The organism is Psychrobacter maritimus (assembly GCF_904846345.1).
GTDB classification, from domain to species: domain Bacteria; phylum Pseudomonadota; class Gammaproteobacteria; order Pseudomonadales; family Moraxellaceae; genus Psychrobacter; species Psychrobacter maritimus.
The window spans coordinates 519,042-634,384 of the sequence record NZ_CAJHAJ010000001.1; the positions used below are offsets into that span (position 1 = coordinate 519,042).

At 43.3% G+C, this 115,343-nt stretch carries 100 protein-coding genes, 1 tRNA gene and 1 pseudogene (1 of these 102 only partly in view); 51 read left to right on the forward strand and 51 right to left on the reverse strand.

Annotated features, from left to right (window positions below; translation table 11 throughout):
• Window positions 1–97: 97 nt before the first annotated feature.
• Window positions 98–2,311: a lytic transglycosylase domain-containing protein gene (locus tag JMX50_RS02090; RefSeq protein WP_201628240.1), complete on the reverse strand. Its 2,214-nt coding sequence runs from the start codon at window positions 2,309–2,311 to the stop codon at window positions 98–100.
• Window positions 2,312–2,740: 429 nt separating this feature from the next.
• On the opposite strand from JMX50_RS02090, the gene miaB reads away from it, so the two are divergent.
• Entirely contained in the window at window positions 2,741–4,243 is a 1,503-nt protein-coding gene (gene miaB, locus JMX50_RS02095) for a tRNA (N6-isopentenyl adenosine(37)-C2)-methylthiotransferase MiaB (RefSeq protein ID WP_201628241.1), read from the forward strand.
• 179 nt (window positions 4,244–4,422) lie between these two features.
• On the opposite strand, the gene JMX50_RS02100 is transcribed toward miaB, so the two are convergent.
• From JMX50_RS02100 to JMX50_RS02120, 5 genes are all read right to left on the reverse strand, one after another.
• Window positions 4,423–5,733, reverse strand: a complete 1,311-nt coding sequence (locus JMX50_RS02100; protein WP_201628242.1) for a DUF711 family protein — start codon at window positions 5,731–5,733, stop codon at window positions 4,423–4,425.
• Window positions 5,734–6,096: 363 nt separating this feature from the next.
• Window positions 6,097–6,834 carry a LysE family translocator gene (locus JMX50_RS02105; protein ID WP_201564831.1) on the reverse strand — a complete coding sequence of 246 codons (738 nt, stop codon included), beginning with the start codon at window positions 6,832–6,834 and terminating at the stop codon, window positions 6,097–6,099.
• Between the two features lie 148 nt (window positions 6,835–6,982).
• A complete protein-coding gene (gene argE, locus JMX50_RS02110; RefSeq protein ID WP_227670863.1) occupies window positions 6,983–8,233 on the reverse strand; it encodes an acetylornithine deacetylase in 1,251 nt (416 codons plus the stop codon).
• 42 nt (window positions 8,234–8,275) lie between these two features.
• Window positions 8,276–8,776 (reverse strand): nucleoside deaminase, encoded by a 501-nt coding sequence (locus tag JMX50_RS02115; RefSeq protein ID WP_201628243.1) that lies wholly within the window; start codon window positions 8,774–8,776, stop codon window positions 8,276–8,278.
• A 122-nt stretch (window positions 8,777–8,898) separates the two neighbouring features.
• Window positions 8,899–9,552, reverse strand: a complete 654-nt coding sequence (locus JMX50_RS02120) for a UPF0149 family protein (protein ID WP_201564833.1) — start codon at window positions 9,550–9,552, stop codon at window positions 8,899–8,901.
• Window positions 9,553–9,759: 207 nt separating this feature from the next.
• On the opposite strand from JMX50_RS02120, the gene JMX50_RS02125 reads away from it, so the two are divergent.
• Together JMX50_RS02125 and JMX50_RS02130 are read left to right on the forward strand one after the other, a co-directional pair.
• A complete protein-coding gene (locus JMX50_RS02125) occupies window positions 9,760–10,200 on the forward strand; it encodes a hypothetical protein (protein WP_201628244.1) in 441 nt (146 codons plus the stop codon).
• Between the two features lie 167 nt (window positions 10,201–10,367).
• Window positions 10,368–10,862 carry a cell division protein ZapA gene (locus JMX50_RS02130; protein WP_201628245.1) on the forward strand — a complete coding sequence of 165 codons (495 nt, stop codon included), beginning with the start codon at window positions 10,368–10,370 and terminating at the stop codon, window positions 10,860–10,862.
• 122 nt (window positions 10,863–10,984) lie between these two features.
• On the opposite strand, the gene JMX50_RS02135 is transcribed toward JMX50_RS02130, so the two are convergent.
• The 4 genes from JMX50_RS02135 to JMX50_RS02150 all read right to left on the reverse strand — a co-directional run bounded on the left by JMX50_RS02135 (window position 10,985) and on the right by JMX50_RS02150 (window position 15,309).
• Window positions 10,985–11,314 carry a hypothetical protein gene (locus tag JMX50_RS02135; RefSeq protein ID WP_413786802.1) on the reverse strand — a complete coding sequence of 110 codons (330 nt, stop codon included), beginning with the start codon at window positions 11,312–11,314 and terminating at the stop codon, window positions 10,985–10,987.
• A gap of 194 nt (window positions 11,315–11,508) precedes the next feature.
• Window positions 11,509–13,602 carry a glycine--tRNA ligase subunit beta gene (gene glyS, locus JMX50_RS02140; protein WP_201628246.1) on the reverse strand — a complete coding sequence of 698 codons (2,094 nt, stop codon included), beginning with the start codon at window positions 13,600–13,602 and terminating at the stop codon, window positions 11,509–11,511.
• 9 nt (window positions 13,603–13,611) lie between these two features.
• Window positions 13,612–14,586, reverse strand: a complete 975-nt coding sequence (gene glyQ / locus JMX50_RS02145; protein WP_201564889.1) for a glycine--tRNA ligase subunit alpha — start codon at window positions 14,584–14,586, stop codon at window positions 13,612–13,614.
• Between the two features lie 510 nt (window positions 14,587–15,096).
• Window positions 15,097–15,309, reverse strand: coding sequence for a PspC domain-containing protein (locus tag JMX50_RS02150; RefSeq protein WP_201564837.1), 213 nt, complete (start codon window positions 15,307–15,309; stop codon window positions 15,097–15,099).
• Between the two features lie 543 nt (window positions 15,310–15,852).
• On the opposite strand from JMX50_RS02150, the gene nadR reads away from it, so the two are divergent.
• The 3 genes from nadR (at window position 15,853) to JMX50_RS02165 (ending at window position 18,442) form a co-directional block, all read left to right on the forward strand.
• Window positions 15,853–16,893 carry a multifunctional transcriptional regulator/nicotinamide-nucleotide adenylyltransferase/ribosylnicotinamide kinase NadR gene (gene nadR / locus JMX50_RS02155; protein ID WP_201628247.1) on the forward strand — a complete coding sequence of 347 codons (1,041 nt, stop codon included), beginning with the start codon at window positions 15,853–15,855 and terminating at the stop codon, window positions 16,891–16,893.
• A gap of 134 nt (window positions 16,894–17,027) precedes the next feature.
• Window positions 17,028–17,786: a nicotinamide riboside transporter PnuC gene (gene pnuC, locus JMX50_RS02160; protein ID WP_201628248.1), complete on the forward strand. Its 759-nt coding sequence runs from the start codon at window positions 17,028–17,030 to the stop codon at window positions 17,784–17,786.
• A 203-nt stretch (window positions 17,787–17,989) separates the two neighbouring features.
• Window positions 17,990–18,442, forward strand: a complete 453-nt coding sequence (locus JMX50_RS02165; RefSeq protein ID WP_201625510.1) for a DUF962 domain-containing protein — start codon at window positions 17,990–17,992, stop codon at window positions 18,440–18,442.
• Between the two features lie 185 nt (window positions 18,443–18,627).
• On the opposite strand, the gene JMX50_RS02170 is transcribed toward JMX50_RS02165, so the two are convergent.
• The 3 genes from JMX50_RS02170 to JMX50_RS02180 form a co-directional block, all read right to left on the reverse strand.
• Complete coding sequence (locus JMX50_RS02170) at window positions 18,628–19,239, reverse strand: nitroreductase family protein (protein WP_201564841.1); 612 nt, start codon at window positions 19,237–19,239, stop codon at window positions 18,628–18,630.
• 226 nt (window positions 19,240–19,465) lie between these two features.
• Entirely contained in the window at window positions 19,466–20,404 is a 939-nt protein-coding gene (locus tag JMX50_RS02175; RefSeq protein WP_201619181.1) for a pirin family protein, read from the reverse strand.
• A gap of 218 nt (window positions 20,405–20,622) precedes the next feature.
• On the reverse strand, window positions 20,623–21,336 hold the full coding sequence (locus JMX50_RS02180) for a pirin family protein (protein ID WP_201564843.1): 714 nt from the start codon (window positions 21,334–21,336) through the stop codon (window positions 20,623–20,625).
• 322 nt (window positions 21,337–21,658) lie between these two features.
• On the opposite strand from JMX50_RS02180, the gene JMX50_RS02185 reads away from it, so the two are divergent.
• Entirely contained in the window at window positions 21,659–22,009 is a 351-nt protein-coding gene (locus JMX50_RS02185) for a GNAT family N-acetyltransferase (RefSeq protein WP_201628249.1), read from the forward strand.
• Between the two features lie 148 nt (window positions 22,010–22,157).
• Here the strand turns inward: JMX50_RS02185 and JMX50_RS02190 are convergent, their stop codons facing one another.
• The 3 genes from JMX50_RS02190 to JMX50_RS02200 all read right to left on the reverse strand — a co-directional run bounded on the left by JMX50_RS02190 (window position 22,158) and on the right by JMX50_RS02200 (window position 23,942).
• Window positions 22,158–22,811 carry a YoaK family protein gene (locus tag JMX50_RS02190; RefSeq protein ID WP_201628353.1) on the reverse strand — a complete coding sequence of 218 codons (654 nt, stop codon included), beginning with the start codon at window positions 22,809–22,811 and terminating at the stop codon, window positions 22,158–22,160.
• A gap of 133 nt (window positions 22,812–22,944) precedes the next feature.
• A complete protein-coding gene (locus JMX50_RS02195; protein WP_201628250.1) occupies window positions 22,945–23,499 on the reverse strand; it encodes an NADPH-dependent FMN reductase in 555 nt (184 codons plus the stop codon).
• A gap of 50 nt (window positions 23,500–23,549) precedes the next feature.
• Window positions 23,550–23,942: a DoxX family protein gene (locus JMX50_RS02200; RefSeq protein WP_201564846.1), complete on the reverse strand. Its 393-nt coding sequence runs from the start codon at window positions 23,940–23,942 to the stop codon at window positions 23,550–23,552.
• Between the two features lie 456 nt (window positions 23,943–24,398).
• Here JMX50_RS02200 and JMX50_RS02205 point away from each other — a divergent pair, with 456 nt between their 5' ends.
• From JMX50_RS02205 to JMX50_RS02220, 4 genes are all read left to right on the forward strand, one after another.
• Window positions 24,399–25,025 (forward strand): YceI family protein, encoded by a 627-nt coding sequence (locus tag JMX50_RS02205; protein WP_201628251.1) that lies wholly within the window; start codon window positions 24,399–24,401, stop codon window positions 25,023–25,025.
• 288 nt (window positions 25,026–25,313) lie between these two features.
• Complete coding sequence (locus JMX50_RS02210) at window positions 25,314–26,219, forward strand: LysR family transcriptional regulator (protein WP_201628252.1); 906 nt, start codon at window positions 25,314–25,316, stop codon at window positions 26,217–26,219.
• Between the two features lie 106 nt (window positions 26,220–26,325).
• The gene (locus JMX50_RS02215) at window positions 26,326–27,465 is read left to right on the forward strand and encodes a hypothetical protein (protein WP_201628253.1); all 1,140 of its coding nucleotides are present in this window, start codon (window positions 26,326–26,328) and stop codon (window positions 27,463–27,465) included.
• Window positions 27,465–28,268 (forward strand): SDR family NAD(P)-dependent oxidoreductase, encoded by an 804-nt coding sequence (locus JMX50_RS02220; RefSeq protein WP_201628254.1) that lies wholly within the window; start codon window positions 27,465–27,467, stop codon window positions 28,266–28,268. Before JMX50_RS02215 ends, JMX50_RS02220 begins: the two co-directional genes overlap by 1 nt.
• A 161-nt stretch (window positions 28,269–28,429) precedes the next feature.
• Here JMX50_RS02220 and JMX50_RS02225 read toward each other — a convergent pair whose 3' ends face one another.
• Window positions 28,430–29,245, reverse strand: coding sequence for an SDR family oxidoreductase (locus JMX50_RS02225; protein WP_201628255.1), 816 nt, complete (start codon window positions 29,243–29,245; stop codon window positions 28,430–28,432).
• 270 nt (window positions 29,246–29,515) lie between these two features.
• Window positions 29,516–29,590 (reverse strand) — tRNA-Gly (locus tag JMX50_RS02230).
• Window positions 29,591–30,282: 692 nt separating this feature from the next.
• Between JMX50_RS02230 and JMX50_RS02235 the strand changes: the two genes are divergently transcribed.
• The 4 genes from JMX50_RS02235 (at window position 30,283) to JMX50_RS02250 (ending at window position 32,762) form a co-directional block, all read left to right on the forward strand.
• Window positions 30,283–31,095 (forward strand): M48 family metallopeptidase, encoded by an 813-nt coding sequence (locus JMX50_RS02235; RefSeq protein ID WP_201619189.1) that lies wholly within the window; start codon window positions 30,283–30,285, stop codon window positions 31,093–31,095.
• Window positions 31,096–31,344: 249 nt separating this feature from the next.
• Window positions 31,345–31,683, forward strand: coding sequence for a BolA family protein (locus JMX50_RS02240; RefSeq protein ID WP_201628256.1), 339 nt, complete (start codon window positions 31,345–31,347; stop codon window positions 31,681–31,683).
• A 118-nt stretch (window positions 31,684–31,801) separates the two neighbouring features.
• Window positions 31,802–32,161, forward strand: a complete 360-nt coding sequence (locus JMX50_RS02245) for a SirB2 family protein (protein ID WP_201619191.1) — start codon at window positions 31,802–31,804, stop codon at window positions 32,159–32,161.
• Between the two features lie 199 nt (window positions 32,162–32,360).
• Window positions 32,361–32,762, forward strand: a complete 402-nt coding sequence (locus JMX50_RS02250) for a hypothetical protein (RefSeq protein WP_201564855.1) — start codon at window positions 32,361–32,363, stop codon at window positions 32,760–32,762.
• 177 nt (window positions 32,763–32,939) lie between these two features.
• Here JMX50_RS02250 and trxC read toward each other — a convergent pair whose 3' ends face one another.
• Complete coding sequence (gene trxC, locus JMX50_RS02255; RefSeq protein WP_201628257.1) at window positions 32,940–33,377, reverse strand: thioredoxin TrxC; 438 nt, start codon at window positions 33,375–33,377, stop codon at window positions 32,940–32,942.
• 261 nt (window positions 33,378–33,638) lie between these two features.
• Entirely contained in the window at window positions 33,639–34,505 is an 867-nt protein-coding gene (locus JMX50_RS02260) for an MBL fold metallo-hydrolase (protein WP_201564859.1), read from the reverse strand.
• A gap of 283 nt (window positions 34,506–34,788) precedes the next feature.
• Here JMX50_RS02260 and JMX50_RS02265 point away from each other — a divergent pair, with 283 nt between their 5' ends.
• The 6 genes from JMX50_RS02265 (at window position 34,789) to JMX50_RS02290 (ending at window position 39,810) form a co-directional block, all read left to right on the forward strand.
• A complete protein-coding gene (locus JMX50_RS02265) occupies window positions 34,789–35,160 on the forward strand; it encodes an ArsR/SmtB family transcription factor (RefSeq protein WP_374220408.1) in 372 nt (123 codons plus the stop codon).
• A 56-nt stretch (window positions 35,161–35,216) separates the two neighbouring features.
• Window positions 35,217–36,926 (forward strand): SulP family inorganic anion transporter, encoded by a 1,710-nt coding sequence (locus JMX50_RS02270; protein ID WP_201628258.1) that lies wholly within the window; start codon window positions 35,217–35,219, stop codon window positions 36,924–36,926.
• A 216-nt stretch (window positions 36,927–37,142) separates the two neighbouring features.
• Window positions 37,143–37,469, forward strand: coding sequence for a beta-lactamase hydrolase domain-containing protein (locus tag JMX50_RS02275; RefSeq protein ID WP_201564861.1), 327 nt, complete (start codon window positions 37,143–37,145; stop codon window positions 37,467–37,469).
• An 81-nt stretch (window positions 37,470–37,550) separates the two neighbouring features.
• Window positions 37,551–37,883, forward strand: a complete 333-nt coding sequence (locus tag JMX50_RS02280; RefSeq protein WP_201628259.1) for a TIGR01244 family sulfur transferase — start codon at window positions 37,551–37,553, stop codon at window positions 37,881–37,883.
• A gap of 153 nt (window positions 37,884–38,036) precedes the next feature.
• On the forward strand, window positions 38,037–38,789 hold the full coding sequence (locus JMX50_RS02285) for a glutathione S-transferase (protein ID WP_201628260.1): 753 nt from the start codon (window positions 38,037–38,039) through the stop codon (window positions 38,787–38,789).
• Window positions 38,790–38,952: 163 nt separating this feature from the next.
• Window positions 38,953–39,810, forward strand: coding sequence for a bile acid:sodium symporter family protein (locus tag JMX50_RS02290; RefSeq protein ID WP_201619196.1), 858 nt, complete (start codon window positions 38,953–38,955; stop codon window positions 39,808–39,810).
• 69 nt (window positions 39,811–39,879) lie between these two features.
• Here the strand turns inward: JMX50_RS02290 and ahpF are convergent, their stop codons facing one another.
• Complete coding sequence (gene ahpF, locus JMX50_RS02295) at window positions 39,880–41,457, reverse strand: alkyl hydroperoxide reductase subunit F (RefSeq protein ID WP_201628261.1); 1,578 nt, start codon at window positions 41,455–41,457, stop codon at window positions 39,880–39,882.
• Between the two features lie 514 nt (window positions 41,458–41,971).
• Between ahpF and JMX50_RS02300 the strand changes: the two genes are divergently transcribed.
• Window positions 41,972–42,220, forward strand: coding sequence for a YdcH family protein (locus tag JMX50_RS02300; RefSeq protein WP_201564865.1), 249 nt, complete (start codon window positions 41,972–41,974; stop codon window positions 42,218–42,220).
• A gap of 185 nt (window positions 42,221–42,405) precedes the next feature.
• Here the strand turns inward: JMX50_RS02300 and ahpC are convergent, their stop codons facing one another.
• The gene (ahpC, locus tag JMX50_RS02305) at window positions 42,406–42,972 is read right to left on the reverse strand and encodes an alkyl hydroperoxide reductase subunit C (protein WP_201564866.1); all 567 of its coding nucleotides are present in this window, start codon (window positions 42,970–42,972) and stop codon (window positions 42,406–42,408) included.
• 276 nt (window positions 42,973–43,248) lie between these two features.
• On the opposite strand from ahpC, the gene JMX50_RS02310 reads away from it, so the two are divergent.
• Together JMX50_RS02310 and JMX50_RS02315 are read left to right on the forward strand one after the other, a co-directional pair.
• On the forward strand, window positions 43,249–44,157 hold the full coding sequence (locus JMX50_RS02310) for a hydrogen peroxide-inducible genes activator (protein ID WP_201564867.1): 909 nt from the start codon (window positions 43,249–43,251) through the stop codon (window positions 44,155–44,157).
• 41 nt (window positions 44,158–44,198) lie between these two features.
• Complete coding sequence (locus JMX50_RS02315) at window positions 44,199–44,876, forward strand: hypothetical protein (protein WP_201628262.1); 678 nt, start codon at window positions 44,199–44,201, stop codon at window positions 44,874–44,876.
• Here JMX50_RS02315 and JMX50_RS02320 read toward each other — a convergent pair.
• The 7 genes from JMX50_RS02320 to JMX50_RS02350 all read right to left on the reverse strand — a co-directional run bounded on the left by JMX50_RS02320 (window position 44,857) and on the right by JMX50_RS02350 (window position 53,603).
• The gene (locus JMX50_RS02320; RefSeq protein WP_201628263.1) at window positions 44,857–45,459 is read right to left on the reverse strand and encodes a methyltransferase domain-containing protein; all 603 of its coding nucleotides are present in this window, start codon (window positions 45,457–45,459) and stop codon (window positions 44,857–44,859) included. The genes JMX50_RS02315 and JMX50_RS02320 overlap by 20 nt on opposite strands.
• Window positions 45,460–45,679: 220 nt before the next feature.
• The gene (locus tag JMX50_RS02325) at window positions 45,680–46,360 is read right to left on the reverse strand and encodes a M48 family metallopeptidase (protein WP_201628264.1); all 681 of its coding nucleotides are present in this window, start codon (window positions 46,358–46,360) and stop codon (window positions 45,680–45,682) included.
• Between the two features lie 2 nt (window positions 46,361–46,362).
• Window positions 46,363–47,982: a DUF1513 domain-containing protein gene (locus JMX50_RS02330; RefSeq protein ID WP_227670864.1), complete on the reverse strand. Its 1,620-nt coding sequence runs from the start codon at window positions 47,980–47,982 to the stop codon at window positions 46,363–46,365.
• On the reverse strand, window positions 47,951–49,096 hold the full coding sequence (locus JMX50_RS02335) for an imelysin family protein (protein WP_201628265.1): 1,146 nt from the start codon (window positions 49,094–49,096) through the stop codon (window positions 47,951–47,953). The genes JMX50_RS02330 and JMX50_RS02335 overlap by 32 nt, the downstream gene beginning before the upstream one ends.
• Window positions 49,097–49,211: 115 nt before the next feature.
• Window positions 49,212–50,873, reverse strand: coding sequence for a di-heme oxidoredictase family protein (locus tag JMX50_RS02340; protein WP_201628266.1), 1,662 nt, complete (start codon window positions 50,871–50,873; stop codon window positions 49,212–49,214).
• Window positions 50,874–51,172: 299 nt separating this feature from the next.
• Window positions 51,173–52,627 (reverse strand): imelysin family protein, encoded by a 1,455-nt coding sequence (locus JMX50_RS02345; RefSeq protein ID WP_201628267.1) that lies wholly within the window; start codon window positions 52,625–52,627, stop codon window positions 51,173–51,175.
• A gap of 322 nt (window positions 52,628–52,949) precedes the next feature.
• Entirely contained in the window at window positions 52,950–53,603 is a 654-nt protein-coding gene (locus JMX50_RS02350; protein WP_201564874.1) for an OmpA family protein, read from the reverse strand.
• 583 nt (window positions 53,604–54,186) lie between these two features.
• Here JMX50_RS02350 and JMX50_RS02355 point away from each other — a divergent pair.
• The 5 genes from JMX50_RS02355 (at window position 54,187) to minE (ending at window position 59,065) form a co-directional block, all read left to right on the forward strand.
• Window positions 54,187–55,149, forward strand: a complete 963-nt coding sequence (locus JMX50_RS02355) for an acyltransferase (RefSeq protein WP_201628268.1) — start codon at window positions 54,187–54,189, stop codon at window positions 55,147–55,149.
• A gap of 230 nt (window positions 55,150–55,379) precedes the next feature.
• On the forward strand, window positions 55,380–56,474 hold the full coding sequence (locus tag JMX50_RS02360; protein WP_201628269.1) for a hypothetical protein: 1,095 nt from the start codon (window positions 55,380–55,382) through the stop codon (window positions 56,472–56,474).
• 174 nt (window positions 56,475–56,648) lie between these two features.
• Window positions 56,649–57,515, forward strand: coding sequence for a septum site-determining protein MinC (gene minC / locus JMX50_RS02365; RefSeq protein WP_201628270.1), 867 nt, complete (start codon window positions 56,649–56,651; stop codon window positions 57,513–57,515).
• A gap of 444 nt (window positions 57,516–57,959) precedes the next feature.
• Window positions 57,960–58,772 (forward strand): septum site-determining protein MinD, encoded by an 813-nt coding sequence (minD, locus tag JMX50_RS02370; protein WP_183620258.1) that lies wholly within the window; start codon window positions 57,960–57,962, stop codon window positions 58,770–58,772.
• 2 nt (window positions 58,773–58,774) lie between these two features.
• Entirely contained in the window at window positions 58,775–59,065 is a 291-nt protein-coding gene (gene minE / locus JMX50_RS02375) for a cell division topological specificity factor MinE (protein WP_183620257.1), read from the forward strand.
• An 84-nt stretch (window positions 59,066–59,149) separates the two neighbouring features.
• On the opposite strand, the gene JMX50_RS02380 is transcribed toward minE, so the two are convergent.
• From JMX50_RS02380 to pilG, 9 genes and pseudogenes are all read right to left on the reverse strand, one after another.
• On the reverse strand, window positions 59,150–59,677 hold the full coding sequence (locus JMX50_RS02380) for a cytochrome b (RefSeq protein ID WP_201619207.1): 528 nt from the start codon (window positions 59,675–59,677) through the stop codon (window positions 59,150–59,152).
• A gap of 173 nt (window positions 59,678–59,850) precedes the next feature.
• A complete protein-coding gene (locus JMX50_RS02385) occupies window positions 59,851–60,354 on the reverse strand; it encodes a hypothetical protein (RefSeq protein WP_201564879.1) in 504 nt (167 codons plus the stop codon).
• Window positions 60,351–61,385, reverse strand: a complete 1,035-nt coding sequence (locus JMX50_RS02390) for a chemotaxis protein CheB (RefSeq protein ID WP_201628271.1) — start codon at window positions 61,383–61,385, stop codon at window positions 60,351–60,353. The genes JMX50_RS02385 and JMX50_RS02390 overlap by 4 nt, the downstream gene beginning before the upstream one ends.
• Window positions 61,375–68,496 carry an Hpt domain-containing protein gene (locus JMX50_RS02395; RefSeq protein ID WP_201628272.1) on the reverse strand — a complete coding sequence of 2,374 codons (7,122 nt, stop codon included), beginning with the start codon at window positions 68,494–68,496 and terminating at the stop codon, window positions 61,375–61,377. The genes JMX50_RS02390 and JMX50_RS02395 overlap by 11 nt, the downstream gene beginning before the upstream one ends.
• 30 nt (window positions 68,497–68,526) lie before the next feature.
• Complete coding sequence (locus JMX50_RS02400; RefSeq protein WP_201628273.1) at window positions 68,527–69,546, reverse strand: CheR family methyltransferase; 1,020 nt, start codon at window positions 69,544–69,546, stop codon at window positions 68,527–68,529.
• A gap of 207 nt (window positions 69,547–69,753) precedes the next feature.
• Window positions 69,754–70,758 (reverse strand): annotated as a pseudogene (locus JMX50_RS02405) (methyl-accepting chemotaxis protein); the annotation flags it as partial.
• Window positions 70,759–71,289: 531 nt separating this feature from the next.
• Window positions 71,290–71,820, reverse strand: coding sequence for a chemotaxis protein CheW (locus JMX50_RS02410; RefSeq protein WP_201565077.1), 531 nt, complete (start codon window positions 71,818–71,820; stop codon window positions 71,290–71,292).
• A gap of 3 nt (window positions 71,821–71,823) precedes the next feature.
• Entirely contained in the window at window positions 71,824–72,186 is a 363-nt protein-coding gene (locus JMX50_RS02415; RefSeq protein ID WP_183620243.1) for a response regulator, read from the reverse strand.
• Between the two features lie 289 nt (window positions 72,187–72,475).
• Window positions 72,476–72,856, reverse strand: a complete 381-nt coding sequence (pilG, locus tag JMX50_RS02420; protein ID WP_149488687.1) for a twitching motility response regulator PilG — start codon at window positions 72,854–72,856, stop codon at window positions 72,476–72,478.
• Window positions 72,857–73,674: 818 nt separating this feature from the next.
• Between pilG and JMX50_RS02425 the strand changes: the two genes are divergently transcribed.
• From JMX50_RS02425 to JMX50_RS02450, 6 genes are all read left to right on the forward strand, one after another.
• A complete protein-coding gene (locus JMX50_RS02425; RefSeq protein ID WP_227670866.1) occupies window positions 73,675–74,997 on the forward strand; it encodes an efflux RND transporter periplasmic adaptor subunit in 1,323 nt (440 codons plus the stop codon).
• Between the two features lie 214 nt (window positions 74,998–75,211).
• Window positions 75,212–75,934: a response regulator transcription factor gene (locus JMX50_RS02430; protein WP_057761578.1), complete on the forward strand. Its 723-nt coding sequence runs from the start codon at window positions 75,212–75,214 to the stop codon at window positions 75,932–75,934.
• Between the two features lie 92 nt (window positions 75,935–76,026).
• Window positions 76,027–78,192, forward strand: a complete 2,166-nt coding sequence (locus JMX50_RS02435; protein WP_201628274.1) for a sensor histidine kinase — start codon at window positions 76,027–76,029, stop codon at window positions 78,190–78,192.
• Window positions 78,193–78,568: 376 nt separating this feature from the next.
• On the forward strand, window positions 78,569–79,339 hold the full coding sequence (locus JMX50_RS02440) for a methionine ABC transporter ATP-binding protein (RefSeq protein ID WP_201565075.1): 771 nt from the start codon (window positions 78,569–78,571) through the stop codon (window positions 79,337–79,339).
• A gap of 17 nt (window positions 79,340–79,356) precedes the next feature.
• Complete coding sequence (locus tag JMX50_RS02445) at window positions 79,357–80,043, forward strand: methionine ABC transporter permease (RefSeq protein WP_149488683.1); 687 nt, start codon at window positions 79,357–79,359, stop codon at window positions 80,041–80,043.
• Window positions 80,044–80,309: 266 nt separating this feature from the next.
• Window positions 80,310–81,293, forward strand: coding sequence for a MetQ/NlpA family ABC transporter substrate-binding protein (locus tag JMX50_RS02450; RefSeq protein WP_201628275.1), 984 nt, complete (start codon window positions 80,310–80,312; stop codon window positions 81,291–81,293).
• Window positions 81,294–81,438: 145 nt separating this feature from the next.
• Here JMX50_RS02450 and JMX50_RS02455 read toward each other — a convergent pair whose 3' ends face one another.
• On the reverse strand, window positions 81,439–82,695 hold the full coding sequence (locus JMX50_RS02455; RefSeq protein ID WP_201628276.1) for an amidohydrolase family protein: 1,257 nt from the start codon (window positions 82,693–82,695) through the stop codon (window positions 81,439–81,441).
• Between the two features lie 92 nt (window positions 82,696–82,787).
• On the reverse strand, window positions 82,788–84,020 hold the full coding sequence (locus tag JMX50_RS02460; RefSeq protein WP_265088570.1) for an MFS transporter: 1,233 nt from the start codon (window positions 84,018–84,020) through the stop codon (window positions 82,788–82,790).
• Between the two features lie 500 nt (window positions 84,021–84,520).
• On the opposite strand from JMX50_RS02460, the gene JMX50_RS02465 reads away from it, so the two are divergent.
• On the forward strand, window positions 84,521–85,369 hold the full coding sequence (locus JMX50_RS02465; RefSeq protein WP_201628277.1) for an aldo/keto reductase: 849 nt from the start codon (window positions 84,521–84,523) through the stop codon (window positions 85,367–85,369).
• A 113-nt stretch (window positions 85,370–85,482) separates the two neighbouring features.
• Here JMX50_RS02465 and ccmE read toward each other — a convergent pair whose 3' ends face one another.
• The 5 genes from ccmE to ccmA form a co-directional block, all read right to left on the reverse strand.
• Window positions 85,483–85,983, reverse strand: coding sequence for a cytochrome c maturation protein CcmE (gene ccmE, locus JMX50_RS02470; RefSeq protein WP_201619215.1), 501 nt, complete (start codon window positions 85,981–85,983; stop codon window positions 85,483–85,485).
• Between the two features lie 254 nt (window positions 85,984–86,237).
• Window positions 86,238–86,462, reverse strand: a complete 225-nt coding sequence (gene ccmD / locus JMX50_RS02475) for a heme exporter protein CcmD (protein ID WP_372830399.1) — start codon at window positions 86,460–86,462, stop codon at window positions 86,238–86,240.
• A 54-nt stretch (window positions 86,463–86,516) separates the two neighbouring features.
• Window positions 86,517–87,305: a heme ABC transporter permease CcmC gene (ccmC, locus tag JMX50_RS02480; protein ID WP_201565070.1), complete on the reverse strand. Its 789-nt coding sequence runs from the start codon at window positions 87,303–87,305 to the stop codon at window positions 86,517–86,519.
• Between the two features lie 208 nt (window positions 87,306–87,513).
• A complete protein-coding gene (locus JMX50_RS02485) occupies window positions 87,514–88,170 on the reverse strand; it encodes a heme exporter protein CcmB (RefSeq protein WP_201619297.1) in 657 nt (218 codons plus the stop codon).
• 184 nt (window positions 88,171–88,354) lie between these two features.
• Window positions 88,355–88,984 (reverse strand): heme ABC exporter ATP-binding protein CcmA, encoded by a 630-nt coding sequence (gene ccmA, locus JMX50_RS02490; RefSeq protein ID WP_201628278.1) that lies wholly within the window; start codon window positions 88,982–88,984, stop codon window positions 88,355–88,357.
• 133 nt (window positions 88,985–89,117) lie between these two features.
• Here ccmA and JMX50_RS02495 point away from each other — a divergent pair, with 133 nt between their 5' ends.
• From JMX50_RS02495 to JMX50_RS02510, 4 genes are all read left to right on the forward strand, one after another.
• Window positions 89,118–90,167, forward strand: coding sequence for a hypothetical protein (locus JMX50_RS02495; RefSeq protein WP_227670867.1), 1,050 nt, complete (start codon window positions 89,118–89,120; stop codon window positions 90,165–90,167).
• Between the two features lie 71 nt (window positions 90,168–90,238).
• Window positions 90,239–91,231, forward strand: a complete 993-nt coding sequence (locus JMX50_RS02500) for a YbjN domain-containing protein (protein ID WP_201628279.1) — start codon at window positions 90,239–90,241, stop codon at window positions 91,229–91,231.
• 137 nt (window positions 91,232–91,368) lie between these two features.
• Entirely contained in the window at window positions 91,369–92,286 is a 918-nt protein-coding gene (locus tag JMX50_RS02505; protein ID WP_201628280.1) for a histone deacetylase, read from the forward strand.
• A 57-nt stretch (window positions 92,287–92,343) separates the two neighbouring features.
• Window positions 92,344–92,550 (forward strand): DUF2905 domain-containing protein, encoded by a 207-nt coding sequence (locus tag JMX50_RS02510; protein WP_201624653.1) that lies wholly within the window; start codon window positions 92,344–92,346, stop codon window positions 92,548–92,550.
• 19 nt (window positions 92,551–92,569) lie between these two features.
• On the opposite strand, the gene JMX50_RS02515 is transcribed toward JMX50_RS02510, so the two are convergent.
• Together JMX50_RS02515 and coaBC are read right to left on the reverse strand one after the other, a co-directional pair.
• Complete coding sequence (locus tag JMX50_RS02515) at window positions 92,570–93,352, reverse strand: sulfite exporter TauE/SafE family protein (protein ID WP_201619219.1); 783 nt, start codon at window positions 93,350–93,352, stop codon at window positions 92,570–92,572.
• An 84-nt stretch (window positions 93,353–93,436) separates the two neighbouring features.
• The gene (coaBC, locus tag JMX50_RS02520; protein ID WP_201628281.1) at window positions 93,437–94,822 is read right to left on the reverse strand and encodes a bifunctional phosphopantothenoylcysteine decarboxylase/phosphopantothenate--cysteine ligase CoaBC; all 1,386 of its coding nucleotides are present in this window, start codon (window positions 94,820–94,822) and stop codon (window positions 93,437–93,439) included.
• A 130-nt stretch (window positions 94,823–94,952) separates the two neighbouring features.
• On the opposite strand from coaBC, the gene radC reads away from it, so the two are divergent.
• The 3 genes from radC to JMX50_RS02535 all read left to right on the forward strand — a co-directional run bounded on the left by radC (window position 94,953) and on the right by JMX50_RS02535 (window position 100,732).
• Complete coding sequence (radC, locus tag JMX50_RS02525) at window positions 94,953–95,636, forward strand: RadC family protein (RefSeq protein WP_201628282.1); 684 nt, start codon at window positions 94,953–94,955, stop codon at window positions 95,634–95,636.
• Window positions 95,637–95,991: 355 nt separating this feature from the next.
• Complete coding sequence (locus JMX50_RS02530; RefSeq protein WP_201628283.1) at window positions 95,992–98,970, forward strand: acyl-CoA dehydrogenase; 2,979 nt, start codon at window positions 95,992–95,994, stop codon at window positions 98,968–98,970.
• Window positions 98,971–99,358: 388 nt separating this feature from the next.
• Window positions 99,359–100,732, forward strand: coding sequence for a dicarboxylate/amino acid:cation symporter (locus JMX50_RS02535; protein WP_201628284.1), 1,374 nt, complete (start codon window positions 99,359–99,361; stop codon window positions 100,730–100,732).
• 294 nt (window positions 100,733–101,026) lie between these two features.
• On the opposite strand, the gene JMX50_RS02540 is transcribed toward JMX50_RS02535, so the two are convergent.
• The gene (locus tag JMX50_RS02540; protein ID WP_201628285.1) at window positions 101,027–101,782 is read right to left on the reverse strand and encodes a TSUP family transporter; all 756 of its coding nucleotides are present in this window, start codon (window positions 101,780–101,782) and stop codon (window positions 101,027–101,029) included.
• A gap of 498 nt (window positions 101,783–102,280) precedes the next feature.
• Between JMX50_RS02540 and nhaA the strand changes: the two genes are divergently transcribed.
• A complete protein-coding gene (gene nhaA / locus JMX50_RS02545) occupies window positions 102,281–103,483 on the forward strand; it encodes a Na+/H+ antiporter NhaA (RefSeq protein ID WP_201624657.1) in 1,203 nt (400 codons plus the stop codon).
• 121 nt (window positions 103,484–103,604) lie between these two features.
• Window positions 103,605–104,993, forward strand: a complete 1,389-nt coding sequence (locus JMX50_RS02550; protein ID WP_201628286.1) for an oxygenase MpaB family protein — start codon at window positions 103,605–103,607, stop codon at window positions 104,991–104,993.
• Window positions 104,994–105,251: 258 nt separating this feature from the next.
• Here JMX50_RS02550 and JMX50_RS02555 read toward each other — a convergent pair whose 3' ends face one another.
• Window positions 105,252–105,989 carry an NUDIX hydrolase gene (locus JMX50_RS02555; protein WP_201565058.1) on the reverse strand — a complete coding sequence of 246 codons (738 nt, stop codon included), beginning with the start codon at window positions 105,987–105,989 and terminating at the stop codon, window positions 105,252–105,254.
• Window positions 105,990–106,107: 118 nt separating this feature from the next.
• Between JMX50_RS02555 and JMX50_RS02560 the strand changes: the two genes are divergently transcribed.
• The 3 genes from JMX50_RS02560 (at window position 106,108) to JMX50_RS02570 (ending at window position 109,069) form a co-directional block, all read left to right on the forward strand.
• The gene (locus tag JMX50_RS02560; RefSeq protein ID WP_201565057.1) at window positions 106,108–106,629 is read left to right on the forward strand and encodes an HPP family protein; all 522 of its coding nucleotides are present in this window, start codon (window positions 106,108–106,110) and stop codon (window positions 106,627–106,629) included.
• Between the two features lie 359 nt (window positions 106,630–106,988).
• A complete protein-coding gene (locus JMX50_RS02565) occupies window positions 106,989–107,552 on the forward strand; it encodes an NUDIX hydrolase (RefSeq protein WP_201565056.1) in 564 nt (187 codons plus the stop codon).
• A gap of 194 nt (window positions 107,553–107,746) precedes the next feature.
• Complete coding sequence (locus JMX50_RS02570; RefSeq protein ID WP_201628287.1) at window positions 107,747–109,069, forward strand: serine hydrolase domain-containing protein; 1,323 nt, start codon at window positions 107,747–107,749, stop codon at window positions 109,067–109,069.
• Window positions 109,070–109,196: 127 nt separating this feature from the next.
• Here JMX50_RS02570 and JMX50_RS02575 read toward each other — a convergent pair whose 3' ends face one another.
• Window positions 109,197–112,274: an insulinase family protein gene (locus JMX50_RS02575; protein ID WP_201628288.1), complete on the reverse strand. Its 3,078-nt coding sequence runs from the start codon at window positions 112,272–112,274 to the stop codon at window positions 109,197–109,199.
• 262 nt (window positions 112,275–112,536) lie between these two features.
• Here JMX50_RS02575 and JMX50_RS02580 point away from each other — a divergent pair, with 262 nt between their 5' ends.
• Window positions 112,537–112,998, forward strand: a complete 462-nt coding sequence (locus JMX50_RS02580) for a universal stress protein (protein WP_201628289.1) — start codon at window positions 112,537–112,539, stop codon at window positions 112,996–112,998.
• A gap of 145 nt (window positions 112,999–113,143) precedes the next feature.
• A complete protein-coding gene (locus JMX50_RS02585; protein WP_087813544.1) occupies window positions 113,144–113,605 on the forward strand; it encodes a universal stress protein in 462 nt (153 codons plus the stop codon).
• Window positions 113,606–113,754: 149 nt separating this feature from the next.
• On the opposite strand, the gene JMX50_RS02590 is transcribed toward JMX50_RS02585, so the two are convergent.
• Entirely contained in the window at window positions 113,755–114,687 is a 933-nt protein-coding gene (locus JMX50_RS02590) for a LysR substrate-binding domain-containing protein (RefSeq protein WP_201628290.1), read from the reverse strand.
• Between the two features lie 219 nt (window positions 114,688–114,906).
• Between JMX50_RS02590 and JMX50_RS02595 the strand changes: the two genes are divergently transcribed.
• Window positions 114,907–115,343, forward strand: the beginning of a protein-coding gene (locus tag JMX50_RS02595; protein ID WP_201628291.1) for a YeiH family protein. Its footprint extends 646 nt past the window's final position; 437 of the gene's 1,083 nt are visible here — the first part of the coding sequence; its start codon is at window positions 114,907–114,909; its stop codon lies beyond the right edge, outside the window.

Genomic DNA, 115,343 nt, shown 5'->3' on the forward strand with positions numbered 1-115,343 from the left:
AAGCCGTACCTATAAAAACCGTACCTATAAAAGAAGTGCCTATAAAAAAACCACTAGCAGCAAGCTGATAGTGGTTTTTTAGGGTAAGACAAAAGCATTAGAATGCCGCAGGAACCGTTCCCATACGCTGGCTGATAGGCTGATCACGACCTAATAGACTGCTATAAATAGTAGCGTTTTCCATCACGTGTTTGACGTAATTGCGGGTTTCAGGAAAGGCAATAGACTCGACATACTGGTCCGCGGCGAGTGAGCCATAAGTCGGCTGCCAGCGTTTGGCATTATTTGGACCGGCGTTATAGCCCGCTGTTGCCAAAACAGGCTGGCTGTTCAATTTGCCAAAGATATCACCCATATACCACGTACCATAACGAATATTGGTATCGCCACTATTGGCACGGCTGGCGCTATAAGTCTCGCCTAAGTTACGCGCAATATATTTTGCCGTATCAGGCATGACCTGCATCAGACCGCTGGCACCAACGTTTGAGCGTGCTGATGCCACAAAACGGCTTTCTTGACGCATGATGCCATACGCCCACGCCGGATCGATACCCGCCGACTGACTGTGACGGACGACCGCCGATTGGTGCGGCATCGGATGCGATAAAGCCAAGCTATCTACCCTATCGGTATTATCAACAGCATAAATCGCCCGATCGAGCCAGCCCATATCATACGCTTGGCGCGCCGCAGCAATAATCAAATTATCATCACGATTATCACGCGCTTTTTTCACCGCCCAGTTCCACTCACGGTTGGCATAGGCGCGACTGGCATCGGCATTGTATAAAGCAAATGCCCGTGCAAAGTGTGGGTTTTGCATGACGCGCGCGCGGTCAGCGGTACTGACATTGGGTAAATTACTACCACCTAAGCGACTGGCATCAAAACGTTGACCAACTTTATCCTTTGCCATTAAGCCATAATACTCATTACTTTTTGCCAAGTTTTGATACATCTTTTTGGCGGTATTGCGTTTGTTGGCATCACTTGATTGCTCATAAGCACGAGCCAGCCAATATTGCCATTGATTGGTTTTTTGCGTTTCGGCGTCCATTTTTGAGATGGCTTCGACCACATCATCCCAACGACTAAAGCGAATCGCTGCCATGGCATAATATTCGGCTTCTTCAAAGCTAAAGTCATCATCTAAGCTATTACGGAACCAGTCAACCGCTTCGACATTAAAGCCGTCATCGGTATTGTGATTCATGCGCTGTACGCCAAGAATACGATAAGCATAACGACGGGTGTCATCATTTAACAACTTCGCTGAGCGCTGATTGTCTTGCTTAATATCAAAGTCTAGTTGTAGCGCCGCCTCACGATAGGATTTTTCTGCCAAGCGTCCCATCGCATATAAATACAAGTATTGATTGGTTTGGGTGTTTGCTTCGCGGGCAAAGCGGCTAAAAAACGATGATGGATTTAGCTGAATTTCACTTAACGACGAGTAAGGAATAGGCGTACCTAAACGTGAAGACAGCGCCATAATATCGCCTGTTTTACCTTTACGCAGCATGCGTTTGAGGCGTGATACTCTATCTTGATTGCTAATCAGAGCGTTATTATTCATCTCTAGCGCCAACTGGTCACACAAAGCTGGCTGCTTTTTGGTGGCCAGCCAAACGTCAGGCTTTGCTGCCATAGCGCGCATGCTATCGCCGCCATTATTAAACCCAAGCGCAACCGCACAGCGCTCGCTATCGTCAGCATTGGTAATCAAATTTGCCACTTGGCGTACGGCGGCATAATCATTGGAGCCCGCTTTAGTTTCCGCAAAGTCAGCCGCCAGTTTTTCTGCCATTACCGTATCTGGATATTGACGCACAAACTGCGATACCGCCGCTGGGCTTTGCGAATTCAAATCGACATTCATGCGCCAATAAGTCGGATACATGGCAAACAAGCCGCCACTCATCGCTTGCTCGTAATTATAAAGGGCGTTGATATCACCGCGCTCGGCTGCAATCGCCGCCGCCGTAAATGAGCCCACGCCATTATCTGCTTGATAGCTGCTGTTTGACGGCGCACTTTGTGGTTGATAATTATCCGGCTGATAGCTTTGTGGTTGATAGCTGTCTGGTTTATAGCTTTCTGGCTGATACTTGCCTTCTTGCGGATAACTACTATCACTACCCCAAGTGAGTTCAGCACAAGCGACTTGCGACAAGCCCATGACACCCATCGCCGTCGCCAAACCCAAAACGCTGGTTTTTAGCGCCGTTTTTTTCAGGCGTTCAGGCGTAATATTTTGGCGCTTGGCATTTTTATCCTTAATACCTTGAGCAACTTGCGGCTTTGTCATACGAATTCTCTTTATAATAAGTCTAAATAATTTGGCTAAATAAATTGTTTCAATATAGGTTTAAACGATAGGTTTAAATGATGTTTTCATCCTACTTAAAACGCTCATTTAAACAATAGTGCAGCTACGCTTACTTTCATCATACTATACTCGTTGCACATTCAACCATAAGCTTTACTTTTCGTTAATAAATCGGATAGCCCTGCGTAACACGGAGGTGCTACGACGCTTAAAACAGTGACAATCGTAATTAATAGCATTTATTACTGAATAATACTAGGTAAGCATTTGATACTATTATAAATAATCTAGCATAATTATCCCGATAAGCGTACGCTAACTTTTCACATTGGGGCGGGGTTGTGATAAAATACGCCACCAGTTAATCGCCTACCCCGCTATATTTTTAGTCAATCATGGACTTCGCTTATGAGTGTTACTGTATTTAATCCCCGCATCGATGACGCTGCTGTTGACACAACGGTTACTGCGCCTGCCGTTACGGCACTCAAAGCGCCAAACTCTATCCAAAAACCAATAGCCCAAGCACCAGTTAATGGCGCACCAAAAAAAGTCTTTGTCACCACCCAAGGCTGTCAGATGAATGTCTATGACTCTGGCAAAATGCTCGACGTACTTGGTGATTCACATGGTATGGAAGTCACCCACGATATCGACGAAGCCGATGTTCTATTAATGAATACCTGCTCAATTCGCGAAAAAGCGCAAGAAAAAGTCTTTTCAGAATTGGGTCGCTGGCGCAAATTGAAAGAAAAACGTCCTGACTTAGTCATCGGTGTTGGTGGTTGCGTCGCCTCACAAGAAGGCGATAATATCCAAAAACGCGCGCCTTATGTTGATATGGTGTTTGGTCCACAAACTTTGCACCGTTTGCCAGAGCTGTATGACCAATCGCACGAGCAGCGTGAAATCTCACCTAAAAATCGTATTGGTACAGTGGATGTGTCATTTCCAAGTATTGAAAAGTTTGATTTTCTGCCAGAACCAAGAGTAGAAGGTTATAAGGCTTTTGTGTCTATTATGGAAGGCTGCTCAAAATATTGCTCATTTTGCGTCGTGCCTTATACCCGCGGTGAAGAATTATCACGTCCGCTTGATGATGTATTGGCTGAAATTGACAGCTTAGCCGCCCAAGGCGTGCGCGAGATTAACCTACTTGGTCAAAACGTCAATGGCTATCGCGGCGAAAAAGACGATGGCAGTATTTGCCGTTTCGCAGAATTGCTGCATTATGTGTCGCACGTCGATGGCGTCGAGCGTATTCGTTATACCACCAGTCATCCGCTTGAGTTTACCGATGATATCATTGACGCTTATGCGCAATTGCCAGAGCTGGTATCACACCTGCATCTACCGGTTCAGAGTGGTTCAAACGCTATTTTGGCGGCGATGAAGCGTAACCATACCATTGATGTTTATATCAATCAGATTAATAAGCTTAAAGCCATTCGCCCTGATATTCACTTGTCGAGCGACTTTATCATTGGCTTCCCCGGTGAGACGGAGCAAGACTTCCAAGATACTTTAAACCTAGCAAAAGAGTTAAACTTCGATCACTCTTATAGCTTTATTTATTCGAAGCGTCCGGGCACGCCAGCGGCAGAGTTGCCGGATGATGTGAGCTTCAAAACTAAAAAAGCGCGCTTGGCAGAATTTCAACAGGTTATTATCGATTCAACCCTTGCCAAAACCCATGAAATGGTCGGCACTACGACTCGCGTCTTGGTCGAGCAAGTGGCCAATCGTCATCCTGATTGCTTAATTGGCACAGCGGACAATACCCGTACCGTGATGTTCCCTTTTGACGTTGATAAAGTAGATGAACTACTGGGTAAAATCGTTAGTGTACGTATTACCGATTTTGTCAGCCCGCATATGGTAAAAGGCGAGCTGGTTGAGGTATTGGCTTAACCCTTTATAAAAAACTGTATAAATAAAAAAGCCGCTCTCTATTTAAGTAGGGAGCGGCTTTTTTATTTGGCTTTGTAGGTGAGTTTATTTTTTCAGTCTCATGTAAAGAGTACCAATAAAACGTAACCCCCTGATTCAACGAGATAGATGTTACAAATCATAAATACTAGTGCTTAAATTCAAGGCACAGCTAATACAGCGCAATTACATAAGTCGCTACTCTGAAATTGAGTCATATCACCAGCCTTAAGCTCTAGTATCGGAAACACTCTGACCGTCAAAGGTTTGTTTAATCGATAAGCCATAGTGCCCGTATCTCGCATCAAGGCACATAGTTTATCGATAGGTGTATCCCCCGGAATAGGAACTGTATCAAGACCAATGCCGCAGACAGCGCTATTGGTTAATAACATAGGTATGTCAAACTCATTATCGATAGTGGCTTGCGCTAATCCTTTATCCTCAGTGACTGCCAACATCAATCCTGAAAACCCAATAATATCGATACCTGTAATAGATTTAAAAACTTTCGTTAATAAAGCCGATATTTCAACCGTACCCGAAGCGCCAAAATAGGGAACGCCAAGCAGTTTGTAAACCTTAACCATTGAATGACAATCTTTAGAAGGTGCGGGTGAAGTGTTCATACCTAGATAATTCCACCCTGAGGCTGCGTTAAGTCGTTTCACGCAGCTATCGACATTATCGATATGATACTGTAATGCTACGCTCAAAGCATCAAAGGCAATGCGCTGACGTTGCTGATAACTAGCAGAATCAAAGCTGGATTGCTTACGTACCTGCTGCAAAGTTTTTACCAATAAATCAGGCGTTTCAAGACCAATAACGAAGCCTTTATTCACCTCACCGCTATGATAGCTCGCTGGAAAGTAAGGAATAAATTCATCACAGTTAAAATTTACCGTAAAGTTGAAATTACCTTCCCCTCTAGGTGTGAGTTTAGCAATATTTTGTACCGCTCTCGCACATTGCTCAATCAATGCATTATCTAAGATACCGATATCATTAGCGGTGACATTCACACAAGCATTGCACAAATCACCATATTGAGCGATAAGCTCGGGCAAAATGCTAATTTCTTGTGCTGTCTTAGCCTCTCCTATTGCAAAGCGAACCCGCAGACCATTTTTACCTTTATTGAGCGTCGCTAAAATATCAGTGATGGTAGCCAATCCAGTGGCAGCAGTTAACACCTTTGAAGTATCTAGATACTCACCAAACGGGTTGGTTACTATACGTATTGATTGTACGGTATAGCCTTCATTATCTAAACCTGCGACTATTTTTTCACAGTGCTTAATAGCCTCTTCCAACACAGCATGCCATGTTGTCATGTCCAAATCTAAATTGATAAATGTAGTTACTGTGCGTACTTTGCAAAGATTTTTATCTTTTAATTCTTCTTGCATATCAAAGTCTAGCAGCGTTTCTAAGCTGAATGGTTGGTTAGCATCAGGACTATCATTCATGGTTTTCTCCGTTTATTAATCTAAGTCAAAAAAATAACTTATAATAACTGGACATTTATCGATATACTACTCGATGCTAATTTTATTTTACGATTATACATAGAGTGTTAGCCTTAGAATGAGTTATTTTTTCAAGCTCATGTGGACAGTACCGATAAAATGTAACCCATCGACTTGAGATAGATACTTTGTTGGTATAAATCCCTATAAGTTGGTTATCTAAACCTTGCGAATCGTAAAAAACTGCATTACAATTTTGTTTTTTACGAAATATCCTTTATATAAAACCTCTATAATTATCAGTTTTTAATAAGGAGCTGTAGTATATAAGTACAATGCTTGCTAAATTGCTGACAAAGACGTTTAAACCATAAAACCATTTAATACTTCAGCCAATAACGCCGCGGCAATTAAAAGAAAGATTACCCCGCACGCACGATTTAACCACGCTAAGCGATTGCCAACATCGAGCCAACTTGCCAGCTTTGTACCGCCCAATGTATAAACGATTTGCCAAATCGTCTCACTTAAGAACAACCCTGCCGTTAATAAAATATATTGTGGCCATAGCGGCGCACTAAAATTGATGAATTTAGGGAAAAACGCGGCAAAAAACAAGATCGCTTTTGGATTAGACAGCGACACCCAAATACCGGTACGAAATAAGGTCATATTGCTCGGCGATACTTTGACTGCCGCACTAGATAGTGAGCGCGGCTGCGGCGTTGTTTTATCAGTCACAGCTGACATCGTATCAGGATAGTCAGCCGCGACCTCCTCGCCCATTTCGCGGGCATCGCTCATCAAACTACTATCACCAGCATCGCGCCACGAGCTGATGCCCAAATAGATTAAATAGGCGGCACCCACAGCTTTGATAACAGTTAGCACCCAAGGCGATTGGCGACTGATTACATCTAAGCCAAGTAAGGTCGAGAGAAGCAGTAAAAACAAACCCAAACTCAGACCTGCCAGTGTCCATAAGGTGCGCTTCACGCCATAATTCATACCATACTGGAATGCCAGCAGCATATTCGGCCCAGGGGTCGCTGAAATAAAAAACGTACTTGCAAAAAATACCGCAAACAGATGCCAAGACATCAACGAACCCCTACTTTTTATTAATAGAAAATTTAAATGCTTAATGCTCAGTGGTTAATACTTAATGGTGAAAAAATAAACACCGCCATAAAGACGGTGTATTTTATGCTCATGTATATCGCAAAAGAATGGCTTGCTGCTTATTGTATCAATTGCTGGCACAGCTGTTTAGCAGCTTTTGTAAAAACTCATCACAGCGTGTCATCTCACTCAGCGCCACATACTCATCGGCTTTATGTGCCTGCTCAATACTACCGGGGCCGCAGATAATCGTTGGGATGCCCGCATTGGTAAACTGCCCGCCTTCCGTCGCATAAGCAACTTTATGACGGGTATCATCGCCCGTCAGTGCGGCTATTAACGCTTGTAGCTCGGCGCTGTCGCTATCGGTCATCGCTGGGACACTTTCTTCTTGCAGCAGCTCAATACCCGTCTCTGGTGCGCGTGCTTGCATTTGTGCGTTTAGCTCCGCCACTTTGGCTTGAATTGGTACAAGGATATCGTCTTGCGTCATATGCGGTAGATTACGATAGTCAAAGGTAAATTCACACAGATTGGGGACAATATTGGTCGCGGTGCCACCTCTTATCGTACCCACCGAAAGTGTCGAATAAGGCACATCAAACATGGCATCGTTATCACTGCGATAGCTCATCTCTTCTGCTAATTCATCGACATAACCAATCAGACGACTGGCATAACTAATGGCGTTGACACCCTGTTTCGTCAATGACGAATGCGCTGACTTACCATGGACACGGCAACGATAAACCGCGATGCCTTTATGTGCCACCACCATCGCCATATTGGTCGGCTCACCAACGATACAGTAATCAGGTGTAATACCGCGCGCCTTTAAATCGGCTAATATCAATGGCGCACCCAAGCAGCCAACTTCTTCATCAAATGACAATGCCAAATGCAATGGTCGACGTAGCTTGCCTGCATTAGATAGTTTTACCGCTTGTGGTAATAGCGTCAACGCACAGGCAATAAAGCCTTTCATATCGCAAGCACCGCGACCGTATAGCTTGTCGCCACGAATTGTCGCTGTGAACGGCTCTGATGTCCAGTCTTGACCATCGACAGGCACCACATCGGTATGACCCGATAGCACCAGACCATGATTCACATCGTCAGCGTTTGCCCCTGCTGGCACCGTAACAAATAAATTGGCTTTATTTTTGGCTGCATTAAAGGTCAAATCTACTGTTAAGCCCAATTGCTCACAGTAAGCTTGTACATCTTCAATTAATGCTAGATTAGAATGCCGACTGACCGTATCAAAGGCAATCAGCCGTGTTAGCCAGTCAATGCTGTCAGTGGGATAATTGGCAGTGGGATAATTAGCAGTAGCCGTTGCTTGCTCTTTACCTTTATTGTGATTTATTACCGTCATAAGACATCCTTATCGTACTACAAGATAAAAAGACCCAGCTTTTTAATGAGCCTTTTTTAATGAGCTTTTTTGAAATGAACGCTGTTGCAGGGCTTTAATTTCTTCATCTAAGCCAGCAATCGGACCATCTACTGGTACATTCGGCGCAACTTCTTGAATACTTAATGAATGGATGGGCGATGTCGATGTTACGCCCATCTCATCCATCCATTCGCTTAGCTGCCTTGATGAGCTGATATAAACAATACGACCAAGTCCTGCCCAAGCATGCGCGGCTGAGCACATGGCGCAATGCTCACCTGAGGTATAGACCACTGCTTTTGCCCGTGCTTCAGGGGTCATATTTTGAGCGGCCCATTTTGCCACGGCAATTTCAGGATGGTAGGTTGCATCGACCGTATTGGCGCGATTACGATCTTCACATAATATAGTGCCATCACCATCGACCAATACGCTGCCAAACGGCGCATCGCCTGCCTCTAATGCTTCCGTAGCAAGCTCAATGCAGCGGCGCAAATAAATCATATCATTATCAGTAATCATCATAGTTTCCCTTCTGTTATTAATAAGCATCATACCTTTTTAGCAAATCCTAGCATTGATGATAAGTTAATTTTTATGACAGTTGGTTTTTATGATAGTTACTTCTTACGATGGCGTCTTTATTATGACGGACGGTTTTGATTCATCACATCAAGCACTGGCGGCATCGGTTTTGGCAACTTACCTTCTGCTTGTAGCTCTTTGGTGGTTTTGGCATCGATAGCCAGTCCAGCAATCAAGGCAATATCTTTCACAGCTTTACGCTTACGAGTAGCAAAGCTCACTGGCACCATGCGCGCAAACTCATAAATATGCAGATAAGACTCTTCGCCACCTTCAAAGTCTTCGTCATCTTCTAAACGAATCCCGCCGATTTTAGCCAAATCCGACAGCATCTCGTTTTCATCGCTACTCAGACCACAGTCAGTAATACCAAAACCAGTCATAAAGCCATTTGCCCACTGTTTCAGCGCAATCACGCGCTCGTACAAGTCATGTTCATCATCTGGTACCAGCGGCGTATACGAATAAGCGTCGTCTTTGTCTTTTAACTGAAAGACGGTGTCTTCCGCTTCTTCAGTCAACAAGGTTAGTGCTTCATCAGGTAATGGCGCAAAACTCAGCTCCTCAAACACCTTTGCCCATACTGGCTCATCAGGCGCATCACAGGCGGTCATCAGCCCTGTCATCAAGCCATGTACCTCGCTGATAGACACGTCAGTCCAGTCATCAAACGCAGTCAGCCATGTATTCCAGCCAGAGATATTATCATTCATAATAGAGGTCCTAGTTATTGATTAATAGTATTAAATATAAACAAACGCCGCACGATGTTATGAATAAGGCGGCGATTGATAGCAGTCACGAAACAAAGCGGCATACAATTACTTTGTTGATATAGATATTATGCGGTCACCTATGGCATTATTAAACGCAGAGAACAAAATTCATTCACGCTTACTTGTTAAGGATAAAAACTGACTATGTATGACCAACTTAGAATATTAGAAAAAATGGTACTCGACATCAAAAAACAGTATCAGCTTGTCAGTGCTGAACTTAGCAGCCTCAAGCAACAACCAATGACTGACCCAAAGGAGCTTGCCGCGCTAAAAACCAAACTCGACAGCAGCTATACAGAGCGTGACGGTGCCAAAAAACAATTGAGTGATTTAGATAAGCGTTATCAAAACCTTGCTGAAGCGCATCACATGATAGGCGAAGAGCAAGATAATTTGCAAAAACAGATTAGCCAATTACAACAAAAAAATAATGAGCTGCAGCAGCAAAATAATGAATTAAAGCAGCAGTACAGCGATATTAAACAGCAAAATAACGATTTGAGAAAGAAAAACGAGCTGGCAGCTGAGCGAACGCAAGTGGTATTAAAGCGCTTAACCCGTATTGATCAAGCAGAAAGCTAAGCAGAAAGTTAGGAAAAAAGTTAGGCACCGATTGCAATGAATCACGCGTAACTTGCCTATTTTTGCTAATTAATTTTTATTCATTAAATCGCCAAGTTTATCATTACCATATTTATAGCTGTGATAGTTAATTACTCACTTTACTGACATATATTGTAGGATTTATCATGACCGATGACCGCGCAAACCCTGTAGACAGTCAAAAACCAATGCCAAATAATTCGAATACTGATAGTAGTAATACAAATAGTAATAATGCGAATAGCGCCAGTGCAAATAGTGCGAGTGCAAATAGTACTACTACAAATAGCAGTACGGTAAACAGCAGCGCTGCAAGACCTGCTGCTAAACCGACAAGCACTCCTGAACCACAAATTAAAAAGGTCGATGTGGCGATTGCTGGCGTGACCTATCCAATTTATTGCCCAGTGCATGAGCAAGAAGAGCTGCACTCAGCGGTTTCTTATATCAATAACTATGCGTTAGATCTCAAACGCGATGCGCCAAGCCTCAGTCAAGAAAGCCTCTTAGTACTGTGCTGCTTGAACTTATATGAAAAAATCCACGCCAACCAAAGAAGTGAAGAAGATCGTTTGCAGCAAAGCAAGCAGTCTGAAGCCTTATTAAATAAAATTATGAAAGACGCCCATTCTATTTTATAAGCTTGTACCGATATTAAATTGCTATTCTAAAAAGATAAGCGCTTAACTCATTGAAGCTAAGCGCTTTTTTAAATGTAAATAGCATCTTATTTACTTATGCTTTACGATTTATGGCTTACAAGTTAGGCATCTGCTTGATAAGTCTTACCGGCGTGAAAATCCGCTTGATGCTCATAATTGCAAAAGAATAATTCTTTATTACTGTCCATATCATTACCACTGTCACTATTTACCGCTAAACCTGCTACTGAATTCTCTTCCATAGAAACGGGCTTGGTCTCTAACACACCGCGATATTCAGCCAAACTGTTGCCGCAAAAATTACACTGACGCGGCGTGGTCACATCGCCTTTTTTTGGCATCATACTTTTGGGTGCGCGTGGGTACATAAACTTATAAAAGCCCCACATCACAGCCCAGATAATAAGAATTACAATAATAACGGCCAACACGGCAGTGCTCCTTCGAATAGGGTCTAAGACATTATAAACTTAACGCTGCAGAATAAGCGCATAAAAAACTGGCCACATGCAGCCAGTTTTTTAAGTCGTTAATAAATCAAAAGTATAGATGCTCAGCGTGTCATTGAGCTATAACTGTAAAACGATAACTGTAAAACGATAACTGTCGAACTATAATGAACCAACTATAGCTGCAGCTCACTGATATCAGCAACGGTTAAGAATAAGGCACGAACTTGCTTAAGTAGCGCTAAGCGATTGTTCTTTAGCGCGGCATCTTCACTATTGACCATGACATCAGCGAAAAACTGGGTCAATGGCGCATCTAAACTGACCAGCGTTTGCAATACTTGCGTATAGTCAGCCGTTTCAAGCAGCGGTTTAACCGCCTTTTGTGCTTGCTGAACAGCCTGATATAACTCTTGCTCAGCAGGTTCAGATAATAGCGCTTCATCGACATTGTCAGCAACGCTCACTTCTGACTTGGCTAAAATATTGGCAACACGTTTGTTTGAGTCGGCCAACATTGAAGCTTGTGACACTTTACTAAAGCTCTGTACCGCGCGAATACGCTGATCAAAATCAAGCGGCATATGCGGATTAATCGCTTGCACGGCTTGAATGGTATCGACGCTAACGCCTTGCTCGGTATACATGGCACGATAGCGTGAATTTAAGAACGCCATCACTTGGGTAAAGGTATCGCCCATTTTGGCAATCTTGCTGCCATCGCTCGTGCTATAGCCTTTAATTGCTTGCTCAACCAGAGCCACTAGATTAATTGGCAGCTGCTTTTCAATGAGAATACGCAAAATACCAATCGCTGAACGACGTAAGCTGAACGGGTCTTTAGAACCTGTCGGGGCTTGGTCAATGGCAAAAATACCAACCAGCGTATCTAAGCGGTCGGCCAATGCTAAGCAAATACCAATCGGCGTTTTTGGTAACACATCACCACTAAACTTAGGCAGATACTGCTCTTCCAAACTTGCTGCAACTGCTTCTGGCTCGCCATTTAAGCGCGCATAATACGTACCTGCGATACCTTGCAACTCAGGATATTCACCGACGAGCGAGCTTGCCAAATCTGCTTTGGACAAAATCGCGGCACGTACCGTTTCATCAACATTAATATCGCGACCTTGCTGCTGCATTAAAGTAGCGATAAAAGCGGCAAGTTTCGCAATACGCTCAGATTTTTCCCAAATCGTACCTAGCTTATCTTGGAAGACGCGCGTTTTAAGGCTTTCTGTCAGCGCAAATAATGGCTGCTTTTGGTCTTGTAAGAAGAAAAACTCGGCATCGGCCAAACGTGGACGTACGACTTTCTCATTACCTTCAATAATTTGATTGGGGTCTTTTGACTCGATATTGGTAATAAAAATAAAGTACGGCTGCAATTTGCCCGCTTTATCGGTCAAGCAAAAATACTTTTGATCGGCTTGCATGGTTGAGATAAGCGCTTCTTGCGGTACTTGTAAAAAGCGCGCCTCAAAGTTTGCTCGCAGCGCAATCGGGAAATCAACCAACGCGGTTACTTCATCTAATAAATCTTGCGGTACGATAGCATCAGCATTGACTTCATCGGCCAGCGCTTTAACTTGATTTTTAATCAGCATTTGACGCTTATCAAAATCCGCTACTACTTTTAAGCCATCGAGCAGTTGCTCATAATCATTGGCGTGCGCAATAGTATGATAATCAGGGCTATGGAAGCGATGACCACGGGTTTGCGTACCCGTCTGATGTCCTTGGATAATGGCATCAATAACCGTGCTATCTTGCATCAATACCGCCCACTGTACCGGACGTACAAACTCATTGCGGCTTGCGCCTGAACGCATGCGTTTAGCAATTGGCAAATTATCAAGCGCCGTTTGGAATATCGCAGGTAGCAGCTCAGTGGTCGCTTGACCATGAATGACTTGCTCATAGCCCACATAATCACCTTTATCGGTGTTAATAGTTATCAGCTCGCTGGCTTCAATCCCTAAACCCTTGGCAAAACCCATTGCCGCGCGGGTTGGATTGCCATCGCTATCAAACGCCGCTTTAATCGCCGGGCCGCGCTTTTGCTCGCTACGGTCAGGTTGCTTATCGCTGATACCCTGAATCTGAATCGCCAAACGACGCGGAGCAGCAAAGGCTTTGATGCTATCAAACGTGATATCAGCTTCATTTAATTGCTCAGTGACACTGGCTTGTAGCGCGTCACGTAAAGGCTTTAGACTTTTTGGAGGTAATTCTTCACACCCCAGTTCAAATAGAATAGTACTCATGGGATGCTCCTATTTATTGTTATTAGTAGTTTGATTGTCATCTGTGTTTTCAGTTATTTCATCTTCTTTTGGCAAATACTTATCGAGCGCCGCTTGACGATGCGCCTCATCAGCCAATGGGAAACCTAACTTAGCGCGTGCTTCGACATAACCAATGGCGACTTTACGCGCCAGTGTACGTACTCGCAAAATAAAACGCTGACGTTCGGTCACTGAAATCGCGCCACGCGCATCGAGTAAGTTAAAGGCATGCGAGGCTTTTAGCACCATCTCATAGGCTGGTAATGGCAACCCTTCAGCAACTAGCTTATCCGCTTGCTGCTCATAAAAGTCGAACATCTGACCCATCATTGGCACATCGGCGTGCTCAAAGTTATAGGTCGATTGCTCAACTTCGTTTTGATGGAAAACATCGCCATAAGTGACGCGACCAAACTCACCATCTGCCCAGACCAAATCATAAACGCTATCGACGCCTTGTACATACATCGCCAAGCGCTCAAGACCGTAAGTAATCTCACCCGTCACTGGGAAACACTCGATACCGCCCACTTGCTGGAAATAAGTAAACTGGGTGACTTCCATACCATTGAGCCAAATCTCCCAACCAAGCCCCCACGCACCTAGTGTTGGCGACTCCCAGTTGTCTTCAACAAAACGCACATCGTGCACCAATGGATCGATACCAATGGCTCTTAATGAGTCTAAATACAGCTCTTGGATATTGGGTGGATTGGGCTTAAGCACCACTTGAAACTGATAGTAATGCTGCAAGCGGTTCGGGTTATCACCGTAGCGTCCATCGGTTGGACGGCGTGATGGCTGCACATAAGCGGCATTCCAGCGCTCAGGACCTAACGAGCGTAAAAATGTCGCAGTATGAAAAGTACCCGCGCCGACTTCCATATCGTAAGGCTGCAAGATAACACAGCCCTTGTCAGCCCAATAATTTTGTAGGGTTAGGATGAGATCTTGAAACGTCATCGGTTGAGAGTCTTTTTCTTGTGTCATCGAGGTTGTCGCTTGTGATGTCATAGTTTGGATTGTCATAGTTTGGGGCATCGTAATAAAGCCACGGTGGAATTAGTATTATGAAATAAAATATTGATAGCGCTCGTATAGCCTATTCGGCAACGACTCTATTTGCCTGCTCACCTTACTAAAAATTGACTATTTTATCTATATTTACCGCAATTAAATTTATCTCACGGGCTTAAATCGTCAGTTATACGCCTTGTTTATCGTTAAACTGTCCGGATAGGCGTTATTAAGCCTATAGATATAAAAGTAAGATAAAAAAATACCCAAATGCAGAGCATCTGGGCAGGAGGAAAAGTATGTCTTTGCTATCCTGATGAGTCAGGCTTTTTGTTTTTTCGGGGGCTATTGTTTTTTTATTGGCCTTATTTTTTAAATCTTGTTTTCTATGATTACTTTACTTTCATTGTACGTTAGAAACTTTGTACTTTAGTAAATTTTAACTTTAGAAGCATCTTACTGATACGACTGATTGCTTGCCTTTGGCATGATTATCCATAGGATAATATAAATCAAAATACCTGGTACTGCTGCGCTCATCGTTGAGATAACAACGAATAGCAATCTCACCCATGTTGGCGACCAGCCGACATATTCTGCAATACCGCCCATCACACCTGCTATCATGCGATTATTCTGTGAGCGATGTAATTTTGCTAACTTAGCCAAATCAAATACCTCTCTTAATATTGGTTATATTTATTTTATAGCTATTATTTATCGTTATTTTTGAATATTATTTTTCAAAACTATTCTTAAATTCATATGAGTCTTTTCAACTTACGAATCAGTATAGCAACTATTCCTATTCTATCTGTTGAGGATGTAGACGTGCTTTGTGAATTTATGCTACTTAAGCTTGCCCTAACCTCTCATAACTGCTCGTAAACCCCTGATTTTAAATAATTATTTCAAAATGTTTCATAATTGACTTTGTTGCTGCTACCTTACAATTCTTGTTACAAATTCAGTAATCGTCGATTGATAACAGCTCAGTGAATCTTATAGATTTACTAGCAAAAATTGCGAATTATCTTCAATAATGACAAGAAAATGAATAGCTTGATGCTATTGCTTATCAATAAAAAACTCATAAACCACTGCCAATTTACAATAACCTACCTGTAAATCTGTTTAAACCTTTATACCATGCTGATAAATAACTAAAACAACGACTGTCTATTAATTATTTTTAGAATAGTAAGGATAGCTATGTACGACTCAGGCTTAATGATTGGACATTTTGAACCGCTACATCTAGGACAGATGCGCAGTATATTGGCAGCAGCGGGACAAGCAAATACCTTAAATATCGTGATTATGGCGCATCCAGCACCGCATCCAGACTTTAATATTACCTTGCAAGATAAAGCGCGTTGGCTCCAGATGGCGTGTGCTGATTTGCCCTTTGTCCATATTCATACCACTGCTGAGATTGAGCTGCCACTCCATGAAAGCTTTGCTGATGTCATCATAGATATTGCTGCCAGCAATGCCAAGCTGCAACGCTTGAGTGATGCATTAGCGTTGCCAGCAGAGACGGTATTGTTTGTCGCAGAAAATCACCCATTGGCGCAAAGCGATGTTTGTGAGCAGCTAATCATGCCAGTGCTCACCACTTCCTTACACCCTGAATTCGACTCCTATGCGATTGCACGTAATCCGGTCGCGCATTGGTCGGCGCTGCATCCACAAGTGCGCGGCGACTATACCAAAACCGTTGCCATCGTTGGCGGTGAAAGCTCAGGCAAGACCACCTTGGTGCATAAGCTTGCCAATTATTATGGAGCTAGCTTCGCGCTAGAGATGGGGCGGCTATACGTCGGTACAGATTTGGGTGGTAGCGAGATTGGCTTGCAGTACAGCGATTACGGACCCATTGCGCTCAATCATGCCCAAGCAATCCGTGATGCCGCCGCTAGAGCAACAGCGCCCGTAACTATTGTTGATACTGACTTTGTCACCACTCAGGCTTTTTGTGAAGAGTACGAGGGTCGTAGCCATCCTTTTGTGGCTGCTTGTATCGATGAGTTTCGCTTAGACCATACGATCATGCTTGATAACAATACGCCATGGGTTGACGATGGCATGCGCTCATTGGGCACGCCTGAAGCACGCGGACGCTTTGAGCAGCGCTTGCTAGATATTTTCGCCCGTCATGATATTCAGCCGCATATGATTAATAAACCCGATTATGATGCCCGCTATAAGCAAGCTTTGTTAATTATTGATGAGTTTATTTATGGCAAATAACAGTATCAGAAAACGAAAACAAAAATGATTGCTAGAAATAAATGATTGTGACAAATATTAGCAATGGCAAAAACAACATACTAAAAAATAAGAAAAATCTATTATAGCTTTTATACTTTAAGGAAAAAGGCGTTATGCGTATTCAGCTCCTAGACAACATCACCGGAAAATGGGCGATACAATGGATTGTCATCTGGTTTATTTGCGGCGTGATTGCCTTGTCGGCAGGCTTTTGGCTGACCACCGAACACACGACCCTTGACTGGTTTTACTTAGCCGTATCATTTATTGGTTTGATTTGCGTGGTGTCATTATCATTTCGCAAAAACATCATGGGTAATGGTTTTGGTATGGCAGCGACCGCAGGGGAATTTGTGGTCCAAGCAACCTCTGGCGCAGTTGGTTTGATGCTCGCGCCGCTCTTTAACTTTTTCAGTCATCTTTATGGGATTTTTTATTGGTCAAAGCATACTGATGCCGATGGCGATATGGTACCCAAATCCGCCAGTCGCTGGATTTGGCTATTAACCATTGCCTTTATGGTTATTGGTTTGGCGCTATTTCCTACCGTCAATGATTTACTTGCCAGCTATGGCTATGCGGTCGTTGAAGATGATAATAGTAAATTTTTAGGGATTATCTCTTTCTTTTGGATTAACGTCGTTGCCTTTGTACTGTCTATCACCGCGCAGGCAGCGATGATTCTGCGTTATTCATTCAATTGGTGGTTATGGATTTTATCCAACTTCGTTTGGCTGACCGTCAACTTAATGTCGGGCAATTATATCTTTGCTATTCAAACCATGGTTTATCAGGTGAACTCGTTTGTCGGACTGTATGAGTGGTATCGTAGCGAGCAAGATTCTGTAGAATTGGCAAAACCCGTACGTTAAGGGATAATTTTAGTAAGTGACGAAAAATTGAAAAACAGGCAAATGAGGTTAAACAGATAACAGGCTTTGACTGTGCGGTTTACCAGATAAAATGGCAGATTGGGCTAATTAGTGCTACAACTGGTATGAATTAGTAGAGTTTTCCATTTATCTGCTGACTGTTATTGCTTAACCGTCATTTATTTACTAACAGGGAGGTTAGTATGTCTCGTACGTCGCAAAATCGCATGTCTAAACGCACACTTGAGCAATGGCTCAGTGAGTATTCTGTCAGTCATCAAAATCTAGTCAATAAAAAAATCCATTGGTTATGTGTTCCGGCCATTTTTGTCAGTATATTAGGCATGGGCATGTCGCTCTCTGTCTGGTTTACCTTGGTGATGAGCGCTTTGGTATTAATATTCTATATGCGCTTATCAACGCCGCTGTTTTTGGCAATGGGTATTTTTATTCTCATTTGCCTATCGGTAATGACGTTATTACCATGGGGTTTTAAGGTTTGGGCAGCTATCTTTGTTGTTGCTTGGATTGGACAGTTTATTGGTCATAAAATTGAGGGTAAAAAACCATCATTTTTTGAAGATTTACAGTTCTTATTAATTGGTCCAGCATGGGTAGCTAATAGCTTGATGGGTCGTAAAAAAAGCCAATCCTAACGATTCACTCTTGCCATTATCTTTAAGCTCAATATTTAAAAAATCCTGCTCTAACCATTTTAACCAAAAAAAGCGCCACCCAACGGATAGTCGGATGGCGCTTTTTTGGTTTTGCTGCTTTTTCGCCTTAGGTATCAAACACGTCCGTTATTTAGCACACGTTTGATACGCTAATATAAAACATACTATTTGCCAAATACTTGCATACGATCTGCAACGGGCTTAAATTCTTTGTCGCCTGCTGGCTGCTCAATCGCACCGAATACCATTTGAGCATTTAGTTCCCAATGCTCATCGATGTTCCATTCGTTGGCCACTTTTTTATCGATGATTGGATTGTAATGCTGTAAGTTGGCACCGACATTGATACTTGCCAAGGCAGTCCAAATCACATACTGGTGCATGGCACTGGTTTGATGCGACCAAATTGGGAACTTATCTGCATATAAAGGAGCGGCTGCCTGCATGTCTCTGATGACGCTATGATCTTCAAAGAACATAACCGTACCAGCGCCCGCTTTAAAGCCATTCATTTTTTGCTTGGTGGCAGCAAATTGCTCTTCATTATCAACGATATCACGTAAGGTATCTTCGGTCATTTGCCAAAGCTTGTTATGATCATCGCCAAATAAAACCACGATACGCGTTGATTGTGAGTTAAAAGCTGATGGCGTATGCAAAACCGCATGCTCAACCAACTTGACGATTTCATCGTTTGATACTGGCAATTGATTGCTCAATGCATAGATAGAACGACGCTTTTCAGCCAATTGCTGTAATGTTTTTAGGTCTGACATATATATTTCTCCATATGATTAATAGAATTTCAATCCAATGAAAATAACCGTTAAACCAGTAGGGGCAATGAATAACCTCAAAGCTCCTACTCTTTAATCTCAATTATTATATGGACGTTTGAGATAAATCCGTACTTTACTTTTGTAAAAAAAACTTAATGATACATATCTATTCGAAAGGCAGTTTAACGAATAAAGCTTACCGTTAAATTAACCTTTAAAGACATTAACCTTTAAAGCCTTCAGGTAACTCTGGCGCTGGTAAGCGCTTCATATCAGAGTCGACATTACCAAAACGCTCATGACCGTTATTCCAGTCGATGATAGATTGCTCAATCTCTTCTTTATTGTCCGCGACAAAGTTCCACCACAGTAATACTTGGTTATTTAATGGCTCACCACCGATAAACATCACACGCGTGCCTTTTTTGGCGACCAGCTTAATACTTTTATTATTGGCAACATCGCTATCATGGAAGCGGAACAGTTGATCTTGCTCACAAATCTTGCCTTCAGACTCGATTTGTCCTTCTGTCACCAAGATTCCGTATTCAAAGCCCGGCTCTAAGTTAAGCGTGACCTCACCGTCTTCAACGAAATAGACATCGATACCAACCATTTTTGAATATTGAATGGTTGGCGCTTCATAACGCTCACCTGATATGCTGGTATAGCTACCAGTGGTCAGAATCATCTCGACACTATCTTCACGCCAGGTTGGTAGCTCTGGATAATGATGGAAACTACGCTCGATTTGCTGATCCGTTGGCAGTGCAATCCACAGCTGTACCATGCTCAAACCGCGCGCCGCATCTGCTGAGCCACCGGTATCTGGAAAAACACTTTGTTCAGTATGACTGATACCTTGGGTTAGACCGGTGCCCGCTGTCATGACGTTGACTTGGTTTTTGGTAATCACTTGCTCATTACCCAAGCTGTCTTTGTGCAGCACTTCACCATTTAACATCCAGCTAAAGGTTTGCAAGTTGGTATGCGGATGGCGACCGACTTGCATGCCTGACTCATCTTCGCCAAATTCAGCAGGGCCAGCATGATCTAAAAAGCACCAAGCTCCGATGGGTTTTTTGCCTGTATTGGGCAATAGACGCGCGATAGGAATACCGCCTACATCGGCCAAACGTGGTTCTAGGGTTTCGATACTCATGATTCACCTCTTATTATGTGATACGGGATGTGATGTAAAGATAATGGGCAACACGCTATAAAAAAATCAAAGTAGCGTGGCAAAATGATGTTTTTATTTCTACCACGCTACTTTTAACTCAACATGCTATTTTTAACTTAAGTGCACCTTAATGTCAGCACCTTTTAAATTTAGCAGCTTTTAAACTTAGCACCTTTTACATTTAGCATCAGGGATGCTTAAAAGCTCATCGGAACTTCCATTAGCAATACTTTAGCATCTTCTTCTACGTCCATCGTAAAGTTCTTAGTATCCCAAACACCAAGGCCATCGCGGGTATCCAAAGTGTTACCGTTTACCACGACTTTACCGCTAATGACAAAGATATAAACGCCGTTATTAGGGTTTTTTAGCTCATAAGTTTGGGTGATACCTTTATCAAAATCGCCCATGCTAAACCAAGCATCTTGATGAATCCATACCCCTGCGTCGTCCGCATTGGGTGACAATACTTGATTGAACTCGTTTGGCTTTAGGATATCGTCCATACGGATTTGCTGATAACGAGGCTCAACGTTCATTTTATTTGGGATAACCCAAATCTGTAGGAACTTCACCGCTTCGGTATCGTCGCCGTTCATTTCACTGTGCGTGATACCAGTACCCGCTGACATCACTTGGATCTCACCGGTTTCAATGATGCCATTATTACCGATGTTATCGCCGTGACCGAGCTTGCCGGATAGAGGAATACTGATAATTTCCATATCGCGGTGTGAGTGCTTACCAAAGCCTTGACCGCCAATGACGAAGTCATCATTGATGACACGTAGCGCGCCAAAGCCCATACGTTCTGGATTGTGATAATTGGCAAAGCTAAAGGTGTGCTTGCTTTTGAGCCAGCCATGGTTGGCATCGCCACGAGAGTCTGCTGCATGATAGATGGTTTTCATAATTTATCCTTAGATATTAATAGGTTAAATGTCTATAAATTTATTATTAATTAACTTGCTTAAACAATGGGTCTATTATAATTGTTGTCAGCTAATAGATAAACAACGATAATCGCAATTAACTATTCTTATTTTTAGAACAATAACGTCATAAAGATAGCGTAATATATGGATAACAGAACCATTTATATTCATAACAGAACCATTTATATTCATAACAGAACTAGTAGCATAAACTGATACTATCGCTCATGTAATGATAACGAATGTAAATTGGGTCTATAAGATGTTAATCATACTTACGATATAAGGAAATTTAACTATGTCAGAGAATGCAAAGTCAGCTACAACAAACAAAACACCATTAAACTACGAAGTCATCGACAATACAGAGCAAAAGCGTTTTGAGATTCATATCGATGGCCATATCGCCTTTGAAGATTATGAGTTTTTTACCACCAGTCAAGGTGAAAAAGGCATTGCTTATACCCATACCGAAGTGCCAGAAGAGTTAGGTGGCCGTGGTATTGCAGGTTATCTTGCCAAATCTATCCTAGATGATGCGGCAGCGAAAAACTTGCGAGTGAAACCCATTTGCCCATACATCAAAGCCTATATCGATAAGCATCCAGAATACCAAGACAACTCGGTCTTTCATAACGCTACGCCTTAAAACGCTACGCCTTAAACAGTAACTAGCTAAATATAAGCATTTAATTAACACGCAAAAAAACGCCATATCTGTCAGGTATGGCGTTTTTTATGGACGATGTTTTCTAATATCTATAATGTAAGCGCTAGAATAATTCAGTTAAAAACGCTTAGGCAATATGCTCTAAAAACCCTGTATTGCGCGCCCTCATTGATAAATACAGTACGGGTAGTACAAACAAGCCCACCGCCCAAAAACTCAGCTGCATATATAACAGCGCACCCACTAACGCCCCCACTAAAAAGCTAAACACCAATACTGAGCTGTGTGCCAGTTTTTTGCCATTATCCGCTGTGCGATTGACCAAATAATCGGTCAGGTTGATACCAAGTTGGGTGGTATTACCGGTCATCAATACCGTCGGACTCATATGCTTAATCACTGTCTTGCTGGCAGTATTACGAATCGCCAGCGCAATCAAACCTAATCCACCCGTTATCGCCACGGTTATATCACCGGCATCGACAAAGGGTTGATAGTACAGACCGGCAATCATAAAAGCGGTTAAGAAAAACGCTTCCGCTAGGAACAAATGGCTCAGCGTTAATTGTTTATTTTTACTATGGTCAATAAATATCTTGGTCACCATGACCGTCAAAATAAATAACGGTAAGGCGGCAAGCTTAATCCATAGACCCGCCTCACCCTTGACCAAGCCACTGCCCGCCATCACCAAGTTACCTGTGACATGAGCGGTGAAGAAACCAAACAAGGTGATAAAACCAATGGTATCAATTGCCCCGCCAACCACGGTTAATAGCACGGGCGTTTGATGGCGCTGCCAAAAACTTGGCGGCTTTGAATGTAACGGCTGCGAGTCAGATGAAGCTGATTGATGGCTATCACCTTTACTAGCAGCTTCATTATTAGTATTCCCAGCATTATTAGAGATTGAGTTAGCCACCCGACTTGCCTGCAAACTGCACAAAATCAGTTACAAAGCCTTGTAAGAATTTTTGCGTGCGGGCGCTAACACTGCCATCTTCATTTAAGCTATCGGTTGCACGGCTGAGATGGATTTCTGGATCGACCATCAGTTGCGCCGAGAGCATTTGCATGCTTTTGCGCACATCAAGCCCACTATTGATACCACCAAAACTCCCCGGCGATGCCGTAACTACGGCAACTTTTTTATGCGTCCAGACACTTTTTTTATAGGGACGCGAGCCGATATCCACGACGTTTTTTAACGCCGCAGGCATGGTGCGATTATGCTCTGGGGTGACAATCAATACCGCATCAGCGTCTTTTAGCTGCTGACGGACACGCTCATAGCTATCAATGGTTTTATCATCATAATCTTGATTATAAAGCGGCAAGTCTGCGATATGGACTTCCTTTATAGTGACGCTGTCAGGCATCTGCGACACGATATATTCGGCAAATTTACGATTGATGGATTCTTTTCGCAAACTACCAATAACTAGGGCGATGTTGATTGATGCGCTCATAGCAACTCCTGAATGATGATAAAACCGTATGGATTAAGCATTTTACTATACTAAATTCTGCGCGTGTTGCTGTGATCAATTGAATAAGCACCTGCTCCATGGGCAAAAATCATCAAGAAACCACCCGCCATTGCGATGTTTTTCATAAAGGGGTTCATTTGTGATTCATCAATCCAGAATTGGTGGAATAGCAATGCTGAGACAACGCTAAAGCCTGCCATCAATATAGCCACCAAGCGCGCTTTAAAGCCCAATAGGATGGCGATACCACCAAGTAACTCAACAGCGATGACCAAAGGCAATAACATACCTGGCACGCCCATCGATTCCATATAACCTTGAGTGGCAGCGTAGCCGGTAATTTTAGTAAAACCTGAAAAGATAAAAATCATTGATAAAAATAGGCGACCAATTGGGGCGCTAAGCTCTTGTAATTTGTCCATGATTATTCTCCAATAGTATGAAATTTCTAAAGATAACGTGTTTATTTAAAAGACTTTTGTTTGATTAGGCAACGACATTATTGTAGTTGTTGCTTATCAATAGATAAACCGTGATAATTACAAATATGAGTTCTTATTTAGAGAACAATCAAGGAATGGTTCTATTGATACAATGATAAAAACAGTTAGTATTTGATAGAAGGTATCAGCCGCCACAGAAAGAAGTATTTTTCGATACTGCCTAACGTCCAATACCATACCTCCAATATCATGATTTTTTGCTACACTTATTGTGTTGGTATATAAGATATACTTAACGCTAGCTTTTAAATGAAGCGCTTTTAAACCGAAGAATTTTAAACCAATATCAGTCTTTGAGCTGATAATTAAAAAAGCAGTATATTTACTCGACGATATACTGGCTTTTACCTACTCACTTAACAAAAGGATTGATTTATGATCACTGTAAATTCTATTAAAAAAACCAATCGTGCGCTTGCTTTTGCTGCTATCGGTACGCTCGGTCTGCTTAGCACCCTAGGTCACGCTGCGACTTATGAGCTTGACCCACATCATACCGCCGTGCGCTTTTCTGTAGACCATTTTGGTACCACTACTAATGCTGGTGGCTTCTATAATCTATCGGGTATTCTTGAATACGCCCCTAAAGAGAAAAAAGGCTTTGTCGGTATTACGATTCCTATGGGCAGCTTGAGCACAGGCATTAAAGCTTTTGACGGCCATCTAAAATCTGCGGATTTCTTTAACGTAAAAGAATATCCAACCGCTTATTTTAAATCGACTAAATGGGAATTTGATGGCGATAAAGTTAAAGCGGTCAAAGGTGATTTAACCCTGCTTGGTAAGACCCATCCAGTGACTTTAAAAGCCACTAAATTTAACTGCTATGACAGTCCTTTATTAAAAGCTGAAGCTTGTGGTGGTGATTTTGAAACCACTATCGATAGAACCAAATGGGGCATCAATACCTTTACCGATGGCGGTATGATGAAAGACATCAAACTGGTCGTTCAGGTAGAAGGTAGTAAAAAAGCAGACCTTAAAAAAGCAGACCCTAAATAAGGGTAATTTACCCATTTAAGATAGTGCTTTTAGATTGACCACAGTCTCGACTATTTGGTTTTTTGATAAAAGGCTGGGTTTTTAACTCAGCCTTTTATCTTTTGTATCGTTAATATTAAATAAAATAGATATATTAAATATATACTTAGATAAAGAAAACACTTGGGAAATAACCGTTTTATATCATGGTCATCATACGATATAGCAAAATAACAATAGCTAAATAACAATAGCTAAATAACAATAGCTAAATAACAATAGCTAAATAACAATAATGGGGTAGCTAGGATGGGACAATTAGAAGACATGGCGATGTTTGTTCGCATTGTCGAAGCAGGCAGCATTACCAAAGCTGCTGAACAATTAAATATTGCTAAATCAGCCGTTAGCCGCCGTCTTAAGGATTTAGAGACACGATTGGGCAGTCAGCTTATTAGCCGCACCACGCGCCAATCAAGCTTAACCCAGGCTGGTGAGCAATATTACCAAAAGGTGAACAATATACTCAGCGAAGTTGACGCCCTAAATGAAGAAACCAGTGGCGCGCCAACGCGTATCGAGGGCACCTTAAAAATGACTGCGCCATTGTCATTTGGCTTGATGCACCTCAATGATGTCATCGATGAATATGCCAACCAGCATCCCAATTTGAACTTTGAGCTCGATTTTTCTGATCGCCATGTTGACTTGATTGAAGAAGGCTATGAGCTTGCCATTCGCATCAGAGAGCTACAAGATTCCAGTTATCAGGCCAAACGTTTGGCACTTATCCGTTACGCACTTTGTGCCAGTCCAGAATATTTAGAAAAGATGGGAACGCCTGCGATCCTAGAAGACTTACAACAACATGAGTTTTTGCAGTATGGTCTTGGTAAAACAAGCACGCTTACCCTGACGGACGCCCAAGGGAAAAAACACAACCACACCATTGATGCCAAAATCAAAGCCACTAATGGCGAGTTCTTGGTAGACTTAGCGGTAAAAGGTCAAGGTATTGTCTTTATTCCAACCTTTATCGCTTATAAACGGTTGGCTAAAGGGGAGCTTGTGCCTATTCTTGAACAATATCAATTACCCACACTCAATGCCTATGCGGTATATCCAAAAAACCGCTTTTTATCGCAGCGCTGCCGCTATCTCATTGATTTTATCGCCGAGCGTTTTGGTGATGACCCTTATTGGGATAAATTTTAATAGACCTAACTTAGTAAACTGAGCAGTTTTTTAAAGTCGCTATAAATCTTAAAACAATACTGTTAGTATTATTTTAAGATATCCATCAGTCATAAGGAAATGCATTATGGATTTGCAAGCACTCGGCATGAAAGCCATTCACGACTTTGATGACGTTCGCCAAAGCCCGTTACCACAAGAGCGTCTAAAAGCAGCGCGTAAGCAAGCAAGCGCCTTTAGAGAGCGCTTTATGGACGAGCCGCCGGTACAGTTTTATCAAAGCGCCGACATGGTGCGTGTTCCCTACCCCACGTGGTACGCCTACAGTGGCGTCTATACCCAAAGCACCTATAAATTCCCCTACATTCATATCCTCAACCGCATTTTTATCATTCAGTATCATGACTTTTTGGGTGAATTAAAAACATTGCTATTCTCTCCTTCTGATATCGAAGCAGACCGTGAGACGCCATTTTTTAAACGCTTAACAGACAAAATGCCTAACTGGTCACCACTTGAAAGCGTGGTTGCACCTATCATTCGTGACGTCACTGGCGCCTTAGCTGAAGTTGGATTGTCTCCAGAAGATGTTGATTATATAAGCTACGACCATCTGCATACCCAAGATGTACGCCGCTGGTTAGGGACTAAAAGCATTGATACTAAAAATGTAGGTGAAAAAGATAAGCCTGCCTACTTTCCTAACGCCAAGCTATTGATTCACGAGCAAGAATGGCTAAGTACTACCTCTTTATTACCCGTGCAAGCAGATTGGTATTGCCCAAACGGCATCGAAGGCGTCGATGCTGATAAAGTAATTAAATTTACGGGTAGCATCCAATTGGGCGAAGGCGTCGCGCTCGTGCATACCCCCGGACATACCGAAGGCAATCATTCATTGGTGGCGCGCGTCCCAGATGGTATAAGAGTGACTTCAGAAAATGGCGTGGGCGCCGATGCTTATGCACCGATGAACTCAAAAGTGAATGCCATCCGCCGCTACGCTAAAGACACAGGCGTGGAGGTTATCCTAAACGGCAATACGCTAGAAGGTAGTAATGAGCAATATATCTCGATGGTCATTGAAAAAACCATCGCTGGTCCCTCAAAAAACCCTGACTTCCCCAATTGTGCGTCAAGTAGTGAAGCGACCCCTTATTGGTTGATTCCCGGGCATAAAGTCAGTCATTTAATAGGCGAAGCAAAGTTTGGCAGCTTGCAGAACAAATCGGCAAAAAGTCGCTCATTGCAGAAGGAAAGCGCTTGATGGGTTATTTTACTAATAAAACTGTCTATATCACTGGCGCGGCTTCTGGTATCGGGCTTGAGACGGCTAAGCAGCTCATTCAGCAAGGCGCTAAGTTAGTACTGTTTGACGTACAACCGTTTGATGAGGTGCTATCAACCTTGCAAGCTATTAATAAAAATAACGCTTCGATTATCAGCTATGAATTGGACGTCACCGACGCCGATACAACCACTCAAAAAATCGCCGAGGCGGCAAGCAAGCAGCCACCTGATATTGTCATGCACTTCGTTGGAATTACAGGTCCTTGGACGTTTGATGAGATGAGCCAAGCACAGTTTGAGCGTGTTATAAATATCAATTTATTTGGTACGCGCAACGTCCTAGCTGCCGTGCGTCCGTTTTTATCACGTGGCGATCAAGTCATGGTCACCGCTTCGATGTCATCTTTTACCGGCAGTTATGGCTACAGCTCTTATAGCGCCTCAAAGTTTGCCATTTGGGGCATGATGCAATCGATAAGCTTTGAGTGGAAACCTCACGGTATTGATATCACTGTTTTTGCACCGCCACCGATAGATACGCCGCTCACCCAAGCGGAAGTCGGCGTCATGGCACAAGCGGGTGTCGGTATGAAAAAGCTGGCAGGCGAGCTAAAAATTGAAGATGCCGTTAAATCTATGCTAAAAGGGGTAGAAAAGCGGCAGTTCCTAGTCGTACCGGGCGTGATGGCAAACTTAATTAGATTACAGCTGCGTTTCTTTCCGGTCAGCTGGGTGAATTGGATAGGCAATAAAACGGTGGCTTTTTCGCTTAGGAAATAGCGTTTTTTAAAACTGGCTTGTATACATTGAACTTTCACAAGTATTGAATTTCAGTTAGTCACTTAAAAATTCACAAAAAAAAGCGTCACCCGATTAAATATCTGGTGACGCTTTTTTATATGACGAGTTTTCTACACTAGCTATTATCGTTAATCTTAATTTTAGTCTAAGGTTTGCACACCGCCACCATTAACAAATAACGTCTGCCCACTGACCCACTCAGAGATAGGCGCCGCAAAATATAGCATAGCACCAGCAATATCATCCGCTTCGCCTAAACGCTTGATAGGCGTATGCGACAACATTCTCTCTTCAATCTCAGGCGTCAATACGCTCTCTAACGCCGCAGTGCGCGTGGCACCCGGACCCACAGCATTGATACGCACCTCGGGACCGAAATCATGAGTAAGGTTCGCCACCATATGATTAACCGCCGCTTTTGATGCTGCATAGCCGCTCATATCTGGGCTCCTATTGACACTCGACATCGAGGTAGTGATAACGATTGAGCCATAGCCCGATTTTTTCATATGTGGCACGCATAATTGGCATAGACGCCACGCGCTAAAAACGTTCAATTCAAAGTCGCGACGGAAATCATCAACAGAGATTTTAAACGGATTTTCTTGACCACCGCCACCGCCGCCTGCATTACTAATCAGGATATTGATACTACCGAATACCTCTACCGTTTTATCGACCATCGCTACCAAGTCTTCGTCTTTTAAGATATTACACTCAACCGCCAAGGCTTTAACGCCGTAGCTTTCGATGTCTTTGGCCGCTTTATTGGCATCTTCCAATTTCAGGTCTGCAATGACGATATTTGCGCCCGCTTGTGCCAAACGCAGTGCCGTTGCCTTACCAATACCATTAGCACCGCCCTTACCAATACCATTAGCACCGCCCGTCACAATCGCCGTTTTTCCTGTTAAGTCAAATAGCTCATTAAATGATTTGTGCTCAAAAGCTTGCATGGTTAATCCTTATAATAATTATTAATGGAGGCGATATATTGTTTGAAAAGTTTTAATATTTAATACCTCAAATAAGTATGCCAATTTAAAATCAAATGAATGTGTCCAATCATCCATGTTTTGTAACGCTGCTACTTATACTTATCACATACGCTTTCTCACATGCACTTTGTCATAGCGTTATACATTAGCTTGCCAAATTTCAGGCATAAAAAAAGCCTCACTTCTTAGTATAAGAAGTGAGGCTTTAGTGCTTTTGCAAGCCATATTTGGAGCGGGAAAAGAGATTCGAACTCTCGACCCCAACCTTGGCAAGGTTATGCTCTACCACTGAGCTATTCCCGCTAATTATCAAATCGCAATGTTGTTAACAACGACTACGTCTCGATAGGCTGGCTATTTTAGCAAATATTCTGAGAGTGTCAATACCTTTTTTCAAATTTTTAATCAAAGGTATGGTTTTTAAATCTATCTTAAGAGAAAAACAAGCATAGAGTATTGATTCTAAGTGCTATTTTAATTTACCTCATTAAGATAATAATTTTAAATAAATAGAGAAAATAATAGCAGTCTCAGCATCCTGCCCACCTAACCTTTGCTTACAACATGCTGACAACGTTAAAACGCTAACAAAATATAATTTTTCTATAGAAGTTATAGAAATAAAAATGCTTGCGCGCAAACGATAAAGCGGCTTTAACTGCTGTATCCACTTGCATTATTTCTTGTGCGAACTACGTACCTTTTAATATCACTTACTAATACCACTTACTAATACCACTTACTAATACCACTTACTAATACCACTTACTAATACCACTTACAATCCTACCGCCTATTGTTACTTTTTCTGTCTAGGTTTTAGGTTGTTAACATTATTATACTTATGGCTAATGACAGTTGGAGTAAAATTCCATTGTTTTAGTAGATGGGCAAACGGTAGCAATACTTCAATAATAAGCTACCCTTTCATCTACTATTTTAATATTGGCATTGTTCCACTTTATTTTTTTCCATTTACAGCGAGGACGTTTATTATGAAAAAACTGCTTACCACAACAGTTATGGCGGCATCATTGTCGGCATTGGCCATGACCGGTTGCTCTAGCACGACTAGCACTGGTGCCGTCGGCGTTGACCGTCAGCAGCTATTATTGGTATCAAATGAGCAAGTATTGCAGCTATCGGCGCAAAGTTATGCTAAAACGCTGCAAGAAGCAAAAGCGCGCGGCTTATTGGATACCAATAGCGCGCAGCTCAATCGCCTAAAAAATATCTCGAACCGTTTGGTCGGTCAAGTCGGCGTCTATCGTCCTGATGCGGCAAAATGGCAATGGGAAGTGCATACCATTAAATCTAATGACTTAAACGCCTTTGTGATGCCGGGCGGTAAAATTATGTTTTACTCGGGTATTATCGACCGCTTGAATTTAACGGACGATGAAATTGCCGCTATTATGGGACATGAGATATCGCATGCCCTACGTGAGCATTCACGTGAGCGCTTGTCACGTCAATACGCCACCCAAACGGGTATTGGTATGGCAGCGAGCATCTTTGGTCTCTCACAAGGGCAGGCAGAGCTTGCTAACGTCGCTGGTGACTTAGGTCTTAGCCGTCCGCACAGCCGTACGCAAGAAGCAGAAGCTGACCAAATCGGTCTTGAGCTGATGGCACGTGCAGGCTACAACCCACAAGCAGCGATTACTTTATGGCAGAAAATGCAACGCGCCAGCCAAGGTGAGCCACCACAATTTTTAAGCACTCACCCAACCAGCAGCAACCGTATTGCGCAATTGCAGTCATTGATGCCTAAAGTAATGCCGCTTTATCAAAAGTCACGTCGTTAATGGATTATGCTTAAATATTAAGTATCAATCTAATGACAAGTACGGACTAATGATAAATAAGAAAAGCAGAGCGTCATATATTGCGCTCTGCTTTTTTATGCGTGCTGCTAAAATATTTTATAGTAAACTGACTATCGCACGGCGATAAACGGTCACTTGATGCAGCATAGCGGCACAGTGAACTGTGTCTGCTATAATGGGCACAATCAGCCATTTAAATGGCTAAGCCCTATAAGATAAAGGATGATTATGACTATCAATACGCCTACTAACACTCCGACCGCCGACGCCCTTAATAATGAGCTACAGGCTTTGCAAGCGCAGCATATTGAGCTAGTAAATGAATCGATGAATCATGCGGGTTACTTTGACGGTAAAGAAAGCCATTTTAAACTGACCATTGTCAGTGACGCCTTTGAAGACAAACGTTTGGTTGCGCGTCATCAGCTGGTATATGCTCTGGCAAACTCGCTACTGACCTCACAAGGTGGTCAAATCCATGCGTTGGCTATCCATGCTTATACGCCAACAGAGTGGCAAGGTCAAAGCCGTGAGAGTCCGTTATGCGCTGGTCAAAACAAAGGTTAGATGGCGGTTTTATTGTTTACTATTTTTAAACAGCTACCATTAAACATTATAATCAAATACTAACTTCTAATAATATAAATAAGCTGGCAAACGGCACCTTTAAAGGAAATCCTATCCAATGAAACATTTACATATGCTCATGGCAGTATTGTTGATTGCGGCGTTTTTATATCAAAGCTATCTGGTATTAAGCGCAAACAAGCAAATGCCATTGGCGCTCAAAATCTCTACCCATATCCTCTATGCCGTTATTATTCTTTCAGGGGCTGGTATGCTCATGCAATTAATGAGTGCCAATGCGCCCGTGCAATGGGTTTTTGCAAAAATTATCTTGCTCGTTGCCGCCCTTAGCGCAAGTATCAAAGCCTTTAATAACAATGCAACACTGAGCCAAAGAAAAACCGGTATTCTGATTGCAGGTGTGGCTTATATTGGCATCGTGGTGCTTGCCTTTAGCAAACCGGGCAATTTGTTTTAAGCGTTGCTAAACGATATATTTTTCAATATCTTAATCGCCACTTTTTTGCTATCTTAAATAAATACGCTTTCTAAAATGCCCTGTTTAAAACGTAACATTGTTAATTAATACCAAAGTTAATTAATACCAAAACAGATATTAATTAACAGCAGGCATTAACAAGCACGGTAAACATCCTCATTTAGCTTATGGAGACATTATGAAAACTCTTACTGCAGCAACACTACTGGCAACAGCTGGCGTTTTTGGTCTCTCAGGCTGCGCCTCAACGGGTAATATCACCCCGCAATATGTGCCACCAAGCACCTATCAAAGTTATGATTGCCAAGCGCTTAGTCAAGAGTATAATCGCGTCAATCGCTATGTCGATGCGGCGCGCAATGAGCAATCAACCCTATCCGCCTCAGGCGTCGGCGTTGGGGTTTCCGCTGGACGCTGGGGTATCTCACCTAATATCAGCTTTGGTGTTGGTCAAAGCAACAATACTAAAGCGCGCGATGCCAAGCTATCAAGACTGTATGGCGAGCGTGATGCCATCATTCAGTCTGCCCGTATCCAGCGTTGTAGCTTTGCCAATGGTATTAAGATTTATGGTGAGTAATGCTTGATAGCTCGTGTTTAAATGGCTCGTGTTTAAATAGCTCCTGTTTAATAAGTCACGTTTGATAGTTTATTATTCCGATGACATTAAACGCTGTTCAAAAGAAAAAAGCCAATACGCGATAAGCATATTGGCTTTTTTGTGTCTAATCATCGAGAGTAAAAACTCAAGCAACGCTTATGCGTTTAAGCTTTTTACCCACTGCACAATTTGATCGCTAGGTAGGGCACCAGACTGGCGCGCGACTTCTTTACCATTTTTGAAAGCAACCATCGTCGGCAAGCTACGAATATTATAAGGTGCCGCCGCTTGCTCGTATTTATCGGTTTGTATTTTGGCAAAAACCACTTGCGGCAACTGACTGGCCGCCGCTTTAAACTGCGGTGCCATCATCAGACACGGCTGACACCAGCTTGCCCAAAAATCAACGATGGTCAACACCTCGTTTTTTTGAATGACTTTACTAACCGTCTGGGCGTTTAGCTCATGAGGACTGGCCGTTAATAATGGCTTACCACATTTGCCGCAGTTCGGTGCCGCATTTAGCCGTGTGGCGGGTATACGATTGGTTGCCTGACAATGCGGGCAGACCAGATGAGAGTTTTGCTCAGTCATTATACAACTCCTTTATACATAGCTTGGGCGCGTATCTTAATAGAGCGCCCATACTCAATGCTTGTGAATGGATTATTCGTAAGAATCTTAATCACACTTTTTTTTGGCTTTATTCCATTATGCAAACTTACAATGCAAGCTTATAAGACAGATTAGCATTAGGATAGCCACTACTCGTATTGTGCGTGCGTAACTTTCTGCTCTATTTGTATTTAGCTATTTATCAGCTCTTTTTTTATTTCACTGAAATTTAATTAGTTACTAAAGCGCATTAATCGGTACTTTTAGATAACGGGTGCCATTGTCTTCTGGTTTTGGAAAATGACCGGCATCAATATTAAGTTGTACAGATGGGATAATGAGCCGCGGCATCTCTAAGTTGGCATCGCGGCGCTCACGCATCTCGACAAACTCGGCTTCATTAATGCCGTCTTTAACATGAATATTACCGAGCTTTTGCGCTGCTACCGTCGTGGTTGGGCAATGCTTGCGACCTTGACTTGGATAGTCATGACACAGATACATCAGGGTCTCATCAGGAAGTGCCAGCAGTTTTTGGATAGACTGATATAGGGTTTTGGCGTCTCCTCCCGGAAAGTCACAGCGCGCCGTACCCACATCGGGAGCAAATAGCGTATCACCGACAAAGACCACGGTTTTTTCATCGTCAGCGGCAAGATACGCCATATCCGCACGCGTATGGCCGGGCACATACATAGCAGTAATCGTAATGCCGCCAAGTGCCAAGGTTTCGCCATCATCGGTCAAGATATCAAACTGGCTGGCATCGGTACGAAAGCTGCTATCAAAGTTAAAAATTTGCTTAAATATTTTTTGCACTTCAGTGATATGTTGACCGATGACCAGCTTGCCGCCAAGTGTCTCTTTTACATGTATAGCGGCCGATATATGATCGGCATGGGCATGGGTTTCTATAATATAAACCAGCGCCCAACCCTGCTCACGTACGAACGCTATTACCTTATCGACACTAGCGGTATCCGTACGTCCTGACTTGGCATCGAAATCCAAAACAGGGTCGATAATGGCACACACTTGCTGCTGAACGTCAGCAAGTACGTGGGTGTAGGTCTCTGTGTCGCTATGTAAGAAGGAATGAACTTGCATGGCTACCTCTTTATTTTTATATGAATGTTTTATTATTTAATGAAGTCTTACGTATAATAAATACTTGTTTATAATATTTGAATGTACATAATACCTATCTTGCATACCACTATAGCAACCAACTAACAATTTATCAATTTATATAATGTAAATAATGATAACTTGCTATAAATCGGGATATCATTGATAATTAACTATATATAACCATATCTTATCTATAAACTTTGCCTTTTTTATCTATAGCTTAAATAAGGAGTTCGCTCTGACTACTTCAACTTCAGCATTGAGCACGTCTACTAATCACACTGGTAAACCTGTATCTGCCAGCGTAACAGACTTTGCACCCAAAGACCTTGCTGAGCAAATGCAACATGCATCTATGCAAGCCAGTCAATTATTAAAATCGCTCTCGCATCCTGATCGCTTATTACTGCTATGTCAGCTAACCCAAGGTGAATACTGCGTCAGTGAGCTTGAAGACTTAGTCGGTGTCGGTCAGCCAAGCTTGTCGCAGCAGCTTGGTATCTTACGTAAAGACGAGCTGGTGACGACCCGCCGCGAGGGCAAGCAAATCTATTATAGTATCGCAAGCGACGATGCGTTATCGGTATTGCAGTTATTGTATGAGCGCTTTTGTGCCAAAACAGACGCATAACTGGTCATTTAGCTCTTAGCTGTTCTTAAATTTATTTATTGTGATGACCTATTGCTATGCCTTCTATCGCCGCTCGTCTGATTCCTGCTTGGTTACGTCAGTACCAGCTGTCTGCCCTGCCGACTGATGTCATCGCGGGATTGGTCGTTGGGGTGCTCGTCATTCCACAAAGCTTAGGCTATGCGGTGCTAGCAGGATTGCCGCCTGTCTATGGACTCTATGCGGCTATCGTACCCGTGCTGGTGTATGCATGGATAGGCTCAAGTAATGTGCAAGCTGTGGGACCCGTCGCTATCACCGCGATTATGACGGCAAGTAGTCTGCATCCTTACGCCAATGAGGGCACGCAGCAATATATATTAATGGCCAGTTTACTGTCATTGATGGTTGGGACGATGTTATGGCTGGCAGGTCGGCTTAAGCTTGGCTGGATTATGCAGTTTATCAGTCGCGGCGTATCGGCGGGTTTCATCAGTGGCGCGGCGGTACTGATTTTTGTCAGTCAGCTTAAGTATCTGACGGCGATTCCTATTGCAGGTAATGGCCTTATCGGTTATTTATCGAGTATGCAGATGTATGCTCGCCAGCTGCATCCGCTAACCTTGGTTATTGGCGTCATTGCTTTTACGCTGTTGTTTGCCAACCGTTATGCGAGCAAATGGGTTTGGCGCTCTTGGTTGTCAGCCTCTTATGCTAAGTGGGCTGAGCGTCTATTTCCGCTCATTTTGCTTGCTCTTGCCATCGTGTTAAGCATGAGCTTACATTGGACAACGCACGGCGTGGCAACGATTGGTACTATTCCGCAGGGGCTGCCTACTTTTACCCTACCATACGTGCCAGATTTTCATGAAGCGCTCAACCTATTACCAAGCGCCGGTTTAATGGCATTGATTATCTTTGTTTCAAGCAGCTCAGTTGCAAGCAATTATGCACGCCTGCGCGGCGAAACCTTTGATGCCAATCATGAGCTTACTGGTTTGGGTCTGGCCAATATGGCGGGCGGATTCTTTCAAAGCTTTACGGTCGCTGGCGGCTTTTCACGTACCGCAATGAATGCTGATTCAGGTGCCAAAACGCCGTTCGCAAGTTTAGTAACGATACTGATCATGATTGCAGCGTTAATCGCTTTTGGCAATTTATTAGCACCTCTGCCCTATGCTTTATTGGGCGCGACCATCATGGCATCGATTGTCGGTCTCATTGATATGGCGACTTTAAAGTCCGCATGGCAACGCGACCGCTTAGATGCAGCAAGCTTTCTGGCGGCATTTATCGGTGTGCTGATATTTGGGCTAAATACTGGCTTGGTCATCGGTTTGATGGTGTCGTTTGCTAGCCTAATTTGGCAATCGAGCAAACCGCATGTCGCCGTCGTTGGTCAGCTAGCGGGTACGGGACATTTTCGCAATATCAATCGTCATGATGTGGTGACGTTTAGCAATTTATTAATGCTGCGTATTGATGAGAGCTTGTTTTTTGGCAATAGTGAATCCGTGCATCGCAGGGTCATACAAGCGACGCGGCAATATCCCGAAGCGCATGAGATTATTCTTATTATGTCAGCGGTCAATCATATTGACTTGACCGGACAAGAGATGCTTATCAGCCTCAATCAAGAACTGTTGAATCAAAAAAAGCACTTAAGCTTTAGCTTTATCAAGGGACCGGTCATGGACATTATTGAAAACACACCGGTCATAACCCATCTATCAGGGCAGGTTTATTTAAGTACCATGGATGCGGTCAATGCGCTTAAGGATGTTTAATAACACTGCATTTATGCAGCTCAAGTTAAATTATTCATGACCGTTATTGTCCGTGACAAAACACCCGTGACAAAACCTTAATTATAAAACATCAATGACAAAACAGAGATATGATAAGAGCTGTGTTATGCTAAATTACTATCAGATTTAAAACTTACTGTCTCTAGAAACACCAGAAATTCTAACGCCATTTAATATATGCGACTTAAGCTACTTATGACCGATGATTTAACCATTTATAAGCAAATTTACCCAAGCCAATGCGTCAAGATTGCCGAGCTTGGCTACCGCTCTGTGCTCAATATTCGACCTGACGCTGAGACAGAGACGCAGCCGAATAGCTGTGACTTTACCAGTGCGACGGCAAAAGCCAACCTCACTTATCAGCATTTACCGTTTGATGATGAGCGTTTAAGCATGGCGACTGTCGAGCAGTTTGCAGCCTTTTATCGCACCATGCCCAAACCCATCCTGATGTTTTGCGGCACGGGTGCACGCGCCAAATTGCTGTATCAAAGTGCGCTGATGCAAGGCTTGTTGTAAAGAGCCGTTGTATTTTACTTAAGTGTTTTAAGCTAATCACAAAATTTTCATTTTTACGCTAAAAAATAACAAGGAGCTCTTATGAGCCATCAAGTTAGTATTACCGGACAAATCACCCCTGACCAAGTACCTATGATTGCTGAAAATGGTTTTAAAACCATTATCAACAACCGTCCAGACGGTGAAGAACCAAACCAACCGACCAGTGCTGAGATTGAAACGGCCGCTAAAAAAGCAGGACTTGCTTATAAAGAAGTGTCTTTTGCCGGTAGCGAGCTCAATCAAAACCATGTCGAAGAGTTTGCTGACTTTTTTAACCAAGCTGAGCAGCCAATACTTATTTTTTGCCGTACCGGTAACCGCTCAACGGGTATCTATGAGGCGGCAAAGCGTATGGATTTATTAGACGATTAATAGTGATTTAAATATAATCGTTACTGCTTGAAAAACGCCCGTCCAAAATTTGGATGGGCGTTTTTTTTGCATACCACTAAACTATTGACTGGTTATTATTTAATATTGAAGACATAATAAAATTCTACTGTTACCCCTTAATAGGACTTTATGATGCAAAAACCGCTACTCATCATCGGCAATAAAAATTATTCGTCGTGGTCATTGCGAGCTTGGCTACTACTCAAGGCATTTAACATTGATTTTGATGAGCAACTGATTGAGCTGTTCCATCCATCAGCGACAGCGATTCTTAATGATAATGCGCCAACCGGCAAAGTACCGGTTTTGGTTTATGGTCAAGACAACGATAATAACAGCGATAAAGTCACGGTCTGGGATACCTTAGCGATTACCATTCACGCCAATGACTATCTGACAGACTTAGATGTTTGGACAGGACTGAGTAAATTTCATACTAACAGCAATACCAGCAACAGAATAAACAGCGCTTATTGCCAAAGCATTATTGCGGAGATGCACTCAGGTCTAATGGGCATTCGTAGTGAGATGCCGATGAACATTCGAGCTACCGCGAAAATACAACCAAGCGCTGCCTGTCTAAGTGATATCGCCCGTATAGAAAATATCTTTGCAGATTGTTTAAAAAATCGCTCAAAAGACAGCTACTTGTTTGGTGCATTCACAGCTGCCGATGCTTTTTTTGCACCTGTGGTTTTACGCTTGCAGACTTATGCGGAGGCCTCAGGCATACCATTGCAACCAATAACCAAACAGTATTGTGCAACGATGTTAAGCAATCTTCATCTACAAGCTTGGCAAGAAGCGGCACTCAATGAAACGCGCATTATTAAAGAAGATGAAGCAGGTGAATTACTCTCGGTAGCTGGTGTATTAGCAGATTAAAACTACATCAAACGCAAAATCAAACGTTTGCTAAATTTTTAATAACGCTTAAGATGATAGAAACACAAGGACTGTGATTTCTTTAGCAAGTTACTTTTAATACGCTTTCAATATGGTTTCAATAGGTCTTTGATACGCCTCTATATTTAACAAGGAATGTTTCATGAGTAATAATGCGTTGGCGCTATTGCCGCTAGCACTTGCCTATATTATGTTTACCTTAGGAACGGGGCTTAAGCCAAGTGATTTTAAGGTTATCGTTAATCACCCAAAAGCGTTTATTGTCGGCTTAATAAACCAAGTCATCTTTGTGCCTTTGGTTGCGTTAGCGGTCGTCTTAGTCATGTCGCCGCCACCTGCTATTGCCTTTGGTATCATGCTGATTAGCTTTTGCCCAGGCGGTGTGACCAGCAACATGCTCACCTACTATGCTAAAGGTAATGTGGCGCTGTCAGTGGCACTCACGGGCGTAGTGAGCCTGTTATCAGTGGTGACACTGCCTATCTTAATTACGCTAGCTTTTAATCACTTTATGCAAGATCAAGCAGGCTCTATCAGCGCACTAAAAATCGGCGTGGTGATGTTTTTACTGACTACCTTACCTGTGACACTAGGTATGCTCGCGCGTTATAAATTTACTGACTTTATGGTACGTAGAAGCGGCATTCTAAATGGCTTAGCCAGTCTGTTTTTTGTCTTAATCGTCTTTGCTGCTATTGCAACCAACTGGCAATTACTACAAGAGCAACTGGCGTCTATTGGGTTTGAGTTGGTCTTTATCATTGTCATCTTGTTTGCGTTAAGTATTTTGACCTCTAAAGCCATGAAACTCAGCTGGTTTGATACCAAAACCATCTCGATAGAAACCAGTATTCAAAACAGCACAACTGCGATTACCTTGGCACCTATCATTATGGGTGTCAGCACATTACCGGTCATCGCCCTACCTGCTGCGGTATATGGTGTGTTGATGTATGTGGTTGCGCTGCCCGTGATTGCGTTGATTCGGAATAAAAACTGATTGTATAAGCACAAAAAAAAGCCATCTCATTTGAGATGGCTTTTAACACTAACGGTAGAGCTAAATAACTTACTGCATAACCAAGTATTCAAACGCTGATAATGCGGCTTTTGAACCTTCGCCCATCGCAATATTAATCTGCTTAAATGGCACAGTGGTCACGTCACCACAGGCAAAGATGCCTTTGCGGTCGGTGCGGCAGCGTTCGTCAATCTCAATCTCACCAAAGCGGTTTAGATCAACAAAGCCTTTGACAAATTCAGTATTCGGCACCAAACCAATCTGCACAAACACTGCTGAAACATCAAGCTCTTTGGTTTCACTGCTGCTACGGTCTTGATAAACGATAGATGTCACTTTACCATCTTGCGCTTTAATCTCTTGAGTCGCCGCTCCAGTGATAAATTCAATATTGGCTTTTTCTTTGGCTTTATTAATCAATACCTGATCCGCTTTTAGCTCATCGGCGAATTCAAGGACGGTTACATGGTTAACGATACCTGCCAAGTCTAGCGCCGCCTCGATACCTGAGTTACCGCCACCGATGACAGAGATGTCTTTACCTTTAAAGAACGGACCATCACAGTGCGCGCAGTAAGCAACGCCTTTACCGATATTTTCATCTTCACCCGGGACACCAAGCTTACGCCACTGAGCACCCGTTGCCAAGATAATACTGCGTGTCTCAAACGTCTCGCCAGTATTTAGATGAATACGGTAGTTTTCAGCTTCAGTTTCGCTAATTTCTTTGACGCTGACATGCTCTTTAAGCGTAATATCATATTCGTGCAAATGCTTTTCAAAGTTCGCCGACAGCTCACTACCGGTCGTTAAAGGGACAGAGATTAAGTTCTCGATATCTTGCGTGTCTTTTACCTGCCCACCAATACGATCAGCGACCATAGTGACTTTTAAGCCTTTACGCGCGGTATAAATCGCCGCCGCCACGCCAGCAGGACCGGCTCCGATAATCGTCACATCTTGCTGCCCTAGCTGTTCAGCATCGTCATCAGCTTCGCTCAGTAAATCAGGAAATTGCTCTTGTAATTTTTCAATCAATTTAGCCGTATCAATCAGACCATTAGCAAACGGCTTACCATTTAAAAACACTGCTGGTACGCCTTGGATGTTATTAGCTTCTACTTGCTCTTGGAATAATGCGCCATCGATCATCTCATTACTAATGTCATCATTGAGCAAGGCAAATTGGTTCAGCGCTTGCACCACTTCTGGGCAACTGTGGCACGAGAGCGACACGTAAGTCTGAAACTGTAGCGGCTTATTAAAACGCTTAATCAGCTTTTGAATACTTTCATCAAGTTTTAGCGTATGACCGCCAGCTTGCAAAATCGCCAAAATCAACGAGGTAAATTCATGACCTCCAGGGATACCGCTAAAGACAATACCGGTATCGGTCAATGCACCATCGATATGGCTGACTACTTTAAAGCTAATCGGGCTTGGCAAGCTGTCATCGGTAGCTGTACTGTCAAAATTAATCTTATCCGTGGTGCCAGCGATTTTAGTCAAAAAATCAATCAGCTCAGCGCGCTTGCTATGTTCGCCGCTACCCAATACAAAGGTAATTGGGCGGGTCATGTTTTCACTGTAGCTTTTGACTGCATCTAATAAACTTTTATCTATCATGTTTGTTCCTCATTATTATTAAATATGTAACGCCAGCTACGATGCTGAGCATTTGAATAGGGTTTGGTGATAAGTTAAGTCGCTGATTTAGAACGCTAAAAATACCGGCCTTACCACCTTTGATACGTCTATTATCATGGGTTTGCAGGTTTTGGGCAAGCTGATAAACTCAAACCTTACGTTTTATAAAATATATCATAAACCATTATTATTATTTAAATTTAAAACCACTGATAAATAGTAGCCAATGATAATCGTAGTATCTGGCAAATTTTTTCGCTACAATCGAGTGAGGCGAATAAGAAAAACTCTTATTTGTCCCATGGCAGGTTGGCCGTTATCGCAGTGTATTAACAGCCCTTTCTGCTGCTAGTAAGTCTATGCACTTTTGAGCTGAATAACGATTTGGCTCAATGACATTCAAGTCTCACAATCATAGCAATTCATCACAGCACTCTTAACTAAAATGCGCCGATGCTTTGATAAGCTTGCGCTTTATAACAAGGATGACAACATGAGAAAGACTGATACATGGCAAGACAACAGAGATATTATTGCTGAGCTTAAGCAAAAAGACAGTCACTTTGCGACTATTTTTGACGAACATACGCAGCTTGATCAGCAAATCAATCAGCTGGATAAAGATTTGGTCAAGCATGCCAGTCGCGATGAAGAAATTGAGCAAATGAAACGGCGAAAGCTGCATTTAAAAGATGAGATTTACAAAATAATTGATAAAAATAAATTACAATCTCACGCTTAACCAGTGGCCAGTTTATACCGTTAGACATTATAAAGTCTTATAAGATTGAGACAAAAAAAGACCCCGTTAACATCAGTTAACGAGGTCTTTTTTCTAGCACTTTATTTAGCATTATCAATCAGCAAATACCGCTTTAAATAATACTAAAATCTTAATCTAATAAATTTAGTCTAATAAAGGAAGACTTAGATTTTACCAACTAGATCAAGGCTTGGTTTAAGAGTTTCTTGACCTTGTTCCCAAGCTGCTGGGCAAACTTCGCCGTCGTTTTCACGAACATACTGTGCTGCTTTTACTTTACGTAGCATGTCTTTTGCACTACGGCCGATGCCGCCTGCATGGATTTCAGCAACTTGAATCAAGCCGTCTGGATCCACTAAGAATGTACCGCGCTCAGCCAAACCTGCTTCTTCAATCATGACGTTAAAGCCACGAGTGATACGACCAGTAGGATCGCCGATCATTGGGTAAGTTACTTTGCCGATGGCTTCTGAAGAATCATGCCATGCTTTGTGGGTGAAATGCGTATCGGTTGATACTGAGTACACTTCTACGCCCAAACCTTTAAGCTCTTCGTAATGAGCTGCCATGTCTTCAAGTTCAGTTGGGCAAACAAAGGTAAAGTCAGCTGGGTAAAATAGGAAGATTGCCCAGCTGCCTTTTACGTCTTCTGAAGTGATGGTTTTGAACTCACCGTTTACAAACGCATCTGCTGAAAACTCTGGGATTTCTTGATTGATAATAGACGCCATGATTGGCTCCTTTTTTTGATTGATTGTTGTTGAGTTAATGGATGTTTATTGTTGGTTGTTTCTACTAACCCTTTGCTTAACTGGGCTACCTGACAAACTATACGCGAATTCTATGGTTAATCCAGTTAAAAGTTTTTAATGTGATGTTTTGTTTTATTAAACTTGTTAAACTATTCTATCTGCTTTTTTATCCGTACATCGGCATTAAATTGCTATAGTACACAAGATAAACGAGTAAAACAAATTGCGTTAAAAACCCATTAACAGAGAGGTTTTATGATTACCTTACGTCAACTTGAGTTTGCCTTAGCCGTTGCCAAACATCGTCATTTTAAGCGTGCGGCAGAAGACTGTAATATCTCACAATCAGCGCTGAGCTTGGGTATCGCCGAGTTAGAAAAACAGCTTGATACGCAGATTTTTGAGCGTAATAATAAGCAAGTCTTGATTACGCCTATCGGTGAAGATATCTTGACGCGGGCGCAGCGCGTGTTTTCGGAAGTCAATGATTTGACCACGCGCGCGCACAGCCATCAGTCACCGCTTGCTTACCCTATGACCGTCGGGATCATTCCAACGATTGCCCCTTATTTGCTGCCAAAAGTGTTGCCTGCGCTACGTGAGCACTATCCAGAATTTCGTATGACCATTGTCGAGCAGCAAACCGAGCGTTTGCTTGAGCAAGTGCGCTACGGTCATATTGATACTGCGATTATTGCGCTACCGTATGCAGTCGATGGCTTGCATACTTTTGAGTTTTGGAGCGAGGACTTTTTTGCCGTCTTCCCAAAAGATGACGTCCATGCCAAACTTAAAACCATCAATGCTGATGAGCTAGCAACGGCCAATCTAATGCTATTAGGTGAAGGACATTGCTTGACGGATCAAACACTGACGGTCTGTCATTTTGACCGCGCGCAAATGAAATCGAGTTTTTCTGATGCCAGCTTAAATACCCTTATTCAAATGGCACTTGCCAATATGGGGACGACATTAGTGCCAGAGATGGCATTAGACCAGCTACATCTGCAAAATCAAAATGCAGTTGCGGTGCCACTAGCCGAGGAAGGACCGCATCGTCATATCGCCTTTGTCACTCGTTTAAATTATGCCCGCGTCGATGATGTTAATTTATTAGGCAAGCTCTTTAAACAAGCATTTGAAGATGCGGCTAGTAAGAAGTAAGCATTTGCTAATAGATTGCAGTCATTAAATAAAGGCTAACTATGGACGGGTTGTCACAAATAGAGACTGAGCTCGGTAAGCTTTTCGAGTGGCATTTAACGGCTATTAATAATGCTATCGAGCCAGCAATATTAATAGCACTTTGGCAAGATATCGCCGTCCGTTATAACGAAAGCCAGCGCGCTTATCATAGCTTGCAGCATATTCAGCAATTATTTACGCAGTTTGAACAGATTAAGCACCATTTAAATAAGCCGCATATTATCGCATTGGCACTGTTTTATCATGACGTGATATATGCGCCGACGCGCTCAGATAATGAGCTTAAAAGTGCAGAATATGCCGTAGACTCGTTAAGTCCCTATCTGACTGCTGAGCAATGCCAATATATCTACGCGCTGATAATGATGACGGCTAGCCATCAAATTGCCGACATTGATGAAGGGTCAGACAAAGCTAGAAAAAGCGATGCCGCCTATTTACTAGATATGGACTTAAGTATTTTAGGGGCATCTTGGCCTGAGTATGAACAGTACGCACAAGCTGTGCGCCAAGAATATGCGCATATCTCAAATATAGATTATCGCGTTGGACGCATAGCAGTATTAAAAGGATTGTTAGCGCATCCAACGCTTTATCTGACGGATTATTATTCTACGCGGTTAGAAACACAGGCTCGAGAAAACATCAAGCGTGAGATTATTTTGCTTGCATCTTAATAAACAGCTCACTGCCCTGCCGTGCGGGATGTGAGTTATAACTTGTCTCCATAATCTCAATATCAAAATAAGGCGCAAAACGCTGTTGGTATTCAGCTTTTGTACCGCCAAACGGTGGCTCGTCTCGTCCAAAATCTTTATCAAACAGCAAACCAACCAGCTTACCATTCGGTTTCAATAATGCTGCCATCTGCGCTACATATTCATCACGGCGCGCAGGATTTATCGCACAAAAAAACGTCTGCTCAAGCACCCAATCAAACTGATACTTCTCAGGCGACAATTCAAAAAAGTCGGCACAGATTAAATGCTCAGCTGGAAAGTCAGGATAGCGCTCCGCAAACGCTTCAATCGGCGCAGGGGCAAAATCAACCAAGGTAACATTGGTAAAACCTTGCTCATGCAGATAACCGACCTCGTAAGCATTACCTGCTCCCGGCACTAGAATAGCTTGGTCTTTAGCAGATTCAGTCAGTTGGTCAATATAGGCTTTAAGCGGTGGCGATACTTGGCCCATATCCCAACTGATACTATCTTGCTCATAACGCTGCTGCCAAAACTCCGCTTGATTGACGTTTTCCATATGACATCCCTGTATATACGATAGATAAGACTTATTATTTAAACGACATAATTTGTATCGTTATCATTAATCATATCAGTCTTATGGCGCTTGTTGACAGTACTTGTTGACAGTACTTGTTGACAGTACTTGTTGATAGTACTTGTTGATAGTACTTGTTGATAGTACTTGTTGATAATACTTGTTGATAGTACTTGTTGATAGTATTTAGATGAAGGGTTTAATCTAACTGTCCCGTCTTTCCTGCTAGCATATCGTGCCAATGCTGATACTCAGGCATCGCGGTCGCCACCGTTTGCCAAAAGGCGCGACTATGATTGGCATGATGTAAATGACATAGCTCATGGACAATCACATATTCGGTACATTCAATAGGATAAGCGGGCAGATAGACAGATAGCCAAATTCGCCGTGCACGGGTATTACAACTGCCCCAACGCGTATGCATTTTCTTTAGGCGTATCTCATTGGCTGTCGCACCGACAATTGGTTGCCATTTTTCAAACAGAGAAGGTATGACTTCAGAAAGCTGTTGTCGATAGTAAGTAATTTTTTCATCATAATTTAAGGTGAATGATTGCTTTACGCCCCATAACAGCAGCGTGCTATCGGCAGTTGATGACTCTTTTAAAAATTCTTTTGAAGGGAGTTGTCGCCGCCTATATTGCTCTAATACTTGGCCGTGGTTAGCGATTGCCCATGGCACACGTTTCGCCACAGCCTGCACAGCTTGGGCTGAACTAATAAACAATGGCACAGAAACCATTAATTTATGCGGTTTTAAGCGAAAGTTGATATTTTTGACCCGCTTTTTGCTGATATGTAGCTCAATATCCGCTTGCGCCAAACGCTGTATAGATTTCTCTAGTAAAGATGACTGGTATGCAGACGGCATATTCATGCTCAAAGCGCTTGCAAATGATTGTCAAACGACATCATATGACATTTGCTGTCTTTAAGAATACGCTCACTTTTCTCTACAGTATCCAATTGTGCCGTTGCCAAGCTATCAACAGTTAACGCCGTTAACTGACCTTGGCCATCACTAACAATAAAGCCTGACTGCCTATTATTATCGCCTGCTTTGTCAGCACTCTGATTTGATAATACTGCTGCCCCTGCACAATCTGGCAGGCTTACATCATCTATCAAGGTGCGAGTATTTAAGTCATAAAGCGCCGCACAACCCCCAATCGGCGTGGTTACGCATAATAAGTTACGCTCACTGTCGACCGCTACACTGGCGATATATTGATGGAAGCGTTGCCACTGGTTATTGGGCATAATAAGCGCTTTAAACTCACTATCACCGCGTTTATGCGTCAATACTAACGGCACATTAATATGCTTTTCGCCTTGGAATTGAATACCTATCATCACCGTTCCATCGTCATGTATGGCCAGGTGACGTACGCTCATTTGATTGTGTTCAGGCGTAATCTGCTCAAGCAAAGCGCCAGTATGACGATTGAGGTAAACCAATGATGGACGCATACTGTCTAGATTTAACTCTTCACGCGACGCTTGCTCGGTTTTGATACCACCATTAGCAATCACTAACGTCTCACCATCGGGATGCATAATCAGCTCATGCGGACCGATACCATACGAGTCAGATTCTGCTATTTTTTTATAACTATCATTAGCATCATAGATACCGATTTTACCCTCTAAGGTTAGGGTGTCATTTTCGGTCACATAGAGCAATTTACCATCTAAGCTATAGCAAGCATGCCCATAAAAATGCCGATGAGTAGATGCTTTAATAGCAAAATTTACTTGTCCGCTCGCCGTGTCTAATAACCAAAACTTTGCACTCGGACGCCGACCCATGACCACGACATCGCGATTTTGGTTATGATTAGCATTTTGGTTGTGGTTAGAAAAGTTACTTTCGCGGTCAAAAACAGGCTGAACAACAATATCGTGGACACGTTCAGGCATGGTGGTTTGCCAAACGATTTGTCTATCGGCACCGATACCGACCACACCAAAGTCATTTTCATTATGACAGGCATCAGCGCCATCATCATTTGCTAATACGACACTTTTTGGCATAGAGGCAACACCGCTAACCCAACAAACGGGGCGCGGTAGTACGGTGGTGGTATGTGCGGCGCTAAAGTCAGCTAGGCTATTATTATTGGCATTTTTCAAATCATCTATCGGTAAACGATAAGCCTGTTGCCATGCAGTTGTAGCTTGCTGATAAGCGTGACGAAACTGCACGAGCTCGCGTTTTGATGTTGCGGTTAACGACTGCAACTGCGAGCGCATACCTACTACATAGTCCTGCAAGCTTACATCAGGGTGACACTGCTTACGATAACGATGATGGATACCGACAAGCGCAGCTGTACCCATGACAGCAGACAGCATGGTCAATGCGGATGTTACTAGCAGCTCTTTATTAGGCTGCTTATTTTGTAGTTGCTGTTGTGACTGCTTTTGTGACTCATTTGCTGTTTTAGTATCGATAGAGTGCATTTTTTTAATCGCCATCAGTGCTATTAAAGCCCACACGGATACCGAGCGTCGGAATCAATTGGCGTTTAATAATGCGCGTAATGGTCGTAAGCTTGTCATACAGCTCTTGCTGGGTAGCTTTATCAGCAGTCGCTAAGTCTTCTGGCATTTGCGCCAATAATGTGGTCGCATCAGCAAGTGCGGTCGATAGATTATCCGCCACTGCGTTTTCATTATTGCCACCAAGAATAGCGGTTAAGACAGGATCGGTCATTGCTTTATTGAGCGTGGCCAATTTAGCATTGATAATCGCGCGGCTTTGCCCTGCGGTCGCAGCTGGCAGGTGACCTTTTTTCTTACCGGTTAAGCCTAATGGCTGATCAATGGCATTGGACTTCATGGTCTCAACCAATGACAATAAAGAATTAAACCATTGGTTTAAACCTTGGTCACTCTCAGCGGTTTTATCAATCGCTAATAAAGTGATTGAGTTTTGCTGCCAGTTTTTCTCAATATCTTTAAGGCGCGTGCTTAAGGCACTACTTGCGCTCATCACATAAGCACATTGCCCAGCATTCAAGCTATCATTGGCATATAACGCTTCTTCTAATCCTGGTATACCTTGGACAATAGCGCTCTCGTTAGCCAGTTGCTCAGCGGTAAGCTTGGGATTGGTAGCAATGAGATCGGCAACGCCACCATGTACCAGACCGCGCTCATCAGGATAATAATTGATATATAAATTACTCATACTCGCTGTCGCTGGGCCAAAATTAATCATCTCAGCGCCAGCCCATGCTTGTGCGAGCACTAGCCATTGGTCGCGCAGCGCTTGCAGCTCATCACCGCTGACTGGCGCTTGCTGACAAGATTTCTGTGCCAACTCATGCAGTAAATCACTCTGCTTCGCGGCATCCGCATAAGCGGGAATAACAATATCATTTGCCACATGGGTCAAATAGGTCTTTTCAGTATCGGCGCTAATATCAACAGCGGTAATCTTATCTGCACTATTGTCTTTTTCAGCTGTAGCCGTAGAAGTAGCGCTCTCTTGGGCAACTTGGCTGTCTACTTCTGGCGCTTTGCTCTCATCAGCAGGTTTGACGCAGCTGATAAGGATACCCGCACTTAGTGCTGATAGTGCCATTGCTAAAGCATGGTTTATTTTCATAGGTTTCTCGGTATTTATATGGCTATTGATATGAGTAATTATTTAAATCTGTACATTTAAGGCGGGCAATTTTTGAATAGCTTTTAAATGGCTTTTAAAGTGTATAGCCTGACTTTTATAATGACTTTAAGAACGCATTTAATTCACTGCGCCCTTGTTTGTCTAACTTTAATACCTTTTGTTTCTGCTTTTCCGCTTCACCGCCATGCCAAAGTACCGCTTCCATCAGCGTACGAGCGCGACCATCATGTAAAAATGTCGCTTGCGAATCAACGGTTTGCGCAAGCCCAATACCCCATAATGCAGGCGTACGCCATTCATAAGAATTGGCCAAAAATTCAACTTGTAAGTCTTTCGATGGCAGCTTGCCAGCGATAGTACGATCAGCAAGATCATTTCCCATGTCATGTAGCAATAAATCGGTATAAGGATAAATCACTTGCCCATGCTGCTCAAGATGGTCATCGTCGGTTTTTGGCAACTGATATCTTGGCGTATGACAGCTTTGACAGCCCATATCATAAAAGCGTTTTTTGCCTGCTAATACTAGCTTATCATCAGCATTGCGGCGATGCGGCACCGCTAAATTGCGGGTATAAAATTCAACGAACTTTGCCACTTCATCATTGACTTCAACCGGTGGTTTGCCATTGCCTTGCTCATCAGCACCCGTTGCCGCATTTATACAAGCGGTCTGCGTGGGCATGCAAGATTCATGCGGACGGATATTGGAGGTCAGCCCCATATCTTCATTAAAGGCACTTTGGTTTTGGGTGGTGAGTTTGGTTTGACCAGCTTTCCAACCAAAGCGACCTAATGCCACTTTGCCCGTTTGTGGATCCATAACCCAGTTAAATTTGCCGCTAATATCGCTATTGGCATTATTTGTTTTTATCGCTTGTTTTTTAATGGCTTCGTCTGGAATTTGCTCGAGTAGCCCAAGCCCAATCATAGGTAAGGCAACACGCGGCGACACCATCAGCTCATCATCAAATGCACCATAACCGGGTTTGGTTAAGTTAAAGGTTGGCGACCGCAGTGTTTCGACATGACCATCAGCAAAGGTGACGGGCTTGTCTGTCCACTGTACCGCAATGCGCGCTTCAGCAGGTACACCTTGAATACCGCGATCTTGCAATTGGCCGCCATACATGGGATGCACAACTTTCTCTATCAAGGAATTCTCTAATTTTTGGCGCTGCTCCTCGGTAGTAGCAGGCATAGCAAGGCGGATAAGCAAGCTATCAGCATCATCCTCACTGCTCATCGGCGCATGACCGCGACCGTCTTTGATATGACAGGATTGACAGGCAGCCACGTTAAATAAAGCGCCAAGCCCATCGCGGCTATCGGTACTCGCCGGCGCAACCACCCACGGCTGCCTAAAAAATGCATTACCGATAAAAAAAGAACCTTTACGTGAAGCGGTAATATTTGAGGAAGGTTTAGAGTAGCTCTCGCTAGTGGTGATACTAATACCAGTATCGCCGCCTTGCTTAATTTCTTGCGCATCAAAGCTGGCAAGCTGCTGCATAGGCACGCCAGCTAATGTCTCAATAGTCTGGACACGTTCAGAAGTGATTGCTTCAGAATGGCTGCTTTCCGAGGGTTTGCCGTCATCTGTAGCATTATTAGCAACATTATCGCTTGGCTGACAGGCGCTTATTGATAGTGCACATACTATTCCTAGCGATAGCTTCAGTGGCGAATGCTTAAATATTAAAGAGCAATAAAACGCGATAGATTGTTTAGCTTTTAACACATTACTGCTGCTCATAGGGAACCTTAGTTCTAATATAGAACCATTAAAATCGCGTGCTATAATTTTTTTACTTCTATTCGATAAGTATTTCTATTCAATATAGTATTCACTGCGCTATGACATATCTGGCTATTAATACGCTATAAAAAAAACACGCTGCCAACGGTAGTCGACAACGTGTGTATTATACCTAAATTATTTTTCTATGAAAATAATTCTCATTCGCTTATAGTGACTTATTAGGCATATAAAACCAAGCCTATACGTACAGCGACAAACACACAGCCAATTGACGGTATTAAATACGCATTGTCTTAAAACTGTGAGCCTGCATCGGCGTCTAGATTATCAATACCAACTGCTTTTGCAGCGTTTTCAATACCAGCGGTTAGCTCTTGTAAGCTCGTAATGCTGCTTTCAATCCAACCACGGCGTTTATTTTGCTCCTCAGCAGAGATACCATGCTTGCTTGCTTGTCCTACCGTCGCAATCATTTGGTCGACCTTGATGCCTTCTTTTTCGCCTTTATCAACAATTACCTTAAAGGCCGCTTCTACTTTAGCAAAATCAGCCGCGAGCTTATCAGCCGCCTCTGTATTACCGGTATCAATAAGATAGTGTTTAACGCCATATCCACCGACCGTTTTACCGGCGACGGTTTTATAGCTACCATTAAAGACATTTTGAATACCGCGGGCATTATTGGCATAGCTTAAATGGGTTAAATCACTAAAACATTCATGCTCATCTTCGGTAGAGCCGGTGACAAAGGCCACTTGTATGCGCTCAGATGCAAGCTCACCAAGTGCTAAGCTGCCCATTTGGTACATAATTTGACGTAGACCATTTTTGTCTTTACGTTCCATTATGTCGCTACGCAAGGTGTTTTCGCTGTTAGGCTGCCACTGGGCTTCCATCGCAGTCAAATCATCAACCAATAACTGAGTAACCGCTTTTAAATACTGCCCACGGCGCTCGCAAATACTGGCATCAGTATTGACCGTGTCACCGCTGGTGCATTCACCGTCGGGTGCTATATAGTCGCTCACTGGACGGTTACCTGCGCCCTCACCGACGCCATTGGTATCTTGACCCCACAGCATAAACTCAATCGCATGATAGCCGGTGGTAACATTGGCTTCACTGCCACCAATCTCACTCATCTCAGCCAATAACTCAGGCGTAATGGTGGTCGTATCTTGTTTTAGGCTACCGACTGTAATGCTGTCACTGTTGATAATATTGTCCTGACTGTTATATTCACCCTCATAACTGTCACTCACATAATCAATCAATGCCTCATCAAGCGGCCAAGCATTTACCTGCCCTTCCCAGCCATCGATACTGCCAAGCGCACGTTTGTCATTAGCCGTCACAAAGCCTTCGTCAAAGCGGAATATTTCAGTCTGTGAATACGGCTGGCGCGCCGCTTTATAAGCCGCTTTTGCAGCGTCAAGATTTTCTTGGGTCGGCGTTTCTACATAAGTATTAACCGCCGTTTGTAAAAGTTTGGCGGTTTCTAAAGAATCTTTATAGGCGGCGTGCGCCATATCAGCATAGCTAATCAGCAGACGATCAATATGAGCTTGGGCGGCCGCTGACGAGGTTTTATTGTCTGTTTTTTCAGTGCCTTGGACGTCAGCTTGGGCGTCCGTACTTGCAGTCTCATCAGACTGCTTGCTACAACCCGATATCATTAATATCCCTGCCAGAGCAGCAGCTAAAGTAGTCGGTAAAATTTTACGGCTTGGCGCTGGGCTGATATTCATACACGTCCTCGATGAGATACACTAAATAAAATAGCAAAGTAGAAGTCCAGAGAGTTATAAGGAGAAAATTCAGCAAGATAAGTAGCAAATATTGATTAGAGTAAAACTGTCGATTTCACAATATCATTACATGCTAGCAGAATTAAATACTTGCGAATTATAATGTTATTGATAACTATTATCAAATATAATTTTGAAATCCTACATAAGTTTTATGACAAATTTCAGGCAAAAAAAGACCAGCTTTGCGCTGGTCTTTTTGTCTCATTCTTTATTTTTTCTTGATTTTTAGTCAAACAATTTTTTAGTCAATCAATATTGATTAACGAACGCTGTTTGGCGCATTAACGGTTAGCTCTACACGGCGGTTTTGTTGACGACCATATTCACTGCTGTTATCAGCAACTGGACGCGACTCGCCATAAGCGACTACGTTGATACGGTTAGAAGCTACGCCACGTGCACTTAAGTAGTTCGCTACTGCATAAGCGCGGTCACGTGATAACTTCATGTTATAAGCATCAGCACCTTTACTGTCGGTATGACCAGCGATAGTAATGGTGTTTTGGTTATATTCATTCATTGTAGAGGCAAGCTTATCAAGCGTTGGTCTAAATGATGGGTTTAAAGACGCATCATCAAATGAGAACGTGATATTACCTGGCATAACCAAGTCAATGTTACCATTAGCATTCGGTGTAACCGTCACACCAGTACCAGCCATTTGCTGTTGAAGTTGCTTGGCTTGACGATCCATATAGTAACCAACGCCAGCACCTAGTGCAGCGCCAATAGCAGCATCACGACCAGTTTTGTCGCCACCTGTTGCTTTTGAGATAGTCGCGCCACCAGCTGCACCAGCTAATGCGCCAAGTGCAGACTTGTTAAGCGTCTGTTGGCCAGTGTATGGATCTGTAGCACAACCGCTTAGAGCCAAACCTGATGCCACTGCTGCAATCATTAATGTATTACGCATAATATTTCCTCTTAAGTTAAAAAAATCGATAGATAAATTTGCTTTTTATAAATATTGCTTATGACCATTATTGGTCAGCAATTATTGGTCAGCAATATCGTTTAGATGTTTATCCACACTTGCTATTATTATGGCAATTGCCATCCATTTGTGTGTAATATTTTGTCACATCTATGTATGAGAAGTGCATAACTATTTATGACTTATTGCTTAGCAACAGAGCCAATTTGCTACCGCAAGTCACGTTTACAGTCGTACACTATAATATTTTTCTGCTAAAATCAGCCAACAAAATGATTATTGCATCCATAATACTAAAACCTGACACTCAATAATAACTGAACTTAGTTAAGGTATTAAGTAGTTCAAAATGATAAAAATGCTATTAAAAAGTACGTTAGCTCAATTAAATATAAGCGCTTGTTAACAGAGGCTTATTTATATCATGAGCTTTTATATGGCGAAATTATTACTAATAAATAAGAGTCCATATTAAGAATACATTAGTTATATATTTTGAGGTTGATTAAAAAATTCTAAAAAAAGTTGCTTGATTAACGAAATGAATAGGAAGAAATTGGATATGCGCTTAAATTCTGCCATACAAAAAATACACGAACGTACGCCAAAATTAGCAAAAGCCATGTCGCTTGCGACAGCAACTGGGGTCATCGCTGCCAATAGCTTTGGCGGTAGCATTCCGTTATGGCTAATGGGGGTTGGTAAAATCATCACCGGCGCTCCTATCGCCGATAAGACAGTGATTAAAATCGCTGAACACTGGATTAGCAGCAACAATGCGCTCATCGACAATATGTTGCCGCGTAAAGACTGGCGCATTCATTTGCCAAATGATGTCCATATGGACGGTAAGTACCTGCTGGTCAGTAACCATCAATCTTGGGTGGATACCAGCATCGTGCAATATATCAGTGAAAAACGCTTGCCGCTGACCCGCTTTTTTACCAAGTTTGAGCTGATTTATATTCCTATTGTGGGGCAGGCGTTTTACTTTTTAGACTTCCCAATGATGCGCCGCCACTCTAAAGAAGCGGTTGCTAAAAACCCTGCCCTTCAAGGTAAAGATATCGAAGAAGCAAAGCGTGCTTGTGCCTTATTAAAAGACAAGCCCTTTACCTTATTGAACTATTTAGAAGGCACGCGCTTTACCCAAGAAAAGCACGATAAACAAAATTCACCCTATACCCATCTATTAAAACCACGCGCCGGTGGTTTGTCGCTGGCTATTAACGCCTTGGGCGCTGACATGGATGGTATCTTAGATATGACCATCGTTTATCCTGACGGCGTACCAACCTATGGCGATTTGTGGAAAGGTAATATCAAACGCTTAGGCGTCGATGTCCGCCATATTAAGATACCTGACGAGCTGTTTGCGGGTATTCAAAACGGTGGTTACGAAAACGATGACGCAGTCAAAGCGCAGATGTTTGATTGGGTCGAGCAAATTTGGCGTCAAAAGGATCAACGCATTACTGAGATGCTTGCTGAATTTGATGACACGGCGGTTGATAAAATGCCTTAGGATTAGAATAAAATGTAAAATCTCTATTATTAAAATCCGTTGCTACTGTCAGCGGATTTTTTCTATAAAAAGATAATGGCTAAAATACCAAATTATAATGGTTGATGGCTTGTTTTTTGGCATGATTCATTGATAATGTGAATAACCATTAAAACTCGTTACTTATTTGGTAGTGATTGGCATAAAGCGACTCACTACTGATGCCATTTACCACTTAATAAGGTATGACTGTGTCCGCCTCTTCTACTAGCAGCGCCCCTATAGAATCAACATCCGCGCGCAATCAGTCCTCAGACTTATCGAATAGTCCACCACCAAGACCGAATCGTCCCAAGCCCAATCGCTTGAAGCTGACCTATGATATCGTGATGATTATCGCCATCAGTATTGATTTATTATTAATCGGTATTGACGCTATTTTGATGAGTGGTTTTAGTCGTGATGCGACGCAGTGGTTGACCCTGAGTGAGGCATTAAACTGGTATCAAAGTAATATCCATGATTCGTTACGGACAGCCGGTGGCTTCTTTACCTTATTTTTGATTGGAGAGCTGCTATTACGCTGGGCGATTGCTATTAAAGAAAAGGTTTATTACCGCTGGTTCTTTTTTCCTTTTGTCCACTGGTATGAAGTGTTAGGCTGTTTCCCGCAGCTGCGCGCGCTGCGTTTATTTCGCGCGGTGATTATCGGACGCCGATTATATCAATTGGGTTATCAAGTATTGCCGCAGCCGTGGATTAACCGCATTAATTTTTATATCGATTTACTTTTAGAAGAGCTGTCTGACCGCGTCATCTTAACGACCATTCAGACCTTTCGGCAGCAGCTCACCGACCCTAAAATGCATAAATCGTTCATTGAGTCGACCATCGCGCGCAATCGCAATGAGATTGAGGCGGCGGTGCTATCGCTGCTACGTAAAGAGCTGGCACCAAAACTCCAAGCACTCACCGAGTCATCAGGCGGCGGCACCATTATCGCCACTGAAATGGGCAATGCGATTAAAGAGGGATTGGCCAATACGCCTGAGCTACGCCGCTATCTGCGCATGATACCTATTGCTGGTAGCTTAATTGAGTCTCAGCTTCAACATGTCGGGCATAATATTGGTGAAAATGTGGTATATGCGCTTAATGAGCGCCTGCTTGACGCCGAACGTCTCGATGCTTTGATGGTCGCTATTGCCAGCGGCGTCGCTCAAATCGATACCGATAACAGTGCCCTTGATACATTAGTCTCAAGTATTATTGCCGATAGTTTGAATGAGTTTGAGGCACAAATAAAAGTGCAGCAGTGGAAGCATCAGGACATGCTTAGGTTGTAGCATTTTTAGTCAAAGCGGGCTTAGCAAAAACTGGATTACCAAGAACGAACTACCAAGAACTGACTTAATAAGAAAGAACTGGCTTTTAATCACTATAGTTTTATATAGCCATACTTTGATAATAAAAACGGCACCGTGAACACCGCAATACGACCATTTTTGAGGATTTATATTATGACGATTTCAGACAATGACCAGCATGCCCTCGCCTCAGCCAACACGCCGGCGTTAGCTTTTTATGGCAAGATGCTGACCTTTTCACGGGTGCAGTTTAGCACCGATGATTTTACAGCGATTGCCAGCCAACTTGAAACCACACTGAGCAACAAGAACAGCAATATTCCGGTATTGATTGACAGTGAGGTCGAGCAAGATTTATCGGCGTTGGTCGAGCTGCTTTGGTCTTGGGGTTTGCAACCTATCGGTGTGGTCACAGGTTTGCTTGATGCGCAAGCTCGCGAGCTACGCTTGGCGATATTTCCCGCTGATGGTAAACGTATCGAGCGTATTTTACCGAGTAAAAAAGCCACTACTCAGCTGAGCCAAGTAGCGGCTACTGTGCCCAACAACAGTGCTGACTCTACAACCACCACTGCCGATAATACGGGTTCAATAGTAGAAAACCAAGCGATTGCAGCAAGTGCGATACCTGAAGTAGCTGAAACCGCCTTGACTGCTGAAACGCTTATCAGCGCTGAGCAAATTACCAGCCTCATCTACGATCAAATGCTACGCTCAGGACAAAGCCTCAATCATGTTGGCGGCGATTTAATTCTAACCAACAGCGTCAATAGCGGCGCTGAAGCCATTACCGACAATAACTTACACGTTTATGGTCGCGCCCAAGGTCGTTTGGTTGCAGGGGCAACAGGTGATAAAGACGCGCGTATTTTCTGCCAAGTATTTAACCCTTCATTAGTCTCCGTTGCCGGTACGTATTGCTTACGCGACAACCTACCCGAGCATGTGATTGATAAATCGGTTGAAGTACGTTATTTAGAAGGTCAAGGCTTGGTCTTTACTGTCATGGACGACGCTTAAATTAGCTATGACACTAAGATTATCCAAAGACCTCATTGCAGTTATATTATTGCATTGATATCAGCTTAAAAAATGGATGATAAAGACTAAATTGGCGGCTAAATAGCATGATTAATATTGTAGTAAGTTTACTTAACAAAACTGCGCTATGATGGATTTTTAGCTCTGCCACTATTTACGTTAGACTATATGTACGGGCTTTGGGCGCAGATACTAGAGCGTTTTTTAGCTGTCTAATCTGTTTGCTTATAGCAAGCATAAATGTGATATATCGGCTGTTTTTGTGCTTTAATATAGACTTGCTATAAGTTTTTGTATATTTATGCTAGGCTTACGCTCGCAGATAGCACATATACGCTAGGTGAATGCCAAGCAAATGTGCTACTTTATATCTATACTGTTTTGTATAATAAATATCCCATCAATTCATAGGAGTGTGCCATTGTGGCGAAGATTGTTGTAATCACTTCGGGTAAAGGCGGTGTGGGTAAAACCACAACCAGTGCTTCTTTTGCCGCCGGTTTAGCATTACGTGGCTATAAGACAGTTGTTATCGATTTTGATGTAGGCTTACGTAATCTAGACTTGATTATGGGCTGCGAAAATCGAATTGTTTATGACTTTGTCGATGTTATCAATGGTAATGCACGCCTATCCCAAGCGCTAGTGAAAGATAAGCAATTGGAAAATCTATATATCCTACCTGCCAGTCAGACACGTGATAAAGATGCGTTGACGGACGAAGGCGTAGCAGAAGTCATGGACGAGTTGTCTAAGCAGTTTGACTATATCATCTGTGACTCGCCTGCTGGTATCGAACGCGGTGCGCAGCTTGCGATGTATCATGCTGATGAAGCCATCATCGTCACCAACCCTGAAATCTCTTCAGTACGTGACTCGGACCGTATCATTGGTATCTTGCAAAGCCAAACTAAGAAAGTGGCTGAAAACCAAGGGACGGTACGTGAGCATCTTATCATCACACGCTACAATGCAGACCGCGCCGCCGCTAACGAGATGATGGATATCGATACCATCTCTAACGATATTCTAAAAGTGCCGTTACTTGGCGTGGTTCCTGAGAGCCATTCAGTGCTTGAAGCCTCTAACCACGGCGAGCCAGTGATTCATTATACCGACTCTGTTGCTGGTCAATGTTATGACGATATCGTTGCCCGTTTCTTAGGGGAAGAGCGCCCATTACGTCATATTGATGTGAAGAAAAAGAGTCTATTACAGCGCTGGTTTGGGGGTTAATAATGAGTAAGAAAAAAGGATTTTGGAGTAGTCTATTCGGCACCGATGACAGCAGTAATGCTGGTAGTGCCAATATGGCCACTGAGCGTCTAAAGGTTATCGTTGCAAGCGAAAATCGTTTAAACAATCGTTTGACCGCTGACCGTATCGAAAAAATGAAACGTGAAATACTAGAAGTGGTTAATAAATACGTCAACGGCGTTCAGATTGATGATGTCAATATCAATCATCGTTCTGAAGATAGCTTAGATGTGCTAGAAATGAATATCAGTTTACCTGAGCATAAAAAGTAGAGTTTTTCACTTTATTGCGCCATAAAAAAGCCCTAAGCATCATACTTAGGGCTTTTTTTATACTTACTTTTTATCTACCAGCCTTTATTTTATACGGGCTATCAGATTGTCTTTTTTGATAAACTGATGGTATAAAGCGGCGCCAATATGAATTAAGGTAAAGGCGATAATCATTGGCCATAAAATATCTGTATGCCAGTCATTAAAAAGTCGGGCCAAGCCTCTATCTGGTGTGACAAAGACAGGGATTTGAAATAAGCCAAAAATATCAACGGCTCTACCGCCATAGACTGACATCAGCAGCCCTGCTGTTGGCATAGCGATCAATAAAGCGTATAAGAAAAAGTGTGACAATTGTGAGAGGAGCATCTGCCATTTTGGCATAGCAACTGCAGGCGGTGCTTTGGTAAATATACGATTGATCACGCGGGCAATCATCCAAAACAATAAACTGATCCCAAACGCCTTATGCAATCCGATATAGACCTTACTATCCAAATTGCCATATAAAAATATCATGACCCAAGTGACCAGCAATAAGATGGCACTAATCCAGTGAAAGATTCGACTAGCAACCGACCACTTTGTCAGGTTTGAATTGATGGTATTCATAGCTTACTTTATCACCCCTATTGTTCATTAGTGCTCAATGATGCTCATTCATACTAACTGGCGCTGACTGATACACTGATATTGGCAAACAGCGATTGGCTGATAAAGACACGTGCTAAACACTCTCAAGGCTAATGACAAAGATTTTTATGAGAAGCCTAACCGTAAGCAAACTAGGAGTCTAAATCAACCAATTGGTGTGCTATTTTATCCAAATCTGCTACCAAGTACAGCGTATTATCAATCATCACGGTTTGAAAGAGGTAGGATAGCACATCATCTTCTTGTACGCGTTCATCAACATCATCGATTTTGTCATCTGTCTTAATAAAATACTCAGGAAGGTCGATATCTTTGACATCAGAGATACGCGCCTGTAGCTGACGCAGCTCGCCTGCCGTTTGAAGTGCGATGCGATGGGCGGAGGTATTACCCTCTAAGACAATCATTTTCTCTGGTGTTTGATGGCGTGGCAATAGATGGAAGACCGCGACTGCTTGCTGTTGCCACTCATAACTATCGGTATGTTCGCTACATTCCTCGACACTCAAAATCAAACTGCTAGGAATAATCCAATCCGGTTGGTTAACTGCTGGGACAACCGTCACGTCGAGCATACCATTGTTAGTGGTTAGTAAGCTCACCGCTTCAAACGAATGCTTTAGAATCTGTTTCATAAGTTGCTCACAATAAATGAATCTAAAGGGGCGCTCACCGCCCTTTCAGTAATATACTCAGTAAGTTTTTCTGCTAATGCTGTAGGACTGCCGACAAACTGACAGTAGCCTGAATCAATAATCGCTTGCGGCTGACTAGGACAGGCACTTAAGCTTGGCTCTTGCGCCCACAATTGACTGTCATTGTCTTGGATTAAATCCAAATACTGCGTACCATCGTTACCCATCCCTGAAAATATAATATTGATAAGTTCACTGCCATAGACATCACTGGTATTTTTAAGAATTTGCCCGATAGCAGGTTTATAATCGCCTTCCCAAGCCTGGTCTAACAAGATGATGCGACCGGTTGAATCACAGACAATTTGTTTATCAATAGGTACTATAAGACATTGCCCAGTGCGCAAACGCTGCGTTGAGGTAATCAGCTGACAGCGCCACTCATTATGACGATTCAATATACGCGGTAAGGTACTAATCATGGTTTGGTTAAAGTGATGCGCCAATAAAATACTTACAGGCAGTAAAGGCGATAAGTGGTCTAGAAACTCTTTGACGGCGCTAGGGCCACCCATTGAAGCCCCTAAAAACACCACATAACGCCAGTCATTGGCCTCATTTTTATAGGCAGTGTTTTTATCAGTAACATTATCGACTAACATCGGCAGCGCCAACATTTGGGCAAGCTTACGCTTTAGTTTACGCTGCCACTTAGCATACTGCTGTGCTTCATTAAGATACGGTGCTTGACTGAACCCTACCAACACAGCGGCAGCTTTAGAGGCTGCCGTTGCTGTCGCCATATGATGGTCATAATCACCGTCGATTAACCAAATATGGATAGAGCCTTCATAGCTCTCAAACTTATCTTGCAATTGCGCCCGCGATACGCAGTCAACCAGCTGTAAACCACAGCTACGTACCGTATCAGAAAAAGCCATACGCTGATGATGGTCCTCTGCAACCACCAATACCTTGATATCACTTTTATGTTTGTCTTTTAGCGCCAAGGCACGTAAGTTATCCTTCATTGACTAGGCTAGCCTCTTTACCCAATAGGGTTTCAATATTACTAAGAAGCTGATTTTCTTGGAAAGGTTTGCCCATATAGTCATTGACCCCAATCTCGAGGGCGCGCTCGCGATGTTTTTCACCCGTACGCGAGGTAATCATAATAATCGGCAGATGTTGCAGACGTCTATTATGGCGGACTTGCGTCGCGACTTCAAAACCATCCATGCGCGGCATCTCGATATCGAGTAGCATCAAGTCAGGTGTCGTTTCTTGGAGAATCTCAAGCGCATCGATACCATCTTTGGCAAGCACCACAGTGAAGCCTTGGCGCTCTAGGAAACGTGAGGTGACTTTTCGTACCGTAACGGAGTCATCGACCACCAAGATAGTCGCTTTAGACTCTGTCGTGCTGCGCATGCTCACAGCAGGTTTCGCGACTTCTTTCACCAAGGTGACATTACGCATCAAGGCAATCAAATCAAGGATGAGCATGACTGAGCCATCACCCATAATAGTCGCTGCTGAAATACCTGATAAATTCGAGAACTGTTGCCCCAAAGGTTTTACCACAACCTCAATACGTGAGCCTGCGATTTGGTCAACCTGTAGCGCCATATTCTGCCCACTACGGTTTTTGATAATGATAAGTGGCACGCTAGTATTGGTATTGACGACCAGCTCATTTAACTTATTACCAGATAAAATCTCATTTAAATAACGGACGCGATAATCGGTATCTTCAAAGTTAAGCGTCGCCGCGCCTGATTGATAATAGTCGTATATTTTTTCTGGATTGATACGCACAACCCGCTCAATCTGCACCAGTGGTATCGCATAATAGCGGTCTGCTGCGCGCACTACCAAGGCATCAGAAACAGCAACGGTAAGCGGCACACGCATGGTAAATCGAGAACCTTTACCAAGCTCTGAGACGACTGATACTGCGCCGCCTAACTGACGAATCTCACTGATCACGACGTCCATGCCGACACCGCGCCCTGATATTTGTGTCACCTGCTTACTGGTACTTAAACCGGCATTAAAGATGTACTGCATAATATCAAGGTCGCTTAGCGTGCTGTCGTCGGCATCAATCAGACCTTGAGAGATAGCTTTATTGCGTACTGCTTCTACATCAATCCCACGACCATCATCGGTTAACTGAATGACAATTTCACTGCCTTCACGCCGTACTTCTAAAGTGATTTGCCCACTACGCTCTTTACCCGCTTTTAGGCGTGTGGCAACGTTTTCAATCCCGTGATCAACGGCGTTACGTAACATGTGCTCAAGCGGCGAGGTAATGCGTTCTAGAATGGTTCTATCCATTTCATCATCAGCATTGATAATCTTGAGCTCAACCGACTTATTAAGCTCATTGGCTGTCTGACGTACGATACGCTCAAGCCTTGGCGTTAGACGGGTAAACGGCACCATACGCGAGTTCATCAAGCCATCTTGGAGCTCGGTTTGCGTTCGTGATAGTTGTAGCAATAGACTTTCACTATCACGGGTTTTTTCTAATAAGGTGTTATTAATATCGACCAAATCCGACGCCGACTCTGTCAAAGATTTTGACAGCTGATTCAATGAAGAATACTGATCCATCTCTAGCGGGTCAAAACCTTCATGATTGACCAGCTCGTCATCGATTTGCGATAAAATCTGCGCCTCAAGCTCAATCTCCATCCGGCGTAACTGATCTGCTAAGCGCTGTACGGTAGTGCCCATCTCTTCAATACTATTGGTCAAGCTACTCATGCCCATATCGATACGCGCACGGTTAATCGCCGACTCGCCCGATAGGTTAATCATATGCTCAATCAGACCACCTGAGATACGAATCATCTCATTATTGTTGGTGTTCTGCTCTTGCTCAGCAGTATTAGCCACCATCAGCGGCATCTCACTAATATCCTTTTGGATATAGGTCGATTCTTGCTTTTGTTTCGCCAAAAGAATGGCGTCACGCTGCGGTTGCAATGATTCTTTCGGTATCTGCTTTAAGCTATCTGGGTTTTTACTAAATTGCTGTAATGCCTCAATCAATAAATCAGGGGTTGGCGGATTCACCTGTTGCGACAGAATAAATACGGCATCTGCAAGCCAATCATGACAGGCAACTAATAGCTCTAAGACTTTTTTGGTAGCAGGACGGCGACGATCGACAAAATCGGTATATACCGATTCCATTTCATGCGCAAGGTCAGCAATACCACTAGCAGTCACCATACGCGCGCCACCTTTAAGGGTATGCAAGTCGCGTTGTAGTGCCTGCAATGCCACCGTATCATTTGCATCACTTAAGAATGATTGCAGATATTCGTTACGGTTGGTCAGGGCTTCTGCTTCTTCCAAAAACACTTCTAAAATATCAGGGTCAGGTAAGCCATTTGCCCATGATTGCTTGATAATTCTATCTAAACTTAAGCTATCTGCTGCTTGTTCTATACGATGAATATATTCATCTGCCAGTACTTGCGACTCAGTATCAATATGGTTCTTTGGCATCGGTACAATAAGTTGGACGACATCTGGCAATGCCTTCGCTTTTTCAAACTGTTGTAACTGCTCAATCAACTCAGGCGCGAAAAACGATTGCTGATAGCGGACAATGTGCGCTACTTGTAATGACAACGTATCTTGCACGACCTGCATAATCTCAAGCCACTGTGCGGTTGGTACTCGTCTTTCTTCTACAAATGCCTCGTAGATACTCTCCGCTTCATGAGTCAAGTCACCAATACTACGGATACCTGCCATGCGCGCGCCACCTTTGATGGTATGCAGATGACGCTGTAAAACTTTTAGAGTATTGATATTACTAATGTCGGCGCGCCATTTACTAAAGCTATCATTGAGCGCGTCATCAAGCTCTTGCGCCTCTTCTAAGAAGATTTCTAATAGCTCGATATCGGTATCGATGGTTTCAAGCTCTAGCTCAGGCGCGGCGATACTATGTACCGAAGCATCAGCATAAACCTCTGCAGCAATATTAATGTTGGCTTCAGTTTCAGTTTCAGCATTGATGTCGGCGTCATCAGCGATCATTTCATTATTACTGTCATGGCGCTGAGCAATACTTTGTAGCTGCTGAAGAACCTGCTCATCAATTTTTAATGAGCTGCTACCTGCCAAGGCATCAAATAAACCGACCAATTGCGCATGTCCGGCCAGTAAAATGGCTTGAATATCAGTATCAATTGACTGCTCAGGATGATGACTTAAATAAGCATAAGCCTTGCCCAACTCATTAAGGATGGCAGTAAACTTTGGAAACTCTTGGGCTTTACCGCTTAAGTATTTTATTTGTGCCATTTGCTGCGCTATATAAGCTTGGACTTTCGCACTTTCTGGATGAGTCAAAGCGGCTTCTAGCTGCCATTCAGCATCGAGCAATTCATTGATATTATCATCCAACAATTGGTTTATCGTTGGCTTATTATCAGCAGTGCTCTCGCTATCTTTAATAGCATACTGCTCACCAAGCATCGCTTGCAAAGAAGCAATATCTTGCTGGCTTTGCATCTCTTCTAACGACACATCTTGCTGCTGAACGTTTTGCTTATAGTTATCCAAATAGCCATTAATCAGGGTCGCAGACTGGGCGAGCGCCTTTAAATGCTGCGCACTCATCGGCGTATCCTGCTGCTGTAGCAGCTCTAAACTCTGCTCTATGGTCGCACTAACCTCGCTAATTGCTGTCAAAGCACTAGACCCAGAAGCAGCTCTTAAGGTATGGAATGCCCGTACAATCTCATCGCTTACCGCCACATAAGGCTCATCTTGATGGCGACGAACAAAGTCATTAACGCTCTCTAATAACTCTTCTGCTTCTTCAATAAAAATGTCAAAAAATGCTTGTTCTTCTTCACTTTGAGGGGTCAAAACGATGGGCGCTTCTGCCATTTTTTCATTCACAGAATTAATCGTTTGCAACATGCTGTCGATATGATTGCTATTGTCAGCATTGCTCTCATCGTCAAAACCATCCTGAGCACTTTGATTTGTACTTGGTGCAGAAGACGGTGCAGGAGTGCCTAATAACTGTTGGTATAGCGCAGGGTAGCTAAATTCATCACCTAGCTGTTTACTATAAGCCTGCGCACAAGCCACCCATAAGGGCATGATAGTAGGATAATCTTGGCTATCGTTCTCAAAGGTGGTTAATAACTCAGGATACACGCTCAGCACATCACCAATCAGCTGCTGTATGTCCGTAGAAGCCGTAATGCTATTATCTAAAATACGGTTGAGCATATTTTCTATCGACCAGGCCAACTCCGCACTAGTATTAGCACCAACCATACGCCCCGACCCTTTTAAGGTATGGAAACCGCGGCGAATATCAGTCAACTGGGTTAAGTCATCAGGAGCAAGCTGCCACTGCTCATATAAAGGCACGATTTCATCCAAGACCTCATTGGCCTCTTCTAAGAAAATCTCTTTAATATCAGGATCAGCATCGTCAGCATCTATCGGTAACGGCTGGGCTGCTGACATAAATGGTTGCAGTACCGCAGGGATTTCTAACTCTATCAATGATGCAGAGATATCTTTTTCCTCTGCCATCGTATAATTAACTTGCTCTGTCGTTCCTAGAGTATCGGCATGCTCAATGTCTAAGTTTGTTTCGTTTAAAAGTAAACTTTCTTCCAGTAAAGAATTACTTCCTTCAACGTCAGCGGTAGAAGATATGACTTCAGATGTTTCTAGCCCTGTATTGATAGGTTGCTGGCTCATTAGGTTATTGCTTTGCACAATAGTAATAGCAGGATCAAAGCTTGGTAATTGCTGTGCTTCAAAATCACTCAACATCGCTGGTAGACGCTGGGTCGTTTCTATCACTAACGCGACGACTTCATCGGTCACCGGCAGTGTTTTTTCCAACAGACGATTGAGTAGGTTTTCAATTGACCATGCCATCTCGCTGATGCTAAAAGCACCAACCATACGCCCTGAGCCTTTTAAGGTATGGAAACCTCGTCGCACTTCCGTTAACGGGGTTAAATCCTGTGCGTCTTGCTGCCATATCGGTAAAAAATCTTCTAAATCAGCAATAACCTCTGTAACCTCTTCGATAAAGATGTCACGAATATCTTCGTCGATATCAAAGTTATCAGGCTTGATTTGACTACGGACGCTTAATAAAGCAGCACTTTCTGTTTTATCACTGCCATTAAAGTGATTCAGATTATCGCTCGCCACATCACTCTCTAAAACTGAGTCAATAATGTCGTCATTATTAATAGGCGCAATTTCACCACTGTCGTCGTAGCGCAGTACATTACTCGCTGCTAATTTTTGCGTTAAAAAAGTATCTTTTACTGTTTCAGGTGCATCGATATAGCCAGTAAGCAACGTTGAAGCTTTATCAATATAGACATTGGCTTGTTCTAATAATGCTTGATTAAAAACTTGCTGCGCCAGATAATCGAGTAATAATTCAATCGATGTTAAACCTTCTGCCACTGCTTCAGTAACGTCCCAGCTGAGTACATTAATCTCATGGGTGCTTAATTGATCAAATATAGCAGCTATTTTATCCGTCGCGTGACGGATTGATGGCAAGCCCATACTATCAAAGGCTTCGCTAATTTTAGTAAAATCTACTGAGTCTGATAATAGTTCGATGTTTTGGCGCTGAATATAGTCATTAAAGCCTTGCTTAACGTCTTCGACAGCAATACGCAACTCACGCAGCTCTTTATCATTTGCCTTAATTTGGTGGTTATTTTCTGTTTGTAAGCCATCAACACTATTAACGCTATTAAAACCATCAAGATCGTCATTCGTAATGACTGCAGGTTTAGAGGTAAACGACGCCGCGTTTCCTATTTTGCTAGCAATGACTTGTTCGGTATTGTAGACAGCATCGTATAATTCTTGCAGCTGGCGCTCAATTTGCCACTGTTCCTGCTTATGTTCCTGCATATGTTCTTGGGTCAATTCTTCTTCTGCATATACAGATAGACCACGCTCTATATCAGCTAGGATTGCGGAAGTCTGTGCAGAAAAAAATGTCCAACCGCGACTCTCAAGTTGGTTGTTTATGTGTTGTAAAGGTTTTAATAGCGTGTGAGGTTTATCAAGATTAAAGATAAGACTTTCAATTTGACTGAGTATGCGCGGTAAAAAACGTGATTCTACATCCGGCTGCGATACGTTATGCAATATAGATTGAGCGTTTTCACTATGATTGACAAGGTTACTTAACTCAATATAAATACTGGTTATTAAGTTATTAATGATATCCGTCGATATCTCGTTTTGCTGCGCGCAGGATTCTATTAGCGCATCTAACTGGCTTAATAACGCGGCATAATGTTTAGGTTTTGGGGTTTCATTGTCTGCTAGGTCATGTAGCCAAGTTTCAGTCAGATACCAAAGACGCTGTAAATCTGTATCCGCTGCGGTTTGCCATAAATATTGACTGACCTTTTCTAAAACCGTCAGTATAGAGGGAGTGTTGGCATTAGCTGCTAGTAAGGCTTGTACTTGCTGACGCCAAACCAATAACAATTGCTGATATTGCTCACGGTCTAAATTTGCCGCTGTCGTAACATCAGGTACTGTAATATCAAGGTATTCATTATCCATCATGCTAGCAGAATGCTCAGCTTCAGAGGCTAAAGAAGCATCTGCAAGATGGTCGGTCACGACACCATAATGCGCTAAGACTTGTGTCAGCTCAGCCGAGGTTTTATTCAGCAAAGCAGCATGGTAGCTACCCGTGCGCGCGTAGTGTCCAAGCTCACGCATGAGTAATCGATGAGCTATTTGACCAATACGGCTTTTATCCGTACCAAATGCTACTTCAGGAGCTATTTCTGACCCTGTTTCAGAAGCCGTTCCAGAATTTATTGCAATGTCGTCTGCAAGAGCATCTTCTAGGTTAACGACATTACCTATTCCTGCTAACAAACTTAGCTTAGTCGCCAAACTTGCCAATGCAGGCAAGTTGAGCATGGTTAAGGCACCACTAACTTGATGATAGTTATGTGACATTTGCTCATAATCAGCGCTTTTTTCACCTAATTGCCAGCCATCAGCTACCTGTGATAATTGCTGATTAAATAGTGGTAATAACCACTCAAACGTCACCATGTCATTGGGCTGGTTTTTCATAGATTTATCCTAACTCGTCTAGGCGCTAATTTAGGCACTGATTTTTTGCCACGCATTAATCTGTGGGTGCGCAATACGGCGCATGTTTGATGGACGCCAAAATAACGCCTCACCTGGAGCCAATATAATATAACCGCCTAGCGCACACTGCTCTGATAGCCGCGCTAAAATATCACGCTGATCAAACTTACGAAAATACAGCAGCATATTTTGGCAGACAATCACTTGTTGTAAATGCGGGGTTGGCGGCTCTTGATTGATAATATTATGTAAAGTAAAGCGTACCTGCTGTTTTAAGGTTGGCATCACTTGCCAGTTTGCATTTACGCTATTTTTTATGGTTTGCTTAGTATTAGTCGCTACAGGAGCAAAACGTAATGCTTCAATGACGCTTGTCTGACGCAATGGCTGGATAAACTGCTGACAATGCGGCGGAATTAAAGCCTGCTGTCTGTTGTCATAATGCCCTACGCGTGCTTTTTTTAATGCTTGTTCGCTAACATCAGTACCTAATATAGTGTAATGAGTCAGCTGTTTTGCCGCCAAGCTCATTGCTAGTGACCAAGTCTCTTGCCCACTCGCACAGCCGACGCTCCATATCCGAAACAACTCATTGGTGGCAATATGGTCACTGTTATTAGCCTTACTAGCAACATTGCTATTAACATTGCTATTAACATTACTGTCATTTTCTAATTGCCGCCGTTGATGCTGCAAAGCACACTCGGTGACAAATTCTATAGAAGGCTGATGGCGAAAGAAGCGACTTTCATGAATCAGCACCTTATCCAAGAATTGCTGACGCAGCTCATGATTAATCGGTAACTGCTGCCATAACTGTAGAATAGTGAGCCCATACGATAGTGCCGTTTGCGTGACGGCATTGACCAACCACTTACGCTGAACATTCGGTAATATAAAGCCGATTTCTTGCTCTATATAACGTTGCCATTGCTCTGTATCAAAAGCAGCATCCTGTCTTAAAGCCTCGGCCGCTAAAGCGTCGGCTTTATGAATGAAAGGACTGTCTTGTTGCATATGATTATTCATGTGACCTGCTATTAATAGTGTTGCCTTAGATAAGGATAAGATAATAACTAGAGCAACTATTTGGTTAACATTTCAATATAAAAATCATAAATTAAGCGCTAATGACTCAATAATAAATGGCCCTTAAATACTGGCTGACACTCTTTCATCAATATCTAAATACTCATCATCCGTCTGTTCTGTATGTAATTGCTCATCATCATTAGAAATCTTGAAGCCGGTCACTGACTCTTGCAATGCTGCTGCCATTTCACTCAGCTCACCAATAGAGCGCGCCGTTGCCATCGAACCCGATGACGTTTGCGAGGTAATATCTTGAATGATATTCATCGTATGCGAGATATGACCTGCAGACTCTGCCTGTTGCATAGCGGCGTTGGAGATGTTTTGAATCAGATCCGCCAAGGTATTAGAAACGGTTTGCACCTCTTCTAGTGCCTCACCCGCATCTTTTGCCAAACGGGCACCACGTACCACTTCAGAAGTCGTTGATTCCATCGACATCACCGCTTCACTGGTATCGGCCTGAATGGTTTTTACCAGCGTTTCGATCTGTTTGGTTGCGTTGGCTGAACGCTCAGCAAGGCGCTGAACTTCGTCGGCAACAACCGCAAAGCCTCGACCAGCCTCCCCTGCCATCGATGCCTGAATCGCAGCGTTCAATGCCAGAACGTTGGTTTGGTCAGCAATATCGTTAATCAGACCAACGATATCACCAATCTCTTGCGAAGATTCACCAAGGCGTTTGATACGTTTTGAGGTTTCTTGAATCTGATCACGAATAACGTTCATACCTTCAATCGAGCGCTGTACAACTTCCGCACCGTTGTAGGCAATAGCAACTGAACGCTGTGCAACCGTTGCCGATTCTGCGGCGTTATTTGAAACTTGGTCAATCGATACCGTCATCTCATTAATAGCCGCTGATACACCAGCAATTTCTTGCGCTTGGTGCTCAGATGCCTCAGCAAGCTCAACCGCATTCATCTGCGTTTGCTCTGAGGACTGCGAGACACGATCAGCGGTACTGTTAATAACCAGTACCAACTGACGTAATTGGTCAATTGCGAAGTTAACAGAGTCAGCAATCGCACCCGTAAAGTCTTCTGATACGGTCGCATTTACCGTCAAGTCACCGTCTGCTAAATCACCTAGCTCATCCAGTAGACGCAAAATAGCAATCTGGTTACGCTCGTTTTCTTCTTGAATTTGGCGCGCACGCTCAGACTCTGCTTCCGCCTCTTGGCGACGACGCAAGGTCTCTTTTTCAATCAATAAACGTTCTGAGCCGCCACGTTGTTTTAGTAGCTGGAACAACGCAAATAAGATACCAAGCACACCTAAGACAAATACAATCACCGGCAAGACAACTGATTGATTAAAATTCGTTAAATATTGGCTGACCGATGACAATGAATTGACCAGCCAAAACAGACAAGCCACACTTACTAAAGCACAAAGCCCTAATAACAGCTTCCATTTACTATTAGCATCTGTCGTTGTTTTATTCTTACCAGCTACAGGGTTGTTTATAACATCACTCATCGTGCCTCTTCCTTTCAAACAATCGTCAAAGTCGTATCGTGACTGACTCTGAAATCATATTGTCATCAAAACAACAGTGATTAACAAAGCCTGTATGAATGCTGACATATCACTAAACCATGTCAGCCCTTGTTCTTTTATTCTTGCTTTAACAAAAACCGCTTATCAAAAACAATTAAGTAATAAAGACCGCTATGCTTATATGGCGGCATCGGTATACTGCAAATCTTGTGCAAGCAAGCTTGGCATAAACACATACCAATCTTGCTCATCCTTAAAAAACTTGCCATGGTTATAAGGCGCAAATGGCGAGCTGGGCTCAAGCGCTTCTGGACGATATTGATCTTGAGTGAACTGCTCAATACCCAAGACTTGATCGACCAGCAACCCTGAGAACACATTATCATGGTCAATAACGATAACTTTACGTTGGCTCATTTGCGACAACTGACTAGGCACTTGTAAAAAACGCGACAAATCGGTTAAAGGTAACAAGCGCCCACGAATATTGGCGATGCCAAGCATCCAAGGCTTTACTAAAGGCACGCTGGTATATTCTGGCATGGTCAATATCTCTGATACCTGACCCATTGGTGCCACCAAACGCTGACCACCAATCTCAAATACCACACCTTGCCAGTCAAACTCTTTGCCTCCGCGGCGACCACTTTTGCGCGCGCGTGCTAAGTCTGCTATCCGTAGCAGTTCAATAAACCCTCTGGATGCCACAAGCTACTCCATTACTCTACGAATTATCTGGACCAGACCACTTTCATCAATCGGCTTAGTAATATACTCTTTAGCGCCTTGACGCTTACCCCACACGCGATCAGTTTCTTGATTTTTGGTACTAATCATAATGATAGGAATATGAGACGTGGTTTTCCCACGGGTAATCTTACGAGTTGCCTGAAAGCCGTTCATTTCAGGCATCACCACATCCATTAAGATGACATCTGGCAGGTGGTCAATGGCCATCTGACAGCCTTGCTCACCGTTTGTCGCTTCTAATACTTGATAGTTATTCTTCGCAAGCATGTCGCGAAATTTCGCCATCTCAGATGGCGAGTCGTCAATGACTAAAACAGTAGTCATAGGTGTTTCCTTTATTTTCGATGATATCCATTAGGATATATTATTGATACAAATCGATTAAAATAAGTCGCTATGAGTCAGTGGCCGCATTATTCTCATCATGGTAAAAATTAAGCAGAAAGCTCTCATGACAAATATGCATAACCAACTTTCCTAAACAGCGTCTGTAAGCATAACTGTAAAAACAACTTATCTGCTGATTAGCGACTTATATTGGGTTTTTATAGCGGGCTATTATTTATAAGGGGCTATTTATAACAGCTTATAATAAGTTTTAAAAAACCTACCGCTATGAGCGATACTGATTAATCGCCTCAAAAAGCTCATCTTTACTAAATGGCTTGGTCAAATACTCATCAGAGCCGACAATGCGACCACGGGCTTTATCAAATAAACCATCTTTCGATGACAACATAATTACAGGCTTGCTGGCATAATCAGGATTGTTTTTTATCAATGCGCAGGTCTGATAACCATCTAAACGTGGCATCATAATGTCCACAAAAATAATATCTGGGTTATGATCGACAATCTTAGCCAAGGCATCAAAACCATCAATGGCGGTTACAACTTCGCAGCCAGCTTTTTGCAATAACGTTTCTGCGGTACGGCGAATGGTCTTTGAGTCATCAATCACCATTACTTTTAAACCATCAAAATTATTTTCCATTATCTCTGTCCTATTAATGACTATTTATTCGTAATGCTATCTATAAGTACAGATTATCACTCTAATCTGCCAATCTAAGCTATCAATACAAAACAATAAGCGGTTATCTTAATTTATCAGTGAACGTATTTTATCTAAAGATAAACAGCAAACCCTGTATTGTGCTCGATCATAATAGCTAAATTTTCACCATCAGTATCTGCCTATTTATCAGCGCATTACCATCAGTCACTATACGCACTTTATGGTAAATATTCTTAGCAAATTGCGCGGTATTTTAAGTGCTGTTAAGCGGTGATAATACCTATATCAGCGTTGCGCAATCATACTATTCAGTCATCGATACAAATCCCAGCTAACCGAACTTCAAGCCTTTTAAGCAATCTTTCATTAAAGCTTAATTATTAAAAGTAGTTCATTCTTACTAGAGGTAGTTGCTGTTACTTAACAGGATTTGATTTAGATGACAATAAAGCCAGATACGATATTTGATGTTGCTATATTTTGGCATTATATAGAAATAGCGTGCACCTTACCGAATAATTTTCTTTTGTCATAAAAATGTATCAATATATTTTATTATGTTTGTTTTAGCACAGTTACAATGCCTTTTCCAGTCATTTAGTGAATTTATGTTCAAATAAATCAGTGTAAATTCATCACTCTAGCGCAACCCCTTTATTTTCGGCCTGTATTATTAGCGCTGCCTATCAAAGCAATATTCAACTCAAGCAATGCCCATTAGAAAAGACAGGCTAATCATTTCACCACAGCAAAATTCACTATATAATGAAAATTCGTTGATAATGGTGACTGGTATGACAGATTCTATGTGCTCAAGGCGTTTAAGCACGATATTTTCAAGTGCGCTATTTCTAGCTTCTAGCCCTTTAAAAAAGAGTGTGTACCTCTTAAGTGCTTTGCTCATTATCGCCTGTCAACCCTCGCCTCCGACATCAGAGCCGGTCACTGCCGAAAATAGCGAGACGGTTAATACGCCACTTCTCATTCGCGCTGATAGCATCACGATGACCCCTGACCATATCCTGAGCGTCAAGCCAACCCGTTATCAGCCCAGTCTTGGCTTAGAAGGTGAAATTGAGCCTATTAAAAAGGTAAATCTGACTGCCGGACAAGCGCTGATAGTCGAAAAAGTATTGGTGAAGAAAAACCAATGGGTAGAAAAAGGCGCGCCCTTATTTATTGTTCGTCGTCAAACGACCGAGATTCAACAGCCAGCTGATGTAGCAGTAGCGGCTACAAACTCAGCAGAAACCGTAGAAATTAATAAAAAGGCTGATATTAAGCCTGAGCAATCGGCTGCCAATAATCAAAATACGGCAAATGATACCGTTATTAATAGTGATAAGCAGACAAAACAAGCGGTAAAAAATGATACAGAAAGCGATGCGAAAATGACTGCCGCTAACAGTAAAAAGCCAACTACAGACAACGCTACTAGCAGTGGCAGTAATGACGAGCTTAATAACACTCAAGAGGCTGCACCATCAGAAAAATCATACAACCTAATCACGGTGCGGGCGAGTTTTTCTGGTCGGATAGAAAAGCTCTACATTAAAAACGAACAGAAGGTAGAGCCGCGTCAGCCTTTATTAAAGCTCAGTGACGAGACGGAACTGCATTTTATTGCCACCCTTCCGATTGACGCTGAATCGCAAATCTCTGTCGGGCAAACGGTGAATTTTACCGCTGAAGGTTTAATAGATGAATTTACCGGCCAAGTGAGTAAGCTGACCACCACTCAGCAACCAAAACAGCTGTTGGTTGCTGTCAACGTGGTTGATAATGAAGTCAGTCGCAACCAGATAAGACCTGATATGAAGGTGACAGGACGTGTTGACTACGGACAAATACAGGTCGGTACCACTGTCCCTAAGCGTGCCCTGCATAATGTAGATCTCACTGTGCTGCACAAGCCGCCGTATAAGCCACTGCGGCCTTTAATCGCCAATGTATGGATTATCAAACAAGACCAGCGTTTGACGCGCCAGCCTGTCGAGGTCATTGAGTATGACCCGCTGACCAAACAATATTTAATCGCGGGCATTACCAATGACAGTTTGATTTGTTTGGCAAATCTACCGGTTGAATCTGAAGGTAAAAAGGCGGTAGTTTCATAAGCGTTGAAGCAAGTAGTTACATTGTGTAGAAACATTAACAAAGCATGTCTTGTTTAATAACATCCTGTTTAGGCAATATAGCGTATGCTAAATAGCAGTGATTAAAAATTAAGGGCGCAGTACTTTTAAAGCAGAACTTTGAAAATGCAGGTTTAAAACAGTACTTTTTAAAATGCAGATTAAACAAACTATAACAACAACTAGAGGAAAAATTATGAGTAAGCAGATTTTACTAATTGAAGATGATCCAGATTTAGCCGAGTTAATCAGTGATTATCTGACCATGAATTACTACGATGTACACCATGCAGGATTGGGTCAAGAAGGTTTAGATTTATTAGACACCAAAGAGCGTGATATTGACCTAGTCGTACTGGATTTGATGCTTCCTGATATGGATGGGATGCAAGTTTGCCAAAAAATACGTGGCAACAAAAACAACATGACCAATAAAGTGCCGATTATTATGCTGACGGCAAAAGGCGATACCACTGACCGCGTATTGGGTTTAGAGATGGGTGCCGATGATTATATCGCCAAACCATTTGAGCCACGTGAGCTATTGGCGCGTATTCGTGCCGTTATTCGTCGTCATGAGCAGCCAAACCAAGCCGACAGCCAATCAGACAGCCTTACTTTCGGTCGCTTGAGCGTCTTTCCTGACAGTCATGAAGTTACTATCGATGACCAACCGGTACGTCTAACGACGCATCAGTTTCAATTGCTGCATTATTTTGCCACCCATTCTGGTAAAGTACTAAACCGCGAGCAATTGTGGCAAGCAATGCCAAACGATGACAGCTCAGACAATATTGATCGCGCTATCGACGTGCATATTTCGCGTTTGCGTGCGCTTATTGAAGACAATCCACGTCAGCCAAAACGTATTATTACCGTACGCGGTGTGGGTTATCAATTTGCAACCGATCAAGTATAAATGGCGTATGTAATCAAACGACGTTAGGTTAAGCGATAGTGCCAATAAAACCGATAAAGCGGTTATGAGCGTTTGATAATAGAGATGATTTAATGCAACAACTGGGTTTTCGTTCCGTATTTGCCAAGCTATTTGCCAGTGTCATGCTGGCACTTATCTTATTTGCGGTAGCGATGGTGTTATTGACGCAGTTGGTCCATGACAAAGACGCGGGCATTCGCTCAGAAATCTTAGCCACGCAAATCTTGGGTCAAATAGACCCTTTTTTGCATGAGCTAAACATCGCGGTCAGCAAGGACAATCGCTTACAGTCGCGCTTTATGCTGGCGGTGGTCAAAAAAAGTTTTGATATTTTTGATGAATCTTTGCAGGCAAAGATGGGTTTGTATGACAGCGAAGGTCAGTTGCTGATGCAAACCGACAATAGCGATTTGCCGTTAGAATTGCCGGCGCCGCCCTCTTTATTAGCACGCGTTTTTCCCTCATTTGCTGAAACCTCCCCAACCAAGCAAGCCCAAGTCTATAGTAGTACGGGCTATACGCTATTATATGAGTCACGCTTAGCGCCTAAAAAACCTGTACTCTCAGCGGCGCTAAACTTATTTACCGGTACCTTATTGCTGCTGATTATTATGGCGGGCGTGCTTTGGTGGATTGCTCGTACCATTACTTGGCGTATTAATCAGATGAGTCAGCAGATGGCTGAACTTGGTGATGGCGACTTTAGCGTGCGTGTTAATGCACGCGGTAATGATGAGATTGCATCACTCGCCCGCGGTTTTAACCAAGCGGCACAAAAAATTGAACACCTTATTAATGCCAATAATCTATTGTTGGCGCACGCCTCGCACGAGCTGCGCACGCCTATCACCCGTATCCGTTTACAGATTGAGATGATGGATATGCTGGCAGCGGCTCTGCCGAGCGATACCAAAGAAAAATTTGATAAACGTGCCCATGCGATCAATCGTGATCTGTCGGGACTGAATGATTTGGTTGAGAGTATCTTGCTCGTCAGCCGATTAGACGCCGGTCATGCCCTACAGCAAGTTGAACATTTAGACTTATATGACTTGGTCAATCAGGAACGCCAGCATTATCCTGAAGCGACGTTGATTGGTGAACACATCGTCATTGATGGTCAATCATCCATGCTTACCCATTTAATTCGTAACCTACTGACCAATGCCATGCTGCATGGCAAGCCGCCTGTTACTGTATTGCTTTATGGCGTGCAAACATTAGAGGAAGCCAATGATATCCCTGACTTCCTATTGCAAACCATACTATGCAGTAGTTTTGTCGACTATAACAGCTCCGACTTTGATTCTTATGAAGAAGTCACTCATAACGTCAATCAGCTTGAAAACCCACAAGATTCTACTGCCACTGACGACTCAATTGACGCTAGTGACAGAAAACCTAAGTCAGCAGAAGCTACAGAAGTAGCGTTATTACCCGCCCCTGCTATTTATAAAAATGGTGAAAGTGTCACGGCGCTTACTGATGCTCAGAATGAAATCATTGAGGTTGATGGTGATAGCGATAATGATACGAGCTTAGTCACGGATAAATCACAGCCTTCAGAACTTATTGACGTACCTAGTAAGGTAAACAGTAACGTAAACACTGACATAAGTAATGCCATAAACACTGATATAAACAGTAATGATGAGTCGAAAACCATTAATGAGCCTTCGCTTAGCTCTAACTATCAACGCTTCACGAGCGATCTAACCGATAAAATTAAAAAAGTCATTTGGCGCGCGGTTCCTGAAAATCAGGAGATATCACTTCTCAGTATTGAAGACAATGCTATCAATCAAAACGCAGAAAACACCGATAAAAACAATAGTACTGAGAAAAATGACGCTAAAGATAACTCTAAGAGCAATAATAAAGAGAACGCCAAAGATAATGGCGAGACAGCAAATACACCACGTAAAGAAGGTTTGTTTAGTAAGCATCTAAAGAAAGCAAAAACCGAACCAACCCGCCCGCTACCAAAATATGCCGTGTTGGCAGTGATTGATGAAGGCGACGGCATCCCTGAAAACAAACGCGAAGAAGTTTTTAGTCCCTTTGTACGCTTACAGCAAAAGAATAAAGGCTCAGGACTTGGCTTATCCTTGGTTGCCCAAATTGTCACCGCGCACCAAGGGCGTATCCTGACCGACACTATTAATGGTCATACGCGATTTTTAGTGGTGCTACCTGTGAAGCACGACCCTCATTATCATCATGACAGCCGTGATTAATCCTATAGCTCAGTCTTAAAAAACTAAGTCTTAAGAAACTCAGTGGCAAAAAACTTACTACTAAAAAACCAGTGCTAAAAGCATGCTCGAACATGCCTGCTGATGTTATATTGCTTCTTTATTTCATAACCATTTATTCGAAATGACGATAAATTTACGCGCTACCTGTCTTGATTGCTTGGTTACTTAATAGCGAGCAAGCCAAGATTATCCTTTAGTCATGGATGTCCATATCCAAAACACTGCATAATATGCTATATTAGCGCCCCTTATTATGGGGTTATTGAATGTTGTTTTTAACTGTGCTCTTTACGATGTAAGAGACCCTACAACCGCTTCATGACTATTAAAATATTTATTGAATTTTGAGCCCTCCATGAGTGACATGATTGTCTTAAACGATGTGACCAAAAGTTTTCTAAGCGACCGGTCTATAAAAGATAAAGACGGCAAGCCACATTGGTTTACTGCTGTCGAGCCGACGTCCTTAACTGTGCAGCAAGGCGAGATATTTGGCTTGATGGGCTATTCGGGTGCGGGTAAATCTACTCTCTTACGCCTGATTAATTTGCTTGAGCGTCCAGATTCCGGTCAAGTCATCGTCGATGGTACGGATTTGACCACTTTATCCGCTAGTGATTTACGTATCGCTCGCCATAATATCGGTATGATTTTTCAGCAGTTTAACCTGATGTCCAATCGTACGGTCTTTGATAATGTCGCCTTTAACTTAACGGTGGCAGGTTATCCGAGCGCCGATATTCATAAGCGAGTGATGGACTGCTTAGAAATCGTCGACTTGATCGACCGTGCCGGGCATTATCCCGCGCAGTTATCAGGGGGACAAAAACAGCGTGTCGGTATCGCGCGCGCCATTGCGCCAAGCCCAAAAGTATTATTGGCGGATGAGCCGACCAGTGCGCTTGACCCTGCGACCACGCGCAGCTTATTGACTTGTCTACGCGATATTAATGAGCAGCTTGGCGTCACCATCGTCATTGTCACGCATGAAATGAGCGTGATTCGCAGGCTATGCGACCGCGCAGCGTTGTTACATCAAGGGCAATTGCTTGAGGTTGCCGATATTCGCGACGGTCTGATTCAGGCCACCACAACGATTGGCAAAGGCTTGGTTCACGAAGACTAAGAGGTAGGAGAATAGACATGTTAACTGGTGCTGAATTATCCGCCTCGATAGACAAACTGCTCGCGCTGCGCAAAGAGATTTGGCAGGCGTTTGTAGATACCTTTATTATGCTTGGTATCTCAACGACGGTCGCCATCGTGATCGGCGGTTTGTTTGGGGTTTTCTTATTTTTATCTAGTGATCGGCAGTTTTTGCAAAACAAGACGCTATACGGTGTGCTTGGTGCGATTACCAACTTTATGCGCGCCTTCCCATTTGTGATTTTGATGATTGCCATGAGCCCTTTTACCAAAGCCATTGTTGGCACTGGTATTGGACCGATTGCCGCCTCTTTGGTACTGGCGATTGCGGGTTCCTTTTACTTTGCGCGCTTGGTTGAACAAAACCTGCGTGAAGTGCCACGTGGTATTATCGAAGCAACTGAATCGATGGGCGCCCGTCCTTTTACCATTATCAAAGTGCTGCTTAACGAAGCTCGTTCTGGCTTGGTATTGTCGGTCACCATTTTATGTATCAGCTTACTATCGTTTTCGGCAGCTGCCGGTATGATTGGTGGTGGCGGTCTGGGTGATTTGGCGATTCGTTATGGCTATTATCGCTATCAAACTGAGGTGATGGTATTTATTGTCGTCATGCTGTCGATTATGGTTATCGGGATTCAGGCCTCAGGTAATTGGATAGCCATGCGTTTGGATAAGCGCTAAATTTCACTTATAAATTGACTATAAACAGTATTAGTCATTGGCTCTTAAAGTACGCATATTAAACGTTTGATATGAATAATGCGCAAGCTTTAATGCCGATTCATCCTAAGCAAATGCTTGACTTTGTAACTGATTCCCTTTAATTTTGATACTATCTTAACAACCGTTAACTTAGCAGCATTACTATTCATAATGTTGCTTTTTTAATGCGGGTTTTAAATGTTGATACTCAATCCCCTATTCCCATCCCTTATTAAGGAAGTTTCATGAAATTAACAGATATCAGCCGTCAAGTAGCCACAGCATTCGCTGCGGTTGGCGTATCAGGTATTGTATTGGTCGGTTGCAACAACTCATCAGCGCCAGAAGCCAACAAAGAGCCAGTCACTGAAGGCGCAACGGAAACAACGACCACAGAAACAGCCGCGACCAGCGATATCGATCCTGAGCATAGCAAAATTGTCATCGGTACGACCGAAGGTGATTTTGCCGATATGGTACGTAACCAAGTAAAAGGCTCGTTAGAAGCACAAGGTTATAAAGTTGAGCTAGTCACATTTACCGATTATGTGCGTCCAAACATCGCCTTGGCTGATGGTGATTTAGACATCAACATCTTCCAACATAAGCCTTATCTTGATACCTTCAAAAAAGAAAATAACCTTGATTTGGTTGAAGCCTTCCAAGTACCAACAGCCCCACTTGGCATCTATTCAGGCAAAAAGACGAAAATCAATGAGGTCTACAAAGGCATGAGCGTTTCTGCGCCTAATGACCCAAGTAACTTTGCCCGTGCGTTAGTGATGATGAATGAGCTAGGTTGGATTACGTTAAAAGACAATATCGATCCATTGACCGCCTCAAAAACCGATATAGCTGATAACAGCAAATACGACATCAAAATCGTCGAGCTAGAAGCAGCCCAGCTACCACGTGCGCGTGATGAAGTTGACTTTGCTATCATCAATGGTAACTATGCGACCGATGCCGGTATCAAGCTGACTGAAGCGCTATTCCAAGAGCCAAGCTTTGCTTATGTCAACTGGTCAGCGATCAAAACTGCTGATAAAGACAAGAAATGGGTGAAAGACGTGACCAACGCTTATAACTCAGAAGCCTTTAAAAAGTATGCGCATGATAGCTTCCCAGGTTACAAATACCCAAAAATCTGGGGTACTGATACCGCGGCTGCCCCTGCGACTGCTTCTACAACAGCTACTGCTCCTGTTACAGAAGCTGCTGCTCAGTAACTGCTTGCCTCATGATTTAAGATAGTTTATGCCAATAAAGTATCTTAAAAATTAAATAGAAAAAGCCCATTATTAAATAATGGGCTTTTTCGTTAATATTTTAGCTGGTTGCTATTTATTCTTTCTCTATTTTTGGTAAATAAGACTACTTGGTTTTTCTAAAAACATCCAATTCGATATCATAGCTTGGTGCAGACTTTTTAAATAAATATTTACCATTACGAACAGAAGCAAGCACGTCAGCGCGTTGACGGACCGCCTCAAACGGACTATCGGCGTCCAATACCAAAAAGTTAGCTGGCTTACCAATATCCAAACCGTATTCATCTTCGATATTTAAGGTTTTTGCGCCATTTATGGTGATAAAGTCGAGACAGACGTCAAGCTGCGGCAGCGACATAGTTTGCGCCAAATGAATACCGTTATCCAAGATATTCATCATATTGCCGTTACCAGTTGGATACCACGGATCGTTAATAGAGTCTTGACCAAAGCTGACGTTAATACCATTTTCCCAAAACTCTTTGACCCGCGTCAAACCACGGCGTTTTGGATAAGTGTCCTGACGACCTTGCAAGTAAGCATTTTCGGTTGGTAATGCGATAAAGTTCATGCCTGACTGCTCAAATAGCCCCATCATCCGAAATGCATAAGCATCATCTGCTGAGCCAAATGAGCAAGTATGACTCGCCGTCGAGCGCGCGCCGATACCTTCAATCATAACCAAAGCATTTAATAGTTGCACGTGACGGCTCATCGGGTCATCAGTTTCGTCACAGTGGACGTCGATGAGCTTGTCATATTTAAGCGCAAGCTCCACCGTCTTACGCACAGAATCTTGACCGAATTCATACGCCCATTCAAAATGCGGAATACCGCCAACACAGTCCGCGCCCATTTTTAACGCTTCCTCCATCAACTCGACAGCGCCTTTATAGGCGTACATGCCTTCTTGCGGGAACGCCACAATCTGAATGGTAACGTTGTCTTTTAACTCTTCGCGCAGCTCGAGCATTGCTTTGAGCCCTGTTAAATCAGGGTCGCAAACGTCGATATGGGTACGAATGTACTGCACGCCTTTAGAAACCTCTTCCTGAATGCCTCTTAGCATCCGCGCTTTGGCATCTTCAAAAGATTGCGTTTTTTTGACATCATGCCAGCGCGCAATCCCTTCAAATAGCGTACCTGAAGCATTTTTCGCCTCATCACCGCCGCCGGTATAGACATAATCTAAATGCAGATGCGAGTCTACATAAGGTGGCACAACCAACCGACCTTTCAGGTCAATCTCTTCTGTAGCAGCCGGTAAACCCTTACCTATTTGCTGAATGACACCGTCTTTGACGAGAATTTCATTAGCATCGCTATTACGATAGATAGTGGCATTGGTAAATTTAATCATGACAAACTCCTATTATTGCTAAAAGTTAGTTATTAAAAATGCGTTATTTAAAACTGCTTATCAAAACCTAGTTATTAATTGTTACTAGATTATTAGACAACAGGCGCCGCCAAGGTTTTCTTAGAGATTACCGTAATAATAATGGCAGGTACGAAACACAAAATAGACAGATAGACGATACCCAAGACACCTGTTTCTGGCATATGCACCAAAATCAAACCGGCAAGCCATGTGGCAATCATAATTGAAAAGTTAAATACGCTCGATTGTACCGAGGTCGCGACAGCTTTTGCTTCCGTCACCTGATGGCTAACAGCCGTTTGAAACATAGTTACCAGAGGTCCGAATGCCAGTCCCCAGAGTAAAAAAGCAAAATGTGCAAAACCATTTGTCCCTCTAAAGAAGACAAACAACAGCATGGCAACTACGCCACAAACTAACATCCCAACGATTAAACCCCGTAAATGGGTATCAATAATCTTGGCCGATAAGATGACAGAGATGACCGAACCTATCCCAAAGATAAATAGCGCTAAGCTGATACCGCCAACGAACTTAATGGTTTCGACCAATAGCGTGATATAGGTGTAGGTGCTGTAATGGGCGACGACTGCTAAAAAAGTCAGTGCTAAAACAATCCAGACGCCAGGTATTTTGAGCACCGCTATTGGCGAGTTACTTTGGGTCAGCTTTTCACCTTGCACCGATGGCAAAAACTTCATAGCCAGCAGTGCAATCACCGCACCCAATACACCCAGTACGATAAATGAGGTACGCCAGCCAACTTGAGTGCCAATATAGGTCATAATCGGTAGACCCAGACTGACACCAAAGGTATTGCCCGCCATAATAATAGTGATAGCCTTACCATGCAGGTTTTCTGGCACCAATGCCGTCCCATAGGCGGCAATCATCGGCCACATAATCCCTGCACAAATACCGCCAATGATACGCATGGTGACGATAAGCGCATAAGATGAGGTAAGACCGACGACGATATTAGAAATGGCAAAGCCCGCCAATAAAACCATCAAAAGAATTTTTCGATTGACCCACAACGTCATACTAATAAGCGGAATAGCGAAAATCGCTGATGCCAGCGCGTATATACCGACCAAAAACCCTACCTGAGTCTGCTCAATACCTAAGCCGGCGGTCATTTGCGGCAAAATACCCGACGGCATCAGCTCTGAGAGAATACCAATAAAGGTCACGCTTGCCATCAAACCAAAAATAAACCACGAAATAGGGTTTTGATGCTGACTGTCTGCACCATTTTTTAAATGACTGTCTTGTACAGTACTTGCCTTTGAAAAACTGGACACATCCTCTCCTAATTGAATGAAGTTGCTAGAAGATTGTGGAACTTGGCTTTGTTCATCGTTATTTTGTTAATTGCTACCTTGTTAACCATTACTTTATTGATAGCTGTATCAATAAAAACCTATATACCTCTCTATATATAATTTTTTATGGATAATTAAATTTGTCATTTGTTTGGTTATACTCTAGCATTACGTCCATTTTATGGATACCCCTTACTATAGTAAGGTTTTTAATTTCAGTATTTTTCTATCTTAAATAGCTCCTGTAAACAAACTATTAATAACCTTAGGAGTTATAAAATGACGTTACAGCCTGTTTGTCGTTTGTAGGAAAGCGTCACCTGCCCTTTCACTTACCGCTCCTTTTTTCTATAGTGGTTAGGTTAAGCTTAATAGAAACTGAGGCTAATAGAAATTGAGAACATTATATTTCTGATTAAATCCTATATTAATAAATATAAGAGCTATTAATAAATCACAAAAACAACAAGGACAATAATATGCGTGCTAAAACTTATAATATTCGCACCGCTGGACAAGCGAACATTCCGGTACTCGGACTGGGTACGTGGCAATCAACGGGACAAGACTGTATCGATGTCGTCAGCCAAGGCCTAAAAATGGGCTACGAGCACATTGATACCGCCCAAGCTTATGATAATGAAAAAGAAGTGGGAAAAGGCATTAAGCAATCAGGTGTTGCTCGCGATAAGTTCTTTTTAACGACGAAAATATTTCCTGATGACATGAAGTTTGAGCCAGAAAAGCTTATTGCTGCGGCCAAACGTTCGTTAGAAAACTTAGATACCGATTACGTTGATTTACTGCTACTACATTGGCCTGATGATCGTGTGCCTTTATCTGAAACCATTCCTGCACTGTGTGAGCTCCAAAAACAAGGGCTGACGCGCAATATCGGCGTGTCTAACTTTAATATCGCCAACATCATCGAAGCCAAGCGCTATGCTGATGTGCCGATTGCGGTCAATCAGGTGGAGTTTCACCCCTTTATTAAGCAAAACACCCTGCAGACTTTTTTAAATAATCACCATATTTTATTAGAAGCATATTCGCCGCTTGCCCGCGGAGATGTGTTTGATAATAAAGTCATTAAAGACATCGCTGATAAGCATGGGATTACCCCAGCGCAAGTATCGCTGGCGTGGATTTTATCTGATAAGCAGCGTATTGCGATTCCAAAAACCTCTAATCCTGAGCACTTACAAGGCAACTTAGATGCTGTCAAGGTAACGCTCAGTGCAGATGAACTTGAGAAAATCGGCAGCTTAGCGCGTAGCGACGGTCGTAAAATTAAGCATCCGGATTATTCACCAGAATGGGATGATTAATAAATAATATTTATTAAAATATTAGGCAAAAAAAAGCCAGTGATAAAGGTCACTGGCTTTTTTATATTTAACGCTTTTACGATAACTATTGATAATTATTATTGTCAGCGCAATTACTGCTGTAAAGTCTTGGTCTCATGCACTTTTTCAGCAGGATTATATTGCTCAGAAGAAGGGACTGCGCCATTACGATTGTTCTCTTTCATCGATTTGGCCACTTCTGGCGGCATATAATTTTCATCATGCTTGGCCAATACTTCGCCTGCGACAAAGGTATCGCCTTGCATTTTACCGGTTGCAACCACGCCTGAGTTTTCAGCGAATAAATCTGGCAAGATACCTTGATAAGTCACGGGCACGGTCGACTCAAAGTCGGTGATAGCAAATTCAATGCTTAACGGGTCGTCTGGCGCACGTTGGACACTACCAGCAACTACCATACCGCCAGCACGGATACGCTTATCCTGCGGCGCTTCACCTTGCGCAATGGCGGTGGCGTCAAAGTAGTAATCGGTCTGTTGCCCAATGGCATAAATCACCAACACCACGGCAATCGCCGCCCCTGCAAGCGTAAACATAACCCACATCAGTTTTTTGCGACGAACTGCGTTCATACCACTACCTCATTGATGAGTCGCTGTTTTACAAACTGCTCGTCTGCAAAACAGAAAATATTAAAGAAATTCCTATTAGACTGACTTGATAACAAGCCCGTCTAACCGTACTTTTCTAATACCTATATGGTAGCATTTTTTGCCCAAATCAATAAGCCCCCTCGCAACTGATGAGATCATATATTTACCATTGGATAATAACAATTTTATAAGCTAAAAATTTGATATTAAAAAGGACTGTTTAAGGAGAATTGTTAAGAGGATTGTTTGGTCGCAGGATTAGGGGTTTTAGCAGCGCGCTGTGCTTGACGCGCTTGCTGAATCGTTAGCTGCTTGATAAGCGCTTGCCGTTGACGACGGCTATAAATAATAAAAATCAGCATCATGCCGACTGTAATTGCCCAGCATGACCAGACAAACACACCATGCTCACCCATGGCGATAAACTCAGAGACGCTATAAAAGTAAGGCTGCATCATATTTCCCTAGCCGTTATTTGGTTTGTTCATAGCTATATTGTTATATTTTATGGGCTATTTATTTTGGCCACGAACGTATTCTTTTACCCACGCTTTACCTTGATCGCGATATAAAATCAGGGTATTGGTGCGATAAATAGCCAACGTTGCAACCAATAAATAACTGCCAATAATCATCAGTAATAATGGCAGCCACATATCCGCCGACATTTTTGGTGCTGCAGTCAGCGTAAAGGTTGAACCTTGGTGCAAAGTATTCCACCACTGTACTGAGTACTTGATAATGGGTAAGTTGACAGCGCCAACGATAGACAAAATAGCCGCCGCTTTACCGCGATTGGCGGTATGTTCAAAGGCAGCAAACAATGCCATTACCCCCGCATACAAAAACGCCAAAATAAGCATAGATGTCAAGCGCGCATCCCAAACCCAATACGTGCCCCACGTCGGTTTCGCCCAAATAGAACCGGTCAGCAAACTAATCACACAAAGCAAAAACCCCATCGGCGCTAACGCTTGCGCCACAAGGCTCGCGGTTTTAATTTTCCATACCAGATAAATGACGCCCAGTACGGCTAAAGCAAAATAAATGGAGATAGCCAAACTGGCGGCTGGTACATGGATAAAGATAATGCGATAGCTATTACCTTGCAGATAATCAGGCGGCGCAAATGCCAAGCCCCAAACGCTACCGATAAGCAGGCAGAGACCGGCTAATATCGCTAGCCACTTAACCCAAGGCGCAAAGATGCGAAAGAACTCCTTGGTACCCACCGTGGTCAAGAAAACTTGCCAGATGCGTTGCCACAGGCTAGGAGATGAGACATTATTCAGGTTGGGCATGGGAATAAACCTATTACGCAGCTAGTGATTATCGAGTAAAACGCATGATTCATACGACTACCCGCTAACTTGCTGGCGTTGAACGCTGGATAGAATCTACACGTGACTGTTTGTTTAATAGACTATTATAGCAAAGTTGCCAGTTTTCACCATGCTGTTAATATAAAGGGTTTTAATGAGAAAAAGAATGACATACCAGCATGGGTTTTTAATTAAGCCATGCCATTTTTAACGTCATTGCAATCACCCATGGCATCACCAGTACCGAAATAATACTACCTGCCAATAATAAGGCCAAAATCGGCAAGCCATTGAGACCTGTGGCAAATAAATCAACCGCACCCGTCGCAAAAATCAATACCGGTAATTGCATCGGTAAGGCAATCAAAGGCACCAGCACCGCGCCATTCTTCAATGATAGTGTCAGACTACTGGCGACCGCTGACAACATAAGCAGCATCGGACTGCCAGTAATAATAGACGCCATCAATATCCACGCCTCAAACCAGCTCAGCTGAAATAATGGCACGGCAAGCAAACTTAATGCCGCCACAATACCACTACTAAAAACCCAATGGATAACCAAACGAATCAGCACCCATAACGGCAGCGAGGCTTTAGCGACGACCAATTGTGCCAGCGTACCATTATCAAGGGCAGGCTTAAATAAACCATCAACGCCCATTACCAATGACAATAGAGCTGCAATCCAAACTGCCGACACCCCAAGGCGTTGTAATAAAGCAGGCTCGCTACCAACCGCGAGCGGAAATAAGGTGATAATCACTAAAAACAATACCAGAGGATATAACCACTGTACTGCCCCTTGCTGCTTGACCTGCCATTCGCGCCGCCAAAGCTGCATAAAACTGATAGCGCGCGCAGCAGCTGCACTAGCATTCGAAGTATTAGCATCCGAGCTTGTATTCACGGTTTTTACTGCACTGTCTGTGTCTATCATTTATTCGCTCTTCCACTAATGCTTGTCGCACTTATATTGACGCTTGTTGCAGTTAGATTGATGCTTATGGCAGTTATATTGATAGCATTTACACCATATAATCGGACAAATCGAGCACTTGATTGGCAACGCCGACGGCCTGATGACTGGTCATTAATATCGCACCGCCAGCCGTAGCAAACTCGCGCAATCTGTCTTCCATGCGCGCCACCATATCGACATCAAGCGCGGTAAAGGGCTCATCAAGCAACCATAAAGGGGTGACGTCAGGCGTTAATAAATACAAGCGTGCAAGGGTAATGCGCCGCGTCTGCCCCGCAGATAAATGGCTTGAGCTGATGGTCTCAAAGCCTTGTAATCCTACCCACGTAAGGGCGTCATCAATATCAGCCGTACTTGGGCTAATGCCATATAAATTGAGCAAAAAGGTAAGATTTTGGGCGACGGTCAGGTTTGGATGAATACCCAATTGATGCGATACATATAAAGGCTGCACAGGTAAGCTTACTGCTCCTTGATAAACAACCTCACCGCTTAGCACTGGCAATAATCCAGCTAATTGCATCAGTAGCGTCGTTTTACCCGTACCATTAGCACCAACCAAGTGACAGATGCTACCGGCAGCCAGATTGAGCGTCACCCCTTCACATAAAGGAGTTTCACCGCGCTGAACCGTCAGCTCATCAAGCACAAGTAAGGCTGTATTCAGAGCCGTCATCCAAACCTCTCATTATTTATTAAGCAGCAGGCAATATTCATCACAAACACAGATGAGGTTCATGGCATAATACTTTATGCTTACCACAACCACACAGTATAACAAATTGTCGATTACTATGACCTCAAAACCTATGCAGACTTCAAAAGATATTCAAAACCCAGCGCAAAAATCAGACACGCCGATGCTAACCCTAGACAGCTTAATCGAGGCGCAAGTTGCCTTTATGCAGCAATGGCTGCACTCGCAAGCGCAGCCGCTATCGATGCAAGCTTGGCAGTGGTTTGGCGAGCAGCCACTGAGTAAATATATCAGTAGCGATGATTTGCAGCATCTTATTAATGACTGGCTTCTTAAACAGCCGCTCAGCGAGGTGGTACGTCGCGATATTCGTGATATTTTGCATACTATTATTTATCATCCCGTTAATGATAATGTGCCTTTATCAGAATTGGTCGATGACACGCAAGTTGAGATTCTAGCCAGCTACGTCGGTAGTCATGAAGAGCAGCGTAATATCTTGGTGCATACACTGGTCGGTAATGAAACCTTTGCAGACTTATTAACGCAAACGCTGTATCACGCTATCAATGATTTTATGGAATCCACGCTAGATAAAGCCGGTGCTGCCGGTAAACTGATGAAGTTTGGACGCAGCTCGTTTGAAAAAGCAACCAATCGCAATCTTGATGAAAAATTGCAGACGTACCTGCATCGCAATATTAAAGATTTAGCGCATAAAGCAGAAGCCAATGCCCAAGCGCATTTATCCAATGAAGAGGTTGCGCGTTTATTGGTGGCGGGTTGGGGGCGTATCAAAGAGAAGCCGATTAGCGAAATCCAAACTTATTTACGTGATGAGCCTAACGATAGCAGTATTGAACATATTGAAAACAGCATCCAACAAAGCTATAACCGTTTGCGCCTATCCCCTTATTTACACAGCCTTGTGGCAGCGGGCGTCGATACTTGGTATACCAACCATCAAGCCGATAGCATGGCCAATATCGCGGCAAGCCTACATATCGATGAGCAGGCAATAACGCAATTGAGTGCTGCCCTGCTACCTGTCGTCACTGACGCCCTTGAAAGCTCATGGGTTACGGCGCATATAACAGATATGTTGCAGGCGTTTTACGCCCAGCCTAGTATCAAAGCAGGATTGGTATTTGGCAGCGATTAATCTGCTGTTGTAGCGTACGGTTTATGATTTAGTTTTTAAATTTCACCTTTTATTAGTTAGCCTACTATCCTATGAGCCAATCTCCTAAACTCAGCTTATGGCAAAGAATTAAACAGCTGCTTAACATATCGGCTGTGCAGGCTGTCATTGATGATATCAAGGCAGCTAAAGACTTAGAATTAGATTTGGGTTCAGATTTAGACATAACAGAACAGGATAATAATAACTCTCATCCTTCAAAAAATGAGAAAGATAGTATTCAAACTCGTCCTAAAGACAGTAACAATAATGACAGTGATCATAATGACAATGATAATACGGATGTCAGCGGCTCTAACCCTGACTTAAACCGTAATTCAAATCACAACATAAACCACAGCTTTGATGACCGTTCCGATGACGTCATTTATAACAGCCTTAGTAGCAACATTGATAGTAGGTTAGATAGCAGCACTGATACTGATACTGACGCTTATTTTGATAATGATATCGAAGGTATGACAAAGCAAAATAGTGATGATGACACCCCGATTGTCAATTATCTTAAGCAGTATTTTGACGAGCAACAATGGCACTATAACCATTATCGACCTAGAACGAGTGGCAATAAAAATATTGACAGCCAGCAATCACACCATTTGTCTTTGAGGATGCGTAATAAAAAGCTCGATTGCGGCTATCTTTTTCGTGTGCAAGAAAAAAGCAACTTACTGGCAGTCTACGGTATTTTGCCGTTTTTGATACCCGAAAGCCATCAAAGCGCCGCCATGTTACTGATTACCCAGATCAATTACGACATGCTGATTGGCAATCTTGAGATGGATATCAATGATGGCGAGATACGCTACAAAAATGCCATCGATATCGAAGCGGTCGGCATGGATGAAAAAACCATTGAGCATTTACTACAAAGCGTCATCGCAATGACCACGGTTACTTACGAGATATTTAGTGACTTGGTCAACAATCAAAATCCTGCTACAGAATTGCAAGACTTACTGATGACACTACATCAACAAGAGGATGCGCGAACTTTTTTTTTACCCACGCAATTTGTTCAGTAATCAAACTGGATATCTGTGCTTTTATAACTTCTCATTAGTATCTTATTCTCAAAAGCCTATTTTCAAAATCTGACTTTCAAAGCCATGAAAACCCTTTAGTCTTAAAAAACTCTCTCAAATAGAAACCATTTAATATTATGCTAAAAATTGCTTACTCTGACATTTTTCATTATTCCGTACCCGAAAAACACCGCTTTCCCATGCAAAAATACACCATGATTCCTGAGCGCTTATTGGCTGAAGGAACTATCAATAATGAGAATTTTTTTGCTCCGAAACGTCTGACAGAAGATGAGATTTTAACCACCCATACAGCGGACTATTGGCAGCAGCTTAAAACCCAAACCTTACCACGTAAAGAAGCGCGCGCCATTGGTTTTGAGATGACGCCAGAATTGGTAGAGCGCGGGCGTTATATTGCCCATGCCACTTATGAATGTGCGTTATTCGCCCAGCAATATGGCGTGGCGATGAATGTCGCTGGTGGCACCCATCATGCCTTTGCCAATCATGGTGAGGGATTTTGTGTTTTTAATGATGTGTGTATCGCCAGCAATTTATTATTAAATCGTGGACAGGCGCAACGAATTTTAATAGTTGATTTGGACGTTCATCAAGGTAACGGCAATGCCAGTATCATGGCGGATGAGCCGCGCGTTTTTGTCTTTAGCATGCATGGCGCGAAAAACTACCCGTTTCGTAAACAAGTATCAGACTTAGATATTGAGCTGGATAATGATACGGGTGATGCAGAATACTTACAGATATTAGAGGATACGCTGCCGCGCTTAATCAATGAATTTGCGCCGGATATGATCTTTTACCAATCTGCAGTCGATGTATTAGCAACCGATAAATTAGGCAAACTTAGTCTGACGATAGAAGGTTGTAAGGCGCGTGATGAGTTTGTCCTACAACAAGCTAAAGCGGCCAATATTCCCGTGGCTATCGTCATGGGCGGCGGCTATTCAGAAGATATCGAAGATGTGGTCGAAGCGCACTGCAATACATTTCGTTTGGCACAACAGCTGTTTTTTGCTGAACTGATTGAGTAATGTGCAACTGAGAAAAAGGCGCGACAAAATAACGTAAGAAAATTAGCGAGAGTCTAGATGGCAAAAATATTGATAGGTATAGGCATTTTTCTGGTTATTATCGGCGTTATTTGGCTGCTGTTTCCAAATGCGTTTTCATGGATAGGCAATATGCCAGGCGATATCAAACACACTTCAGGCAATACCAGAATATATTTTCCAGTCGTCACCATGATTATCATCAGTATCGTTGCCACCATACTGTTAAATTTGTTTAATCGGTAAATTTATTCAATCGCTAAGTTTATAGCAACGCCGTTATCCCCTGCCAACCCACGCGAATACCTAGCACGATGAGAATCAGTAAAATAAGCTGACGAAAGCGTGCTTGTGGCAAGTAGCGGCGTAAGCGAATACCAACTAACAGCGCGGCGATAGATAGAACACTAAGCAGCGTAATCAGCTGCCACTCACCGTGACTGAGCGCCATGATAGGCTCACGCAAGACAATAATTTGGGCAATTTTACCCAAAAAATAACACATATTGCCGACTTTAGCGATGGTATGCTTATCGTCACTTGCGGACAGTAAATACATCATTAATATGGTCGACATGGCATTGGTCGCACCGCCAATAATGCCTGCACTCAGACCAACGATAATCAGCACAGGCTTGGTATTGGGCAGACGAATTTGCTTACCGAGCAAGCTACTGACGACATAAAAGCCAATAACCGCTGCCAATACCAATAAGATATAAGCGCTATCGACCCACAGCAACAATTTTGCACCAAGCATACTACCGAGCAGGCTGGTGAGTGCCAACAACCAATAGCGTCTGCCGTAATAGATGAAATTTTGCCAAATCGTGCGTCCGCCACCCGCTAGCCAAGTCATGGCATTAAGTAATAATGAGGGGAAAATCACTAGAACGATAGCATGGGGCAACGGATAGATACTGGCAAGCGCGGTGGTGGTTACTAACGTCACACCCAGTCCGCTAATACCATGCAGCAATGATGCCAGCGCAAAGATTGCTATCAGTAGTAACGTCTGGGTGCTATCGTTATCCATCATATTCGTCATAGAAACTTACGACCTAATAGCGATATTGACGACAGATATCGACGACAGTAGAAACAGCATAACGAGGCGGTTTCTTATGATTGGTTATGATTGATGACGTTGCCAAATTGTTTCGCCAATAATAGTAACCAACTGCTTGGCTATCTCCTCTTTGCTCGCTTTCTCAAGTACTACGCTATCGTGCTCATAACGCTCTGAGAAAAACACTTGCATGGCATTATCATCACTGGCAAAACCAATATCTGCACGTGAGACGTCATTACAAGCGATTAAATCTAAATCTTTAGATACTAGCTTGCCACGAGCATAGTGCTCAACATCTTGTGTTTCTGCTGCAAAACCAACGACAAACAGCTCAGGATGGGCAAGCGAAATCGTCGCTAGGATATCAGGGTTTTTAACCAAGCTTAGCGTCATGGCATCTTGCGTTTTTTTGATTTTTTGCGGTGCCGCTTCTTCAGTACGATAATCAGCAACTGCGGCGGTAGCAATAAAGATATCAGCAACTTTTATGCTGTCATCGGTAATAATCTCAGCATGTCCATGTTGATGCGCTTCACCGCAATCACAATCGCCATGCTGATGAGCATGGTCGTGGCTGTGTTCATGAGAATGATCGTGAGAATGGTCATGATCTTCTTCAGGCAGATACTGTAGCGCAATATGCGTACCATCGACACATTGCTGCGCTGCTACAAGCATATCTTTAGCTGACAGGACATCAATGCGCGTGACATTGAGCGGTGTTGGCAGCGCAACTTTGCCACCAGCAATCAAAATAACCTCTGCACCAGCGGCCACACAAGCACGGGCTAAGGCAAAGCCCATTTTCCCTGAAGAATGATTGGATAAGTAGCGCACCGGATCGATGGCTTCTACCGTCGGACCTGCAGTAATCACCACGCGTTTACCTGCCAATAACTGCGGCGTGGTTTGCATGGCATTAAACAGTAGCACTTCGGCTAATAACTCTTCAGGCTCAGGCAAGCGCCCTGCTCCGACATCACCGCATGCCTGCTCGCCGCTGGCTGGTTGGATAATTTGATAATTCATATCGCGCAGGGTTTGCACATTCAGATTCACTGCTGGATGCGCCCACATTTGCTGGTTCATCGCTGGCGCAATAATGACCGGCGCTGTCGTTGCAAGGCAGACAGTGGTCAATAAATCATCTGCCATACCCATCGCAAGCCGTGCCAAAGTATTGGCTGAGGCAGGTGCAATGATAATTAAATCGGCCCATTTAGCAAGCTCGATATGACCCATCCCCGCTTCTGCTTGCTCATCAAGTAATGAGATATGTACCTCATTGCCCGTCAAAGCCTGTAAGGTAAGAGGCGTGATAAACGCTTGTGCGCCTGTGGTCATAATGACGCGCACATCAAAGCCCGCCTTGATAAGTAGACGGGCAAACATAGCAGATTTATAAGCGGCGATACCGCCGGTGATAGCAAGCACAATATTTGACATAAGCATGGCATCAATAAAAAAATGAAAGATAAAAATTGCGCTTATAGTAACAATTATGCGATAAGTTAGGGGAAGTTTTGTAGATTTATCTCAGTTATCTGACACTTATCCCCATTCTCAAGGAGTGACAATGGCAATTAAAGACTGGCATGAAGATGATAGACCGCGTGAAAAGCTGCTGAAATTTGGCGCCGCTCATTTATCTGATGCTGAGATATTAGCGATATTTTTGCGCACAGGCACCCAGTCGCAATCGGCCATTGAGCTTGCCCGCCATTTAATAGACCAGTTTGGTAGCTTAGCTGAGCTGTTAGCCGCGCCGCAAGAGACGGTACTTGCTTGTCACGGTATTGGTCCTGCAAAATACGCCCAGATACTGGCATCGCTTGAGATGGGCACGCGCTATTTAGACAGTCAGCTTAAGACAGGTCACGCCCTTGGGCGCTCGCAAATGGTCAAAGACTATATCAGCACCCAGCTGCGCGGTGAGCATCGTGAAGTCTTTGCCGTACTATGTCTGGATAATGCGTTAAACCTAATCAATTTTGAGATACTGTTTACCGGCGGTATCTCTTCTTGCTCCGTCTGCATCAAACACGTTTTGCGTCATGCGTTAAGCCACGCTGCCAGTCAGCTTATCGTCGCTCATAATCACCCGCATACCGATGCGACCCCTTCAACGGCCGACAACTTATTAACCTACGAGCTAAAAAAGGCTTGTGACTTAATAGATTTGTCATTGGTTGACCATATCATTGTCGGACGCAATGATACCTTATCTTATGCTGAGAGCTGCTTGCCCCCTTTTGGTTAAAGATCGATAACAGCTGGTTATATAAACAAAGCTTGATACATATTATCGACACAGCGTAGCATTTTGGCTCTTGATAGTTATAAACAACTGTTTCATATTGGTAGTTAACTTTATTTTTGCTATGACAGTTATCGGTAAGCCTACTATTGAGAGATTTATTTAATAGTAGCTCTATCCTTATTAATTTTAAAAACTGCTAGAAAAGAAGTAAAAACAGGCATTTATTTTGTCATATACATTAACTTATCGCATAAAAAATCTGATGGAAAAATAAAATAACAATTAGAATTATTCCATCAGTTTTTATTCATTTAAATTTTACGCTTGTGTATTCAGCGTTATAAAGGAGACAGTCATGGCCATCGGCTTATTTATTTTGGCAGTAATCATTCAGTTAGCCATGGTCTTGGCCATCTTTTTATTATCTTTATCTCGTGTCACTGGTAGTATCGTCGCCCTAGTGACCGTCCTTGTCACCGCCTTTATCAGTCCATGGTCGCTCATCTTAGGCATACCGCTAGCGCTACTATGCTTGGTATTGCTAATCGCCCCGCTGCGCCAATCATTGATTACCAAACCTGTTTATAAAGCCTTGGGCGGTGCGATGCCAAGCATGAGCGATACCGAACGTGAAGCCCTCGATGCCGGTACCAGCTGGTGGGAAAAAGAGCTGTTTATGGGCGCTCCAGATTGGGACACCTTTGCCAAGTATCCCTATCCTGAATTATCAGAAGAAGAGCAAAGCTTTATTGATAATGAAGTAGAAGTGCTGTGTGCCATGCTTGATGAATGGCAAATCCATCATGAAGATAAAGAGCTGTCACCAGAGGCGTGGCGCTTTATTAAAGCCAATGGCTTTTTGGGTTTAATTATTCCGAAAGAGTATGGCGGATTAGAATTTAGCTCGTATGCTCAAAGTCGGGTGATGAGTAAAATCGCTTCGCGCTCACCGACCGCTGCCGTTACTTGCATGGTGCCGAACTCGCTCGGCCCCGGTGAGCTGCTGATGCATTACGGTACCGATGAACAAAAACAACGCTGGCTACCCGGTCTTGCTAAAGGTGAAGAAGTTCCTTGCTTTGGTTTGACGGGTCCTGAAGCGGGCTCCGATGCAGGCGCGATTCCTGATACGGGTGTGGTTTGCTATGGCATGCATGAAGGCGAGCAAGTGCTCGGCCTGCGTATGAACTTCTCTAAGCGCTGGATTACTCTAGCGCCTATTGCGACCGTCGTTGGTTTGGCCTTTAAGATGCATGACCCAGAAGGTTTACTTGGCGACCCTGAAAAGACCGATTACGGCATTACCTGTGCGCTCGTTCCTGCTAGCCATGAAGGGGTTGTTACCGGCCCACGTCATAACCCAATCGGCTCACCATTTATGAATGGTACAGTCGATGGTAAAGACGTCTTTATCCCGCTAGATTATATTATCGGGGGCGTTGAAAATGCCGGTCGCGGTTGGCGTATGCTGATGGAATGCTTGGGCGTTGGACGCGGTATCTCCTTGCCAGCGCTATCGACCTCTGCCAGTGAAGTCACCTATTTGACCGTTGGCGCATTTGCGAAAGTACGTGAGCAATTTAAAATCTCCGTTGGTAAATTTGAAGGCGTGCAAGATGCCACCAGTCGCATGGCCAGTAACACTTATATGCTCGAAGCATTTCGTCATCTAGTCACCTGTGGCTTGAACCAAGGTGGTACGCCATCGGTGATGACGGCAATGGCAAAATACTATGCCACCGAAACCATGCGTATGGTGGTCAATGATGGCATGGACGTGGTCGGCGGTCGCGCCGTACAGATGGGACCGCGTAACTTTTTAGCGATTCCTTATCAAGCCATTCCCGTCTCTATCACCGTTGAAGGGGCGAATATCTTAACACGCTCATTGATGATTTTTGGTCAAGGGGCAATGCGTTGTCATCCTTATCTATTTGATGAGCTGCAATTATTGCAAAGTGATGATAAAGAAGGTGCGCTCAAGCAGTTTGATAATTTATTCTTTAAACATTTAGGCTATACCTTTAATCGCGGTGCCAAAGCCTTTGTCGCAGGCTATGTCGGTGGCAGCAATCATGCGCCAAGCTTTGCCGATAGCTTTACCCGTCCTTATTATAAAGACATCAACCGTTTAAGCGCAGGCTTTGCCCTAACCGCCGATATGTCTTTAGGCTTATTAGCCGGCGATTTAAAACGTAAAGAGATGCTCTCTGGGCGCTTAGCCGATATCCATTCGCATCTATTCATCTGTACAGCGATTTTACAATTTTATGAATATGGCTCTAAATCTAAAGCCGAACGTTTACATGCAGAAGTGGCCCTAAAAAACAGCCTTTATACCATTCAAGAAGCGTTCTTGGCTTTATTTGCCAACTTCCCAAATCGTATGGCGGCAAGCTTAGTCAGCTTTGTCACTTTCCCAAGTGGGCGTATCTTTGCGCCGGTCAGCGATGAGCTAAAACGCCAATTGGGCGATACCTTTATGGATGATTTTGAAGCCAATCCATTCCGTGATTATCTTAAAACCATGGTGTATTACAATACTGAGCCTGATGATGTCACCGGACGCATGGAACATGCTTATCAAACGCTGCTTGACGTTGAGCCTTTATGGCAGAAATTTAAAAAGGCGGAGCATAAAGACAACTTTGAAGGTCTTACCTTTGAAGATCATGTGGTATATGCCAGCCAAAACGGCGATATTACCGAAGAAGAGGCTGAAGTCCTTATTCAATATAACGCCATCCGCTATGATTCATTATTGACCGATGTGTTCGATAAGCATTTATCTAAAGCGCAAGAACGCACCAATCCGCACAGTTTAGAGAATGCAGTTTATAAGCTAACGGATTATGCGCAATTGAAAAACGATGCCCAAATAAGAAACGGCATCGCGACTGAGAATACTGCGCAAACAGCTGAGCCAATGACTGATAACCTTGAGCCTGCAGCGGATAATAAACAAGAAGCAACCGGTGATGCCAACCCTGACCATGGTTATGAAAGCGATGGTGATGTCAAAATGGTCAGTGAGCAAGACACTATAAAAGAAGTTCAGGCACAAACCGATTTTGCAGCGTCAAACCCTGAAGCACAAGCACTCGACCCGCGTCACCGTGATGCAGAAACGCACTTAAGCGAGCGCATGGGTCATAATCACCGTTTGAATCAAGCGGCTGATACTCATGCTGATAATGTAGATAGCTTAGACAGCTCAAATGGCCTTGAGAATTCAGAAAGCTTGCAAGCAAAAACAGACCGCTTAGACAAATCGTCTAACGCAGATAACAAATGGCAAGATGGCTTACGTCGTGACGAAAACGATAAGGTCTAAATAGCTAAAAACCAGCACTTTTCTAAAACTTGTTTTTCAACTTAAGCGAGATTATCCAACATGGATAGTCTCGTTTTTTTTGACTGCACCATGGCTATTACACCCAAATCTACGCCAAAAACCCTTATGTTATTCAATTTAATCTAAAAATTTTTGCCGCTAAATAAATCCTGACCACAGCAAGGCGACAATGTCACGTTATTAAAGTCATAAAAATTTCTTGCAGTATCCCCAACAATTCTTTTATATTGTCTCCAAAATCTGACTTAAATGACAGATAACACACTTATAGACGTAATAAACACAGTAATAGACACGATTTTGCCGCTTATATGGCCTGATATATCGTGTTTATTGCTGTGCATTACGGCAACCAAGGACAGTAGTTATGTGGAAAAATATGGGGCTGACTGGCAAAATCATTGTTGCCATGGTGCTGGGTATCATACTGGGTTTATTTATAAACTATTCAGGATTAAATGCCGAAGGTAGCTTTGTTAATACCTATATCACCAATGGGTTTTTTGCCATTATCGGCAAGTTATTTGTTAACTCGCTAAAAATGCTGGTTGTGCCCTTGGTACTAATCTCGCTTATTTGCGGGGTTTGTGGCATCGGTGACATCCGCTTGCTTGGTCGTATTGGCACCAAAACCTTTTTCATCTATATGATGACAACGGCGCTAGCGATTGCAACTGCCATCGGACTTGGCGTACTCTTTGGTATCGGTAAAGGCATGGATATCAAAACGGATGCGGCGTTTGAAGCGCAATCCGCACCGCCATTGCTTGATGTGTTCTCCAATATTATCCCATCCAACCCTATCAGCGCGATGGCGAATGGCGATATGCTATCGATTATTTTCTTTGCTATCCTAATCGGTATCAGTATCTTGATGGTTGGCAAGCCTGCTAAAGGCTTGGTGCAAAGCTTGGAGCTTATTAATGAAGTCATCTTAAAGATGGTGACCATCATTATGAACCTTGCTCCTTATGGTGTTTTTGCGCTGTTAGCAAAAGCCATGTCTGAGCTTGGCTTAGACCTTATTTGGTCGCTGCTTGGTTACGTCGCGGTATTGGTTGGCTCGCTTGCCTTCCATTTCTTTGTGACCATGATGATTGTCCTGAAGCTGGCTTCAGGCTTATCAGTTAGAACCTTTTTAACAAAAATGCGCGAAGTACAGATTTTTGCGTTTAGTACCTCAAGCTCAAACGCGACGATTCCAATTACCTTGCGTACCGTTACCAAACGTATGGGCGTCAACAACTCTGTCGCCTCGTTTACCGTGCCATTTGGTGCTACCATCAATATGGATGGTACGGCAATCATGCAAGGGACGGCGACCATTTTTATTGCCAATATCTATGGTATTGATTTGGGCATCACCGAATATCTGACCGTTATTTTAATGTCGGTGCTTGCCTCTGTTGGTACGGCGGGCGTTCCTGGTGTTGGTCTCATCATGCTCTCGATGGTATTTGCGCAAGTGGGTTTACCAATCGAAGGGATTGGTCTTATCTTAGGGGTTGACCGTATCCTTGATATGTTGCGTACCGCCGTCAACGTCAGTGGCGATGCCGCTGTAACCGCTATCGTAGCAAAGTCAGAAGGCAAGATGGATTTGGCAATTTATAACGACCCTGATGCGGGTGCAAAAGACGTATTCGATGGTCATATCGATGAAAACAGCGAGCGCGAATTCTCTGAAGTCTTTAGCGATGGCATTATGGGCAGTGAATACGACGATGTTAAGCGTGATTAAATGAAACACGGCTAGCTTTAATATAAAATAGGCAATGATGAAAGTTTGGTAATACAAAACCTCAGTTCATAATCGGCTGAGGTTTTTTATTTATATCGTAAATTAAATAAGGTTTTTGAAATTAATATATAGACGAAATAACTTAAAACCGTGACGTTACTGCTGTCATAATTTTTTTGAAGCCTCTGGAATGCGAAGCACACAGCAAGCGAAAAAAAACATTCCAGCAGTAGACGACTATAAACAAAGCGCTTTTAATTGACACAGACTATCCCAGCCTCAACATAGCTAACCTTAACCAAACACATATTTCGTCAGCATCGCCATACAAACCAAAACAATCATCGGACGAATCAGTTTACTACCGCCTTTGACGACCATATGCGAGCCAAAATAAGCACCTATCGTCTGCCCTACCATCATTGCCAGTCCCACTTTCCACAACACATTACCGCCCAAAATAAAGAAAATGAGCGAGCCAATATTGGTGGACAAATTCAGCACCTTTGCCGCCCCTGTTGCTTCGATAATTTGACGACCACGCAGCGCCACATTTCCTAAGGCAAAAAACATCCCCGTACCCGGTCCGATATAACCATCATAAAAACCTATCAAGGGTGCCACTACTTTTTGCCACTTGCTTTCTGAGATACGCGGTGCGGCCTCTACTTCACCCAGCCTTGGGGCAAATAAGGTATAAATACCAATCGCCGCAATCAAAAACGGAATCAGCTTTTCTAATAAATCAGGCGGCGATAATTGGACGGCAATCGTACCAAGAACAGAACCGATAAAAGCCGCGATAATCGCCGTTTTTATATTCTTCGGTTTGACGACACCTTTTCTAATCATCGTAATGGACGCCGCGAGCGCGCCTGATGCTGCTTGTAACTTATTCGTCCCCAAGGTTAGTACGGGTGGAATATTGGCAAGCAGCATGGCTGGAATGGTCAATAAACCACCGCCGCCTGCGATAGCATCGATAAAGCCTGCCAGCGCGGCCACGACCGTCAGCATTAAAATAATCTCGATAGAGAGCGATATGTCCATGACACCGACCTTGAAAATTTATGACATAAAAAAAGCAAGCCTGAAAAAATCAGGCTCAGAATACGTTGGTTGATAAAATAGCGGCTATTTTTTTAATCGATACCACTCTTTCATCAGTACCAAACTGGATATGAGGATTTGCTTAACGGCGCTCATTATAAAGATAAAAATGTAAAAAAAGCCAAAAACCTAACAAAGTCTGCTAGATTTGTCATATCGACTGTCTTATCGATATATCCTTTGATAATCGTTGAGTCTTCAAGGAAGAAGCATAAAACCGTTAACGTATTTAATTGTTTATATGAATAAAATTGTGAGAAACTAGAGACACCTATTTGTTATATCAATCTATGTCACTATTATCTATGTCATTATTAATGGTGGTCTATCGCTTAACTATGCTGAGTAGTCCTGAGCTAAGCAAACCAAACCAAATAACAATAGGTACTTGAAGTTCTTGAATGATTTAGCACGTTTTATTTAGTTAATGAGGATAATATGGCAATACAAAGAATCAAAGCATTTTTCAACCTCGAGGCGTCAGGCGGCATTGTCTTAGCGCTGGCAGCTATCGCGGCAATGATTATTGCCAATACCCCTCTGAATACTTGGTATGAATCCTTTATTCATGCCCCCGTTGTCATTCAAATCGGCAACTTTGCGATTGCAAAAGACGCCCATCATTGGATCAACGATGGTTTGATGGCGGTGTTCTTTTTCTTGGTCGGTCTTGAGCTCAAACGTGAAGTACTCATCGGCGAGCTCTCGAACGTCAAACAAATTATCTTACCAGCTGGCGCGGCATTGGGCGGCATGATTATGCCTGCTATCGTCTACTTGCTCTTTAACTATAATGAGCCTGAGTTTTGGAAAGGTTGGGCAATTCCGGCGGCGACCGACATTGCCTTTGCCCTTGGTATTTTAAGCCTACTTGGCAATCGGGTGCCAAACTCACTCAAAGTCTTTTTGGTATCCATCGCTATTTTTGATGATATTGGTGCTATTTTAATCATCGCTTTATTTTATACCAGCGACCTATCACTTGGTTCCTTGGCTATCGCCGCTTTGTGTTTGCCGTTCTTATATCTACTCAATCGCCGTAACGTCACCAGCATTACCCCTTATATACTAATCGGGGTGATTATGTGGATTGCCGTGCTCAAATCTGGCATTCACGCGACCTTAGCTGGGGTGGTACTCGCGTTATTCATTCCGTTATTTGACCGTACTGACCCTGAACATTCCCCGCTTGAAGAGCTTGAGCACGACTTACAAAACACCGTATCTTACGGGATTCTGCCATTATTTGCGTTTGCCAACTCAGGCATATCGCTCAAGGGCGCAGGCTTTGCGGAGCTATTTCATTCCGTGCCCTTGGGTATTGCCGCCGGACTGTTTATTGGTAAGCAAGTGGGCGTGATGCTTATGTGCTGGTTAATTTTCAAACTGGGTATTTCTACCATGCCAAAAGGCATGAACTTTAAGCAAATCTACGGCGCAGCGTTACTTTGCGGCGTTGGCTTTACCATGAGTTTATTTATCGGCGGCCTTGCTTTTGGCGGCGCGACACCATTATTTGATGAGCGCTTAGGTATCATTATGGGTTCAATCGTTTCTGGTATTGCCGGTTATCTGATGCTAAAAGCCACTTTAAAAGACGATGTTAATAATACTTCGGTAGATTTAACCCATCATTCATGATGACTGATTGAGTAACTTTATAATGAAGTTGCTCAAAACAACTCAGTTGCTTAAAGCAGCGTCGCTCAAAGCGTTTAATGTTGGTTAATAAAAAGCAGTTGCTAAAGAATGGCTTATAAAAATGGATTCCATCGATATTACTAAAAAAATCGCTAAAATAAATGCTGCCAGTGGTCGGGGAAATGCTAATTCCAATCAAGCGCCTGATTCTTATCAGCGTCATGGGCGCACGACGGCGATTGACGACCATAGTGACCTGCAAGTCTTAAAGCGCATCAAGCGCTATTTATTGCCAAAAGACTTTGTTATCTCGCAAGGTTTATTAGAGGAAATGGTTGCAGGTTACGATATCGGTGATCCAGTAGCAGATGCGTTAGCCGCTGACGGCATTCGTTTTGCAAAGCCCTTACAGCAATTTATTATCAGTGGCAGTAACAGTGGCAGCAACTTCGACGCCAACCTTACAAATAACCCTGCATTTAACGCCTTAACCGAGCAATTTAGCAGCCATCCTACGTGGTTTGACCCCAAGCTTGCACAAATCGGTGCGGTTGCCTATCGCCGTTATCCGCTTATGCTGATTTGGTTATTACGTAACGTGGCGCTAATGGCAGGCTATAGTATTCCTGCCCTCTCCCTGCCACTCATTCAAACAGGCGCATTGATGCACGATGCTCTACCGCGTTTGATGCGTACCTATGCTTATATCCTAGCTGTCTCTGAGCATCCGTCATTGCATAAGTCAAATATGAGCGCAGGCAATCAGCGTCAGCCTATCGAGCAGGTATTGGCGATTGGCTCAGAAGGTTGGCGGCAGTCTATCAAGGTGCGGCAGATTCATACCCTAGTGCGGCAAAATCTGCTTAAAGGTAAAGGCAATGCGGCTAAGGGCGTCATACCCAATGCCGACCAACACCATAACCCAGATGGCAGTTGGAATAGCGCCTATTGGGGTATTCCTATCAATCAAACCGATATGATTGCTACCCATTTGCAATTTTCATTATTGATTATGCGTGGGTTACGGCTGCTTGGCGCCCGTATCAGTACTGAGGAAGCCGAAGGTATCCTGCATTTATGGAATCTTGCCAGCTATTGGATGGGCGTTGACTTGCAGCGCTTGCCAAAAGATGAAGCCGCTTGCTGGGAATGGCTCTATACCTATTTATCGATTCAGCAGCTTGATTTTAAAATGGGCCAGCCGTTAGCCAAAGCGTTGCACGATTTGCCGCGTCAGCTAATGGGCGAGGACAATCGCCGTGGACGTTTCGTTGAGATGGTCAATGCCAGTGTCACCCGTACCTTGGTCGGCGATGATATCGGCGATGGACTGGATTTACCAAAATCAAAGATACGCTTTGGTGTCTTGTCCTCCGTGCCGATTCTTTTTGCGCTCGATACAGCACGTCAGCACAATCAAACGGTGGCGGAAAAATTAGAAGCCTTCCGCGCCAAACGCCAAGACAATATGAATTGGTGGCTGAAGAAAAATGACGATTATTATAAATAAAGGATGATAAATGCAGAATAGTAAAAGCAGAAAAACCGCTCAACATTAGGTAAATCTATAACAAATAACAGTATTAAAATCTATAAACCATAACTACAAAGCATATGTCGAATATTATTAGTAGTAAATAGAATATGTTAAGCCATTATCAACGGCGTCTACAATAACTATAATAAATCCGCAAAAGACGCGCTTGGTTTCATCAGAGAATGGTGCTGCTGTAGATCATTCAGTCCATAACCTCAGCCACTTTACGGGTTAATTACGTGTATTTTGGATACGGTAATACCACTCAAGCTGCCGATCAAAGCCCGTCTCTAACAAGCTGGCAATGACGCGTCCTGTCAGACCCCAAACCGTTTCACCATCAACCTGCCAGCTGGGCGTGAGAATGGTCGCGGTCTGATCTTGCATCGTATACTCTACCGCATATTCTACGGTAGGCTGAGTCAGCAAGGTCTCAAAATCTGCCCAAAAAATACGTGAGATTTCACCAAGCTCAGGCACTAGCAATAAATCTGGTGCAATCAGCGCCACAATAGGACGGACACTCATACCGCTTTTAGAGGTTTGAATCGGTAATTGACCCAGTAGCTGGACTTTATTGGGCGGTAAGGCGGTCTCTTCACAGGCTTCACGCAAAGCGGTGACAACATTATTACCATCGCCGGCGTCATGTTTACCGCCTACGCAAGAGACTTCGCCGGCGTGACTGTTCATATGCGCGGCGCGGCGCGTCAGTAGCAGTTTGGGATGGCGTTCATGGGTGATGGCAACCAATACCGAGGCATCGGCAATGGGTGTCTGATATAAGCTATCTAAAATGCGAGCGCTACGAGAGGTGTTCGAGCCGTCGTACAGCGCCGGACTGGTGACCGCATTTAAGGTTTCATGCTGCACCCGTTCCGCCAACTTTCGAATGGTCGGATAGCGAATAAAGTCTGGCACAGCGACTGAAAATTCATCAAAACGTAGTGACTGCGGGGGGAGTAACATTATTATTGCCCTATATTTTTATCAGTATGAAGCATCAATGCAATTAACTATAAATAGCAATTAAATATCAATATTGACTACTCAAGTATCAATGTCAAAAACCAAATGTTTTTAGGATATGCTCGTGGATAAGATTTTTTCATTAAATAAAATGCAGGGCAAGACTGATGATTGCCCGCAAAGATTGCCATTAATCATCATCGCCATAGCTTGGGTTGGCGGTACGTTTGCCACTGCCATACTGGCGCTACTGGGCAATTGGCAAAATGTCGCGATGATTTTGGGCTCATTTGGTGCCAGCTGTTTGCTTATTTTCGCTTATCCCGAGAGCCCTTTTGCACAGCCTAGAAACATCGTTGGCGGTCATCTTATCACCACTTTCACGGGCTTATCATTTTTGACCTTGTTTGGCATCGAATGGTGGAGTCTGTCGCTGGCAGTTGGTACGGCGATTGCGCTGATGCTATTGCTGCGCGTACCGCATCCACCGGCTGGCTCCAATCCATTAATCGTTATGCTTGGCGGCGTCAAATGGCACTTTTTACTTACCCCTACTCTAGTCGGTGCGCTCGCCTTAGTGGTGGTTGCCCTCATTTATAACAATATCGGTCGCGGCCGCCATTACCCACGTTATTGGTAAAGCTATCCTTCAAGATAACGCTATCTTTTAATAGTTAACGTGAGTCTAGCCTAGCGCAATCTGACTAAAGCTGCATAGACTTTATGTGACTGGACTGGATTAGGCGGCGTTGTCTGTTGCGCTTAACAATGCATTTATTAATCAGGGCAGCTTTAACGGCAAGCAGTTGCGCAAACCTGTAGGGTTTTTATTATCACTGCCAGTGCGATGAGAATTTGTGTTATCTTAGGCTTAATGGCTATTATCAAATAAAAATTGATAAGCTAAAGTCATACTATTTTATAAAACAAGAATTATAATTCTTAAAATACCGAACACCTTTTTCTCATTTCTCCTTTTCATTATATAAGGCAGTTGATATGCGCTATTGTCTACAATGCGGTCATGAAGCAGAACGCAAAATACCAGCCACCGATAATATCCCGCGCTTGGTATGCCCAAATTGCAATTATATTCATTATGAAAACCCAAAAGTCATTTGTGGCTCATTGGTCGTACATAAACACCGTGTACTGCTATGTCGCCGCGCGATTGAGCCACAATATGGCTTATGGACGCTGCCCGCAGGTTTTATGGAAAATGGCGAAACCATGGCAGAAGGTGCGGCAAGGGAAAGCTTTGAAGAGGCAGAAGCGGTGGTCACCAATCCGCATCTATATTGCTTATACGATATTCCCGATATCGGGCAAATCTATAGTATTTATATCACCGAGTTAAAAGACGGCGCTTACGGTATTGGCTCTGAAAGTCTCGACTGCGCTTTGTTCACCGAAGAAGACATTCCATGGGATAAACTTGCCTTTGAAGCCGTACGCCGTACTTTAAAAAGCTATTTTGCCGACCGTCAGCAATACGATAACCATGAAGATTTCCCCATTCATCAAGATATGATTGGCAAAGACCAAGCGATTAAGCGCTATTAATCACAATCTTATAAAAGCGCACTTTAATAAAGCGCTTGAATAACAACCTGCAGACTAAATAGTAGCAAAGCGGCTTTACAAAAATGCTTGGTAAAGACCATTGATAAGAATTATGCTAAGTTTTGAATATAGCGACTTATCAATGGTTTTTTATTGCCTAAAATTAATTGTTTAAGCTTATTTGCGAGGATATCATGCTGACTTTATTGCAACGCGCTTTGCCCCTGCTCCCCTTAACCATTGCCATGACTCTTATTAGCATGCCAGGCCATGCCGACGATGCACGCTTAACGGCCAAACAATCAGACCCGCAAATACTTGGTTGGATGCAAGGTTTTCCGCCGCCCAAAGATAAGCTTATTGCGCAGCCCTCCTCTGATTTCTTTAGTTTCCCAAAACTGCGTTGGACGGTCTGTCATATCCGTGAGTTGATGCCCACCACTGACGTCAGTCGCGGTATCGGCGCACCCTCCAAGCTCAACTACGAGTTAGATAAAAACATTGATGCCATCACCTTTATGCCCACTAATAGTAAGCGCCCGATGACATGGAAGCAGTCACTGGATACCAATTATACTGACGGTATTATGGTCATGCACCATGGCAAGGTAGTGTACGAGCGTCAAAACGGTTGCCTCAATGAGCTTGGCAATCATGCAGCGATGTCGATGACCAAATCCATGACTGGGCTGCTAGCAGAAATCCTTGTCACCGAAGGTAAGCTTGATGATAAGGCATTAGTCGCATCTATCATTCCAGAGCTCAAAAACAGTGGCTTTGGGGATGCAACCGTCCGCCAAGTGATGGATATGACCACCGCCCTCGATTATAGCGAAGACTATGCTGACCCTAATGCCGATATCTGGCAGTATTCAGAAGCAGCAAGCCCACTACCGAAACCAAAAGGCTATAGCGGACCTAATGGTTATTTTGAGTACCTTCAAACGGTGAATAAAAAGGGGCAACATGCGGCAGAATTTAACTATCGCACCATTAATAGTGATGCGCTTGGCTGGATTATCTCGCGTACCACTGGCAAAGCGGTCAATGAGCTACTCTCAGAACGCATCTGGCAAAAAATCGGTGCTGAACAAAGTGCTTATATGACTGTTGATGCTAAAGGTACGCCATTTGCTGGCGGCGGTATCAGCGCAGGCTTGCATGACATGGCACGTATTGGTAGCTTGATGCTCAATAAAGGCGAGATTAATGGCGAACGTTTATTCCCAGCTGCAGTCGTTGATAATATCGAAGCCGGCGGTGATAAAAACGCTTTTGCAAAAGCAGGCTATAAACAGCTAACCAACGGCAGCTACAAAAGCATGTGGTGGTTATTTAACAATCCCACGCCCATCTATGCGGCACGCGGCGTCCACGGTCAAACCATTTATGTCGATCCCGCAGCCGATATGGTTATCGTGCGCTTTGCGTCATATCCAGATGCCAGCAATAGCAAGATTGACCCAACCTCACTACCCGCTTATAAAGCGCTGGCAAATTATTTAATTAAAAAGTAAGCCTTTAAGAAAACCAGTCTCTAAGAAATAGCGCTTTAAAAGACTAACCCAAAATAAAACCGCCGCTTTCATTTTTAGTGAAAGCGGCGGTTTTTTATAGCAATTAAGTCAATAGACTTTAAGTGAACTAGCTTTTAATTTTACACACTTTAAAGCCAAGCTCTTGTACCGCTGCTTCTTTATCATAAGGCGCAAGTACCGCACGTACATGCTTTTGCCCTTGCAGGTATTGCTTAGCAACACGTTGTAAATCCTCCACGGTCACAGCCAATATTGCCGCACGCATTTTACGTTGCCAGTCGACACCGCGATGATGCAGATTGGCAAAGCAGGCTTTGACCGCTTCACCTGCTGGAGAGCCTGGTTTATCCATACCTGAGATAATACCTAAGATGGCTTCTTCTAACTGCTCATCGGTTTGTGGCTCATTTAATAGCCATTCGATACTGGCATCGAAATGCGCAAAGGTCTCAGCACACTGCGGATCGCGGTAGCTAAAGAACTTAAAGGCGCAAGCATTGGCATCGTAACCTGCACCGCCACCATAAGCACCGCCGCGCTCACGGATGGCACTATGCAAGTAACCATTACGTAAGTAAGGTGCTAATACCATCAAGGCAGCGGTATCAGGATGGTCGGCTGCTGGCACGGTGTATGCGCTAGCATTATGATAGACGTTGGTCGGAACTAGCCACGCCAAATCTTCAACATCGAGCGCCACACCACTTTCTAGTGCTTTGACCGCGTCTTTCTCGCCATTTAACGCCGCATCAAGTTGCAACTCGGCAAACTCGCTTGGGATATTGTCTTCAATACCCGCATCAGAGTTTGTGATTTTTTCAGCAATCTTTGGCGCTTGGCTGTCTTTCCAGCTATCAACAATTAAGTTGCTCAAGCGTTCGGTTTGCTCGGCTTCACAGATAATAACCGCATGCTTAGGCAAGCTGATTAACCGTTGATGTAAGTCCATCAAACTGGTTGCCAATTTATCCCACTGCGCATCATCAGTACTGGCATGGGTTAAGAAGTCTTTTAGCGCGTTTAGTGCTGGTAGACCGCTGCGCACATATTCTAACTGTGCTTGGCGACTCATGCCGCGACTGGCAGTTTGCATCGCATACGAATGCCCTGAACCGGCAAGGTTTGACTGCCAACCTGCTTGACGCTGCTGCAAGATTTCTTTGATACGGTCATGCTCACTAAAGACACTATGCTCCATGACTTCTTTGAGCAAATCAATCGCTTCAGGTTTACGATTTAGCGCACGCGTTGCTACGACAAAGTAACTACTAATCGCTTGGCTGTCATCGATGTTGGTACGTTGACTGATACGCGCCGTCACCCCTGATGAATGCGCCGCTTGCTTAGCTTGCATTTCATGAGCGCTTAGCGAATCCGTGCCCAGTTCTGACAATAAACTCAGGTAAATAGGCAACAATGGATGATTGATTACCTCATTAACGGGTAGCTCGCTGGTATCCTGATTACCAATCGCATCGGTCAGCGGCACAATCACTTGATAATAATACAAGCCATTAGTGCCGGCTTCATATTCAAATAAGGTGCTCTCTTGCCCGCTTAAATTCACTTGTTTTTGTGTGCCTTGCTTAAAGCTGATATCGGTCGGGACATCTTCTAAGCCAACCTTTGGCAATAGGCTTAAATCATCAGGCGCTGCTTGGCGCGCTGCCAAATCAAGCGCTTGCTGTTTTAAGATAGCTTTATCATCAGCGCTCAAATCCATCGCAATGGTATCAAGACGGGTTTGCTCAGCTGCTGCAAGGCGGGCGGTTTTTTCGCTGTCAGGTGTCAAAGTGACACGGACACGATGCTGATTATCTAACAAGTGCTGCTTGATTAAATTTGGTAACCACTGCGCATCTTTTACTTGCTCACGTAGCCACTGCAAATGCTCGTCGACTTCCCAGACATCGATAGGGTTGCCATCATGAATCGCCGTACTAAAGCCTTCTAGCATGAGATTTAGACCATACGGCATGCTATCACCACCGATATGGCGCTGATCTATCTCGATTTGGTGCAAGATGGTTTCAATGGTTTCATCATCAATCGGCTTGCTCGCGACCTCTTTAAGCAAGTCAATAATGCCCTGCTCTACCGCTTCGGCATGCTCAGGGTTTGAACCGCGCAGACCGGTATAAAAGACCATTTCATAATGACTGTCATCGAGTCCCAATAGCGGGCTTGGCACTTTACCAAGTGGATGGCTGTCCAAATACGCACGCAATGGCGAACCAGCATGCTCAACCAATACCCCTTCTAATAGACGTAACGCCAAACGCTGCTTTGGATCAGTAATTGATGGTAATAACCACGCCACCACGTGATGCGTTTGGTCAGGACCGGCTTCATCAGCAGTATAAGTATCAACCGCGCTAATCGGTGCAGACAGGCGTTTTTCAGGACGCGAGACGTGTTTTTTGCCTGCTTCAAATTGAATCAAGGCATCTTCATGAATTTTCGCCTGCGTCTCAGCGACTGGAATATTACCAAAGCTCATAATCACACTGTTTGATGGGTGATAATGGCTTTGATGAAATTCAACCAGCTCATGATGGGTCAAGTCAGGAATATCAGCAGGATCGCCGCCTGAATTATAATGATAGGTCGTCGTTGGGAACAAATGATGGGCGACCGTATGATAGAGCTGGTCAATCTCGCCGCTCATCGCGCCTTTCATCTCATTAAAAACGATACCTTTAAACTGCGGCTTATCATTTTCGTCTAACTCGACGCGAATGCCTTCTTGGGCAAAATCAAGCGGATGAATATTCGGGAAAAATGACGCATCAAGATAAACGGCTAGCAAGTTAAAATAATCGTTCTTATTTTGCGTAGCATACGGATATGCGGTCCAATCGGCAGCGGTCATCGCATTCATAAAAGTGTTTAATGAGCGTTTAATCATTGAGAAAAACGGGTCACGTACAGGGAATTTCTCAGAGCCACATAAAGCCACGTGCTCTAGAATATGCGCCTCACCTTTTGAGTCCATTGGCTGAGTGCGAAAGCCAACCAAAAAGGCATTTTCATCACTTGGATGCGCTAAATGGTAATGCATGGCCCCAGTCTTAACATGCTGACTGATCAGCACATCCATCGATAGCGCCTCAATGTGGCGATGCTCAATCAGCTCAAACGCTGGATGTAGCGTTAAATCCGCAGTAAATGGCGTGTCAGTCATAGTTATCCTTATCAATGATAATGTATATCGTGCCCTGATTTTCGGGGCTCATAAAATGGTGTCTATAGCGCTATTAGATGGGGCTTACCTATAGATAAGTCAAGCTGGCCATACAGTAATAACGGCTCACTGGGTAAGATTTATCAATGAATATTTTAAAAGTAGCATTAAGGCAATATCCATAATCAAATAATGGTTTTAACCCTTAACAAAGGTAGCCAGCACTGCTACTATAAAGTTAACTACTATTTAGGAGCCCCTGATGAGCTACCAACATATTTTACTGGTCACCGACTTATTGTCTGATGCTGACGAGGTTGCCCTAAAAGCCAAACGTATCCTTGCAGGCTCGCCTGAGGCTAGGTTATCTGTCTTACATATTGTTGAAGATGACATGGTGCGCTTCGGCTTTGAGCTGGTGCCTGCGTCTAGTTTATCAGGCGACTTCGATGGCGAACACTGGCAAGAAGCACGCACTAAATTGGCGCAATTCTTAGCACGCAATGAGCTAAACGCGGTCAATTCTGAGGTCACTGCTGCTATCTCTAATAGTAAAGGTATCGTCAATTATTGCCGCGAAAAAGAAGTCGATTTACTGATTATCGGTCGCCATGAGCGCCGCGGTATCGCTGCTTGGTTAGTCAAGGCAACCGCCGACAGTATCTTGCCAAACGTACCTTGCGACAGTCTCGTGGTAAAACTTGATCAGCCCGTACCAAAATAACGAGATAAGCAAGCAAGGCGCTAAAAAAGCTACTGTTAAGCGTAACAAATATCCTTATAAGATATAGACAAAGATAGCTTAGCAGCACTTAACAGCGCTCGGTAGGAGTGCTATAGTAAATACTATCTGACACGAGGAAGACGCTATGAGTTACGAACATATTTTATTGGTCACCGACCTAATGTCCGATGCTGATGTGGTCGCCCAAAAGGCCAAACGCATCGTTGAGAATCGTCCTAACGCCAAGCTATCGGTGCTTCATATCGTTAAAGATACTATGGTTGGCTTCGGCTATGAGCTGGTGCCTGCCTCAAGCTTATATGATGAAATTGACGATGAACGCTGCCAAGAAGCGCGCGCCAAATTGGCACAGTTTTTGGACCGTAACGATTTACATGCGGTAAACTCTGAAGTGACTACCGCCATCTCTAACAGTGAAGGTATCGTCAACTATTGCCATAAGCATGATGTTGATTTATTGGTCATCGGTCGTCATGAACGTCATGGTATCGCCGCTTGGCTCAGTGGCGCGACGGCAGATAACATCTTGCCCAATGTCCCTTGCGACAGCTTAGTGGTGAGACTGGATAAACCGGTTAATAAATAATTTTAAGAATACACTTAACGTAATTCCCAAGTTATTGGAAACTATTAAAATAGCTCATTAAAAAAAGCGCATTGTATGACATTGCGCTTTTTTATTATTCATTAAAACAGTAAATTTTCTTACTAGAATCTCTACATTTACCATTAAAATCAATCTTCTATCAAAATATCAATAAAGCTTTGCCAAATAGGGCTTTGATGGCGGGCTTTGTGCCAAACTAGCCACCACGTACGTGATAAGTCTATACCCGCTACTTTTACCTGCACCAATTTTCCTGCTGCCAGCTCCCCCTCAATAACATGCTGCGATAAACAACCAAGCCCAATATCGGCGCTGACCATATGCTTAATGGCTTCTGATTGCTGAATCGCCATCACAATCTCGGCATGCGGCAGATATTGCAATAATTGCTCATCGATAATTTGCCGCGTACCCGAACCCGCCTCTCGTACCAACAGCGGCAGTATTGCCAATTGTTCCGCGCTCAGCTCATAACATTGTTCTTTATCGTTATAATTCATGTCTGTCAGCCACTTACTATGACGCTTAGCAAAGACCATCAAGGTATCGGTCCGCCAAGCGCGCTGCTCAATCACCTTCATATCTGTCGGGCGTGGCATGCCCTCTACGAGCGCAATATCAATGTTTAATTGCTCAACCTCGCCGACTACCTCTTGGGTATTGGCAATATACATATCGATATGAGCATCCGGTAGCGCTGCATATAGCTTGGCAAGCAGCGGCGGCAGCACATAATTACCGATAGTGGTACTGGCACCGATATGAATCTGTCCCGCTTGGTGCTTATGATAATGCTCTAGCGTTAAAGCCTGCCCCAAGATGGCTTGCGCCTGTATATAAATAGGATGGGCGTTTGGATGCTGATTTAGCCTGCGCCCGACGCGCTCAAATAGCGGCATCTGCAACCTTGACTCCAGCTCAGTGAGCGCGCTACTAACTGCCGACTGCGACAAATGCAACTCCTCACTGGCACGGCTGGTGCTGCCAGTTTGATAAATACTGACAAACACCGATAGCTGCTTAAGGGTAATCTTCGGCAGCATCTGTATGGGTTTTTTCATAATGGCTCTGACATCCTATGCTGCCTATAAATTCCAAAAGCCTAAACTCTAAGAATCGTTTCTTAACCTAAAAAATCGATAGCTTGTATCTTATTAATCTGTTTTTATTATAAATCGACATGACTTATACTGTCTATTCATAAGCTTATGCTTATTTCGATTATAGATGATAAATGATAAATGATAAATGATAAATGATAAATAATAGGTGCGTACGACATGAACGCTTTAGCACAAAACATGCATAACTACTTTCCGCATAACCGCCATATTTTGGGGCTGATTGTCGTGCTGATTGGTAGCTTGTTTTGCTTGTGGCTGAATATGAGCTTAGATACGTGGTCGAACGGGCGTATTGTCGGGCTATCTTCTTTAACCCTAGCAATCTTGTTTGGGATGGTATTGGGCAATACCCTATATCCAAATTTTTCTGAACAACTTAGCGATGGCGTTAACTTTGCTAAAGGTCAAATATTACGCCTTGCCATTATTTTTTATGGCTTTAAGCTGACTTTAACCCAAGTTGCTAGTGTTGGTATGCCAGCGGTAATGACGGATGCGCTGGTATTAACCTCAACGTTTTTACTCACCTATTGGCTTGGCACCAGATGGCTCAAAGTCGATAAGCAAACGACGTTATTGATTGGTGCTGGTGC

What these genes read in the sequence shown, in the direction of transcription:
- JMX50_RS02280 (WP_201628259.1), top strand. Translation starts at nt 37,551, where the DNA reads ATGAGCCATCAAGTTAGTATTACCGGACAAATCACCCCTGACCAAGTA.
- JMX50_RS02425 (WP_227670866.1), top strand. Translation starts at nt 73,675, where the DNA reads ATGACAGATTCTATGTGCTCAAGGCGTTTAAGCACGATATTTTCAAGT.
- pilG (WP_149488687.1), bottom strand. Translation starts at nt 72,856, where the DNA reads ATGGAAAATAATTTTGATGGTTTAAAAGTAATGGTGATTGATGACTCA.
- nadR (WP_201628247.1), top strand. Translation starts at nt 15,853, where the DNA reads ATGTACGACTCAGGCTTAATGATTGGACATTTTGAACCGCTACATCTA.
- JMX50_RS02200 (WP_201564846.1), bottom strand. Translation starts at nt 23,942, where the DNA reads ATGGACAAATTACAAGAGCTTAGCGCCCCAATTGGTCGCCTATTTTTA.
- JMX50_RS02565 (WP_201565056.1), top strand. Translation starts at nt 106,989, where the DNA reads ATGCGCTATTGTCTACAATGCGGTCATGAAGCAGAACGCAAAATACCA.
- JMX50_RS02325 (WP_201628264.1), bottom strand. Translation starts at nt 46,360, where the DNA reads ATGAATATGCCGTCTGCATACCAGTCATCTTTACTAGAGAAATCTATA.
- JMX50_RS02090 (WP_201628240.1), bottom strand. Translation starts at nt 2,311, where the DNA reads ATGACAAAGCCGCAAGTTGCTCAAGGTATTAAGGATAAAAATGCCAAG.
- JMX50_RS02245 (WP_201619191.1), top strand. Translation starts at nt 31,802, where the DNA reads ATGAAACATTTACATATGCTCATGGCAGTATTGTTGATTGCGGCGTTT.
- JMX50_RS02445 (WP_149488683.1), top strand. Translation starts at nt 79,357, where the DNA reads ATGTTAACTGGTGCTGAATTATCCGCCTCGATAGACAAACTGCTCGCG.
- JMX50_RS02175 (WP_201619181.1), bottom strand. Translation starts at nt 20,404, where the DNA reads ATGAGTATCGAAACCCTAGAACCACGTTTGGCCGATGTAGGCGGTATT.
- JMX50_RS02120 (WP_201564833.1), bottom strand. Translation starts at nt 9,552, where the DNA reads ATGAATGATAATATCTCTGGCTGGAATACATGGCTGACTGCGTTTGAT.
- JMX50_RS02225 (WP_201628255.1), bottom strand. Translation starts at nt 29,245, where the DNA reads ATGCAAGCTTTTGAGCACAAATCATTTAATGAGCTATTTGACTTAACA.
- JMX50_RS02430 (WP_057761578.1), top strand. Translation starts at nt 75,212, where the DNA reads ATGAGTAAGCAGATTTTACTAATTGAAGATGATCCAGATTTAGCCGAG.
- JMX50_RS02400 (WP_201628273.1), bottom strand. Translation starts at nt 69,546, where the DNA reads ATGAATAATCATATGCAACAAGACAGTCCTTTCATTCATAAAGCCGAC.
- JMX50_RS02270 (WP_201628258.1), top strand. Translation starts at nt 35,217, where the DNA reads ATGCCTTCTATCGCCGCTCGTCTGATTCCTGCTTGGTTACGTCAGTAC.
- JMX50_RS02105 (WP_201564831.1), bottom strand. Translation starts at nt 6,834, where the DNA reads ATGTCTTGGCATCTGTTTGCGGTATTTTTTGCAAGTACGTTTTTTATT.
- JMX50_RS02250 (WP_201564855.1), top strand. Translation starts at nt 32,361, where the DNA reads ATGAAAACTCTTACTGCAGCAACACTACTGGCAACAGCTGGCGTTTTT.
- JMX50_RS02210 (WP_201628252.1), top strand. Translation starts at nt 25,314, where the DNA reads ATGGGACAATTAGAAGACATGGCGATGTTTGTTCGCATTGTCGAAGCA.
- ahpC (WP_201564866.1), bottom strand. Translation starts at nt 42,972, where the DNA reads ATGGCGTCTATTATCAATCAAGAAATCCCAGAGTTTTCAGCAGATGCG.
- JMX50_RS02530 (WP_201628283.1), top strand. Translation starts at nt 95,992, where the DNA reads ATGGCCATCGGCTTATTTATTTTGGCAGTAATCATTCAGTTAGCCATG.
- JMX50_RS02345 (WP_201628267.1), bottom strand. Translation starts at nt 52,627, where the DNA reads ATGAATATCAGCCCAGCGCCAAGCCGTAAAATTTTACCGACTACTTTA.
- JMX50_RS02500 (WP_201628279.1), top strand. Translation starts at nt 90,239, where the DNA reads ATGAGCCAATCTCCTAAACTCAGCTTATGGCAAAGAATTAAACAGCTG.
- JMX50_RS02290 (WP_201619196.1), top strand. Translation starts at nt 38,953, where the DNA reads ATGAGTAATAATGCGTTGGCGCTATTGCCGCTAGCACTTGCCTATATT.
- JMX50_RS02275 (WP_201564861.1), top strand. Translation starts at nt 37,143, where the DNA reads ATGACCGATGATTTAACCATTTATAAGCAAATTTACCCAAGCCAATGC.
- JMX50_RS02185 (WP_201628249.1), top strand. Translation starts at nt 21,659, where the DNA reads ATGTCAGAGAATGCAAAGTCAGCTACAACAAACAAAACACCATTAAAC.
- ccmD (WP_372830399.1), bottom strand. Translation starts at nt 86,462, where the DNA reads ATGATGCAGCCTTACTTTTATAGCGTCTCTGAGTTTATCGCCATGGGT.
- JMX50_RS02315 (WP_201628262.1), top strand. Translation starts at nt 44,199, where the DNA reads ATGGACGGGTTGTCACAAATAGAGACTGAGCTCGGTAAGCTTTTCGAG.
- JMX50_RS02560 (WP_201565057.1), top strand. Translation starts at nt 106,108, where the DNA reads ATGCTCGTGGATAAGATTTTTTCATTAAATAAAATGCAGGGCAAGACT.
- JMX50_RS02320 (WP_201628263.1), bottom strand. Translation starts at nt 45,459, where the DNA reads ATGGAAAACGTCAATCAAGCGGAGTTTTGGCAGCAGCGTTATGAGCAA.
- JMX50_RS02165 (WP_201625510.1), top strand. Translation starts at nt 17,990, where the DNA reads ATGTCTCGTACGTCGCAAAATCGCATGTCTAAACGCACACTTGAGCAA.
- JMX50_RS02355 (WP_201628268.1), top strand. Translation starts at nt 54,187, where the DNA reads ATGCGCTTAAATTCTGCCATACAAAAAATACACGAACGTACGCCAAAA.
- JMX50_RS02380 (WP_201619207.1), bottom strand. Translation starts at nt 59,677, where the DNA reads ATGAATACCATCAATTCAAACCTGACAAAGTGGTCGGTTGCTAGTCGA.
- JMX50_RS02385 (WP_201564879.1), bottom strand. Translation starts at nt 60,354, where the DNA reads ATGAAACAGATTCTAAAGCATTCGTTTGAAGCGGTGAGCTTACTAACC.
- minC (WP_201628270.1), top strand. Translation starts at nt 56,649, where the DNA reads ATGACGATTTCAGACAATGACCAGCATGCCCTCGCCTCAGCCAACACG.
- JMX50_RS02390 (WP_201628271.1), bottom strand. Translation starts at nt 61,385, where the DNA reads ATGAAGGATAACTTACGTGCCTTGGCGCTAAAAGACAAACATAAAAGT.
- JMX50_RS02515 (WP_201619219.1), bottom strand. Translation starts at nt 93,352, where the DNA reads ATGACGAATATGATGGATAACGATAGCACCCAGACGTTACTACTGATA.
- JMX50_RS02580 (WP_201628289.1), top strand. Translation starts at nt 112,537, where the DNA reads ATGAGCTACCAACATATTTTACTGGTCACCGACTTATTGTCTGATGCT.
- radC (WP_201628282.1), top strand. Translation starts at nt 94,953, where the DNA reads ATGGCAATTAAAGACTGGCATGAAGATGATAGACCGCGTGAAAAGCTG.
- JMX50_RS02570 (WP_201628287.1), top strand. Translation starts at nt 107,747, where the DNA reads ATGCTGACTTTATTGCAACGCGCTTTGCCCCTGCTCCCCTTAACCATT.
- ahpF (WP_201628261.1), bottom strand. Translation starts at nt 41,457, where the DNA reads ATGATAGATAAAAGTTTATTAGATGCAGTCAAAAGCTACAGTGAAAAC.
- JMX50_RS02575 (WP_201628288.1), bottom strand. Translation starts at nt 112,274, where the DNA reads ATGACTGACACGCCATTTACTGCGGATTTAACGCTACATCCAGCGTTT.
- JMX50_RS02505 (WP_201628280.1), top strand. Translation starts at nt 91,369, where the DNA reads ATGCTAAAAATTGCTTACTCTGACATTTTTCATTATTCCGTACCCGAA.
- JMX50_RS02550 (WP_201628286.1), top strand. Translation starts at nt 103,605, where the DNA reads ATGGATTCCATCGATATTACTAAAAAAATCGCTAAAATAAATGCTGCC.
- glyS (WP_201628246.1), bottom strand. Translation starts at nt 13,602, where the DNA reads ATGAGTACTATTCTATTTGAACTGGGGTGTGAAGAATTACCTCCAAAA.
- JMX50_RS02590 (WP_201628290.1), bottom strand. Translation starts at nt 114,687, where the DNA reads ATGAAAAAACCCATACAGATGCTGCCGAAGATTACCCTTAAGCAGCTA.
- JMX50_RS02495 (WP_227670867.1), top strand. Translation starts at nt 89,118, where the DNA reads ATGCAGACTTCAAAAGATATTCAAAACCCAGCGCAAAAATCAGACACG.
- JMX50_RS02350 (WP_201564874.1), bottom strand. Translation starts at nt 53,603, where the DNA reads ATGCGTAATACATTAATGATTGCAGCAGTGGCATCAGGTTTGGCTCTA.
- miaB (WP_201628241.1), top strand. Translation starts at nt 2,741, where the DNA reads ATGAGTGTTACTGTATTTAATCCCCGCATCGATGACGCTGCTGTTGAC.
- JMX50_RS02535 (WP_201628284.1), top strand. Translation starts at nt 99,359, where the DNA reads ATGTGGAAAAATATGGGGCTGACTGGCAAAATCATTGTTGCCATGGTG.
- JMX50_RS02205 (WP_201628251.1), top strand. Translation starts at nt 24,399, where the DNA reads ATGATCACTGTAAATTCTATTAAAAAAACCAATCGTGCGCTTGCTTTT.
- JMX50_RS02170 (WP_201564841.1), bottom strand. Translation starts at nt 19,239, where the DNA reads ATGTCAGACCTAAAAACATTACAGCAATTGGCTGAAAAGCGTCGTTCT.
- JMX50_RS02285 (WP_201628260.1), top strand. Translation starts at nt 38,037, where the DNA reads ATGCAAAAACCGCTACTCATCATCGGCAATAAAAATTATTCGTCGTGG.
- JMX50_RS02235 (WP_201619189.1), top strand. Translation starts at nt 30,283, where the DNA reads ATGAAAAAACTGCTTACCACAACAGTTATGGCGGCATCATTGTCGGCA.
- coaBC (WP_201628281.1), bottom strand. Translation starts at nt 94,822, where the DNA reads ATGTCAAATATTGTGCTTGCTATCACCGGCGGTATCGCCGCTTATAAA.
- JMX50_RS02100 (WP_201628242.1), bottom strand. Translation starts at nt 5,733, where the DNA reads ATGAATGATAGTCCTGATGCTAACCAACCATTCAGCTTAGAAACGCTG.
- JMX50_RS02220 (WP_201628254.1), top strand. Translation starts at nt 27,465, where the DNA reads ATGGGTTATTTTACTAATAAAACTGTCTATATCACTGGCGCGGCTTCT.
- minE (WP_183620257.1), top strand. Translation starts at nt 58,775, where the DNA reads ATGAGTAAGAAAAAAGGATTTTGGAGTAGTCTATTCGGCACCGATGAC.
- JMX50_RS02465 (WP_201628277.1), top strand. Translation starts at nt 84,521, where the DNA reads ATGCGTGCTAAAACTTATAATATTCGCACCGCTGGACAAGCGAACATT.
- JMX50_RS02455 (WP_201628276.1), bottom strand. Translation starts at nt 82,695, where the DNA reads ATGATTAAATTTACCAATGCCACTATCTATCGTAATAGCGATGCTAAT.
- trxC (WP_201628257.1), bottom strand. Translation starts at nt 33,377, where the DNA reads ATGACTGAGCAAAACTCTCATCTGGTCTGCCCGCATTGTCAGGCAACC.
- ccmC (WP_201565070.1), bottom strand. Translation starts at nt 87,305, where the DNA reads ATGCCCAACCTGAATAATGTCTCATCTCCTAGCCTGTGGCAACGCATC.
- JMX50_RS02440 (WP_201565075.1), top strand. Translation starts at nt 78,569, where the DNA reads ATGAGTGACATGATTGTCTTAAACGATGTGACCAAAAGTTTTCTAAGC.
- JMX50_RS02395 (WP_201628272.1), bottom strand. Translation starts at nt 68,496, where the DNA reads ATGAAAAACCAGCCCAATGACATGGTGACGTTTGAGTGGTTATTACCA.
- JMX50_RS02585 (WP_087813544.1), top strand. Translation starts at nt 113,144, where the DNA reads ATGAGTTACGAACATATTTTATTGGTCACCGACCTAATGTCCGATGCT.
- argE (WP_227670863.1), bottom strand. Translation starts at nt 8,233, where the DNA reads ATGACGGTAATAAATCACAATAAAGGTAAAGAGCAAGCAACGGCTACT.
- JMX50_RS02300 (WP_201564865.1), top strand. Translation starts at nt 41,972, where the DNA reads ATGAGAAAGACTGATACATGGCAAGACAACAGAGATATTATTGCTGAG.
- nhaA (WP_201624657.1), top strand. Translation starts at nt 102,281, where the DNA reads ATGGCAATACAAAGAATCAAAGCATTTTTCAACCTCGAGGCGTCAGGC.
- JMX50_RS02130 (WP_201628245.1), top strand. Translation starts at nt 10,368, where the DNA reads ATGACCGATGACCGCGCAAACCCTGTAGACAGTCAAAAACCAATGCCA.
- pnuC (WP_201628248.1), top strand. Translation starts at nt 17,028, where the DNA reads ATGCGTATTCAGCTCCTAGACAACATCACCGGAAAATGGGCGATACAA.
- ccmE (WP_201619215.1), bottom strand. Translation starts at nt 85,983, where the DNA reads ATGAACGCAGTTCGTCGCAAAAAACTGATGTGGGTTATGTTTACGCTT.
- JMX50_RS02450 (WP_201628275.1), top strand. Translation starts at nt 80,310, where the DNA reads ATGAAATTAACAGATATCAGCCGTCAAGTAGCCACAGCATTCGCTGCG.
- JMX50_RS02540 (WP_201628285.1), bottom strand. Translation starts at nt 101,782, where the DNA reads ATGGACATATCGCTCTCTATCGAGATTATTTTAATGCTGACGGTCGTG.
- JMX50_RS02180 (WP_201564843.1), bottom strand. Translation starts at nt 21,336, where the DNA reads ATGAAAACCATCTATCATGCAGCAGACTCTCGTGGCGATGCCAACCAT.
- JMX50_RS02340 (WP_201628266.1), bottom strand. Translation starts at nt 50,873, where the DNA reads ATGAGCAGCAGTAATGTGTTAAAAGCTAAACAATCTATCGCGTTTTAT.
- glyQ (WP_201564889.1), bottom strand. Translation starts at nt 14,586, where the DNA reads ATGACGTTTCAAGATCTCATCCTAACCCTACAAAATTATTGGGCTGAC.
- JMX50_RS02215 (WP_201628253.1), top strand. Translation starts at nt 26,326, where the DNA reads ATGGATTTGCAAGCACTCGGCATGAAAGCCATTCACGACTTTGATGAC.
- JMX50_RS02115 (WP_201628243.1), bottom strand. Translation starts at nt 8,776, where the DNA reads ATGATTACTGATAATGATATGATTTATTTGCGCCGCTGCATTGAGCTT.
- JMX50_RS02510 (WP_201624653.1), top strand. Translation starts at nt 92,344, where the DNA reads ATGGCAAAAATATTGATAGGTATAGGCATTTTTCTGGTTATTATCGGC.
- JMX50_RS02125 (WP_201628244.1), top strand. Translation starts at nt 9,760, where the DNA reads ATGTATGACCAACTTAGAATATTAGAAAAAATGGTACTCGACATCAAA.
- JMX50_RS02555 (WP_201565058.1), bottom strand. Translation starts at nt 105,989, where the DNA reads ATGTTACTCCCCCCGCAGTCACTACGTTTTGATGAATTTTCAGTCGCT.
- JMX50_RS02240 (WP_201628256.1), top strand. Translation starts at nt 31,345, where the DNA reads ATGACTATCAATACGCCTACTAACACTCCGACCGCCGACGCCCTTAAT.
- JMX50_RS02335 (WP_201628265.1), bottom strand. Translation starts at nt 49,096, where the DNA reads ATGAAAATAAACCATGCTTTAGCAATGGCACTATCAGCACTAAGTGCG.
- JMX50_RS02260 (WP_201564859.1), bottom strand. Translation starts at nt 34,505, where the DNA reads ATGCAAGTTCATTCCTTCTTACATAGCGACACAGAGACCTACACCCAC.
- JMX50_RS02415 (WP_183620243.1), bottom strand. Translation starts at nt 72,186, where the DNA reads ATGACTACTGTTTTAGTCATTGACGACTCGCCATCTGAGATGGCGAAA.
- JMX50_RS02195 (WP_201628250.1), bottom strand. Translation starts at nt 23,499, where the DNA reads ATGAGCGCATCAATCAACATCGCCCTAGTTATTGGTAGTTTGCGAAAA.
- ccmA (WP_201628278.1), bottom strand. Translation starts at nt 88,984, where the DNA reads ATGACGGCTCTGAATACAGCCTTACTTGTGCTTGATGAGCTGACGGTT.
- JMX50_RS02485 (WP_201619297.1), bottom strand. Translation starts at nt 88,170, where the DNA reads ATGCAGCTTTGGCGGCGCGAATGGCAGGTCAAGCAGCAAGGGGCAGTA.
- JMX50_RS02310 (WP_201564867.1), top strand. Translation starts at nt 43,249, where the DNA reads ATGATTACCTTACGTCAACTTGAGTTTGCCTTAGCCGTTGCCAAACAT.
- JMX50_RS02435 (WP_201628274.1), top strand. Translation starts at nt 76,027, where the DNA reads ATGCAACAACTGGGTTTTCGTTCCGTATTTGCCAAGCTATTTGCCAGT.